Consider the following 113,096-nt stretch of genomic DNA (forward strand, 5'->3'; position numbering starts at 1 on the left):
GAGACGGTGATCGTCACCTCGATGCACGAGCGCAAGATGATGATGTTCGAGCGGTCGGACGCCTTCGTCGTGCTGCCCGGCGGCATCGGCACCCTGGAGGAGATCATCGAGCTGCTGTCCTGGCGACGCCTGGACCTGCATCGCAAGCCGATCGTCTTCCACAATCCGGGCGGTTTCTGGGATCCGCTGTTCGCCCTGCTGCGGCACACCATCGACCAGGGCCTGACCCCGCCTTCCCTGGCCGACTGCTGGCGGGTGGCGGACAAGGCCGGCGACATAACGCCGGCCGTGCTGGCGTGGCTGGCGGAAACCGGGCAAGAAGAAGCGGCGTCAAACGTTCGTTTGTTGACTTAGTTGCGAAACGCAACCAATTGTATTCCCAGCCGACCTCCCAGTGTCGGCCTTAGGGGATAACAGGAAACAAGCATGCGTATCTTCATGACCGCGCTCGTCGCGGCCTCCGCCCTGTCCACGCTTGGTATGGCGACCAGCGCCTTCGCCGCCGAGGGCGCGGTCCTCAAGCTGAAGGCCCCCAGCAAGGCGCCTTCCCTGATCCAGGACGGCGCCATGTGGCGCTGCAACGGCGACGTCTGCGCCGCCCCCCAGGTCAAGTCGCTGCCGATCGGCCGCGCCTGCCGCAAGGTCGCCGCCGAACTCGGCGCGGTCGTCAGCTTCAACTATCGCGGCGCGGACCTGGACGCCGCGGGCCTGGCCGACTGCAATACGGCCGCCAAGCCTTAAGCCTGCTGGGCTTTTCCAGACCGCGAACAGAGGGCGGACCGCCAGGCGGTCCGCCTTTTTTCCGCCTACTTCCGGCCGGAGGGCTTGGGTTCGGTGACCGGCGGCTTCGGCGCTTGCCGTCCCCCCACCAGCATCCCGCCCATCAGGGCGAAGGACAGCATGGCGTGGTTCATCTTCGATACGTTCATTGGCGGCGCCTCCCAGACTTGCTTGAACAGACAGGCCGTTGGACCAGGAGACGCGCGCGGCTTACAGGGGTTCCCACCCTCCTAGTCGTCAGCGCGTCGAAGCAAAGCATGCGCCGACGCGGCCAGGACGCAAGACAGATCATCCGAACCCTGACGAAATCCGCACACGGATGATCTGATTTCTCCTTTTCGCGCAGGGCCTTGCGCTACAAGGAAAAAGCCGCCCGCGACAGCCTGTCGCGGGCGGCTTGACGATCAATCAAGGGTTGTCCGTAGACTGTATCAGGCCGCCTTGTCGCCGGCCGGCCCGAACGACAGCGATTCGTAGCGCTTCAGGTGGTGATCGACCGAGCCGAACAGGCCCTCGATGATCGAGGCGCGCTTGAAATAGTGGCCGATCGCCAGCTCGTCGGTCATGCCCATGCCGCCGTGGATCTGGATGGCGTTCTGGCCCACGAACTTGCAGGCGCGGCCGATGCGGACCTTGGCGGCCGAGACGGCCTTGGCGCGCTCGTCGTTGCCCTCGTCCAGCTTGATCGTGGCCATGTAGGTCATCGACACGGCCTGCTCGACCTCGATGAACATATCGACCATCCTGTGCTGCAGCACCTGGAAATTGCTGATGGCCGTGCCGAACTGCTTGCGCTGCTTGGCATAGTCCAGCGTGCCCTCGTGCAGCTTGCGCAGCACGCCCACGGCCTCGGCGCCGACGGCGGCGGTGGCCTCGTCGATCACCTTGTCGACCAGGGGCAGGCCGCCGCCCTCCTCGCCGACCAGGGCGTCGGCGGGGATCGAGACGTTCTCGAAATAGACCTCCGAGGCGCGGCCGCCGTCCACCGTGGGATAGTCGCGGGTGACGATCCCCGGCAGGCTCTTGTCGACCAAGAACACCGAGACGCCGCCGGCGTCGCGCTGGGCGCCGCCGGTGCGGGCGGTGACCACCAGGTGGGTGGCGAACGGCGCGCCGACCACCACGGCCTTGTGACCGTTGAGGACATAGCCGGAACCGTCCTTCCTGGCCGTGGTCTTCAGGTCCCGCCAGGTGTAGCGGCTTTGCGGTTCGGCATAGGCGAAGGCGATGGTGGTCGTGCCCGCGACGATGCCCTCGATCACCGACGCCGCGCCGGCGTAGCCCGAGTGCTTCATGAAGCCGCCGCCGATCACCACCGTGCCCAGATAGGGCTCGATCACCAGCGCCTTGCCGAACTCCTCCATGATGATCATGTTGTCGATCGCGCCGCCGCCCAGGCCGCCCAGGTCTTCGCTGAACGAAGCCCCCAGGATGCCCAGTTCCTCGGCGAAAGCCTTCCAGTAGTCGGCGCGCCAGCCGCTTTCGGACGCCACGATCTTGCGGCGGGTCTCGAAGTCGTACTTGTCCTGCAGGAAGCTCGCGACCGTGTCGCGGACCATCGACTGCTCTTCGGTGAAGTTGAAGTCCATTCCTGGGTCTCCGGATTTTGTTCTTCGGCGTCCTGGCCGCTTGCTTGTCTTGTGTCCTTCTCCCCTTGCGGGAGAAGGTGGCGTCCGAAGGACGTCGGATGAGGGGTCGCGCCGGCGTGTCGGCCCAGGCGCAGCGCGGCTGATCGCGCCTTCAACCCCTCATCCGTCGCTTCGCGACACCTTCTCCCGCAAGGGGAGAAGGAAGAGCCATCAAAGTCCCAGCACCATCTTGGCGATGATGTTGCGCTGGATCTCGTTGGAGCCGCCGTAGATCGAGGTCTTGCGGACGTTGAAATAGGTCGGCGCCGCGCGGTGGGCCCAGTCGGGGCCGATCGGGTGGGCGTTGTCGCCGTCGTCCGGGAAGCCGCGGAAGTATGGCGCCCCATAGTGGCCGGCGGCTTCCAGCACCAGTTCGGTGATCCGCTGCTGGATCTCGGTGCCCTTGATCTTCAGGAGCGAGGATTCCGGACCGGGGCCCTTTCCCGCGGCCTCGCCGGCCAGGGTGCGCAGCTCGGTATATTCCAGCGCCGTCAGGTCGATCTCCAGGTCGGCCACCTTGCGCTTGAAGGCCGGATCGGCCAGCAGCGGCTGGCCGTCGTCGCCCAGCTCGGTCGCGGCGATCTGGCGGATGCGCTCGATGCCGCGCTTGGAGCGCGCCACGCCCGCGATGCCCGAGCGTTCATGGGCCAGCAGGAACTTGGCGCAGGTCCAGCCCTTGTTTTCCTCGTAGATGCGGTTCTCGACCGGCACCTTGACGTTCTCGAGCCAGACCTCGTTGACCTCGTGCTCGCCGCCCAGGGTGATGATCGGACGCACGGTCACGCCCGGCGACTTCATGTCGATCAGCAGGAACGAGATACCTTCCTGGATCTTGGCGTTGGGGTCGGTGCGGACCAGGCAGAAGATCCAGTCGCCGTGCTGGGCCAGGGTGGTCCAGGTCTTCTGGCCGTTGACCAGGTAGTATTCCTTGCCGTCGTCGCCGGTGAAGCGCTCGGCCTTGGTCTTCAGGCTGGCGAGGTCCGACCCCGCGCCCGGCTCCGAATAGCCCTGGGCCCACCAGATATCGCCCGACAGGGTCGGCGGCAGGAAGCGCTCCTTCTGCTCGGGCGTGGCGAAGGTGTAGATCACCGGTCCGACCATGTTGATGCCGAACGGCAGGATCGGCACGCAATCGGCGCGGGCGGTCTCTTCCGACCAGATGTAGCGCTGGACGGAGGTCCAACCGGGACCGCCGTACTTCTCGGGCCAGGCCGGCGCCACCCAGCCCTTCTTGGCCAGGATGCGGTGCCAGGACAGGAAATCGTGCTTGGCCATCTCCTCGCCCTCCTCCTGCTTCTCGCGCAGGCCGGCGGGATAGTTCTCGGCGATGAAGGCGCGGACCTCGTCGCGGAACGCGACGTCTTCGGGCGAGAAATCGAGGTTCATGGCGGACTCCCGGAAACCGGCCCTCTGCGGGGCCGTCTTTGGCTTTCGGGAGTCACCTTAGAGTTCGAACGGGCGTTTGGAAAGATGACCTTAGCGTCAACGTAAACAATGTTCAGGCGACGCCGGGCCGGACCCTATCGCACCTCGCAGGCCAGCCGGACCAGGGCCAGGGCGGTGACCCCGCCGACGCCCTCCTCCTCGGCGAGGTCCAGGGCGACCAGCGGCCGCTTGCCCAGGGCCCGCAGCAGGCGGGCGTGGCCCTTGGCGGTCCCGACGTGGCCGGCCTGGCAATGGGCGATCAGCGCCGGATCGATCACCTGCAGCACGGCGGCGGCGGCGGCCGACGCATAGCCGTCCAGCAGGACGGGGATCTTCTGGACGCGGGCTGCGAGGATCGCCCCGACCAGGGCGGCGGTCTCACGGCCGCCCAACTGGCGCAGGGCCTGCAGCGGATCGGACAGGTCGTCCTCACCCGCGGCCCGGGCCACGGCGGCGGCGATCGGCTCGGGCGCGTCGCTCCAGTCCGAGGCCTCGCCGCCAAACAGCGCCAGGGCGATGGCCCCGGCGGCGCGGTCGGTCTCGGCGGCGATCACGCCGGGGATCAGCAGATCGGGCTGCTTGGCCAAGGCTTCCATGCCAAAGGCCATGGTCGCGGCGCATTCCTTCTCGCTCATCGACGCCTTGGCGACGGCGTCCGGCGTCGGACGGTCGATGGCCAGGTCGAAGGCCTCCAGCCCCGCGCCCTGCACACCGGCGATGCGGCAGACATTGGCCCCGCCGGCGGCCACCGCCTCCAGGCGCTCGCGGGCGTAGCCGCGCGGCCCCACGCCCTGGCGCGCGCCGGCATAGAGGGCCACGACCGGACGCAGCACCGCCGGCGGCGTCTTGCCGGTCCAGGCGGTCAGCCAGGCCGAGAGCTCCGCCAGACGATCCCCGCCCTCGAAGGCCGGGATCGGAGCAGCGGGCGCGTCGGCGGCCAGCTTGCGGATGTCGTCGAAGGGCGAGGCGGCGGGTGAGGAAGCGGTCATGAGGCGCGGGCTTAAGCCAGCCCGCGCCCGATGCAAAGTCCGGTTCGATCCGATCGGCGCCGTCAGGCCCCGGCCGGCGCTGCTACCGAAGCGGTCGACGAGGCCTGGACCAGCGCCTTGCAGGCGCCGTCGCGCTCGGCGATCAGCGACGCCTTGAGACCGTCCTTGGCCTTGCCAGCCTGGGACTTGGCGGCCCGTTCGGCGGCGTCAGCGCGGTCCTGGACCAGCGGATCGCGGCTTCGGCCCTGCGTCTTCACGAACGCCTGCAGCGCGCTCGCATCCGAGACGCCCAGGTTGGCGGCCTTGGCCAGGCCAAGGCAGCGCGCGGCCCGCACGAGTTCGCTATCGCTGATACGATCGGCGGCGAAGGCCGGGGCGGTGGTCGCCGAGGCGGCGAGCGCGGCGGCGATGGTGAGACCAAGAATACGCATGATGGCTCCTTTTGACGGGGAAGTACGGGAGAGAATGACGGACGCTATCGACACACGGCCGGCGCCGGCGCCGCCCTTGCGCGGCCCGCCGGGAACGGCGACATACGGGGCATGAGCTCGACGCCCCTCGACACGCTGAAGTCGGCGCCCCGTCCTCCGCGCCCGATCGCGACGCCGTGCGTGAAGGTCTGCGCCGTGGACGGGCGGAGCGGCTTTTGCCTGGGTTGCCGGCGAACCCTTCCGGAGATCGCCGGCTGGGCCCGCCTGAGCGACGAAGAGCGGGCGGCGATCATGAACGACCTGCCCCACCGCCCCGACCCGATGGCCAACCTTACGATCGGCCAGGACTAGACGGTCCCTAGTTCGCGGTGTTCATGGCCGCGCCGGTCGCCGCGCCGCCCAGCCAGGCCGAACAGACGCCGGAGCGTTCGGCGAGCAGCTTTTCCTTCTTGGCGCCGTCGGCCTTGTCGCCTTCCTTCTGCGCGCCCGAGATCTTGTTGTTCGCCGACACGCGGACCGGCAGTTCGCGGCTGCCGGTTTCCTGCTTGAGGAACGCGTCGATGCCGGCGGTGTCGAGCTTGCCCAGGCCCTCCGAAGCGGCCAGGCCACGGCAGCGGGCGGCTTGCAGGAACTGGGTGTTGCTGATTTCGGCGGCCTGAGCCGCTCCGGCCACGCCGGAAAGCGCGACGGCGGCGGCGATGATGGTCTTCTTCATGGCGTTGTTCCCTCAACAAGCACTGAGTTGGTGAACAACTATATGCCGCCGAGACATGCCGATCCGAAGTTAAATCGAAGTCATGTTGCACATTACTTGAATGTAATGTTAGATATCACAAGTATTACAGCTTTTTAATTTTCCAGTCAATCGACACTCTGTTAACTTTACTGAACCGTAAAGACCGCGATTCATCGGTTGAAAACCCATTCGCGGCTACTCTCCCCGCAACGGCCGTAGAAACGGCCAGCAAGCCTGTATGGCGGGGTGACTTCGATGTTCAAGTTCGCGGCCATCGCGATCGTAGGCGCGCTCTCGGCGGTCGGGGCGGCGAAGGCTGTCGTGTCGCTGGACGACCTGCGCCAGCCGGACCTGCGCGGCCCCGCCCCCGCCGTGGCCGCCGCCGATGACGGCGCCGCCCAGATCGTCAAGGCGGCCGACGGCCACTTCTGGGCCGAGGCCAAGGTCGACGGCCGCGCCGTGCGCTTCCTGATCGACACCGGGGCCACCGCCGTCGCCCTCAGCCAGACCGACGCCAAGCGGCTAGGCATCGACACCAAGGCGCTGGACTACAGCTACAAGGTCATGACCGCCTCGGGTGAAACCCGCGCCGCCTCGGTCAAGCTGGCCAGCGTTTCGGTGGCCGGCGCCCAGGTACGCGACGTCGAAGCGCTGGTCGTCGAAAAGGGCCTGGAGACCTCGCTGCTGGGCATGAGCTATCTGGGCCGGCTGTCCAGCTTCCAGGCCACGCCCCGCGCCCTGGTCCTGCGATCCTGAGCCAGGATCAGAACCGGTAGTTCAAGCCGACCTGGACGATCGGAAAGTACTTGAAGCCCTTGGCGTCGTCGCGGACGTCCTCCTCCTCTCGCTGAAGTTCGGCCTGGAAGGTGGGATCGCCGGCCAAGGCGCCGTCGGTCGCGGTCAGATCGACCTTGGGCTTGTCGCTGAACGACACGCCGCCCAGCACCCGAAAGCCCCAGCGGCTGTTGCGAGTGAAGGTGTTGTCCCAGCCCAGCCCCAGGAACGGCTGGGTTTTCGACATCTCGACATCGCCGCGGATCGTGCCGATCTGCTCGGGCGTGAACGTCAGGTCGCCGATCCGGGTCGGTCCCGTCGGCCGGCCGTCCAGCCTGGCCTTGCGCTCGCCGAAGTAGCTGCCGCCCGACAGGAAGAAGCCGCCGCCGCCGGGGTGCCAATCGACGAAGGCGCCCGCCGTGCCGGTCTTCAGTTTCGCCGAATAGTCGACGCCGCTGTAGGTGTGGTCGTAGTCGAAGTTCATCCAGTCGCCGCCACCCCGAACGACGAAATGGTCGCTGAGCTTGTACTGCAGTTCGACGCCCAGGCCGGGCGTACCGATATTGGCGCCGACGGCCAGGCGACCGTCCTGAGCTCGCGCCAGGGACGGGGCGGTCGCCGCGAGAAGTACAACGACAAGGATAGGGCGTAACATTTCGCGACCTCGCATCAGGGCTTCACCCCGACTTCAAGGTTCGTAACCCTGTGTTCGCTTCACTTGTTCCCAGGGCTCAGCTGGCGAGGGCGTCCAGCGTCCGGGCTTCGCGCGCGTCGACCGCCTGGCGTACTGCGCCCAGAGCGTGGTCGACCACGTCCAGCCCCGCCCCCGCCTTCACGCCGTCGACGGTCAGAATCCGACGCCAGGCGCGCGCGCCGGGCAGGCCGTGGAACAGGCCCAGCATATGACGGCTCATCGCCGCCAGGTGCACGCCCGCCGCCAGCTGGGCGGCCATGTAGGGTTTGTAGAGTTCGACCGCCTCGAACGCGTCGACGTCGGCGACGTCCTCGCCGAACACCCGACGATCGACCTGCCCCAGCAGACCCGGCTCATGGTAGGCGGCCCGCCCCAACATCGCCCCGTCCACGTGCTCCAGTTGGGCCAGGGCCACGTCGAGATCCGGGATCCCGCCATTGATCACGATGGCTAGGTCGGGGCGTTCGCGCTTCAACCGGTGGACCAGCGGGTAGTCCAGCGGCGGCACGTCGCGGTTTTCCTTCGGCGACAGCCCCTTCAGCCAGGCCTTGCGCGCATGGACCACGAAGGTGGTGACGCCGGCCTGGGCCGACAGGTCGACCAGCTCGAACAGGCTCTCTTCCGGGTCCTGGTCGTCGACGCCGATCCGGCACTTGACGGTGACGGGCACGGACACCGCCGCCGCCATCGCCGCCATGCAGTCGGCCACCAGCCGGGGCTCGCGCATCAGGCAGGCCCCAAACCGGCCGCTCTGCACCCGGTCGGACGGACAGCCGACGTTCAGATTGATCTCGTCATAGCCCCAGTCCTCGCCGATCCTGGCGGCGGCGGCCAGGTCGGCCGGCTCGGATCCGCCCAATTGCAGCGCCACGGGATGCTGGCCGGCGTCGAAGCCCAGCAGCTTCTCGCGGTCGCCGTTCAGCACCGCGCCGCTGGTCACCATCTCGGAATAGAGCAACGCCCGGCGCGACAGCACCCGATGCAGCGACCGGCAGTGACGGTCGCTCCAGTCCATCATCGGCGCAACGGAGAGCTTCGACATAAGGCTTTGACTTAATTCGTGATCTTCACTCGGTCGACCTGGGTCGGCCCGCGATGAATTTCAAGGCGTCAGGAGAATTTCGTGGGCCATAACATGCCCGAAATCCCTTGTGGCCAAAATCCGCCGCGCGCACGGCGCGGCGCGGGCAAGACCAGGGGGCGATCAGGCGCTCTTTCCGTCCGGCTCCGATGGACGGCGCTTGCGCCAGGACGTCTCGATGTGCTCGCGCATCGCGCGGGCGGCACCTTCGGAGTCGCCGGCCACGATGGCCTCGTAGACCCGCTTGTGCGCTTCATGGGTGGCTCGCACGTGGTCGACGTCCAGCCGGCCGCTGTAGCTGTAGGTCTTCACCGCCTTGCCCTGGATGCTGTCGATGATCGCCTTGCTCAGGCGATCGCCGGACATCCGCATGATGATGTCATGGAACAACACGTCCTCGTGGACATAGGCCGCGGGGGTGTCGATCAGCCCCTCGAGCTTCTCGATCTGCCGACCCAGCTGGGCGGCGGCTTCCGGGGTGATGTTGCGAGCCGCCTTGCCGGCCATGCTCGCCTCCAGCGACGCCCGGATTTCCGACAGATTGTCGAGATAGCTCAGCCCGTCCTCGCGCCGGAACAGCGCGCTGAGGATCATCGGGTCCAGCAGGTTCCAGGACGACGGATCCTGGATGATCGTGCCCCGCCCCTGCTGAGACACCACCAGCCCCTTTTCCGTCAGGGCCGTCGTCGCCTCGCGCACCACCGTGCGGCTGACCTCGTACATGTCGCACAGGACGTTTTCCGGCGGCAGGGCCGAGCCGGGCGGATAGACCTCGGTGACGATCGCGCTGACCAGGTCCTCGACCACCGCGACGGCCAGCCTGGGGCGACGCGCGGCCCTCGGGCCCGAGACGTTCGTCGAAGCTGTCATGACCACCGCTTATCTCGCCTCCGGGACGCCCTGTTCGGAAGCCGTATCGTATCACAATACGAGATTCGAGACGTCCTGTGTCCACTCGTGAGCCCGCCCAGCGGCATCCGTCAAGGGTTGCAAAGGTCAAATTCATCATACATATTATATTCTGAAAGCGCCGCGGGCCGCACCGGGCGCGAAGAGACTGGGCCATGAAGATTACCGGCTACCGCAGCCTGACGACGATCCATGATTGGGGGCGGCCCGTGGGGGACGTGAACGGCGTGGTCGAGACCGGCGTCACGGAGACGCCGATCCTGCTGCTCGAGACCGACGGCGGCCTGACCGGGGTCGGCCTGGGCCAGCACGCCGATATCGAACGCGTCTTTCCCGCCGTCGAGGGCGAGGATCCGCGCGCCGTCACCGCCCTGTACGACCGCATGCTGGCCCACGTGTTCAAGAGCGGCCACGCGGGGGCCACCTATGGCGCCATCGCCGCCGTGGACATGGCGCTGTGGGACCTGAAGGCCAAGATGGCGGACGAGCCGCTGTGGCGCACGCTGGGCGCGCGCAGCCGCTTCGTTCCGGGCTACGCCTCGGGCCTGTGCTACGGCCTGGAGGACGACGCGTTCCAGGCGCACTACGCCCTGTGGGCCGAGCGCGGCTTCACCGGCGCCAAGATCAAGGGCGGCCGCGACATCGAACGCGACGTCCGCCGCCTGGCGATGGCGCGCGACATCCTCCGCCGCAACACCGAGCGCCCGGCCCTGATGCTGGACGTCAATGAATGCTGGAGCCGCAAGCAGGCCATACGCCACATCAGCGAGATCGAGGCGCGCATCGACCTGACCTGGGTCGAGGAGCCCCTGCGCCGCTGGGACGCCGAGGGCCACGCCATCGTCAGCCGGGCGGTGAAGGCCGCCGTCGCGACCGGCGAGAACCTGACCGGGCTGGACCAGTTCACGCCGCTGTTCGAAGCCAAGGCCGTCGACATCGTCCAGACCGGCAGCGTCTGGGGCGTCACCCATTTCATCCGCGTCTCGCTGGCGGCCCACGCGCACAACCTGCCGGTCTCGCCGGTCGGCTACGACGCCAACCCCGTCGCCCACGCGGCGGCGGCGGCCCCGAACATGGTGGGCGTCGAGATCCAGGACCTGAACTTCCCGCTCGGCCTTGACGTGGACCAGCAGATCATGGACGGCGGTCTGGTCCTGGGCGACCGGCCCGGCCTGGGAATCGAGGTGGACGAGGCGGCCATCGCCGCCAACCGCCTGGACGGGACATGGTCCAGGCCGGGGGGGCCCCACGTCCGTCCAAGGCAGGCGGGGCTGGGGCTGGTGCCCAACGGCCGCGCCGCGGCCGAACGATAGGCCGTCGCGAGAGGGACCGACGGGATGATCAGCATCAGGCTCGGCGCGGAAGGACCGCGCGTTTCGGCCCTGGCCCTGGGCGGCGCCTCGCTGGGCGGCGTCTACGGCGCGGTCTCCCAGGCCCAGGCGGACTCGGTGGTGGCCACGGCCATGGAAGCGGGCGTCAACCTGATCGACGTGGCGCCCTACTATGGCGGGACGCGGGCCGAGACCGCGCTCGGCTCGGCCCTGCGCGGCGTCCCGCGCGACGACTTCGTGCTGATGACCAAGGTCGGCCGCCAGGGCGACAAGACCTGGGACTTCTCGCGCGAGGCCACCCTGCGCAGCCTGGACGAAAGCCGCGAACGGCTGGGCGTCGACCGGATCGACGTCCTGCAATGCCACGACATCGAATATGGCGACCGCCGGCAACTCCTCGACGAGGCCTTGCCGACGCTGCGCGAGCTCAAGGCCCAGGGCGCGATCGGGCGGATCGGCGTCACCGGCTACGATCTTGAGCTGCTGGAGCAGGTCGCCCTCGCCGAGGCCGTCGACACGGCGATGGCCTATTGCACCTACACCCTGCAGGACCAGCGCCTGGCGCCGGTCGCCCGGCGGCTGGCCGCGCGCGGCGTGGCGGTGTTCAACGCCTCGCCGCTGGGCATGGGCCTGCTCACGGCCAACGGACCGCCGGACTGGCATCCCGCCCATGACCGGGTGCGGGAGGCGGCGATGGCGGCGGCGCGGCGCTGCCGGGCGCTGGGCGCGGACCTGTCGTTCGTCGCCCTGCAGTTCGCCCTGCAGACGGCGAGCGAGGCCGGCGTCGCCTCGACCGTGGTCGGCATGTCGCAGCCCGAGACCCTGAGCCGGAACATCGCCGCCCTGACCACCCCGATCGACCCCGAGATCCTGGCCGCCGCCCAGTCCGCCCTCGCGCCGGTCAAGGATCTCGGCTGGGACCTGCTGCCAGGCCATGGCGGCAAGGCGGGCGCATGATCGACGCGCACCTGCATCTCTGGGATCCCCCGCGGCTCGCCTACGACTGGCTGGCCCACGTTCCCGCCATCGCGGGCCGGCACGGCCCGGAGGACTGGGCGGCGACGGGATCCGGCGTGCGCCAGGCCGTCTTCGTCCAGGCCGATTGCGCGCCCGCCCAGGCGCTGGACGAGGTCGACTGGGTGGCCAGCCTGGAACATCCGGACCTGGAGATCCTCGGCGTCGTCGCCTTCGCGCCGCTCGAGCTGGGCGAGGCGGTCGCGCCGCATCTCGACGCCCTGCGCCAGCGCCCGACTGTGCGCGGCGTGCGGCGCTCGGTTCAGAACGAGCCTGACGACTTCATCACCGACCGCAGGCATCTGGACGGCCTGGCCGCCGCCGCCCGCCGCGGCCTGACGATCGACCTCTGCGCCCGCGACCGCCAACTGCCGCGTCTCATCGACGTGCTGGCCAGGCTGTTCGAGCGCCAGCCCGACGCCCGGGTGGTGCTCGATCACCTGGGCAAGCCCGACATCGCCGCCCACGCCGGCGACATCGACGGCGCCGGCTGGGCCGACAGCCTGCGCGCCCTGGCCGGCTTTCCGAACCTGTCGGCCAAGATTTCCGGCCTGACCACGCAGGACCATTGGCCGGGCGGGCAGGACGACACGCTGCGTCCCTACGTCGACCACGCCCTGGACTGCTTCGGCCCCGGGCGCCTGATGTTCGGCGGCGACTGGCCGGTGGTCGATCTGGCCGGCGGCTACCCCCGTTGGCGCGCGGTCTTCGAAGCGGCGACGGCCGCCCTCCCCTCGCACGACCGGCGCCGGATCGAATCCGGAACCGCGACCGCCTTCTACGCCCTGGCGCCGGAGACGCTTCCATGACGATCGACACCGCCATCCCCGTCGTGACCACGGCCAGCGCCGGGCGCCTGCGCCTGCAGCTGTCGCTGATGGTCAATTTCTTCCTGCTGATGGCGCTCTACAGCGGCGTGCTGGGCGTGCTGCTGCCCAACCAGATCGCCACCCTGAATCCCGGCCAGAAAGCCAACAACCTGGCCCTGATGTTCGCCGTCACCTCGGTGTTCTCGACCCTGACCACGCCGATCGCCGGCGCCCTGTCGGACCGCACCCGGACGCGCTGGGGCCGGCGCTCGCCCTGGATCGCGATCGCCTCGCTGATCGGATCGCTGTGCCTGTTCGGCGTCTCGTGGCAGACCAGCTTCTGGTCGCTGATGGTGCTGTGGGTCATGGCGGCCGTCGCCTACAATTCGATGCAGCCGGCGATGACGACGGTGATCGCCGACCGCTTTCCGCCAGAGACCCGCGGCGGGGTGTCGGGCGTGGTCGGGGCGGGCATGACCGCCGGCCTGACCGCGGGGACCGTGGTCGCCGGCTATCTGGCTGACGCGCGGGTGCTGGCCTACGGCCTGTTCGCCGTGGCGATCGCCGTCTCGTGCCTGGCCTTCGTGCTGATCAATCGCGAGACGTCCAGCGCCGACGCCCCGGCCCGGCCCTTCTCCTGGAAGGCCTTCGCCGCCAGCTTCTGGATCAGCCCCAAGGACCATCCGGACTTCGCCTGGGCCTTCGCCGGACGCTTCACCGTCTATATGGGCTACCAGGCGGTGGCGGCCTATCTGCTCTACATCCTGCGTGACTATGTCGGCCTGTCGGACGCCGGCTCCAACATCACCATCGCCAACCTGGCGATCCTGACCCTGGTCTGCCTGATCGTCTCGTCCCTGGCCTCGGGCTTCCTTTCGGACCGCCTGCAGCGGCGCAAGCCGTTCGTCGTGGCCTCCAGCCTGATCATGGGCGGCGCCATGGTCGCGCCGCTGATCCTGCCGACCATGACCGGCATGTGGATCTACGCCGGCGCGATCGGCGTGGGCTACGGCATGTTCATGTCGATCGACATGGCCCTGATGACCCAGGTGCTGCCCAAGACCGTGGCCGGCGACGAGGGCAAGGACCTGGGCATCCTGACCACGGCGGTCAACATCCCGCAGATCATCAGCCCGGTCATGGCGGCCGTGCTCCTGCACCTGTTCGACAACAACTACGCCGCCATCTTCATCGCCGCGATCCTGTTCGTCTTCAGCTCCGCCTTCCTCGTGGCCCCGATCAAGACGGTGCGTTGAGCCAAAAATTCATAAGATGTATGATGATCATTTGACATACATCTTATCCAGAATTAACGTCGCGATAAGGCCGGTAAACCGGCCACTGGGGTAGAAACGACAGGATCCGAGGATGTCCACCAAGACGACTATGCTGGCCGCCACCGCGCTGGGGCTGATCGGGGCCTGGGCGCTTCCCGCCCGGGCGCAGGACGCGCCGCCCGCCTCCCCGCCGAGCGCCGACGCCGTGGAGGAGGTCGTCGTCACCGGCATCCGCGCCAGCCAGCAGCAATCGATCGACATCAAGCGCCAGGCCGTTGGGGTGGTCGACTCCATCGCCTCGGAAGACCTGGGCAAGCTGCCCGACCAGAACGTCGCCGAGTCGCTGCAGCGCATCGCCGGCGTGACGATCGAGCGCAACCGCGGTGAAGGCCGCTACGTGTCGGTGCGCGGCTTCGGTCCGAAGTTCAACGCCGTGACCGTCAACGGCCGCACCCTGGCCACCGACAACAACGGCCGCGAGTTCTCGTTCGACGTCCTGCCGTCCGAGATCATCGCCGGCGCGGACGTCTACAAGTCGCCGCAGGCCAACATCAACGGCGCCTCGATCGGCGCGACCATCGACGTGCGCACCCTGCGTCCGCTGGAGCAGCGCAAGCCCTTCAGCTTCGCCGGCTCGGTCGGCTCCACCTGGGCCGAGCTGCGCGACACCTACAATCCCGAGGCGTCGGGCGTGGTCAGCTGGCGCAACGAGGCGCGCACCCTGGGGGCGGCCCTGTCGATCTCCTATTCCAAGCAGAAGGTGCGCGACGACGAGTTCACCATCGGCGCGGGCCATGTGCGCCGCTCCAGCACGGACTCCTACTACAATCTGGCCGGCGTCCCCGGCGGCCGCATCGGCCCGGGCGTCGCGCCGTTCAGCAACGTCTCGATGCCCTCGAACCTGTCGCCGTTCTTCTTCGAGCGCGACAAGAAGATGACCGGCCTGAATGGCGTGGTGCAGTACAAGCCGACCGATCGCCTGACGGTCAGCCTGGACGCTCTCTACGCCAAGGCCGACATCATCGAACAGCAAACCGGCCTGGCCTACGACTTCGCCGGCGGCACGCTGGTCGAGCAGGTCGTCCAGGGCGGCGAGGCGGTCTACCAGCGCTACCAGGGCGGCTTCGTCGACCAGATCATCCAGTACGACCACCGCAAGGTCACCACCGACCAGCTGGGCCTGAACGTGAAGTGGCAGGCCACCGACGACCTGACCGTCTCGTTCGACGCTTCGACCTCCAAGGCCGAACGCCGCGGCAAGGAGGACAACGACTTCACCACCATCCGGCGCAAGAACGTCGACACCTGGTTCGACCGCCGCGGCGGCGGCCCGATGTATTCCTACGGCTTCACCAGCCCGACCTATGCCGACGCCGCGACCAACCCCCAGGGCGTGACGGCCCACTACTACATCTGGGGCGGCGGGTCGGACGTCGACGACGAGATCGAGGAATACAAGGTCGACGCCTCGTGGAAGCCGCCGGGCGCCGTCTCGGTCAGCGCGGGCTTCTCGGCCCAGAACCGCACCAAGACCATCACCTCCAACGAGATGCCGTTCGGCGAGCAGTGCGCCTATTGCGACTCCAACCAGGTCCTGCCGACCTCGCTGTTCCAGCCGACCAACCGCAATTTCTTCAATGGCCAGTACGGCGACAAGATCCTCCACGACTGGCTGATCTATGATCCCCGCGCGCTGATCCTGCAGGTCAAGGACTACGCCACGCGCGATGGCAAGGCGTTCAACCAGGCGGTCTACTCGCCGTCGGGCTCGTCCGTGGTCGATGAGAAGGTGCTGCTGGGCTACCTGATGGCCGACATCAGGACGGACCTGGGCTCGATGCCCCTGGCCATCAACCTGGGCGTCCGGATCGAGGACACCGACTACACCTCGTCGGGCGCCTCGCGCACGGTGACCAGCGCCAAGCCGAACGGCGCAGGCCAGAACATCATCACCGTGTCGCCCGTCGTCCCTGTCAGCTTCGACGGCCACTATACCGACATCCTGCCGTCGGTGAACGCCCGCCTGAACCTGACCGACGACCTGATCCTGCGCCTGGCCGCCTCGCGCGTGATGACCCGGCCGACCCTGTCGGACCTGTCGCCGCGCCAAAGCATCCAGACCAACCCGGGCAACGAGACGATCAAGCGCGGCAACCCGGACCTGCAGCCCTTCCGCGCCACCCAGGTCGAGGGCGGGCTGGAATGGTATTTCGACGACCTGTCGCTGCTGTCGTTCGCCGCCTTCTACAAGAACATCGACTCGTTCGTGACCCTGGTCACCACGCCCCAGAAGGTGGACCAGGTGACCTTCCAGGTCACCGTGCCCGACAACGGAGACGGGGCGGTCGTGAAGGGCTTCGAGCTGGGCTACCGCCAGGTGTTCGGCCGCCTGCCCGCGCCGTTTAACGGCCTGGGCGTGCAGACCAGTTTCACCTACGCCGAATCCAACGCCAACTACACCAACACCGTCGCCAACGTGTCGTACGGGCTGGAAGGTTTGTCGAAGTACTCCTACAGCCTGGTGGGCTTCTACGAGAAGGGTCCGATCCAGGCGCGCGTGGCCTACACCTGGCGCGACAAGTTCCTGCAGGTCGCCTCGGGCCGTAACGGCGAGCCGGAATATTTCGACAGCTACGGTCAGTTGGACGTCGGGGCGTCCTACAACCTGACCGACCACTTCACGGTGTTCATCGACGGCCTGAACCTGACCGACGAGGAAGAGTTCATCTACTCGGTCACCCCCGACCGCACCAAGGAGTTCCGCACCACCGGCCGGCGCGTCGCCGGCGGCGTTCGGGTGCGCTTCTAGGTCCTTGCCTCAACGCATTGTCCTCAGGCGAACCGGCGCCCTCTTCGCCTGAATGCTCTGGTCCCCCCTCCGCCGATCTTGGTGGGCCGCGCCATGTTGATCGTGGCGCGGCTTTTCTTTTTGGCCAGGCGCGGACCGCCTTGACGCATTCCTCTCGGGGCACTAGCAAACATCATACGTCTTATGTTTAAGGTCGGATCGAGATGAGGCTCGCGGGCAAGACAGCGCTGGTGACGGCGGCGGCGCAGGGGATCGGCCGGGCGACGGCCGAGGCGTTCAAGCGGGAGGGCGCGACGGTGATCGCCGCCGACATCCGCACCGAGCTCCTGGCCGACGCCGAGGGTCTGGTGGTGCGCCAGCTGGACGTGACCGACCGCGAGGCGGTCAAGGCGATCGCCGAGGAGTTCCCGCAGGTGGACGTGCTCTACAACTGCGCCGGCTTCGTCCACGCCGGTACGATCCTCGACTGCGACGAGGACGACTGGGCCTTCTCCAACGCCCTGAACGTCACGGCCCAGTACCGGATGATCCGCGCCTTCCTGCCGGCGATGATCCGGGGCGGCGGCGGGTCGATCATCAACATGTCCTCGATCGCTTCGTCGATCAAAGGCGTGCCCAACCGCTTCGCCTACGGCGCGACCAAGGCGGCGGTGATCGGCCTGACCAAGGCCGTGGCCGCCGACTTCGTGGCCCAGGGTGTCCGCTGCAACGCCATTTGCCCCGGCACGGTCGAGACCCCGTCCCTGCTGCAGCGCCTGCGCGACACCGGCGACTTCGACAAGGCCTATGCCGAGTTCACCGCCCGCCAGGCCATGGGGCGCTTCGGCCGCGTCGAGGAGCTGGCCGCCCTGGCGGTCTACCTGGCCTCGGACGAGTCCGCCTTTACAACGGGTACCGCTAACGTCATCGACGGCGGCTGGGTCAATTAGGACCAAGGCAAGAGGGATACCCCATGAAACTGCTCCGCTTCGGCGCCGCCGGCCAGGAAAAACCCGGCGCTCTCGACACCCAGGGCCGGGTGCGCGACCTCAGCGGCGTGGTGGCCGATATCGACGGCGCGGCCCTGTCCGACGAGACCCTGGCCCGGCTGCGCGCCGTGGACCTCGACACCCTGCCCCTCGCGCCCGCGGACGTCCGCTACGGCCCCTGCGTGGGCAAGGTCGGCAAGTTCCTGTGCATCGGCCTGAACTACGCCGATCACGCCGCCGAATCCGGCCTGCCCATCCCCGAGGAGCCGGTTCTGTTCACCAAGGCCACCTCGGCGATCGTCGGCCCCAACGACACGGTGCTGAAGCCGCGCGGCTCGACCAAGCTCGACTGGGAGGTCGAGCTGGGCGTCGTGATCGGCAAGACCGCCTCCTATGTCGAGGAAGCGGACGCCGAGGCGCACATCGCCGGCTATTGCGTGATCAACGACGTTTCCGAGCGGGCCTTCCAGCTGGAGCGAGGCGGCACCTGGGACAAGGGCAAGGGTTGCGACACCTTCGGCCCCCTCGGCCCCTGGCTGGTGACGCGCGACGAGGTCGCCGATCCGGCGAACCTGAAGATGTGGCTGACGGTCAACGGCAAGACGTTCCAGGACGGCTCCACCGCCACCATGATCTTCAAGCCCGCCTTCATCGTCGCCTACCTCTCGCAGTTCATGACCCTGCACCCCGGCGACGTCATCACGACCGGCACGCCGCCCGGCGTGGGCCTGGGACAACGGCCGGAACTGTATCTGGAGGTCGGCGACGTGATGGAGCTGGGCATCGAGGGCCTGGGCCAGCAACGGCAGGTCGTCGGCTAGGCCTGATGTTCGCGGGCCAAGGCCGCCTGCACCGAAGGGGCCGGCCAAAGAGCCGGCTCGTCACAGAAGATGTCTTGGGGAGTCGGCGATGGTCAAAAGTTTCATCGGTCGTGGCGTCGCGGCGACCCTGATCTCGACTGTCGCCACCGCCTGGGCCGTCGCCGCGGCGGCCCAGGCGCCGGTGGTCGTCCACGTCTCTCCCCAGGGCGACGACCGCAATTCGGGCGGCGCCGGCAAGCCGGTGCGCAGCCTCACCCGCGCCCAGGCGCTGGTGCGGGCCAGCAACCTCAAGGCGGACGTGACGGTCGAGATCGCCGCCGGCGAATATCGGCTGGACCGCCCCCTGGTGTTCACCGCCGCCGACGGCGGCCAGGGCGACCATCGGGTGGTCTGGCGCGGCGCGGCCGGATCCCGCCCGCTGATCTCCGGCGGCTTCGACGTGACCGGCTTCAGGCCGTTCGACGAGAAGCGGCGCCTCTATGTCGCCGACATTCCCAAGGGTCTGGACACGCGCCAGATCTGGGTCGACGACACCCTGGCCGAACGCCCCTGGCTCGAGATCAAGCCCTCGGACCTCAAGTTCAACGCCACGGGCTTCGAGATCGTCAATCCGGACCTGGCCTTCCTGTCGACCCTCGCCCATCCGGAGCGGCTGGAACTGGAGGCGACCGGTTTCTTCACCGACCGCGTCTCGCCGGTGGCGGCGATCGACGGCGCCAAGGTGACGATGCGCCAGCCCGCCTGGGACAACAACACCTGGGGCTACGACACCCTGAGCAAGCCGATCTTCCCGGAGGATTCGCGCCTGTTCCTGGTCAACGCCCCGGAACTGATCGGCAAGACCAACGACTGGCACGCCAAGCCCTACCAGTGGTTCGTCGATCCGAAGGCGGGCAAGCTCTACCTGCGCATCGCCGAGGACGACGACATCCGCAAGCTGCGCGTCACGGTCCCCGCACTGCCGGCCCTGGCCTCGATCAGCGGCACGCCGCGCGCGCCGGTGCGGAACATCACCTTCCAAGGCCTGCGCTTCTCGTACACCTCGTGGATGGGGCCGTCGGAGCCGTACGGCTACGCCAACCAGCAGAGCGGGACCTTCCTGAAGGATCCCTCGCCGATCCGCCCCGCCGACGCCTGGGCCACGTGCGGCTGGGGCTGCCCCGAATTCGAATCCATGCGCCAGAAATGGAGCCAGATCCCCGCCGCCGTCCAGGTCTCGGCGGCGCGCGGCATCGTCTTCCAGGACAACCAGTTCTCGCAGCTGGGCCAGGTCGCCCTGGGCGTCGGCAACGACGCCAACGCCAATCTCGGCGGCGTCGGCCTGGCCACGCGCGGCGTCCGCGTCCACCGCAACCTGTTCGCCGTCCTGTCGGGCGGGGCGATCATGGCCGGCGGCGTGCGCGAGGACGCCCACCATCCCTCGACGCCGGAGCTGGTGAACGCCGATCTCGAGATCGCCGACAACACCGTCGCCACCGTCAGCCAGGACTACAAGGACAACGCCGCCATCCTGACCACCTATGTCGACGGCGCGCGCATCCTCCACAACGAGATCTCGGACGCGCCCTATGACGGCGTCGCGATCGGCTGGGGCTGGGGTTACAACGACGCCGGCGGCAACCCGAACTATGACGAGAACCAGAAGGGCTACCTGCACAACACCCGCTATGCGACGCCGACGACGCTGCGGAACACCGTGGTCGAGGGCAACCGGATCCATGGGGTGAAGACCTGGTACATGGACGGGGGCGGCATCTACAACCTGTCGGCCAATCCGGGGGCGGTGATCCGGGGCAACCACGTCTTCGACATCGGCGACCGGATCGGGATCTATCTGGACGAGGGCTCCAAGCACCTCCGAGTGAGCGGCAACGTCATCGACACCCGCGGCAAGTGGCTGAACATCAACACCGCCGGCAAGATGTATCGGCGCAGGATCTCGACCGACAACGTCGCGACAGGCAACTGGCGCAGCTCGCCGCGCACCGGCGGCCGCTGGCTGGCCGAGATCGGCAATGTCGCCGAGGGCAACGTCCTGGTTCCGACCCGTGACTGGCCCGCCGAAGCGCGCGCCGTGATCGACAAGGCTGGACCGCGTCCCGTGACGGAGGCCGCCCGATGACCGTTTCCCGGCGTGGGTTGATGATGGGCGCGGGCCTGGCCGGGGTCGCGGCCTCGGCCCCGGCGCTCGCGGCCCAGACGCTGCGGCCCCCGGGCCTGGAGGTCGTCGACCTGAAGGCCGGCTCGATGACCGCGCCGCTGGGCGTCGACGACCAGGCCGTGCGCCTGTCGTGGCGCCTGGTCAGCCCCGATCCCGACGTGCGCCAGACCCGCTACGAGATCCAGGCCGCCAGCACGCGCGCCCTGATCGAGGCCGGAACGCCCGACCTGTGGCACGCCGGCGAGGTGCTGACCGACCAGAGCATGGACGTCTCGTGGCTGGGCAACCCGCTGAGGTCGCGCCAGATCGTCTGGTGGCGCGTCCTGGTGCGCGACAACAAGGGCCGCCGCGCCGCCAGCGCCGTCGCCAGCTTCGAGACCGGCCTGCTAGAGCCGGCCGACTGGAGCGCCAGGTGGATCGCGGCCGAGACCGAGCTGGCCCGCGCCGACCGGCGGGCGGGCCTGCTATGGATGCGCGGCGACCGCCCGGCCGACCGCTCGGCCCGCTATTTCCGCTTGGCCTTCGACCTGCCGACGGCCGCGACCGTCACCTTGTTCTCGATCGCCAACGCCGGGTCCGACGTGTGGCTGGACGGCCGTTCGGTCGAACGGCCGCCGCACTCGCCCATCGCCTTCGGCGTCGCGCCGATCGCCGAGACCCGTCACGCCCTGGCCGCCGGGCGTCACGTGATCGCCGTCCAGGTCGAGGACCCTTCCGGGTTCAACGCGCCCAAGCTGCACGAGATCGCCACCGCCGTGATGGTCCGCGCCGACCTCGGCCACGGCAAGGTGCTGCGGATCACCTCGCGCGGCATGAAGACGGCCCTGCACGCCCCGGACGGCTGGACGGCCCCCAATTTCAGCGACGCCCGCTGGGCGACGGCCGAGGTCTCGAAGACCCAAACCCAGGCCTGGCCGGGCTATGGCGCCTTCCTGCTGCGCAAGGCCTTCGCGGTCGCCCGGCCCGTGGTCCGCGCTCGTCTCTACGCCACCGCCCTGGGCGCCTACGAGGCCCAGATCAACGGCCGTCGGGTCGGCGACGCCCTGCTGACGCCGGAGAACACCGACTTCCGCAAGACGGCGCTCTATCGCGTCTATGACGTGACCGACCTGCTGGTCCCCGGCGACAACGCCATCGGGGCCATGGTCGGCGACGGTTGGTACGGCAGCTACGCCGCCCCGGCCGGACGCTATGCCTTCGGCGACGCGCCCCTGCGCTTCCTCGGCCAGCTAGAGATCACCTATGCCGATGGGACGCGCGACACGATCGTCAGCGACGAGTCCTGGCGCCTGGCCCCGGCCCCCGTCACCCGGGGCGAGATCTATTATGGCGAGGACTACGACGCCCGGCTTGAGCAGGCCGGCTGGTCTACCACTGGCTTCGACGCCGCCGCCTGGCGCGCGGTCGACATCGCCCCGACCCCGCCCTGCGCCCTCAAGGCCCAGATCAGCCCGCCGATCCGCCGGATCCAGACGCTGCGCGCCGTGTCCGTCACCACGATCGGTTCGCGCCACGTCTTCGACTTCGGCCAGAATTTCGCCGGCTGGGCGCGGCTGAAGGTGCGCGGGCGCGCGGGCCAGGTGGTGACGCTGCGCTTCGCCGAGGTACTGGCCGCCGACGGCCGGGCCGACCAGTCCAACCTGCGCGCGGCCCGCGCGGCCCTGGTCTACACCCTGAAGGGCGACCCGGCCGGCGAGACCTACGAGCCGCGCTTCACCTATTTCGGGTTCCGCTATGTCGAGGTCGAGGGCCTGGCCGAGGCCCTGGGTCGCGCCCCGACGGCCGACGACCTCGAGGGGGTGGTGGTGTCCTCGAACCTGGCCGAGACCGGCCACCTGCGCATCGCCAATCCGGTGATCCAGCAGCTGTGGCGCAACAGCCTGTGGAGCCAGAGGTCCAACTTCTTCGGCCTGCCCACCGATTGCCCGCAGCGCGACGAGCGGCTGGGCTGGACCGGCGACGCCAACGTCTTCTGGGACGCGGCGGCCTTCAACATGGACGTGGCCGCCTTCACCGAGCGGTTCGGCCGGGACATCCGCGACGCCCAGGGGCCGCGCGGCGAGTTCCCTGACTATGCGCCGGCCGGCTGGGCGGACCTGGGCCTGGGCGCCTCGCCCGGCTGGGCCGACGCCGGCGTCATGCTGCCTTGGACGGTCTGGAAGCGCTACAACGACACCGCGATCGTCGACCAGAACTGGGCGGCGATGACCCGCTACCTGGACTTCATCCGCAAGCACAATCCGGACCTGATCTGGCGCAAGGAGCGCGGCTACGACTTCGGCGACTGGGTGGCCCTGGACGCCAAGAGCCCCGGCGACGAGACCACGCCGAAGGCGCTGATCGGCACGGCCATGTGGAAGCGGTCGGTCGAGGCCATGGCCGACATGGCGATGGGCTCGGGACGTCGCCCCGACGCGGTCCGCTACCGCGACCTGGCCATCCGGATCACCGAGGCCTTCCAGCGGGAATTCGTCCGGCCCGACGGTTCGCTGGGCAACGGCTCGCAAGCCGGCTACATCCTGGCCCTGCGCTTCGGCCTGGTCCCCGAACCCCTGCGCGCCGCCGCCACCAGCCATCTTGTGGCCGACATCCGTCGGCGCGGGACCCTGCTGTCGACCGGCTTCCTGGGCACGCCGTCCAGCCTGGACGCCCTGGCCGACAACGACCAGCAGAGCCTAGTCTACAACCTGCTGCTGCGGACCGACTTCCCCTCCTGGGGCTACATGATCCACAAGAACGCCACCACCATCTGGGAACGCTGGAACGGCGACGTCGGCGACGTGTCCATGAACTCCTACAACCACTACGCCCTGGGGGCGGTGACCGGGTTCGTGTTCCGGCGCATCGCGGGGATCGAACCGATCCGGCCGGGCTTCCTGTCGTTCCGCTTCGATCCGGTGCTGGATCCGCGCGTGCCCCAGGGCGGCGGCGACTATGACAGCGTACTGGGCCGGATCAGCACCGACTGGGCGTTGAAGCCCGACGGCGGTTTCGAGCTGCATCTGGTGGCGCCCACCAACAGCCGGGCCGAGGTCCACATCCCCGCCCGCGCGCCCGACGCGGTGCGCGTCGACGGCGTCGCCGCGGCCCAGGCGCCCGGCGTCACGGTCAAGGGCATGGAGCGCGGCCGGCTGGTGCTGGAGATCGGCTCGGGCGACCACCGCTTCGAGTCTCGCGCCTGAAACTGCCATCCCGGACAAGCACGTGGCGCGCCGATCCGGAACCGCCGGAAACTCTGAGTTTGTGGCGGTCCCGGCTCTACGCTTCGCTACGGCCGGGATGACAGGATCAGCTCAGCCTCCTACGGATTGGTCCGATAGATCCACCGCACGCTGTCCGCCAGCGTCTTGCCGCCCGCCTCGGCGGTCGCCTCCACGAGGTTCTCGCCCGTCGCCAGGTCGATCTCCCAGAGGGCGACATGGTCCTCGACCGCCACGGTGGTCCAGTCGCCGCCGTTGAGGCGCAGGCGCACGGACGGCTGGTTGGAATAGACCTTCACCTTCACGTGCCTGGTGCGCTTGTTGACGTCGCGGCGGCTGGTGACATGCAGCATCGGGATCTCGGACCAGTTGGCCTGGTACCAGTAGTAGGCGTCCTTGCGCGTCAGCCGGTCCTCGGTGACCAGGCCCTTGTCGTTGATGGCCGGCCGGTCGCCCTCGTTGCGCTTGAAGGACGGGAAATCGAACCCGACCCAGATGAAGTTGGACCACAGGAACGGCCGCTTGCGCAGCTCGCGCCAGTGGGTCTCGTGGAAGGCCGTCTGCCACTGCTCCGGATGCCAGTAGCCGTCGGCCACCGGGCGGCGCAGTACGGGATCCTCCTGGTGAAGGATGCTGGCGCCGGCCCCGTACTCGCTGACCCCGATCGGCCGCCTGGGCAGGCGGGCGTGCAGTTCGTCGGCCCAGGGGCCGATGTCCTTGGCCTCGGTCCAGTACCAGCCGAAATAGCGGTTGTAGGAGACGGTGTCGCTGTGCTGGGCGACCGGATCGTCGTCCTTCAGGCAGCAGTGGGCGTAGGTCGTGGGCCGCGTCGGGTCCATCTCCCGCGCGGTCGACTGCAGCGCCGCCAGCAGGCGGTTGGCCGGCTCGCCCGAGGTCCGCAGCTCGTTGCCGATGCCCCACAGGGCCACGGACGGGTGGTTGGCGTTCTGGGCGATCAGCTCGCGCATTTGCTGGACCAGGTTGTCGCGGAATTGGTCGGAGGGGTCGAGATCGTCGATCAGCGGGACCTCGGTGGTCAGCAGGATGCCCAACCGGTCGGCCTCGTCATAGACCCGCTGCGGATGCTGCATGTGGGCCAGGCGCAGGGCGGTGACGCCCATCTCGGCCATGATCCTCATGTCCTCGTCGATCTCGGCGTCGCTGACGACCGGACCCTTGCCGAAGCGGGTCGGCAACTGGATGTTCGCGCCATGGAGGGCGTAGGGCTTGCCGTTCAGCAGGAACCGCCCCTCCCCGTCCAGGCCCACCGTGCGCACGCCGAGCGGTACCTCGGCGGTGTCGACCAGCTTGCCCCCGACCCGCACCTCGGTCCGCAGGCGGTAGAGATAGGGCGAGCGCCGGCCTTCCCACAGCCGAGGCTTTTTCAGGGTCAAGGTTTGCCCGACCGGCCGGGTCTGGCCGGGGGCGAGGCTGGCCGCGCCCTTGGCCTCAGCCGCGACCGCGCCCTCGGCGTCGAGAATTCGGGTCACCACCTGGACGCGCGCCGCCGTGGCGCGGTCGTTGCGGACCAGCACCCTGGCCTCGATCGTCGCCCGGCCGGCCGCCAGGGCCTGGGCGCGGGCGTAGACGCCCGGCCCGCCCCAGTCGCCCAGATCCACGTGGACATCCGAGGTCTCCACCAGCTTGACCGCGCGATAGAGGCCGCCGAACACGTTGAAGTCGCCGTTCAGCGGCGCGAACCGGGTGTTCCGGGCGTTGTCGACCCGCACCGCCAGCAGGTTCCGCCCCGGCTTGAGGGTTTCGGTGACGTCGTAGCGGAACGCGGCGTAGCCTCCCTCGTGCGCGCCCAGCGGCTTGCCGTTCAGGAACACGTCGGCCTTCAGGGCCGCGCCGTCGAACTGGAGGAAATAGCGCTGCCCGGCGCGCGGCTGGTGGTCCAGCGACAGCCGATACCAGGCCGGGCCGCGGTAGTAAGCCCCCTCCGGCTCGCCGCGCGCCTTGGCCCCGCCGACCCCGGAGTCGGCGGTGTTGTAGGTGTGGGGCGTCGACACGCTCGTCCAGCCGGAGTCGTCGAAGGTCGCCGCTTCCGCCCCGGGAACGTCGGCGCGGACGAAACGCCAGCCGTCGCTCAGCGGCCTCACCTCGGCGGCCCGGGCCGCGCCGAACGCCCAGAGGGCGAGGCCGAGGACCAGCCAGGGTCGCGCCAGCCGAAACGATGGGAATGTCATGAGATCTCTCCGTCGTTTAGCCCGGGTCGTTGATCAGGCCAGGCGTTCGACGTCGCGGGTGTGGACCTCGCGGCTGCGCACCGTGCGGACCGCCGCGCGGGGAGCCAGGCTGGACCGAACCCCGTCGATCGCCGCGCCCTGCACGTCGTCGAGCACGATCGCGGGCCGGGCGTCCGGCTTGTCCACCGAAAAGCTCACATCGCGGATGCTGACATTGCGCGCGTGACGGACCCACAGGCCATGGGCCGGGAACGCGCCCATGAAGCTGGGCTCCAGCGACGACCTGGGCCGCTCCTCGATGTTCCGGGCGGCGTCCTCCCGCGATCCGCCGCCGGCCGAGCGTACATGAATGTCCGAGAAGCTGACGTCCTCGATGATCCCGCCGGGAAGGCCGACGACGCCACTGGCATAGGGTCCGGGCGCGCCCGAGACGTTGATGTCGGAAAAGCTGACCCGGCGCACCCGCGAGGGACCGTTCCCGTCCGGGGCCCGGTTGCGCGCCGACAGGCGCACGAAGATCGGATGATTGACGGGATTGCGCAGCAGGATGTTGGCGAAGGTCACGTCCTCCAGCACCCCGCCGTCGAGCGCGCCCATCTGCAGGCCGCGGGTGTTCTCGCAGATGCAGTCCGACACCAGGATATTGCGAAAGCCGGCCACGGAATCGGTGCCCAGCTTGATCCGCCCCAGCACCCCGATGTCGTCGACCGACATGTAAGGCGACGGCTGGTAGGTCCCGTCGACCACCGTGCCCAGCAGGTAGCCGCTGGTCTTGCAGCCTACGACGCTGACGTCCTCGCAGAAGCGCGGCTCCCCCAGGGCCATGCTGCTCTTCAGCACGATGGCGTCGTCCTTGGGCGCGTTGACCAGGCAGTGGGTGACCTTCACGTCGCGGCAGGCGTCGATGTCGATGCCGTCGCGGTCGGTGTCGACGGTCAGGCCGTCGATCCGCACGTTGGTCGAGCCCAGCACGTAGCAGGCGAAGTGGCCGCCCTGCAGGATCGTGAAGTCGCGCAGCAGGACGTTGCGGCAGCGGGTCAGGCCGATCGCCTTGTTGCCGCGGCCCTCATAGGCCATCTCGCGCGGGATCGCCCAGCGGGCGGCGTCGGGGGTCAGGCCCTGCTCGGCGGGAGACTTCCAGCCCGGAATACCATGCCAGCGCGGCGCGGGTCCCTCGCGGTCCAGGCCCAGGCCGTGGATCAGCCCCTTGCCGATGATGGCGACGTCGTTGACCCCGTCGCCGTAGATCAGGCTGTTGTGGAAGTGGCTGACGCCATAGTCCTGATACTGCTCCGCGTAGACGTTCTCGGGCAGGTCGTAGCGGCCGGCGTGCTTGCGCGGATCGGCGGCCTCGATCACCGAGCCGTTCATCAGCACCAGGGTGATGAAGCTCTTCAGGCGGATCGAGAAGCACAGGTAGTGGCCGGTGGGGATCACCACCGTGCCGCCTCCCGCCGCCGAGGCCGCCTCGATGGCGCTGTTGATCGCGCCAGAATCGATGGCGATCCCATCGCCGACCGCGCCGTAGTCGCGCACGTCATGAAAGCCGGACAACGAACCGGACGCCCGCACCAGGGAAGGACTGGCCGCCATGGCCGCGCCCAGTCCCAGAGTCACGAAGCGACGGCTGAACTCCGCCCTCTCGCCGATCGCGCCCTGCGCCATGCGTTCCCGTCCCTTGTTCTCGGATCGGCGCTCATGTTGTATGACGTATTATCTTATATCAAGCCCTTTGGCCTGCGCCGAGTCGGCGATCACATCGGCAGCGAGCGGCTTCAAGCAATCCGGTCGAGCGGCGGCTCCCCGTCGAAGAAGCGGTCCAGGTTGTCGGCCACCCGCATGCCCATGGCGGTGCGGGTCTCGAGCGTGGCGCTGCCAAGGTGCGGCAGCAGCACCGTGTTGGGCGCGGCCAGCAGGAGCGGATCGACCCTGGGCTCGCCCTGGTAGACGTCCAGGCCAGCGCCGGCGATAGTCCCCTCGGCCAGGGCCCGGGCCAGGTCGGCCTCGGCCACCACCGAGCCCCGCGCGGTGTTGACCAGGATCGCCGTCGGCTTCATCCGCGCCAGCAGGGCGGCGTCGACCAGGTGGTGGGTCTCGGGACCGCCCGGGGTGTGCAGCGACAGCACGTCCGCCGTCGCCGCCAGGCTTTCCAGCGTGTCGTGATAGGTCGCGCCGTCCTCGTCGACCGCGCGCCGGCGGCTGTAATAGGCGATCTCCATGCCCAGGGCGGCGCGGGCCCGCCGGGCGGTCGCGCGGGCGATGCGGCCATAGCCGACCAGGCCCAGGGTCTTGCCCTCCAGCGACTGCCCCAGCAGGTGGGTGGGCCGCCAGCCGGTCCATTGGCCGGCCCGCAGCTCGCGCTCGCCCTCGCCGGCCCGTCGGCTGGTCATCAGCATCAGCAGCACCGCCAGCTCAGCGGTGGCGTCGGTCAGCACGTCCGGCGTGTTGGTCACCACGATCCCGGCCGCCTTGGCCGCCGCCAAGTCGATGTGCTCGTAGCCTGCGCCGTAGTTGGCGATGATCCTGCCCCGCGCGCCGGGCGCGGCCAGGACCTCGGCCGTGACCCTGTCCGAGACCGTCGGGCACAGGGCGTCGTACTCGCCCATCGCCGCGCGCAGGCGCTCGACGCCCATCGGCGCGTCGCCTTCGTTCAGCGTCACGTCGTAGCGCTGGCGCAGCCGGGCCTCGACGGCTTGCGGCCAGCGGCGGCTTATCAGGATCCTGGGTTTCATGTCCTCGCTCGGGTCGGGCCGCGACGGGCGGGCGTCAGAGCCCCTTCGTAGCGATCCTCGACCGGCGCGAACAGGCGGCGCCGATCAGCGGCGGCGGAAGACCGGCGCGCGCTTCTGCGCGAACGCCGCCCGCCCCTCGGCCGCGTCCTCGGTGGCGAAGCAGATGGTCTGCAGGTCGCGCTCGTATTCGACGGCCTTTTCGTAGGGCATGGCGTGGGCCGCCTTGAGGTTCAGCTTGGCGGTCTCGGCGGCGATCGGGGCGCGCGAGGCGATCACCTCGGCGATCGCCCTGGCCCGCGCCAGCAGCGCGTCGGGCGCGACGACCTCGCTGACCAGGCCCCATTGCCTGGCGGTCTCGGCCTCGACCGCGTCGCCGGTCAGGATCATCAGGGCGGCGTTCGAGGCGCCGATCGAATGGACCAGGCCGGCCGCCATGCCGCCCCCGCCGATCCAGCCCAGCTTGATCTCCGGCGCGGCGAACCGGGCGTTGGTCGAGGCGATGCGGATGTCGCAGCTCATCGCCGTCTCCAGTCCGCCGCCCAGGGCGTAGCCGTTGACCGCCGCGATCGTCGGCTTGCGGCACAGGCGCACGGCGTCGCAATAGTCGCCGCGGTTCCGGAAATCCCACGGCGTCTGGTATTGGTCCAGCGTCGAGATGTCCGACCCGGCGCAGAAGGCCTTTTCCCCTGCCCCGGTGATCACCACGCAGCGGATGGTGTCGGAAGTGTCGACCTCGGCGATGGCGGCCTCGACGGCCTTGGCCATGGCCGGCGTCACCGCGTTCAGCTTGTGCGGCCGGTTCAGGGTGATGACGGCGACATGGCCCGTCACCTCGAACAACAGCGCGTCGTCCTGGTTCATTCGTCTGCTCCTCAGGTCTCCGCGCCCGGCGGGCGGTGGCGCTCGAACAACGCCTGCAGGTCGTCCAGCACCCGGTCGGCGCCGTCGTCCGCCTCGAGGCCGGCGCGGATGCGGTGCGAGGCCGCCGTCTGGAAGGCGATGGCGCCGTCGTGGCGCGGCCTCAGGCTGGCGCCGTCCAGGGTGGCGTAGGTGTTGGCGTAGAAGTCGCCCCAGCGCGCGTTGACGACGGGATCGCGCCAGGCGCTCTTCAGGGCGGGCTGCCCCGCGTGCTCCGGGATGAAGCCGCGCTGCGTCGCCTCGCCCATCAGCCAGCGCAGATGGTCCAGCAGTTGCGGCGTCACCGCGCAGCGCCGCGACACGCCGATCCCCGTTCCCCCGAGGATCGAGCCCACCGGGCCGTCCGCCGTCACCCCAGGCGCGTCGGCGAAGCCCAGCGCCCCCCCGGGCGCGTAGTTCACATAGCCGTAGACCAGGGGGCAGACGACCACCTCGTCGCGGGTGCTCATATGCGCCAGCAGGCCGATCGGGTTCAGCGGCCGCAAGGCCCGCGGGCTGCGCGCCGCCAGCCGGGACAGCAGGTCCCAGGCGGCGCGGCCGGCCGAGCGCTCGACAAAGGCTTCGCCGTCCGCCGCCGGCCGCGCGCCGTGGGCCGCGCAGATCGACTGGAAGGTCAGAGCCGCGTGCGGTCCCGACAGCGAGAGCGCCACGCCGCCGGTTTCGGACAGCCGCGCGACCTCGTCCCACAGCGTCGGCGGCGCGTCGAGGCGATCCTTGCGCCAGGCCATGACCTGGGTGGCGGCGTCCAGCGGCAGCGCCCAGTGGCGGCCGGCATAGCGATAGCTGACGAGGCTGCGGCCCATGGCGGCGGCCCGCCAGGCGGCGATCTCCTCGCTCCCGAACAGGTCCTCCAGCGGAACCAGGCAGTCGGCTGTCACGGCCTCGCCGACATGCGGATGGTCCAGCACGACCAGGTCGTAGAGGGCGCACTGCTCGCCGATCGGCCGTTCCTCGAAGCCTTCCAGGGAATGGCGGTCCCAGGTCAGGGCCAGGCCGTCCCGTACCGGGTCGAGCCGCGCGGCGGCGGCCTCCAGCGCCCGGTATCCCCTCGGATGGTCCCAGGTCAGGCCGCGATAGCGGGGCGCGGTCATGCCGCCCGCACCACGCCGGCCCGGACCAGGGCGTCGATCTCCCCGGGCGCGCGGCCGGCCTCGGCCAGGATCTCGCGGGTGTGCTCGCCGACCAGCGGCGCGCCCCGCGCGATGGTCGACGGCGTCTTGGAAAAGCGGATCGGAAAGCCTGGCGCCTTCACGCGACCCTCGGTCGGGTGGTCGTACTCGACGAAGGTCCCGTTGTGCTGGATCTGCGGATCCTCGACGAGCTCGGCATAGCCGTAGACCGGGCCGCACCAGATGTCGTTGTCGCGAAACAGGGCCAGCCAGTCGGCGCTGTCGCGATGGACCAGCCGCCGGCGCACGCAGGCATGGATCTCGTCGCGGTGGGTCCAGCTGTCGGTCTCGTCGTCCAGGTCGGCAAAGAACGGCTCGTCGATCAGCCGGCCCAGGGTCTTCAGCGACGCCATGGCGATCGAGATGTAGCCGTCGCGGGTCTGGAACACGCCGTACGGCGCGCGGATATAGCTGTGGGCGTGGGGCTCGGCCGAGCGCGTCTGCGGCTTGCCGCCGATGGAGAACACCGACAGCTCCTGCATCTGGATGGTGGTGATGGCGTCCAGCATGTTGATCTGCACCAGTTGGCCCTCGCCCGTGCGCTCGCGGTGGAACAGCGCCGCCAGAGCGCCCTCGAAGGCGGTATAGGCGGTGATCGCATCGACCAGGTACTGGCCGGCCGGCTGGGGCGGCTGGTCGGCCGCGCCCGACGACATCATCGCCCCCGACATGGCCTGCAGCAGCAGGTCCTGGCCGGGATAGTTCCTGTACGGACCATCCTCGCCATAGCCCGACATCGACACGTAGATCAGGCGCGGATTGATCTTCGCCAGGGTCTCGTAGTCGACGCCCAGCCGCTGGGCGACGCCGGGCCGGTAGTTCTGCAGGAAGACGTCGGCGGTCTTGACCATGTCCAGCAGCAGGGCCTTGCCCTCCTCCGTCTTCAGGTCGACGGCCAGCGAGCGCTTGTTGCGGTTCAGCGACAGGAACGAGACGTTGATCTGGTTGCCGCGCGCCCCGCCGGCCGCGACGTGGCGCTGCCATTCGCCGGTGGTCGGCTCGACCTTGATCACGTCTGCGCCCAGGTCGCCCAGGCGCTGGGCGGCGAACGGGCCGGCCATGGCGATGGAGCAGTCGAGAACGCGGATTCCGCTGAGAATACCCATGGAGAGAAGGACCTTCCGGCTGGTTCAGCTCATCACCCAGCCGCCGTTGACGTGCAGCGTCTGGCCGGTGATGAAGCCCGCCTCGTCGGCGGCGAAGAATGCGATGGCGTGGGCGATGTCGCCGGCGTGTCCCCGGCGCTTGACGGCCTGGCTGTCGAGCACGTGGCGGGCGTAGCCTTCAGGATCCGGATGGATCTTCTCGGCATCGGTCGGGAAAGCCCCCGGCGCGATGGCGTTGACGGTGATCCCGTAGGGCCCGAACTCGCGCGCCCAGGCCCGGGTCAGGCCGACCAGCGCGCCCTTGGAGGCGACATACGGCGACAGGTTGGCCCATTCGCCCGACAGGGTGATGCTGGAGATGTTGATGATCCGCCCAAAGCCTCGGGCGCGCATGGCCGGCAGGGCCGCCTGCACCGCCACGATCGCCGCATCGACATTGACCCGCTGGACCGCCTGGTGGTCCTCGATCGTGTAGTCCTCGAACGGACGCGAGGGATAGATGGCGGCGTTGTTGATCACCACGTCGAAGGCGCCGACCTGGGCCAGCAGGTCCTTCAGCACCGTCCGGAAACCGTCGAGATCGGACAGGTCGGCGGTCGAGACGACCAGGCGCCCGGCTCCGGCCCGGGCCGCCTCGGCCTCCAGCGCCGCCACCTTGATCGGATCGTTGTCGATCGCCACGACGGTCGCGCCGCGCGCCATCAACTTCAGGGACGTCTGCAGGCCCAGGCCGCCCGCCGCGCCGGTATAGAGGACGACCCGGCCATCCAGGTCCCGGAGCGCCGTCATCTCAGCGCTCCCCGAGGACGGGATAGACGCCGGACGGGACAGGATAGTCCTCGGCCGGCTGCCGGGCCGTGGCCTCGATCCGGCGAACCGCCTCAACCACCGCGCCGGCGTCGGGCAGGATGCGGAAGACGCTGTCGTAGCGGCGCTCCTCGCCGTGCTCCAGCTGGATCAGCTCGCCCCGCTCGCGCGCGAAGTCCTTGCCCAGCACGTGGTTGGTCGAGGGTTCGATCCCCAGCGCGTAGTGGCCCGCGTGCAGGTTCTGCCACTCGTACATGGCGGGGAACTGCGACTTCAGGGTCTGGACCTCGAAGCCGAAGCCGATGGCGTCGTTGACCAGGGCCACATTGACCCGCCCGTCGGCGTCGGCGGCCATCTCGTGCTGCCACACCTGTTCGTGGAAGTTGCGGATCGGGGTCGGCAGGGTCCGGTAGCCGACGCCCTGCCTGCGATAATCGTCGCCGGCATGGGCGGCCCAGACCACGTCGCGGATCGGCGCCACGTAGCGCGCGCCCTCGGCCAGGACCGGATAGCCGACATTGATGTGGTAGCAGTACATGTGCGGCGTCTTGTAGAAGCCGTGATTGACCACGCGGTCGTGCAGGCGGATCTCGTCGGTTCCGACGTTGGCCTCGATCCGCCGGATCAGGTGCAGGTCCTCGCCGAACACCGTCGACTGCCGCACCACGCCCTCGGCCCACAGGACGCAGTCGTCGCCGTCCCAGCGTTCGCCATAGCCGGTCAGCCGGGCCGGGATCGTGCCGATCCGCCCGTGCAGCGACGAACGGACGACCTTGCGGGGACCGTAGACATAGTGGTCGGCGGGGTCGTCGTGCATGAACAGCACATGGTCCAGGCCGCAGGTGACCAGCAGGCCCGAGAACGACCGGAACCAGGAAAGCCCGCCCTCCCCCTCGTACTCGTGCAGCGCGGGATTGCGGAAGCCCGACGGCGAATGCCAGCCGACCGCGCGGCCGTTGTGCTCGCACTCGGCGATGTCCATCGCCCGGTCGACCAGGACCGTGAAGCGCAGGCCCGAGCCGGTGCGGAATTCCAGCTGCCGCACGCCGCGCTCGACGCCGTCCCCCAGGGTCGACAGGCGCACGCCGGCGAACTGCGACAGGGCGCCGGTGCGCTCGGCCAGGGCGCGACGGCTCAGCGTTCGTCCATACAGCTGGGTCACGCTTGCCTCCCCGCGATCAGCCCAATAAGATAATACGTATTATGTTTACAAGCCCCCTTGTGCTCGCGTCAACGGCCTTGTCGATGAACCGGACGACGCGCCGCTGCTTCGCCGTCGACCTGCACGACGATCCCGACCGGATCGCCCGCTATCGCGCCTGGCACGGGGCGGGAGGGCCGCCCGCCGCGGTGACGGCCGCCATCCGCGCCGACGATGTGCGCGCGCTGGAGATCTGGCTGGTCGGCGACCGGCTGTTCATGATCCTGGAACAGGGCGACGGCTACGACGCCGCGGCCAAGGCGGCGCGCGACGCCGCCAATCCCGACGTGCGGGCGTGGGACGCGCTGATGCGCACCTTCCAACGGCCCCTGCCGTTCGCCCCCGACCGGACCTGGGTGGAAATGGAGAGGATCTACGCCCTGTCCGAACAGCCGCCCTCGGACGACGGGGCGTCCGTCGTCCCGAAAATCTCGTAGAGGCTGTTCGAGCCCCTAACGGGTCGCCCAGCCCCGGCCGAGCTCCGCCAGCGGCACGCAGCCGTGATAGGCGCCGGGGACGGGATCGTACCGCAACGCCACCGTCGCGCCGGGCTCGGAGGTGAAATAGCCGACCGTCACCAGGTCTTCCAGCAGCGGGAAGAAGTGGCCCCCGCCCGCCGTCTGGCCCGACGAGGCTTCCCGGTCATAGCCGGCCAGAAGCTCGACCTGCTGCTCCGGCGTCAGCGCCACGAAGACGTCGCCATGGGCGGCGCGGGCGTCGGCGTCCATCCGCACCAGCCCCGCCCGCAGGCGCTCGGCCTGGGCCTTGTCGAAATAGTCGGCCAGCGCGCGGTCGATGAACTGCGGCACTCCCGCCTCCCGCGCCCCCGGCGTGTCGGTCTTGGGAATGATCAGCTCGGCCACCACGTCGACCAGGCGAGCCTGGTCGGGGGTCAGCGCCGTCGGCGTCCAGGCCAGGGCGGGCGCGGCCGCCATGGCGCGGCCGGCGAAGCCCGTCGCCGCGGCCCCAAAAGTGAAGGTCAGGCCGCGTATCGCGTCGCGTCGGCTCAGCAGCATCACAGCTCTCCCCGCTTGCGCGCCTGGACCGCGTGGTCGGCGGCCCGGGCGGTCAGCGCCATATAGGTCAGGGACGGGTTCACGCAGGACGCCGAGGTCATGGCCGCCCCGTCGGTGACATAGACGTTCTTGCACTCGTGGACCTGGTTGTGGGCGTTGAGCACCGAGGTCTTCGGATCCCGGCCCATGCGCGCGGTGCCCATCTCGTGGATGCCCAGGCCGGGCGCGTAGCCGCCGTCGCGTCCCTCGACGTTCTTGAAGCCCGCCGCCTCCAGCATCTCCGCCGCCGCCGTCTGCATGTCGCGGCGCATGGCCAGCTCGTTCTCGCGGATCGTGACGTTCATCGACAGGGTCGGCAGGCCGAACTCGTCGGTCTTGTCGCGGTTCAAGGTGATCCGATTGTCCTCGTAGGGCAGGATCTCGCCAAACCCGCCCAGCCCGATGATCCACGGACCCGGCTGGCTCAGCGCGGCCTTGCGCGCCGCCCCGAAGCCCCGCGGACCGGAGGGGTCCCGTCCCTGCCTGGTCAGGTCGCGATCCCATCCGGGCCGTGAGGCGCCGCCCTGGTAGCCGAAGCCCCGCAGGTAGTCGTTTCGCTTGGTGGCCGCGTCGCCCAGGTTGCGGAAGCGCGGCACGTAGATCCCGTTGGGCCTGCGGCCCGAATAGTACATGTCGGCGAATTCGGGGGCCTCGCCGCTGGCTCCGACGCCCAGGTGATGGTCCATGACGTTGCGGCCCAGCTGGTCGCTGCCGTTGCCGAAGCCGTTGGGGAACCGCGAACTGGTCGAGTTCATCATGATCCAGGCCGAGTTGAAGGCCGAGGCGCACAGGAACACGACGTCGGCGTAGAACTCCTCCTCCTGGCGCGTCGTCGCGTCGAGGATGCGCACGCCGGTCGCCTTGCCCTTCTTCTCGTCATAGATCAGCGAGGTGACGATCGACCCCGGGCGGATCACCAGGTTGCCGGTGCGCTCGGCCGCCACCAGCCCGCCGGAATTGGAGCTGTAGTAGCCGCCGAACGGGCAGCCGCGGATGCACATGTTGCGGAACTGGCACTTGGTCCGGCCCAGCGCGAGCTGCTCCTCGGTCGGATCGGTCAGGTGGGCGGTCCGGCCCATGGTGATCCGCCGTTCGGGGAACCGCGCCTCGGACTTGGCCTTGAAGGCCTTCTCGACGCAGTTCATCTCCATCGGCGGCTGGTACTGGCCGTCCGGCAGGTGAGGCAAACCTTCGGCCTGGCCCGAGACGCCGATGAAGCGCTCGACATGGTCGTACCAGGGCGCGAGCTCCTCGTAGCGAATCGGCCAGTCGACGCCGATCCCCTCGCGGGCGTTGGCCTCGAAGTCGATCGGGCTGTGGCGATAGCTCTGGCGTCCCCAGGTCAGCGACCGCCCGCCGACGTGATAGCCGCGGATCCAGTCGTAGCGGCTTTCCTCGGTATAGGGGTTCTGGTCGTCGCGGACGAAGAAATGCTTGGTGTATTCGGTCAGCGTGTAGCCGGTGCGCTTCTGCACGGCGTAGTGCGCGTTCAGCTCGTCCGGCGGCAACTGGCCCTGCGGGTACTTCGCCTGCCAGGGATCCAGGGTGGCGGTGGGATAGTCCTCGAGGTGGCGGACCATCGGACCGCGCTCCAGGACCAGGGTCTTGAGACCTTTCTGGGTCAGCTCCTTGGCCGCCCAGCCGCCGGTTATGCCGCTGCCGACGACGATCGCGTCGTAGGTGTTCTCCCGGCGTGCGCGACCGTTGAGATTAGCCATGTTTGCTCCCCGCTTGGCGCGACCGGCGGAACCGCGCCCGCTGCCCGCAGCACGACGCGCCGACTTCGGCGAACCCGTTCATTGTTGCCTGGAGGCTTCCATGAAATGGGTTACATTGCAAGAAAGCTTGCGGTTTCATGTGAAAACCGCTGGACCCCCGGGAGGAAGAAAAAGGCCATGATGAAACAGAGCCAGTCCGTTCGAAAGCGCCGCGCCGTGACGCGGAGCCAGGCCGCCGGCGCATTGTTCGCCGGCCTGGCCCTCTGGGCCGGCGCCCAGGCCAGCGCCGAGACGGTGAAGGCCGGGCCGTGGCGCCCGCTGTTCGACGGACGCACCCTGGACGGTTGGACGCCGAAGGTCGCCAAGCATCCGGCGGGCGAGAACTATCGGCAGACCTTCGTGGCCGACCACGGCGCGATCCGCGTCTCCTACGCCGACTACGACAAGCTGGACGGCCAGTTCGGGCATCTGTTCTACAAGACGCCTTTCAAGGCCTATCGCCTGCGCCTGACCTATCGCTTCCTGACCGAGGGCGGCCTGCCCGACACGCCCGCCTGGGCGCGCAGCAACAGCGGGATCATGTTCGACAGCCAGAGCCCGGAGAGCATGGGGGTGGAGCAACCCTTCCCCGTCTCCATCGAGTTCCAGCTGCTGGGCAAGGAAGGCGACGCCCCCCGCCCGACCGGCGCGGTCTGCACGCCCGGAACCAACATCACCTTCGACGGCGTGACGGCCAAGGACCACTGCACGCCGTCGGCCAACGCGCCGACCGTCCCCAACGGAACCTGGGTCAAGGTCGAGCTGGAAGTCCTGCCCAGCGGCGAGATCTCCCAGAAGATCAACGGCGTGGTCGTCCACCACTATGCCAACGTGACCCTGGATCCCGACGACACCGTCGCCGGCGGGGCCAAGCCCTACATCCTCGCCCGCGGCGCACAGCCTGTGACGGAGGGCTACATCGCCCTGCAGAGCGAGGGCCATCCGATCGAGTTCAAGGACATCGAGATCCAGGAACTGACAGCGCGTTGAGCCGCCCCGGGGCTCCCTCAAGGCTATTTCTTGAGGGAGCTCAGATACTGGATCACGGCGGCGCGCTGTTCGGCGTCCGGCGCGCCCAGCAGCATCTTGGTCCCGGGGACCGTCTTGCCCGGCGCCTTGACGAAAGCGTCCAGCTTGTCCGGCGTCCAGGTGATGTTCGAGGTCTTCAGCGCGTTGCTGTAGGCGTAGCCCGCGACGGAGCCGGCCTTGCGGCCCGCCACACCGGCCAGGGGCGGCCCCATCTTGCCCGGGGCTGGCTGCAGCGAATGGCAGACCGAGCAGCGCTGCTCGAACACGGCCTGCCCCGAAGGCGCGGCGACGGCGCTGGCGGCCGAGGCGCTCAGGAGCGCGGCAAGCATAAGCGGGAACTTCATTCCGTGAACTCCGTCAGAGATTCTGCGTCGCCTCTACAGGCCCAATAGGCGCCGATTGCGGCCGGCGTCGGGCGCGCTGCCGGCGAAGTCGTCGAACGCCTTGTCGGTCACCTGGATGATATGGTCGCGGATGAACGGCGCGCCTTCGCGGGCGCCCTGCTCGGGATGCTTGAGGGCGCATTCCCATTCCAGCACCGCCCAGCCGGCGTAGTCGTACTGGGCCAGCTTCGAGAAGATCGCCTTGAAATCCACCTGCCCGTCGCCCAGCGAGCGAAAACGCCCCGGGCGATCCACCCAGCCCTGATAGCCGCCATAGACCCCGGACCGGGCCGAGGGCCGGAACTCGGCGTCCTTGACGTGGAAGGCCTTGATCCGCTCGTGGTAGCGGTCGATGTAGCCCAGATAGTCCAGCTGCTGCAGCACGAAGTGGCTGGGGTCGTAGAGGATGTTGGCGCGCGCATGGCCGCCCACCTCGTCCAGGAACCGCTCGAACGTGGCCCCGTCGTGCAGATCCTCGCCCGGATGGATCTCGTAGCAGACGTCGACGCCCTCGGTCTCGAAGGCGTCCAGGATCGGCTTCCAGCGACGACCGAGCTCGGCGAAGGCCTCCTCGACCAGGCCCGCGGGCCGCTGCGGCCAGGGATAGAAGTAGGGCCAGGCCAGGGCGCCGGAGAAGGTGGCGTGGGCGTTCAAGCCCAGGCGCCGGCTGGCCACGGCGGCGGCCTTCAGCTGCCCCACCGCCCAGGCCTGGCGTTCCTTCGGCTTGCCCCGCAACTCGGGCGGCGCGAAGCCGTCGAACAGCTCGTCATAGGCCGGATGCACGGCCACCAACTGGCCTTGGAGATGGGTCGAAAGCTCGGTGATCTGCAGGCCGTGGCCCGCCAGCATCCCCGCGATGTCGTCGCAATAGGCCTGGCTTTCCGCCGCCCGCGCCAGGTCGAAGAACGAGTCCGCCCCGCCCGTCGGCATCTGCACCCCGACATAGCCGAGATCGGCGACCCATTTCGCCATGGTCTCCAACTTGTCGAACGGCGGCTCGCCGCCGATGAACTGGGCCAGGAAGATGGCCGGTCCCTTGAGCGTCTTCATCACCCCTCTCCTTCTTGCGAGAGCCCCACCCAGCCGGCGTCCGCCCGGCTGGCCGCCACGGCGCGCTCGACGAACGCCATGCCGCGCACGCCTTCGGCGATATCCGGAACGAGCTGGCCGTCGCCCTTTCCGACGATGGCATCGGCGAAGTCGCGATAGATGTTGGCGAAGGCCTCGATGAAGCCTTCCGGGTGGCCCGTCGGCAGCCGCGTGACCGCGCGAGCGCCCGGGCCCAGATAGGCCGAGCCGGCGTGCAGCACCTGGCTGGGCCCGTCCAGCCAGTCCAGGGTCAGGACATTGGGGTCCTCGTGGCCCCAGGTCAGGCCGCCGGTCTCGCCATAGACGCTGATCTTCAGGCCGTTGCGGGCGCCCGCGGAGACCTGCGAGGCGATCAGCACGCCGCGCGCCCCGCCCTCGAACCGCAGCAGCACGTTGCAGTCGTCGTCCAGATCGCGCCCCGGCACCACCGTGGCGACGTCCGCGCACAGGCGCTCGACGCGCCTGCCCGTGATGAACTCGGCGATGTTGAAGGCGTGGACGCCGATGTCGCCGATGCAGCCGCCGACGCCCGACAGGCTGGGATCCGAGCGCCAGCTGGCCTGCTTGTTGTCCTCGCGCTCGAGGGGCCGCGACAGCCAGCCTTGCGAATATTCCACCACGACCTTGCGCACCGCGCCCAGGTCGCCGCGCGCCACGATCTCGCGCGCCTCGCGGACCATCGGATAGCCCGTATAGGTGTAGGTCAGGCCGTAGAGCTTGCCGGACGCCGCGACGATGTCGGCCAACTCTTGCGCCTGCGCCAGGTTCAGGGTGGCGGGCTTGTCGCTGACCACGTGCAAGCCGCCCCGCAGGGCGGCGGCGGAGACGTCGAAGTGCAGATGGTTGGGCGTCACGACGGAGACCAGGTCGACACCGTCGGGACGCGCCCGCTCGGCGGCGATCATCGCGTGGTGGTCCGGATAGACCCGATCCGGCGCGACGCCCCAGTCGGCGGCCGCCCTGGCGTTCTTCTCGGGATCCCGGCTGAACACGCCGGCCGCCAGCCGGATGCGGCCGTCCAGCTCGGCGGCCATGCGGTGCACCGGCCCGATGAACGAGCCGGGGCCGCCGCCGACCATGGCCAACCGCAGGGGCGCCTGTCCGCTCATCAGGCGACCACGCGCGCCAGGTAGTCGAAGCTGATCTTGGCCGACTCCAGCCGCGGATGGGCGAACGGCGCCTCCTGCTCGTAGAAGAAGCCCCGGACCCCGGCGGCATGGGCGGCGGGCAGCAGCTTGGGCCAGTCGATCTTGCCGCCGCCGATTTCGGTCGGGTCCATCTGCAGGACGAAATTGGCCTTGGTGCTCGGCTTGACGTCCTTGATGTGCATCAGGGTGAAGCGGCCCGGATGCGCCTTCAGGAGGGCGAACGGATCGCGCCCGGCCGCCGTGACCCAGCCCGCGTCCATCTCGAAGGTGACCAGGCTGGGATCGGTCTGGGCCAGCAGGATCTCCATCCCGCTGGTGTCGCCCAGCGGCGCGAACTCGAAATTGTGGTTGTGATAGCCCGTCGCCAGGCCCGCCTTCTTGAGGACGGCGGCCTTCTCGTTCAGGAAATCGGCGTTCCACTTCCAGTCGTCGGCCGTCATCTGCGCGCTGGCCTGGCGCAGATCAGCGCCGCCCAGACGATCCGGGATGTACTGGATCGGCATGATGGCCGACTTCACGCCGATCACCTGCAGCTCGTCGGCCAGCTTGGCCAGGTCGCCGCTGAAGCTGGGGCCGCTGGCGCCCTTGGGCGAGACGTGGGCGCTGGGGCAGACCAGGCCCGCCTTGTCGAAGGCGGCGCGCAGTTGCGCGGGGGTGCGGCCCAGATAGCCGGCCAGCTCCACCGACTTGAAGCCGATCTTCGCCAGGGTGGCGAGCTGGGCGTCCAGGTCCTTCTGCAGGTCCGGACCCAGGGTGTAGAGCTGGATGCCGACCGGCAGGTCGCGGCGCTGGAAGAACGGCTTCTCCGCCGCGCCGGCCACGCCGGCATAGGCGGCGCCCAGGGCGGCCGCGCCCGCGGCCAGGAGGCCGCGCCGCGACAGATCGGCGGACGAAGCTCGAGTTTCGCAAGCTGTTGAGCGCACGAGGCTTTCCTTTTTCTGAAGGGGCATGGCTAGGGCTGGGCCGGGCTGGCCGCGGCGACGGGGCCGTCGTCGTCGACCTCCGCCACCGGAGCCCGCGTCGGCGGCTTGAAGAACAGGGCCAGCAGCAGCACCGCCACCAGGGCCATGCCGGTCGGGACCAGGAACAGGCTCGTATAGTCGACCGTCGCCACGCCATCCGCGCCGGCCTGGCTCAGCCGGCTGACCAGGGTCGGGAACAGGAAGCTGGCCACCACGTTGCCGACGCCCAGGATCAGCAGGTTGAACAGGCCCTGGGCGCTGGAGCGGACGTCCTTGGGGAACACCGCGTCCACGAAGATGTACACGGTGGCGAAGAAGAAGGCGTAGCAGATCCCGTGCAGCAGCTGCACGGCCACGATCACCGGGATGCTGTCGGCGAAGAAGGCGAAGACCGCGAAGCGCGCGGCGTGGCCCAGGACGCCGATGATCATGGTGACCTTCCACCCCAGTCGCGCCAGGACCCGGCCCAGCAGGAACATGGTCAGGATCTCGGCCACCTGGCCCAGGCTCAGCACCACCATGCTGAGGTTGCCGGCGATCCCGACCCGGTTGGTCAGGAAGGCGTCGGCCATCACGAAGTAGCCGTTGTGGATCACCGAATCGATGAAGGTGACGACGAACAGCACCAGCACGAACGGCGCGCCCAGCAGCTTCAGGGCCCGTCGCCAGGCCAGGTTGTCGATTCCCGGCGCGTCCTTGCGGGCCGGCGTGTGCGGCAGGGTCAGGGCGTAGCCCGCGAAGGCGAACGAGAGGATCGCCGCGACCAGGAAGATCCACCGCACCTGCTCGACGCCGGCATGGGCGCCCAGCAGGAAGACGAAGGGCCAGCTGACCAGCACCCAGCCCACCGTCCCGCCCATCCGCACCGCGCCGAACTCGCCCGCCGGGTCGCGCAGGTTGGCGAAGGCGATCGAGTTGGTCACCGACAGGGTCGGCACATAGACCAGGCTGAAGATCAGATAGCAGGCGAAGAACGGCCAGAAACTGGTCGACAGCGCCGTCCCGACCAGGGCCAGGCCGCCGATCAGGTGGCTGATCGCCAGGAACCGCTCGGCGGCGAAATTGCGATCGGCGAACTGGTTCGAGAAGAAGATCCCGACCACGGCGGCCACGCCCCAGGAACTGCCGACCAGCGATTGCTGCCAAGGCTGGAAGCCCAGCATGCCCATGTAGGGGAAGATCTTCGGCGCCCAGGCGCCCCAGATCGCCAGCTGGAGCACCATCATCAGGAAGAGCCGCAGGCGCGTCGTCATGGTTCTGGCCTCCCCGACCAGCATTGCGACCAGGTTTCCGGCCCGTTTGGACCGTTCCCGCGCTTATGTAATCGAAATCATCGATAACAGGGGTCCGTCAAGGCGGCAACCGTCCAGCTGCGGACCAAAGCGGGGGAGCTGCGCCTTGCCAAGGGTCCGGCTTGCGGCCAGTGTCGCGCCGATGGCCACCATTCAAGATGTCGCTCAGGACGCAGGGGTCTCGACCGCGACGGTTTCGAGAGTGTTCAGCGCGCCCGAACTGGTGCTGGAGGCGACCCGCAAGAAGGTGATGGAGGCGGTCACCCGCCTCGGCTACGAGCCCAATTTCGCGGCCAAGAGCCTGAGGACCCTCAGGACCGAGAAGATCCTGGTCACCGTGCCGGACATCTCCAACCCCTTCTTCTCGCAGGTCATCCGCGGCGTGGAGGAAGCGGCCCTGGCGGCCGGCTATTCCGTGCTGCTGGGCGACACGCGCCACGAAGAGGCGCGCGAAGAGCAGTACGCGGCGATGTTCCGGCGCAAGGAGGCCGACGGCCTGATCTTCCTGGGCCATCGCCTTCCGGACGTCCTGGCCGAGATGGTCGCCGCCAAGGGCCCGCGCACGCCGATCGTCAACGGCTGCGAGTTCCGCCCGGGCCTGGCGGTGTCCAGCGCCCATATCGACAACGAGGGCGCCGCCGCCGAGGTCATGGAGCACCTCTACGGCCTGGGCCATACGCGGATCGGGATCGTGACCGGCCCGCTGGTCAGCCCGATCAGCGGCGACCGCCTGGCCGGCGTCCTCGCGGCCGCCCAGCGCCGGGGCCAGGCCAGCGCGCTGCGCATGGCCATCGGCGACTTCTCCATCGAATCCGGGTTGCGCCAGGCGGGCGAGCTGCTGGACCAGCCCGGTCCGCCCACGGCGATCTTCTGCTTCAGCGACGAGATGGCGATGGGCGCGATCGAGGCCATTCGCCGGCGCGGCCTGGAATGCCCGCGCGACGTGTCGCTGGTCGGCTTCGACGACATCCGCTTCGCGCAGTATCTCAGCCCGCAACTGACCACGGTCAGCCAGCCGATGGAGCGGATCGGCCACGAGGTGGTCCGGCTGCTGCTCGACATCCTGGCCGACCGCGCCAGCGCCCTGCAGAACGTCACCCTGCCCCACCGCCTGGTCGTGCGGTCGAGCACGGCCCCGCCGCCCGAAGGGTCCTAGGGCCGCGGCGACAGTTCGCGGACCCAGATGTTGCGGAAGCTGATCGGCGCGCTGGGGTCGCCGTGGGCCTGCAGCTTGATCGGCGCCGAGGTGAAGGGCCGTGACGGCGGCTTGCCGATATAGACCGTCTCGCCCGCGAACGCGGCGTTGTCCTGCACCAGCACGCCGTTGTGCAGCACGGTCGCGGTGGCCGGCGAGACCAGCGCCCCGTCGGGTCCGAACACCGGCGCCCGCCAGACCACGTCATAGACCTGCCACTCGCCCGGCTTGCGACCCGCGTTCACCAGGGGCGGATGCTGCTTGTAGAGGCTGGCGGCCTGGCCGTTCACATAGGTGGGGTTCTGGTAGGGATCGAGGACCTGCAGCTCGTAGCCGCGATCGCCGGGGCCGGTGGACGCCAGGAAGACGCCGCTGTTGCCTCGCGCCTGGCCCGAGCCGGTGATGTCGGCCGGGATCCGCCATTCCAGATGCAGCTGGTAGTCCTTGAAGCTTCGCCGGGTCTCGATGTTGCCGCGCGTCTTGTCGACGGTCAGCACGCCGTCGGCCACGGCCCAGCCGGCCGGCGACTTGTCCTGGGTCGCGACCCATTCCTTCAGGTCGCCGCCGTCGAACAGCACGATGGCGTCCGAAGGCGGACCGCCCGCCTCCTTGGCCGGGGTGACCACGGCCGGCACGGGCTTCCAGATCTCGGTATCCTCCGGCTTGGCCTGGGCCATGGCCTGTGATCCGAAGCAGAGCCCGCCAAGGCCCAGCATCACGGCGGTGAGAATGAGAGGCTTCGGCTTCATTTCCGTTCGTCGCTCCACGGGAAAGGCGCCGACACCATAGACGCCCGAACCGAGTCCGCCAGGGCCCCGCCGCCCGCGCGGCTCCCCGGGAGGCGGCCGCCTCGGCGCAACCGATCCGACGCCTCCAGGGGCATCGATTCGCGGCGGACACCCCGAAAGCGTGACCGTTTCGGCGAAGCTTGGCTCACCCACAGATCATCTTCCGCATAATCGGGCGCCGGGCGTGAAAACGTGCCTTTCACGCAGCATCCTGGGCTCAGATTTTTGCCGACAACGTTGTCATTGAAAACATTGGGCTTTTCCTGAGAGGCCGCGACGTTATGGTGCGCGCCAAGGCGAGCGACAGTCTCGCCAGCTTGCAGCAGGACGGAACATGCAAAACCAAGGGCTGGGCGCCAACGCGCCCCCGACGAAACACGCGCGTCTATTGGCCTGGGTCGACGAGGTCGCCGCCCTGACCAAGCCGAAGGCCATCCACTGGTGCGACGGCTCCGACGAGGAATGGACCGCGTTGACCGACGAACTGGTCGCCGCCGGCACGCTCAAGCGCCTCAATCCCGACCTCCGCCCCAACTCGTTCCACGCCGCGTCCGACCCGCGCGACGTCGCCCGGGTCGAGAGCCGCACCTTCATCTGCTCACAGGACCAGGCCGACGCCGGCCCGACCAACAACTGGCGCGATCCCGCCGAAATGCGCCGGACCCTGAACGGCCTGTTCGACGGCTGCATGCGCGGCCGCACGATGTACGTCGTGCCGTTCTCGATGGGCCCGGTCGGTTCGCCGATCAGCGCCCTGGGCGTCGAGATCACCGACAGCGCCTATGTCGCCGTCTCGATGCGGGTGATGACCCGCATGGGGCGGGCCGCCCTGGACGCCCTGGGCGAGGACGGCGTCTTCGTGCCGGCCCTGCACACCCTGGGCGCGCCCCTGGCGGAGGGTCAGGCGGACGTGGCCTGGCCATGCAACGACGACAAGTACATCGTCCACTTCCCCGAAAGCCGCGAGATCTGGTCCTACGGTTCGGGCTATGGCGGCAACGCCCTGCTGGGCAAGAAGTGCTACGCCCTGCGCATCGCCTCGGTGATGGCCCGCGACGAGGGCTGGCTGGCCGAGCACATGCTGATTCTCAAGCTGACCTCGCCGGCCGGCAAGGTCCGCTACGTCGCCGCCGCCTTCCCCAGCGCCTGCGGCAAGACCAACATGGCCATGCTGCAGCCCACCCTGCCCGGCTGGAAGGCCGAGACGATCGGCGACGACATCTGCTGGATGCGGTTCGGCGACGACGGGCGGCTGTATGCGATCAATCCCGAGGCCGGCTTCTTCGGCGTCGCGCCGGGCACGGGGGTGAAGACCAACCGCAACGCCGTCGACACCCTGCATTCCAACGGCATCTACACCAACGTGGCCCTGACCGCCGACGGCGACGTCTGGTGGGAAGGCCTGACCGAGCATCCGCCCGAGGGCCTGGTCGACTGGAAGGGCCGGGCCTGGACGCCGGACCTGGGCGAGCCGGCCGCCCATCCCAACGCCCGCTTCGCCGTGCCGGCCGGACAGTGCCCGGTCATCGCCGACGAATGGGAAGACCCGGCCGGCGTGCCGATCTCGGCCATTCTGTTCGGCGGCCGCCGCGCCTCGGCCGTACCGCTGGTCACCGAGGCCTTCGACTGGGAACACGGCGTGTTCCTGGCCTCGAACGTCGCGTCGGAAGGCACGGCGGCGGCCGAGAACAGCATCGGCGAGCTGCGCCGCGATCCCTTCGCCATGCTGCCGTTCTGCGGCTACAACATGGGCGACTATTTCGGCCACTGGCTGAAGGTGGGCGCCTCGGCCGATCCGGCCAAGCTGCCGCGCATCTACTTCGTCAACTGGTTCCGCAAGGACGGGCGCGGCAAGTTCGTCTGGCCGGGCTATGGCGACAACAGCCGCGTGCTGAAATGGATCGTCGAGCGCCTCGAAGGCGAGGCCGACGCGATCGACAGCCCGATCGGCCGCCTGCCCGCCCGCGACGGCCTGGACCTGACGGGCCTGGACCTGACCGACGCCCAGCTTGACCTGCTGCTGACCGTCGACCCGGAGATTTGGCGCGCCGAAGCCGCCCTGATCCCCGAGGCCTACGCCAGGTTCGGCGATCGCCTGCCCCCGGCCCTCTGGCGCCAGCTGGACGCCCTGGGCGAACGGCTGGCCCGCCTGGAGCGTCCCGCCAGGGTGCTGGAGCAGGCCTGATCGCCCGCGCTCCCAGCCTCTTTCAAGAAACGAGCGCCAGCCGGCGCATGGAGACCGAATGCACGTCGCTATGGAAAAGCCCGCCCGGAAGTTCGTGGTCGGAAACTGGAAGATGCACGGCAACCTGGCCGCCCTGCCCGTCCTGGGGGCTATCGACGCCGCGGCGCGCGAGACGCCCGCCGTCGAGGTCGGGGTGGCGGTCCCCGCGACCCTGATCACCGCCGCCTGGCAGGCCGCCAACGCGATCCACGTGGGGGCGCAGGACATCCACGCGGCCGACAAGGGCGCGCATACCGGCTGCCTGTCGGCGCCGATGGTCAAGGACGCCGGGGCGGCCTTCACCATCGTCGGCCACAGCGAGTGCCGGGCGGGCCGGCGCGAGACCGACGCCGAGGTGCGCGGCAAGGCCGAAGCCGCACGGCGCCACGGCCTGTCGGTGATCCTCTGCGTCGGCGAGCCGCTGGAGGTTCGCGAGGCGGGCCAGGCCGAGGCGGTGGTCCGCGCCCAGCTGGAGAACTGCCTGCCGGCCGACGCCGACGGCGACTGGCTGTCGGTGGCCTATGAGCCGATCTGGGCGATCGGCACGGGCCGCTCGGCCACGGCGGACGACATCGCCGCCATGCACGCGGTGCTGCGCGAAACCTGCCGCGCGATCCTGGGTCCGGCCGGCGACCGCGTCCGGCTGCTGTACGGCGGCTCGGTGACTCCGGCCAACGCGGCCGAAATCCTGGCCACGCCGAACGTCGACGGCGTGCTGGTGGGCGGGGCCAGCCTGACGGCCGAGACCTTCCTGCCGATCATCGCCCACGCCTGAGCGGCGCCTCGCCTCGGGCAGGCGGGCGGCCGGATCGCCGTCGGCCTCGAACCAGTCGTGCTCGAAGATCAGGCGGTCCTTGCGCGGGGTGAAGCCCCGCAGCCACGAATGTTTGTCGACCATGCCCCCGGCCAGCACCTCCCGGGTCTGGCGATAGTCCAGCATCAGGTCGAGATAGGCCTTGGCGACCGAGGCCGTCGCCGCGTCACGGGCGGCGACGACAAGATCGCGGTGTTCCAGAGCTACGGCCGGGTGTTCCGCGAGAACGAGGAACTGTTCACCGACACCAGCTGGTTCGCGGTGATGACCGGCCAGGGCCTGGAGCCCCGCGTCCACGACCCGATGGCCGATGTCATGCCCGACGACTTGCGCGCCCGGATGGCCAACATCCACGCCGTCATCGCCAAGTCGGTGCAGGTGATGCCCGAGCACATGCGGTTAATCGCCGACAACTGCGCGGCGCCCTGAGGCCCGGCCTTGGTGGCCAGGCCCAGAACCCGGGGCGGAAGCCTTCTTCGCCCCCCAGGGGCGTGTCTTCGGGCACGCCGTTTTTCCTCCCACCCCGGGCGAGCAGCCATCTTGAATTGACCCCATGATAATCAACGCGTCATGGTTGCTTTCAAGTCGTGGAAACCAGGGAGGGGGCGCGATGAGGCTGGGCATACCGGTCTACGAAGGGGTCGACCTGCTGGACGTCACCGGTCCGGCCGAGATGTTCTACTGGGCGGGCAAGGACCAGCCGCTCGAGACCCTGATCCTCTCCGAGGACGGCGGTCCCGTGACCGCGATGAACGGCATCCGCTTCGAGGCCCAGGCCAGTTTCGAGGATGTTCCGACCCTCGACGTGCTGTGGGTCCCCGGCGGCGATCCGAACGTGCTGGGCCGGATCATGAGCGATCCGGGCTCGCCCTACCTGGCCTATCTGCGCCAGGTCGCCGACAACGCCGCCTGGGTCTGCTCGGTCTGCGAAGGCGCCCTGCTGCTGGCCCGGGCGGGGCTGCTGGACGGCCACCGGGCGACCACGCACTGGGCGTTCATCGCCTGCCTGCAGAGCTTTTGCGAGATCGAGGTCGACACCAGCAACCCGCGCTTCGTGGTGTCGGGCAACCGCCTGACCGGCGGCGGCATCTCGTCGGGGCTCGACGAGTCCCTGCAGCTGATCCTGATGCTGTTCGGCCAGGCGGCGGCCGAAAGCGTCCAGGTGACGACCCAGTACTTCCCCGACCCGCCGGTGATGGGGACCCTTCCCCCCACCCCGACGTGTCCGGTGACCTGGTCGTGACGCGCGCTAGATACCCGGCGCGTAGGGGAAGCTGAGCTTTTCGTAATAGTCCAGCGAATGGGCCGGAGGCGCTTCGCCGGCCGGCAGTGGCAGGCCCGAGAAGGTCTGGAAATAGGCGATCGAGGCGTCGCGCCACCACTGGGCTTCGTTGCGCTGGATGGCCAGGAAGTCGGCGACCTGGGCGTGGCGCTCGGGATCGACATAGGGCGCCAGGTCCGCCCAGGTCTTGCCCATGCCGTCGACATAGGAAACCCCGCGCGAATAGTGGGTCACCAGGCCGTCCCACAGGGTCTGGCCGGACTTCAGGCGATAGGTCCACGGCAGGTGGTGAAACCACAGCAGATCCTTCTCGTCGACCGTCTTCAGGTCGGAGAAGCGCCGGGCGACCACCGGGGCGTATTGGGCCACGGCGTTGCTGCCGGCGGCGGTGCGGTCGAAACCGATCCCGTCCTTGCCGGCCTTGGCGTAGTAGACGCTGGTCCAGTCGGCGCGTTCGCCGCCGCTGACCCAGGGGCCGGGACCGTAGTGATGGCTGCGCCCCATCTGGTGATGCAGGCCCAGCGGGGTCATGTAGTCGACCGCCGCCTCGCGCGAGCCCATCATCATCACCACCGCCGGTTCGACGAAGCGCGGGTCCGTGGAGAAGGTCATCCTGGCCCAGTCGGCGGCGATGTCCTTGGTGGAAGCCTCCGGATCCCAGGCCAGGCGGCCGAACATGTACCAGTTGGCCTGGTCGAACTGCGAGCCCGACCAGTTGCGGTCGCGGCCGATGTTGGAAACCCCGGCCATCAGGGTCTGGCGCCGGCCGTCCAGGGAGCCGTCCACCACCCTGGCCACGGTCGAGCCCGGCCCCTTGGCGTAGGTGTCGGACTTCAGGGTCTCCTCGTAGAGCGGGCCCAGATAGACCAGGTGGGTGGCGAAGCCGAGATATTCCTTGGTGATCTGGAACTCCATGCCGAGATTGGTCTTCGGCATGGCGCCGAACAGCGGGTGGAACGGCTCGCGCGGCTGGAAGTCGATGGCGCCGTTCTTGACCTGGACGATGACGTTGTCGCGGAACTGGCCGTCGAACGGCTTGAACTCGCTGTAGCCCTGCTTGGCGCGGTCGTCCGGCTGCTCGTGCGAATAGACGAAGGCCCGCCACATCACGATCCCGCCGTGCGGCCCCACGGCGTCGGCCAGCATGTTGGCCCCGTCGACATGGGTGCGGCCGTAGTCCTGCGGACCGGGCTGGCCTTCCGAATTGGCCTTGACCAGGAAGCCGCCGAAGTCGGGGATGGCCTGGTAGATCTCGTCGGCCTTGGCCTTCCAGAACGCGCGCACGGCCGGGTCCAGCGGATCGGCGGTCTTCAGTCCGCCGATCTCGATCGGGGCCGAGAACCGGGCCGACAGATAGACCTTGATTCCGTACGGACGGAACACGTCGGCCAGTGCCGCCGCCTTGGCGATATAGGGCGCGGTCAGGCTGTCGGCCTTGGCGTTGACGTTGTTCAGGACCGCGCCGTTGATCCCGATCGAGGCGTTGGCCCGGGCGTAGTCCACGTAGCGCGGATCCTTGTAGTCCGGCAGCTTCCACCAGTCCCACAGCGAAGCCCCGGCATAGCCGCGCTCGACACTGCCATCCAGGTTGTCCCAGTGGTTCAGCAGGCGATGGCGGACCTTGGGGGCCGAGAGGATGTCCAGCCTGTCGACGCCCTGCCCGGTCTGGACCAGGCGCAGGTAGTGAAAGACGCCGTACAGCACGCCGATGTCGCTGTTGGCGGCGATCACCGTGGTCTTGGCGTCCTGAAGCGTCCGAATGAGGTAGCCCTCCTCGCCCGCGCCCTTCAGCGGCAGGTTCAGGGCCGCGATGGCGGGCGAGCCGGCGGGCGTGCCGATCAGGATCGCGGGGCCGTCCGGCGACGGCGCGCCGCCGACCAGCCCGTCCAGCCCGCGCCGCAGCTCGGCGCGCGCGATCTTCAGCGTCGGCGTATCGGCGCCGGGCGCGATCGTTCGCGGCTCAGGGCGCTGGGCCGCCGGCATCGGCCGATAGCGCAGCCACAGGTCATAGCCGTCCTCGGCGCAGGCCGTGGAGCCCGCCAGGGTCGCCGAGATCAAGCCAGCCGCCAGGCAGAGCCCACGCACGAAGGACACGAGACGCATGTTTTCTCCCTGACGACCATTCCGCGCGACACAAGCGGACGCGACGGCCTTTGGCCTTGTGATACCGCTACCTTGAACAAAGGTCGAGACACCACCGCATTATTGGTCAGACCATTAGGTTGACAACTGGCGCGCCTGATTTACCGATACGCTACCATCCGATGTGGTCGTCGGGTCAACGAAAGCGTCCCATGCCGAAGATCACCGCCGCCAGAGTCATCGTCACTTGCCCGGGACGAAATTTCGTCACCCTGAAGATCGAGACCAGCGACGGAGTCCACGGCGTCGGCGACGCCACGCTGAACGGCCGCGAGCTGGCGGTGGCCAGCTACCTGACCGACCACGTCATCCCCTGCCTGATCGGGCGCGACGCCCACCAGATCGAAGACATCTGGCAGTACCTGTACAAGGGCGCCTACTGGCGGCGCGGGCCGGTGACCATGGCCGCCATCGCCGCGGTCGACATGGCTCTGTGGGACATCAAGGCCAAGATCGCCGGCCTGCCGCTGTACCAGCTGCTGGGCGGCGCCTGCCGCGCCGGCGTGATGGTCTACGGCCACGCCAACGGCGCCACGGTCGAGGAGACCCTGGAGAACGCCGCGATCTACGCCGCCCAGGGCTACAAGGCCATCCGCCTGCAGTCGGGCGTGCCCGGCCTCAAGGGGGTCTACGGCGTCTCCAAGGACAGGTTCTTCTACGAGCCGGCCGACGGCGACCTGCCGACCGAAAGCCTGTGGTCGACCGAGAAGTACCTGCGCAGCGCGCCCGGCCTGTTCGAGGCGGCCCGCGACGCCCTGGGCTGGGACGTGCACCTGCTGCACGACGTGCATCATCGGCTCACCCCGATCGAGGCCGGCCGCCTGGGCAAGGACCTGGAGCCCTACCGCCCCTTCTGGATGGAGGACGCCGTCCCGGCCGAGAACCAGGCCAGCTTCCGCATCATCCGCCAGCACACCACCACGCCCCTGGCCGTGGGCGAGGTCTTCAATTCGATCTGGGACTGCAAGCAGCTGATCGAGGAGCAGTTGATCGACTACATTCGCGCCACGGTGGTGCATGCCGGCGGCATCACCCACCTGCGCCGGATCGCCAGCTTCGCCGACCTGCACCACGTGCGCACCGGCTGCCACGGGGCGACCGACCTGTCGCCGGTCTGCATGGCCGCGGCCCTCCACTTCGACCTGTCGATCCCCAATTTCGGCGTCCAGGAATACATGCGCCACACCGAGGCGACCGACGCGGTGTTCCCCCACGCCTACAGCTTCGCGGACGGCATGCTGCATCCGGGCGAGGCGATCGGCCTGGGCGTCGACATCGACGAGATCGAAGCCGCCAAGCATCCCTACAAGCGCGCCTACCTGCCGATCGCCCGCCGCGAGGATGGCTCCATGCACGATTGGTGAGGCCGCCGGGACGCGTTTTGTGACAATCGTCAAGCTTTGGCGGCCGACGCCAAAAATAGCCCGCGCGGCCCAGGTCGGCTATGCTATCGCGAGTTCGAAGAGGCTCCCCGGGGCCGCCGCCGAGAAACTGACCAAGACCCATGGCCGAGAACGTCAAGCTCTACCGCCGTATCGCCGACTCGATCGCCGACGCCATCGAGGGCGGCCAATACAAGCTTGGCGACCGCCTGCCCACCGAACGCGAACTGGCCGAGCAGTTCGGGGTCAGCCGCCCCACCTTGCGTGAAGCGATGATCGCCCTGGAGATGCTGGGCATGATCGAGGCCCGCCATGGCCTGGGCATCTATGTCACCGGCGACGTCCGGCCCGTCGCCTCGGCCAGCGCCGAGCCCGCCTTCGAGATCGGCGCCTTCGAGCTGATCGAGGCCCGCCGCCTGTTCGAGGGCGAAGCCGCCGCGCTGGCCGCCACCGCCATCACCGACGAGCAGATCCGCGAGCTCGAGGCGCTGATGGAGCGCATGGCGCGCGAGGAGGAAATCCAGGGCGAAGGCGCCGATCGCGAGTTCCACATGGTCATCGCCCGCGCCTCGGGCAACGGCGCGATCATCGCCACGATCGAGAACCTGTGGGACTGGCGCAACCGCTCGCCCCTGGCCCGCAACATCCTGGCCCGCGCCCGCGGCATGGGGCTGCAGCCGCGCATCGTCGAACACCGCCGGGTGTTCGAGGCCCTGAAGGCCCGCGACCCCGCGGCCGCCCGCCAGGCGATGCGCGACCATCTGGAACGCGTCATCGACCACCTGCTGCATGCCACCGAGACCGAGGCCGTCGAGCGGGCCCGGCAGGAAACCGGCGCCCGCCGCAGCGCCATCGCCAAGCGCGTGGCGATTTAGAAAATCCCTCTCCCCTTGCGGGAGAGGGTGGCCCCACGGAGTGGGGTCGGGTGAGGGGTCTCTAAAACGAAAACCGCTGCGGCTGGCCTGCGGCCGATCGCGGCTTTTATGTCTTTCGACCCCTCATCCGTCAGCTTCGCTGACACCTTCTCCCGCAAGGGGAGAAGGATCGCCTTACCCCGTCACCGTCAGCGTCGCCGTCTTCAGGTTCACCGAATTTGGCCCGCTCAGCAGGGTGAACTTGCCCGGCTCGACCACGCGCTTCATCGCCAGGTTCCACAGCGACAGGTCCAGGGGCGAGACTTCGAAGACCAGAGTGGTCTTCGCGCCGGGCGCCAGGGTCACGCGCTTGAAGTGCTTCAGCTCCAGCACGGGCCGGGTCACCGAGGCGGCCTCGTCGTGGATGTAGAGCTGCACCACCTCGTCGCCGGCCACCTTGCCGGTGTTGGTCACGTCGACCTCGACCTTGACGCTTTCATTGGCGCCGATCTGGGCCTTCGCGGGGCGCGGGGCCGAGATGTCGAAGGTGGTGTAGGACAGACCGAAACCGAACGGATAGAGCGGCGAGGTGTCGCCCAGAAGATAGCCGCGGCGCGCCGTGGGCTTGCGGTTGTAGTAGATCGGCAGCTGGCCGACGTCGCGGGCGATGCTGACCGGCAGCTTGCCGCCGGGATTGGCGCGGCCGAACAGGATGTCGGCGGCGGCGTTGCCGGTCTCCTGGCCCAGGTACCAGCCCTCGACGATGGCGTCGGCGCGCTCGGCCAGCAGGTTCACCGACAGCGGCCGGCCGTTGAGCAGGAACACCACCGTGGGCTTGCCCAGGTCGAAGATCGCCTTGGCCAGGTCGTTCTGCTGGCCGATCAGGTCGAGGCTGTCGCGGTCGCCCAGGTGGTTGTCCGCCCAGGCCTCGCGGCTGGTCTGTTCGTTGTCGCCCAGCACCATGACCACGACGTCGGCCTTGCGGGCCACCTCGACGGCCTCGGCGATCAGCTTGGCGTTGACGGCCGGATCGACCAGCTTGACCTCGTCCTGGGCCCAGATCCGCGCCTCGGTGATCCGCACCGCCTCGGCGTAGTCCAGCGTGAACCCGCTCTTCTTGGCTTCGGCCTGCAGGCCCTCGTAGATCGACACCACGTGGCGCGGCACGTCGCTGTAGCCGCCGATCGGGGTGTCCTTGGCGTGGACGCCCAGCAGGGCCAGGCGCTTGAACTTGCCGGGGTCGAGCGGCAGCACCCCCTTGTTATTCTTCAGCAGCACCGCCGCCTTGCGGGCCGCCTCGCGGGCCAGGGCGACGGCCTCGGGCGTGGCGGTCTTGGCGTCGGCCGTCTTCTCGTCGGCATAGGGGTTCTCGAACAGGCCGCCCTCGAACTTGACGGCCAGCACCCGGGCCACGGCCTCGTCGATCTGGCTCTGCGAGATGCGGCCGGCCTTCACCAGGTCGGGCAGCAGGGCGTAGGCCTCGCCGTCGGGCAGTTCGACGTCGACCGTGGCGTTCATCGCCATCACGGCGGTGTCGGCAAGGCTGTCGGTCAGCTTGTGGCGGGCGATCAGCTCCTTGATGGCGAAGTAGTCGCTCATCGTCACGCCCTTGAAGCCCCATTCGCCGCGCAGCACGTCGTGCAGCAGCCAGCGGTTGGCGTGCGAGGGCACCCCGTCGATCTCGTTGTACGACGGCATCACCGAGCGCACCGGCAGCTCCTTCACCGCGCGCTCGAACGGCGGGAAGAAGTTCTCGCGCAGGGTCCGCTCGGCGATCTGGGCCGGACCGACATTGGTGCCGTTCTCGGGCTGGCCGTGGCCGGTCATGTGCTTGAGGGTGACGAACACCTTGTCCTTGGCCAGCGGCAGGGTCTTGCCCTGGAAGCCGCGGATCGCCGCCAGGCCGATCTCGGCGCACAGGTGCGGATCCTCGCCATAGGTCTCCTCGATGCGGCCCCAGCGCGGGTCGCGGGCCACGTCGACCACCGGGGCCAGGGCGATGTTGGACCCGCGGGCCCGCATCTCGCGGGCGGCGACGGCGAAGCACTTCTCCACCGTATCGGGATCGAAGGTCGAGGCCAGGGCGATGGCCTGGGGGAAGCTGGTGGCGTCGCGCGCGACATAGCCGTGCAGCGCCTCGTCGTGCATCAGCATCGGGATGCCCAGGCGCGTCTGTTCCATGGCCCATTTCTGGGCGGCGTTGACGTAGCGGGCGGTCTCCTTGGCGTTGCGGTTGACCGAGCCGTCGTCGGCGCCGGCGGCGGCGTCGACCACCGCGGCGGCCTTGAGGCCCTTGCGGTCGCTCGGGCGCGAGATCTGACCCAGGCCGTTGGGGAAGTTCTTGCTGGCCTCGGCGGGCGAGAACTCGCCCTCGGGGGTCTGGATCTTGGACTTGGTCAGCCAGATGCCGATCAGCTGGGCCGCCTTCTCCTCCAGCGTCATGCGCGAGAGCAGGTCGCGGACCCGCAGCTCGACCGGCTGGGACGGATCCTTGTACAGGGGCTTGCCGGCGGCTTGACCCGCAACGGGCGCGGCGGCCCGGGCGATGGTCGAGGACGCGGCGGCCAGGGCGGCCAGGCTGACTCCGAGCGTGCGGCGGGTGACGGTCTGGCGCATGATCTCTTCGTTTCCCCACAATGGAACAAACCGTCCCTAGGGACGGTGGCGGCGTTGCTCGCCGACGTTGAGACGCACTATGGAAGCAGAGATCAGACCACTCAAGTTTTTTATGGTACCGGTCTCATTTCCTCGCCTAGGATCGGGGACAGACAAGCAAGACCCATCGTCGGACGGGCTGGAGCTGGAGGAAATCTTGGATATCGGAAAACGGACCCTGGCCGGTCTGGCGATCGCGCTGTCGATCACCGTCGCCCCTCTCGCGACCGCCTCCGCTGCGCCGGCCAAGGCGCCCGCGACCCAGCGCTGGGTGGCCTCCTGGGCCTCGGCCCAGATGGTCCCGGCGGCCAAGGACGCCCTGCCCGCCGCCGAGGTCGCCGACGGCACGCTGCGCCAGACCCTGCGGCTCAGCACCGGCGGCGGCAAGATCCGGGTGAGGCTGTCCAACGCCTTCGGGACCGAACCGCTGAAACTGTCGGGCGTCCACGTCGCCCTGGCCGCCGCGCCCGGCTCGGCCCGCATCGACCCGGCCAGCGACCGCCCCCTGGTCTTCTCCGGCCGCCCGGAGGTCACGATTCCGGCCGGCGCCGAATACCTGTCCGACCCGATCGACTTCCCGGCCGCCGCCCTGGCCAACCTGGCGATCACGATCCGCTTCGACGGCGCGCCGCCCGCCCAGCAGACCAGCCATCCCGGCTCGCGCACCACCTCGTGGTTCGGGGCCGGCGACCAGCTGGCGGCCGCGGAGCTGACGGGCGGCAAGTCACTGGACCGCTGGTTCCAGATCTCGGGCGTCGACGTGCTGCGTCCGGCCGGCGCCAGCCTGGTGACGTTCGGCGACTCGATCACCGACGGCTACGGCGTCACCACCAACGGCAACAATCGCTGGCCCGACATCCTGGCCGCCCGCCTGCAGGCCGATCCGCGCACCCGGGGCGTGGGGGTGCTGAACGCCGGCATCGGCGGCAACCGCCTGCTGCTGGACGGCCTGGGCCCCAACGCCATGGCCCGCTTCGACCGCGACGTGCTCAACCAGGCCGGCGTGAAGTACGTCATTTTGTTGGAGGGTGTGAACGACCTGGGCGTCCTGACCCGGGACCAGCCGGCCAGCCCCGAGGCCCACGCCGCCCTGGTGACCCGGATGACCGTCGCCTACGACCAGATGATCCGCCGGGCCCATGACCGCGGGATCAAGGTCTATGGCGCCACGGTGATGCCCTACGCCGGCTCGGCCTATTACCATCCCGACGCCGTCAACGAGCAGGACCGGCAGGCGATCAACGCCTGGATCCGGACGCCGGGCCGCTTCGACGCGGTGATCGACTTCGACAAGCTGATGCGCGACCCGGCCAATCCCAGCAAGCTGGCGCCGGCCTACGACTCCGGGGACGGCCTGCACCCTTCCCTGGCCGGCTACAAGGCCATGGCCGAGGCCGTGCCGCTGGACCTGTTCACGCGCTGATCCGCCCCTCACGGGCCCGGAACCGCTCCAGGGTTGAGATCCATGCTGATCGCGCATGACGAGTAACAAAATCGGCATTGGCCATCGGCGCGGCCACGGACCTATTCTCTCAACCGGGCGTCGTATTCGACGTCCCCTGACCACCCTCTGATCTGGATGGGCGCCGACTCCCCCCTCGGCGTCCATCCCTTTTCAGCGGGCCTTTCCAGCCGCCAGCCCCGTTCCAGGGAACCTCCGCCGCCGGGCTCCCGCGAGCGGTCGGACGGGACGGCCCGCCGGACAGGGACAAGGCCCGCGAAACCCTCGTCGGTCGCAACAAACCTGCAATGTCCAGCTCTTAGCGTCGCGCTGAATGACACCGGTTTCCATAACAGACTCGAAACGAGCGCATTCCAGGGAGGGGCGATTGGCCCAGACGCGACGAACCCTCAAGGCCGCGCTGCTGCTGTCGGCCGCGCTGACCGCTGTTCCCGCCTTCGCCCGCGCCGCCCCGGACCAGCCGGGCGACAACGGCCTGCTGTTCCACCTGACCGGCGACAAGGGCCTGACCGCCGACGTCGCCGGGGGCGCGGCCGCGCCGAACTTCGCCGACAAGGTCACGATCAGGAGCGATCCGGTCCACGGCCCCTATATCGAGGCGGCCGGCGAGGAGACGCTCAGCTGGATGGCGTCGGGCAACATCTACGCCCAGCGCGGCACGCTCAGCTTCTACTGGCGAGCCCGCGATCCGATCGGGACCACGCCCTTCCCGCTGTTCCGCGTCGGCTACGCCGACCACACCAGCTGGGACATGGCCTGGCTGCGCATCGACTGGAACGGCAAGGGCTTCGACGCCTTCGTCACCGACGACAACCTCGCGCGGATGCGGGTCGGCACGACCGCGGCGCCGCCCCGACCCGACCAGTGGATCCTGGTCACCTTCACCTGGGACGAGGCCAAGGGGATCGCCCTCTATATCGACGGCAAGCCCGTCGCCTCGAAAGCCCAGGCGGCCGCCCTGGACGCGGGCCTCGACCAGTTCGGCCCGCACAGCCGGGTGATCTCGCCCCACCAGGTGCAGAGCGCCTACCAGTTCATCCGCGGCGGCGACGTCGACGACATCCGCGTCTACGACCGCGCCCTGGACGCCGCCGCCGTCACTGGCCTGGCCGCCGGCCGGGAACCGCCGCCAGGCGCCGCGACCACCGACGCCAGGACCTGGCTCTATCGCTACGGCTGGAACCGCCCGACCGACCCGCCGCCCTATCTGGCCGACGCCCGGACCACCATCCGCAAGGTCGAGTTCACCGACCAGTTCGACCTCAAGGAGCGCATGAGCCTGGGCTCGGACGGCATCGCCGAGACCACCTGGCCCGGCGTCTACAACCGCTCGAAACTGCCCGGCCGCCACGACTATTTCGAGCTGCCCGACTGGAACGTCTATGTCGAGGGCGGCAAGGCGATCACCTTCACCCTCCCCGACGAGCCTTGGAACCGCCTGGAGTTCCAGGGCGCGGCCCATGGGTCGCTGACCACCATCGACGGGGCCGGCAAGGAGACCCCGCTGGCCCGGCGCGCCAAGGGCGAACTGCGCACCGTCAACCAGTTCGCGGCCCTCAGGGGCGGCAAGCTGCGCTTCGACAACCTGGTGCAAGAAACCCCGATTCAGGAACTGGCGGCCTACAACGTCGCCGCCGCCGCCGAGCCGGACGAGTTCACCCTCAGCTACGTGGTGCGCCCAAGCGTCGATCCGACGGCCTATCCATCGCTGGACGCACTTGCGACCTTCGTGAAGGGCCGGCGCCCGGCCGGCGAGCGGACCATCGTGGCCGCCCTGCCCGCCTCCGCCCCCAGCAAGCCGCGCACCGACGTGGCGGCCACGCCCGGCCTGCCGATCGTCCACGTGCTGATCCCCGCCGACTTCCGCCAGGCCCGCCCCGGCGGGCCGGTCGGCAAGTTCCAGTACGGCTGGCAGGGCGCCGACCTCGGCCTCGACGGCGTGGCGATCGACATCCCCGCCCTGAAGGTCAAGGCCACCCACGGCGACCTGTTCCCGCTGAACATCAAGGTCAAGGATCCCCTGTGGCCGGGCCGCGACCTGATCGACGTCAATGTCTCGGTCAAGCCGGGCGAGGCCCGCACGGTCTATCTCGACACCCGCGACCGTCTGCTGCCGGAGGGCCGGAGCCTGTATCTGAGCCTCGCCGGGGCCGGCGCCGACTTCGACGCCCGGCAGCTGGACGGCATGGCCGTGCGCCTGAAGTTCAAGCCCTCGGCCGACGCCAGGGCCGAGCATGTCGCCGACCGCCTGGCCCAGGCCCGCGACAATCTGGCCTTCCTGGTCGAGGAGCGCGACGTCTCCAAGCGCCTGGCTCGCTACCAGCGACTGGACCTGGAGCTGTCGGACCTGCTGCGCGTCGATCCAGGCAACCGGCACGGTCGCGAGATGTGGGCCGAGCTGAACCCCGAGCAGCCCGGCCCGCCGATTACCCTGCCGACCGCCCCGGCCGGCGTCCCGAAATGGGCGTTCCTGCAGGTCGAGGACCTCAAGCGGGTGCGCAGGTTCATCGAATGGTGGATCGACAACCGCCAGTCGGCCTATGGCGACTTCGGCGGCGGCATCTCGGACGACGACGACCTGACCCAGCAATGGCCGCCCCTGGCCCTGATGGGCGACATTCCCGACAAGACCACCGCTTCGCTGAACGCCCTGCTCGACGCAGCCTACAGGAACGACATGATCCCGAACGGCCTGTCGCGGATCAAGACCGACGAGCTGCACTCGTACGAGGAGGCGATCAACCTCAAGGCCGAGGCCATGTACACCAGCTACGGCGACCCCAAGGTCGTCGAGCGGATGATGGAGACGGCCAGGGCCTATCCGATCGTCGCCAACAGGGGCGAGGACGGCCACGTCCACATCCTCAGCCGCTTCTTCTCGGCCACCGACGTGTCACGCGACGAGCCCTGGGGCTGGTCGCACCCCTATTCCTACCTGATCCTGCATCCGGGCCTGCTGATCGCCGACTTCAACGGCGATCCGACGATGCGCAAGCTGGTCACCGACCTGGCCGACGGTCACCTGGCCCACGGCCGGCAGGATTCGGACGGGACCTGGCGCTATCCGGAAGACATCAACGCCGCCACCGGCGAGTCGCGGGGCGAGCTGACCGGCAAGGGCCGCGGCAACGTCGCGGCCATGCAGCTGTTCTGGGCCGCCTGGCGGTGGACCGGCGACGAGAAGTACCTGCGTCCGCTGAAGGGCGAGATCGCCCGCCAGTCCGGCCGCGGACTGGACGAGCTGAACAGCGACGTCATCGACATGCTGGGCCTGCGCGCCCAGGCGGGGCCGATGATCAAGGCCATGGCCGACAAGGGCTCGGACGATCCCTTCGTGCTGTACCAGGCCTGGCGCTCGACCGGTGACACCGCCTATCTCGAGAAGGTCTATGGCGACGAGATCACCACCGCCGAGCAGCGGATGTGGATGGTGACCGAGGCCCACTGGTGGTCGGACCGGGTGGAGCTGTTCAGCGACATCCTGCAGCGCTCGCGCCTCGGCGGCATGGCCCTGCGCCGCAACCAGATGTTCCCCGGCCACCTGGTCAGCTGGCGGTTCGATACGCCGACCGCCGCCGAGGACGTCGGCATCCTGGTCACCGGCGGACAGAAAAGCTTCAAGGTCACCGGCTACAACCTGACCCGCCAGCCGTTGCACGCGGTGATGACGGGGTGGGACGTCGCGGCGGGCCAATGGTCGGTGACGCGGGCCGTGGAAGGCGCCGGCGATCCGACGGCCTCGGTCGCCTTCGAGCGCACGGCCGGCCTCGACATGATCTTCGCGCCCGGCAAGACCACGAACTGGGAGTTCACCCTGCAGACCCCCGCCGCCACGCCCGTGACCGAACGCCCCGACCTCGGCATCGGCCGAGACGACGTCGAGGTCGGCCGGTCGGGCCTGACCGTCACCGTCCACAGCCTGGGCGCCAGGCCGGCCCCGGCCTCGGCGGTGGTGGTCGAGGACGCCTCGGGCAAGGAACTGGCGCGGGCGACCACCCCCGTCCTGCCGGCCCCGCTCGACCTGAAACCCAAGACCGCCCGGGTCGCGCTGAAGACCGCCTGGAAGAGCGGCTTCCGCGTCCGCATCGTCACCCCGGCCGGCGCGCCGGAAATCACCCAGCTCAACAATATCGTCACCGCCCCCTGATTTAACCTGGAGACCCCGGAGCGGAGACGCTCCGGAGGCGTTGCTTAGCCCATGGCCGAAACCCTCACCGTACCCCGCGATCTCGTCCAGCGCCTGCGCGCCCGGCTGCCCGCCGTGACGCGCGAGCATCTGTTCGACTGCTACGCGATTAGCGAAACCACCTGGACCAAGCTGCGCGACGGCAAGCCGATCAAGCGTTCGACGCTCGAGCGCATCCTGCAGCGCTATGAACGGTTGCTGGCCCACGCGGCCTGACGCCGGACCGGCGTCGAAGGGGTCCGAAACGCGGTCGGCGGCGCGCCGTCGCGTTCTGCCCCGCCAAGCCCATCACCGGCGCTGATTCTCGAGATTCGCTGTGCGTCTTCGCAGGCGCAAAAACGTTTCGCACCTGCGCTCACGCTTCGTCGCCCCTGGGAGCACGGATCGAGGGAACCCTTTAATGGGTTGATATAGAAGCGATTCTCCGCAACCTGACCCTGGCCCTCTCCCACCGGGCGGGCGCGTTAACCCTCGTTCTCATGATGAGGTGACAAAGCGCGTTCGGCCCGGCAGGGTTGGCTCTCTTTTGATTCCCAGCAGATGAGCTGATTTATGAACGTTTCGGATCTGGTCGACGCCGCCGTGGCCGCCGACGACAAGCTGACCAAGACTCAGGCCAAGGCCATCATCGACGGCGTCTTCAAGTCGCTGACCGAGGCCGCCGTGAAGGGCGAAGAAGTCTCGATCCCGGGCTTCGGCAAGTTCAAGGTCCAGGCCAAGCCGGCCCGCACCGGCCGCAACCCGTCGACGGGCGCCGCCATCGAGATCGCGGCCAGCAAGAAGGTCGCCTTCACGCCGGCCAAGCAACTGAAGGACGCCGTCAACGGCTGATCCCTCGGCGAGCGGCCGGTCTCACCACCGGCCGCTCATCCGGCCTTCCGGCGCGAAAGCCTGAAGCGCCCCGCCCGTCCGGTCCGACCGACGCGGCTTTTCCGGACAGCCCCTGGCGTCCGACGCGGCGGCTCCGCCCCGCCTTCATCTTCACCTTCACCAAGCCAATATCCGGTCTAGGACGGCTCGGACGTCCGCGCCCGTCCAGGCGGCGAGCGGAACAATCGGCGCACCGCGGCGGCATGGCCGCGGCCCACCGGCGGCCGGGCGCCCGTCGACAGCACCACCGTCAGCCCTCCGCCCGGGCGCGGCGCCAGCTGGACCACCCGGTCGCGCCGCACCACCGCCGAACGATGGATGCGCACGAAGACCTCCGGATCCAGCCGCTCGACCAGACCGCGGATCGAACCCCGGATCAGGTGGCTGCGCGGGCCGACGTGCAGGCGGACATAGTCGCGCTCGGCCTCGATCCAGTCGAGGTCGCGCACCAGCACCCGCTGGCTCCCGCCCCGCGCCTCGATCCACAGCTCGGTCTCGAAACCGTTCGCCGCGCCGCGCCCTTCGATCCTCAGGTCGTGGACGATGGCCCTCAGCTCGCCGATCCGCTGTTCGGCGTCGCGGGCCCGGACCTGGGCGCGGGCCCGGGCCAGGGCCTGCGCCACCCGCGCCCCGTCGAACGGCTTGAGCAGATAGTCCACCGCCGCCAGGTCGAAGGCCTGGATGGCGTAGCGGTCGAAGGCGGTGGCGAAGATCACCACGGGACCGTCTCGCGACCCATCGGCCGGTCTGGCCAGGGCGCGGGCCACGCTGATCCCGTCCAGCCCGGGCATCTTGATGTCGATGATCACCACCTGGGCGGCGGTCTCGCGCGCCAGGGCCAGGGCCTGGTCTCCATCGACGGCCGTCGCGACGATCCGCACGCCCTCGACCTCGGCGGCCAGGCGGCGGAGGCGGCGCAGGGCCAGGGGCTCGTCGTCGGCCAGCAGGACGGTCAGGGCCTCCTCGCTCATCCCGCGCGCTCCAGCGGCAGGTCCAGGCGCACCTGGAAGCCCCTCGGCTCGCGCGAACCGCAGGTCAGGGACGCCTGGTCGCCATAGCGGATCTCCAGCCGGCGGCGGACGTTCTCCAGCCCCACGCCCAGGCCCGGCGGCCCGCCCACCGCCCCGGCCCCGTCATCGGTGACGGTGATCGACATCCGGCCTTCCCGATGGGCGGCGACCACCTCGACGACGACCGGCTGGCTGCTGCCCGCCAGGCCGTGCTTGACGGCGTTCTCGATGATCGGCTGCAGGATCAGGTTCGGAACCAGGGCGTCGCCCAGGACCTTGGGCGCGCGCTCGACATAGCGCAGGCGCTCGCCGAAGCGGATCTGCTCGATGGCCACGTATTGCCGCTCGCCGTCCAGTTCCTCGGCCAGGGTGACCATCTCGCGCACGTCGCGTTCCAGCGAACGGCGCAGGAAGCCCGACAGGCCCAGGATCATCTGCTCGGCGCGATCGTTCTGGCGCTCCATCACCAGGGTCGCCAGGGCGTTGAGGGTGTTGAACAGGAAGTGCGGGCTGATCTGGTAGCGCAGCATGCGGTTCTGGGTCTCGGTGGCCAGCACCCGCGCCGCCTCCAGCTTGAACCGGGCCTCGCGCGCGGCCAGGTCGGCGTGCACCGCCATGAAGATCGCCGCCCAGGCCGCGAAGAACCAGAACACCGTGCGGGCGATCAGCATCACGCCCCAGAAGGTCGACCCCGGCCAGCGCGGCAGGATGGCGACATAGACCACGTAGTCGACCACGCCGAACGCCAGCGAGCCCGCCAGCGACAGGGCCGCGACCAGGGCCAGGCGGCGCGCGAACGGCCAGGGGGCCGAACGCAGCAGCAGCGGCCCCATGGCCTGGCACATCAGCGCCCCGACCAGGCACACCACCGCCCGCCGGAACGCCCCGTCCCAGAAATGCGGCGCCTTGGCGCTGACCCATCCCAGGGTCAGGGCGGCGTAGGCCAGCAGCCAGACCCCCGCCGTGGCGATCAGGATCGTCCGGGTCTGCTGCTGGGCGGCCGAAGTCGACGTCATGCGCCATTGTCGCCGCTGGGACGCCGCGCGCAAAGCGCCGTTCGCAGGCGCGGCGGCGCGGTTGGCAGACGCCGGCGCCGTTCGCAGCAGGACGCCGGCCGCTGGTCTCCCGGCGCCTGACAGCCCGGTTCCGGCTGGCAGGATCGATCGGCGAGATCCGCAACCCACGAAGGGAGCCTGGATGACGTCCGAAGCCGTTCGCGTCCACCGCCATGACGCCGTGCTGGCCGCGCTGGAGGCGTTCCGGCGGATCTATCCACCGATCAGCCTGACCAGCGTACGGGTGTTCCTCTATGTGGCCGACAATCCCGGCATCAACGTCTCGACGCTGGCCCAGGCCTGCGGCCTGACCGAGGCCGGCGCCTCGCGCGTCGCCCGCGCCCTGGCCGGGCGCGGCATCGAACGGCCGCTGCCGCCCTCGCTGGGCCTGCTGGACAGCGTGACCAGCCCCATCGACCCGCGCGAGCGCCTGCTGGGACTGACCGAACGAGGCCGGGCCCTGATCGCGCGCATCGAGCTGCTGATCGCCGCCCACACGCCGATCGTGCTGTCCGTCGATCCCGTCGCCCGCCCCGAACGCGTCGACGCCCATGCCGCCCAGACCCATGGAGAGGCCCCGTGACGTCCTCGCCGAAGACCGCGATCGGTCCCGTCGCCGCGGTGCTGGGCGGCGGGCTCACGGCCGCCCTGCTGGATATCGCCTACGCCTTCGTCTTCTTCGGCCTGCGCGGCGTGAGCGCGACCAGGATCCTGCAGTCGATCGCCAGCGGGGTGCTGGGCAAGGCGGCCTACACGGCCGGCGCCGGCGCGGCCGCCCTCGGCGCGCTCCTCCATGTCGCCATCGCCCTGGTCATGGCCGCGGTCTATGTCGCCGCGAGCCGGGGGCCGCCCGCCCTGAACCGGCGGCCCTGGCTCTGGGGACCGCTGTACGGGATCGGCTGCTACCTGGTCATGAACCTTGTCGTGCTGCCGCTGCGGTTCGGCCCGCGACCAGTTCCGCCGTTCGAGGTGCTGGCGGGCGGGTTGGCGATCCACATGTTCGGCGTTGGCCTGCCGATCGCCCTGTTCGCGGCGCTTGCGGCGCGGTCGCCTCGCCCACCCCCTTGATCTCGCCCGATGCGCCGCGGCGAGGCCGGCGTCACCCTGGCTTACACCGCCGCCGACGGCGAAGGCGGCTATCCCGGAACCCTGAAGGTCGCCGTGACCTACACGGTCACCCGCCGGAACACCCTGCGCATCGACTATCGCGCCGTCACCGACAGGCCGACGGTGATCAATCTCAGCCATCATGCCTATTTCAACCTGGCGGGCGGCGGGACCGTCCATGACCAGACCGTCCAGGTGCTGGCCAGGCGCTTCACCCCGATCAACGCCCGCAAGCTGGCGACGGGCCAGATCGCCCCGGTGGCCGGCACGGCCCTGGACCTGCGCCGGCCGGTCCGCCTGGGCGACCGGATCACGGCCGACGACTCGCAGATCCGGTTCGCCAACGGCCTCGACCACAACTTCGTCGTCGACGGCGGCGGGCGCGGCCGGCTGGTCCCGGCGGTGCGCATGGCCGACCCCGCCAACGGCCGCACCCTGGAGGTCGCCACCACCCAGCCGGGCGTCCAGCTGTTCACCGCCAACAGCTTCAACGGAACCCTGAAGACCCCCGACGGCCGCCCGTTGGAAAAGGGCGCCGGCCTGGCCATCGAGACCCAGCACTTCGCCGACAGCCCCAACCACCCCAACTTCCCCTCCACCGTGCTGCGGCCGGGCGAGACGTTCAGGCAGACGACGGAGTTCCGGTTCGGCGTGCGGAAATAGGTCGCCGGCGCGCGACGCCTTGCGAAGACCACGGCCAGGCTCTAGGGAGCGCCATGAGCGACCTCCCGACGCCCACCAAGGTCGGTCCGCCGGCGGCGGAACAGGCCGCCGCCCTGGATCGCGACGGCTATCTCCTGCTGCGGGGCGCCGTGCCGGAGGCCTGGCGCGACGCCTTGCGCGCCGCCTTCGACGCCGGTGTGGGAGGCGATGACCAGCGACCCGCGCCCCGAGCCCCGGACTGGCGCCACGCCCTGGTCGACCTCGATCCCGTCGTGCAGCGGACCTGCCGCCTGCCCGCGCTGCTGGCGGCGGCGGGCCGATTGCTGGGCGGCCCCTTCTTCCTCTGCCAGGTCGAGGGCCGCGAACCGCTCCCGAACGGCGGCCATCAGCGCCTGCATCGCGACGGCGTCGGCCAGCACGCCGTCGCCGCCCTGGTCTTCCTGGACCCCTATGGGCCGGACAACGGCGCCACCCGCGTGGTGCCGCGCCATCTCGACCCGGGCGGTCCGGGCGGGGCGCCGGACGAGGCCCTGTCCCTGGTCCTGAAGGGCGAGGCCGGGGACATCCTGGTGTTCGACGCCGACCTCCTGCATGGGGCGACCCGCAACCGTTCCGGCGCGCGGCGGCGTTCGTTCCTGTTGAGCTTCATGCCGGAGCGCGATCGCGCGGTCCAGGACGCCTGTCGCGCCGTCCGCGGGGTGCGCATGGACACGCGCGAGACGTTCGTCCCGTGGACGGTCGAGACCTAAGCGGCCGCCGCTTGCCTGAACTCCCTGGGCGACACGCCGTACTGGTCCCGAAACGCCCGGCTGAAATGAGCCGAGCCGTTGAAGCCCCAGCGGAAGCAGATCTCCGAGATCGACAGCCGCGCGTGCTGCGGGCTGGCCAGGTCGGTCCGGCACCGCTCCAGCCGGCGCGTGCGCAGGTAGTGGCTGAAGGTCTCGTCGGCGCTGGCGAACAGCTTCTGGACGTAGCGGGGCGAGACCCCCTCCTCGTCGGCCACGCGGCGCAGCGACAGGTCCGGGTCCGGCAGCAGGGTCTCGATGGTCTGGCACAGGCGCTGGAGATGGGCCGTCGGGGCGCCGGCGTTCGCGCCCAGCACGTCGGTCGTCGCCCCGCCCTCGACCAGGCAGATGGCCAGGAACTCGGTCAGGGCCAATTCCACGGGCCGCAGTTGGTCGACGGTCAGGTCCTCCAGCCCCTCGGCCGTGGCCCGCAGCAGGCCGGACAGGATGTGGCTCACCCCGGTCGCCGCCTGCAGCCGCCCCACCCGCAGGCTGACGGGCGTGATCAGGCGATGGTCGAGGGCCACGCGCGGGGCGCGGACGAACATCAGCCGGCAGCGGGTTTCCAGCCGCAGGGCCGCGGCCTGGCCCGTCGGGCCGTAGGCGATGTCGCCGGGGACCAGCTCCTCGGCCAGGTCGTCGGTGACCAGGGTGGCCGCGCCGCTCAGCAGCACCGCCAGCCAGACCGCGGCCGGCTGGCCGGTCAGGCGTCCGGAGATCGCCTGGGCCCCGGCCTCGACCAGGGCGAACTCGATGCCCAGGGGCGAGGTCAGGCAGACCACCGAGGCGCTGGCCGGCTCGGCGTCGGACAGGCCCTCGATCGGCAGGCCGAGCCGGTTCATCGCCGCGCGCCAGGCCTCGGCCCGTTCGGCGCGGGGATGGCTGTCGGTGCTGAACGACCAGGCCTTCATGGCGGGATCCTCTAGCCTTTCATCCTGGGGAAGATATCGCGGGGGATGCGCACGTGGCAGCCCTGCTTGCCGTCGACCACCTGGGTGACGCCGAAGTCCGAGGCCACGCTCATCAGCGAATAGGCGTCGTTCCGCGACAGGCCGACATGATCGGACAGAAGGGTCAGCATGTTCAGCGAGGCGTCCTTCATGGCCACGTTCAGATCCTCGTGGAAGCCATGGACGATCCACCACTTCGGGGTCTCCAGCAGGGGTCCGGGCGCGACGAAGTCCTTGCGCAGGACGATCTGCATCAGGACGTTCAGCGAGCTCTCGATGGCCGTGCCGGAGATCTCGCCGTCGCCCTGGCTGACATGGGGATCACCGATCGAAAACAGCCCGCCCTCGACCTGCACGGGGTAGTACATCGTCGCCCCCGCCCCGATCCGCCAGTTGTCGATATTGCCGCCATGGGCGCCGGGCGGGATGGTGCTGACCCGCCCGTCGACGGCGGGCGCCACCCCGGCCGTGCCCAGGTGCGGGCGGGCGGCCACCCGCACGCCGCCCAGGGCCGGCTGGCGATCGCACTCGGGACAGTGGGTGATCGTGCCCGGGATCAGGTACTTGCCTTCGAAGTCGTAGGCGTAGAGGGCGCTGGCGGTGTTGGTGTTCTGATCCAGCTCGTAGATCGTCACCCGCTCCTTCTCGCCGAACTCCTTGTAGAGGTAGCCCCAGTTGGCCGCGAGGTTGGAGCCGTAGTTGTTGCGCGGGACCATGCGCAGATAGCGCACCTCCAGCACGTCGCCAGGCTTGGCGTCTTCCACGAAGATCGGGCCGGTCATGATGTGGACGCCGGGATTGCGGTCGTCCTCGGGGATCTCGGTGAAGATCCGGGTGACCGCCTCGTCCATCATCAGGTCGGGCGCGTCGCCGGCGTGGTGGGTGATCGCCTCGGCGCTGACCAGGTCGCCGCTCTTGATCCGCAGGGCCGGCTTGATCGACGGGTCGAAATAGCCCCAGTGCACCGTCGCGGGGGTGGCGTTCAGCGTATGCAGGGCGGTGGGCAGGACGTCCGGGCGGGTCTGGCCGGGTTCGCAGATGAAGGGCATCGGGATCTCCGGTCAGGCGGCGGGGGCCGAGAGCGTGACCGAGGTCATGCTCAGCGAGCCGTGCTCGATGTGGTCGGGGGCGAAGCTGGCCACGTCGCCGGGCAGGCGCGCGCCCAGCACGTAGAGCAGCGGCCAGTAGTGGTCGGGGGTCGGGACCGACCTGGCGGCGTCCTGGCCCTGGGCGGCGAAGTTCACCGCCCGCTCGGGCGCGTCGTCGACGATGGCCTGCTTGATATAGTCATTGAACCTCTGGGACCAGTCGTAGGGCGCGCAGTGGCGCTCGCCCCAGTTCATGGCCGGCAGGTTGTGGACGATGTTGCCGGTGCCGACGATCAGCACGCCTTCGTCGCGCAGCGGGGCCAGGCGCCTGGCCAGCTCGAAGTGCCATTCCGGCGGCTTGGTCGCGTCCATCGAAAGCTGGACCACCGGCACGTCGGCGTCCGGATAGACCTTGCTCAGCACCGACCAGGTTCCATGGTCCAGGCCCCAGGCCTGCAGGTCCAGCACCACCGGCTGGGGCGCCAGCAGGTCCCTCACCCGCGCCGCCAGCTCGGGTGAGCCCGGGGCCGGATATTGCACGTCGAACAAGGCCTTGGGGAAGGAAGCTCCGAAGTCGTGGATGGTGCGCGGAGCGGTCATGGCGGTGACGGCGACGCCCTGGGTCAGCCAGTGGGCCGAGACGCAGAGGATCGCCCTGGGCTTGCCGAACGCCGCGCCCATGGCCCTCCAGGTCTTGGTGGTGTCGTTGGTCTCCAGGGCGATCATCGGGCTGCCGTGACCGAAGAAGACGACGGGCGCCCGGCTCATGCGGCGACCTCCGGCCCGATGGCGGACTGGGCGGCCTTCATCGCGGCCCAGGCCTTCTGGTAGCGCGGCGCGAGCCAGCGGTTGAACTGCACCTGCGCCCCCTCCTGCCACGAATAGCGGCCGCGCACCGCGAAGCGCGAGCGCAGGCCCACCTGGACCAGTTCGTCGACATGCATGTCCTGGGCGATGATCTTGCCCGCCGAGGTCATGATCATCTCCAGCCGCTCCTCGAAGCCGGGGGTCTCGGTGGCGCCGGGCGCGACCAGCAGGCCGGTGTCCTGCTCCATGGTCTCCGGGCCGGTCGGCCGCAGGATCAGGTAGATCACCATGTCGCTGGTCATCACCAGCGACAGGGTCGGCGGGATGTTGGCGAAGGTGGCGCGGTTGCGGTCCTCGTCGGTCAGCTTGGGGAAGATCGGCAGGACCGCCTTCTGGGTCGGGTTGAAGCTGACGTCCGGATGGGTCGTGCCGTTGTAGCGCAGGAAGCCGGCGTCGCCCTCGGCCGCCTCGGGGAAGCTGCACAGCTCGCTGGGAATGAAGTCGTGCAGCGGGCCGCGATGCAGCTTGTTGGCGTGGTAGCCGTCGTTGTTGTTCTCGAACATCACCTTCCAGTTCCAGGCGAACTGGCCGGTCATCGGCGGGCTCAGCCCCTCGGCGTTGGCGAGGTCGTAGTTGGCGACGGCGGCCTCGACCGCCTTCAGGCGCGGGGCCAGGGCCGGCGCCTCGGCGTCGAAATTGATGAAGATGAAGCCCAGCCAGACCTCGACCTTGAAGGCCGGCAGCCTGACGGCCTTCTTGTCGAAGCCGCAGGCGCGCTCCATGGCCGGGGCGTTCACCAGGTCGCCGTTCAGCGAATAGACCCAATGGTGATAGGGGCAGACGAAGCCGCGGGCGTTGCCCCGGCCCTCGGCCACCAGCATGGCGCGGTGCTGGCAGACGGCCGACATCGCCTTGATCTCGTTGGAGCGGTTGCGGGTGATGACGATCGGCTCGCCGACGATCGTGGTGGTGAAGTAGTCGCCCGGTTCCTTGACCCAGTCGACACGGCCGACGCACAGCCATTCGCGGCTGAACAGCGCCTCCTTCTCGAAGGCGTAGAAGGCCGCGTCGGTGTAGCAGGCCGGCGGCAGGGTCTCGGCCGCGTCGACGTCGAGCGTCGAGCGCGACAGGCCGTCGAAGAAGGCGTCGTTCAGGGAAAAGGCGGGCGTTGGGCCCATGGCGCTGGCGCTCCTTCGAGGGATCGATACGAAGGCTAGGCCCGGCGCGCCCACCGGTCTTGCACCAGCGCGCACGATAACTTGGCCATCGCCCACCCCCGGTGGCGTCGCCGCCGGGTTCTCGGGCGGAAATGAGCAAAAGTCGCGCAAGGTTCGCGCATCGCCGACTGGCCGGGACGCGCGCGGAAAGCGATCGGGCGCGTAGGGGAAAGACGCGTCTTCGGAGGGCGCCTAGCTTCAGGTCCAGACAGTTTCCAAAGGACCACGCCCGTGGACATGACGCTCGCCGACGACCTGACGATCTCGGAACTGAAGCCCGGCTTCGGCGCCCGCATCCACGACATCGACCTGCCGTCCGCGTCGGACGCCGAGATCGACAAGGTGGTCGCCGCCTTCCACCGCCACGGCGCCGTCGTGCTGCGCGACCAGGTGATGGCTCCGGACGACCTGATGCGCTTCATCGGCCGGTTCGGCGAACCGGAAGACCACACCCAGACCCGCTTCACCCTGCCCGGCTATCCGAAGATCTTCATCCTCAGCAACCGCGTGGTGGACGGCAAGCCGATCGGCGCCCACAACGACGGGGTCGGCTGGCACACCGACTACAGCTACAAGCCCGAGCCGGTGATGCTGACCATGCTTTATGCGGTGGAGGTGCCCGACGAGGGCTCCGACACCCTGCTGGCCGACGGCTGCGCCGCCTGGAACGCCCTGCCGCCGGAGAAGCAGGCCGAGCTTTCGCCGCTGCGCCTGCACCACAGCTACAAGCACTTCATGGCCACGCGCGAGTTCGGGGCGCAGATCCTGTCGCCCGAGATGGCGGCGGCCAATCCCGACGTCGACCACCCGCTGATCCGCACCCATCCCGCCGACGGCCGCAAGGCGCTGTGGCCCTCGACGGGCACGGTGACCGAGGTGATCGGCAAACCCGGCCCCGAAGGCCTGGCCCTGATCAACGAGCTGGTCGAGTTCATGACCGGCGACGACTTCGTCTATCGCCACAAGTGGGCCAAGGGCGACCTGCTGATGTGGGACAACCGCTGCACCCTGCACACCGGCACGCTGTACGACGACACCAAGTACTTCCGGACCATGCATCGACTGTGGGTGAAGGGCGACAAGCCGTATTGAGCCCTTCTCCTTTCCCGCACCTACTGTTGTCATCCCGGAAGCCTCGTAGAGGCTGTCCGGGACCCAGGGCCGGCGCGCTGCGGTGGCCCTGGGTCCCGGCTCTTCGCTTCGCTACGGCCGGGATGACAACGAAATTGAGAGCGTAAGATGACCCAAACCTGGCTGATCACCGGCGTGTCCGGCGGGCTCGGGCGCGAGATCGCCCTGGCGGCCATCGCGCGCGGCGACGTCGTGTTCGGCACGGTCCGCAAGGCCCAGGCCGCCGAGGCGTTCGAGCGGCTGGGCGGCCGCGCCCTGGTGCTGGACGTCACCGACGAGGCGGCCGTCCGCGCGGGCGTCGCCCGGGCCGAGGCGGCGGGCCCGATCGACATCCTGGTCAACAACGCCGGCTACGGCCTGGTCGGAGCGGTCGAGGAAGCCTCGCTCGACGAGGTCCGCGCCCAGTTCGAGACCAATGTGATCGGCCCCCTGGCGATGCTGAAGGCGGTGCTGCCGGCGATGCGCGCGCGCCGCGCCGGGCGGGTCATCAACATCACCTCGGTCTCGGGCCTGGCGGTCTGGGCCGGCACTGGGGTCTATTGCGCCAGCAAGTGGGCGCTGGAGGGCCTGACCCAGACCCTGGCCGCCGAGGTGGCGGAGCTGGGGATCAAGGTCACCAATGTCGCGCCGGGAGGATTGCGCACCGACTTCGCCGGCGGCTCCAAGGCCGTCGTCGCCACCAAGATCGCCGACTATGACGGCCTGGCCCGCGACGCCGAGCGGATCATGGCCGACCACGCCGGCCACGAGCCGGGCGATCCGGCCAAGGCGGCCCAGGCCGTCCTGCGCATCGCCGACGAGCCCGCCCCGCCCCTGCATCTGCTGCTGGGCGAGGACGCGCTGAAGTACGCCGGCTACGCCGCCGCCGGCCTCCAGGCCGATATCGACGCCTGGAAAGACCTGACCCTGTCCATCGGCTACGCCAAATAAGGGACCGCCCGTGACCAACACCCTGATCTTCGTCGACCTGGCCTCCGACGACCCGGACGCCGCCGGCAAGTTCTACGCCGAGGTGTTCGGCTGGGAGAACGACGCCCGCCCCAAGGGCGAGTACCACCGCATGGTGCCCGGCGGCTTCTTCAAGAAGAGCGACGGGACCGACAGCGAGATCGGCAACCTGCACCTGGGGATCTTCAAGGCCGCCAACGCCCGCCCCCATCCCGACCCCGCCGGCGTCGAGCCCCGCCACCTATCGGCCGACGGCCGCAAGCCGCGGATCTGGGTGCTGATCGGCGACGACGACAGCGCCGACCGCATCCTGGCTGCCGCCGCGGCGCTGGGCGCCGCCCTGCTGTGGCGCGACCACTACTGGGCCGAGTTCAACGGCTACAACCATGCCTTCCGCGACCCGTGGGGCAACGAGATCGTGCTGTGGGGCAAGGCGGGCGCGAACCCCGAGATCCCGGCGGCGTTCACGCGGGAATAGACCACCGCGTCACGGTCACCGGAACTCCAGCACGTCTCCGTCCAGCGGCGTCTGGTCCCGCCGCGCCGACGCCGGGCCGAGCAGGACCTTCGTCGTCCGGTCCAGCGCGCCGCTGATGCCGACCGCGCCCAGGCGGTCGAAACGGTCGATGACGAAGGGCAGGCCCTCGGACTCCTCGAAGGTCGGCGCGTCGGTGACCTGGAAATGCAGGTGGGGCGCGTTGGCGGCGCCCGACTGGCCCAGGCGCCCGATCACCGCGCCGCGCTTCACCCGGTCGCCGGCCTTGACGGTCAGGCTGCCGGGCTGGAGGTGGGCGTAGGACACGAAGACCCTGGGCGCGATCTCCAGCACCACGAAATTGCCCATCAGCGACCGGGTGGTCAGCTCGGCGGGCGTGGGCGGGCTGGTCATCGGCCTGTTGTCGGGCTTGCCGTCGCGGGCGTCGCGCACCACGCCGTCGGCCACGGCCAGCACCGGCGCACCGAACCCCGCCCAGTCGGCGCTCGCCGACTCGGTCAGCTTGTCGAGGTCGGCGCGCACGGCGTGCCCCGTCCCGTCCAGCCCGAAGAAGTCGATGGCGTAGCGCTGCGGGATGGTGACCCGGCCGTTGGCGGCCACCAGGCTGCCCCAGTGGTGGGACAGGTGATTGCCCGGCCCCTCGTGGGCCAGCCAGCGCCCCGCGCCCAGCGGCGGGCCGATGACGATCGGCGGCGTGGCGTCGACGGGCGTGCGAACCCCGTCGACCTGTTGCTCCGGCCCGGCCTGGGGACGGAACTCGAGTTGATGGCGCAGGATCCTCGGCGGCTTGGCGCCGGCCGGCAGGCCAAGCCACAGGAACAGCACCACCCGCTCGCCGCCCTGGACCGGAACACCGTCGCGCGCCACGTCGGCCGGATGGGCCAGCAGGTCGTTGACCTGGGCGTCGACGAAACTGGCCAGCGGCGTGGCGTCGTCGTCGGCATAGACGCTCACCCGCCGCAGGGTCAGCGGGCCGGTGTCCTTGTAGACGTTGCTGACATGCAGCTCGTAGGCCAGGTGGGTCACCCCATCGCTGGCGACCGTCGGCCGGGGCGGCGCGGGAGCCCGGACCTCGACGGGAGCCTGGGCGAAGACCTGGACGGGAGGAGCGACCGCGGCCCCGGCCCGCGACACCGCGAGCAGGCCCAGGAGAACCACGCCCAGGCAGGCGAGAAACCGACACGACTTCACCGGCGCTGCTCCCGACCGCTCCCCCTGTTTTGAAAGGCGACCAGGCGGCTTGTCAAACCGGGGCGCCGGGGGTCGGGGCCCGGAGGCGTCCGTCCTCGACACGATCCGGCGCGCCCACGAAGTCCCTGGCGCAGTACCAGCCGCCCTGGAACGGCGCGGCGACCGGGTCTTCCGGACCGGCGGCCAGGATCGCCGCGCTCCAGGCCTCGGCGTCGTCCTGCGGCGCGTAGCCCAGGAACGCGGCTTCCCGATTGTCCCAGAAATTCCGGGTGTTGGCCGAAACCCCGTAGACGACGGCGTAGCCGAAGTCGCCCGCCTCGACGCCGCAGCGGACCAGCTCGACCATGTCACGCGGACTGATCCAGACCGACAGGTGGCGCGGCTCGGTCGGCGCCGCGCGATAGGCGCCGATCCGCAGGGACAGCACCTGCAGGCCGAACTTGTCGGCGTACATCCTGCCCATGGCCTCGCCGAACACCTTGCTGACGCCGTAGTAGCTGTCGGGGCGCGGGACCAGGGTCTGCGCCGTCGGCGTGTCGCGGCGATGGAAGCCCGCCGCATGGTGCGAGGACGCGAACAGCACCCGCTTCACGCCCGCCAGCCGCGCCGCCTCGAACAGATTACGGACGCCGATGATGTTGGCCGGCAGCACCTGGGCCCAGGCGTCGGCCTCCGGCTCGACCGGCACGCCGGCCATGTGGATCACCGTGTCGACGCCGGCCATGGCGGCGACCAGCGAGGGGATGTCGAGCAGGTCGGCGCGGACGGCTTCCTCGCCCTGCCCGGCCGGCGTCATCGGCGCGATGTCGGCCAGGCGCATCAAGCCGTAGCGACGGGCCAGGCCCTGGCGGATCGCCGAGCCTATGCCGCCGGCCGCGCCGACCAGGAGGATGCGATGGTTCCGCGGGTTCATGCGATGTCCCCAAGGGTTGTCATCCCGGCCGAAGCGCGGCGTAGAGCCGGGATCCAGGTGAACCGCGCCGCATCCGCCCAGTCCCCTGGGTCCCGGACAGCGCTGCGCGCTTCCGGGATGACAACCGATATGAAGCCTAGAACGGCCGGTCGCCCGCCACCGTCACCCGGTAGCCCGTCCGCGTATCCGGGAAATAGTCCCAGATCGCCTGGTGCCAGGTGCAGCGGTTGTCCCAGAAGGCCACCGAGTTCTTCCGCCAGCGGAAGCGCACCTGGAAGTCCGGGTTCGAGGCGTGCTGGTAGAGGAAGTTGAGGATCGCCGTGCTCTCGGCCTTGGACACGCCGGCGACGTGGGTCGTGTACGACGGGTTGACGAACAGGCTCTTGCGGCCGCTGACCGGATGGGTGCGGACGATCGGATGGGTCGAGCAATTGTACGTGCGGTCGATGTCCGGGAAGATCGCCTTGTAGACCGGATTGGCGTCATGCACCGCCGATAGCCCCTCCAGATAGGCCTTCATCCTGTCCGACAGGGTCTCGTAGGCCGCGTACATGCTGGCGAAGCAGGTGTCGCCGCCGTCCTCGGGCAGGACCTTCATGTAGAGGATGCTGCCCAGGGGCGGTTCGGGGTCGCAGGTCAGGTCCGAGTGCCAGTTCTCGCCGGCCACGAACTTGGAGTTGGCGTCGGCGTGGATGGCGACGATCTCGGGATGCTCGGGCAGGCCCGGCACGCCGGAATGGATGGCCAGGTTCCCGAACCTGCGGCCAAGCTCCTTGTGGGCCTCGTGGTCCATCTCCTGGTCGCGGAAGAAGATCACCTGATGCTGGGTCAGGGCCTGATGGATCTCCTCGAACTGCCGGTTGCTCAGTGGCCGCCCCAGGTCGACGCCGAAGATCTCCGCGCCGATCCGACGGGTCATCGGCTTCACGTCGAGTACGTCATAGGTCATGTGAACCGCTCCCTTAGGCGTTGAGAAAGCCGCCGCGCACATAGACGAGCGGGGTCTTGGCTTCGTCGATCGCGACACGCAGGACGCGGCCGACCAGGATCTCGTGATCGCCGCCATCGTGGGCGGCGTGCAGGTCGCATTCGACCGAGGCGACCGCGCCGGCCAGCAGCGGATGGCCGCAGACCCCGGACTCCACGGCGGTCAGGGCGAAGCGGTCGTCGGCCCCGCTCTTGGCGAAGCGCCAGGCCAGATCGCCCTGGTCGCTGGCCAGGATGTTGACGCAGAAGCTCCCGGCCTGGCCCAGCGCCGCCAGGGTGCGGCTGTCGCGCTTGAGGCAGACCATGACCAGCGGCGGGTCCATCGACACCGAGCTGAAGGCGCTGACGGTGGTTCCCACCAGCCGGCCGTCGTGGCGGACGGTGACCACGGTCACCCCCGCCGCGAAGCTGCCCATGGCCTTGCGGAAGTCGTGCGGCTCGGGCGCCAGGTCCCTGACGGCGAGGCTCATGGCTGGGCGTCCCCGAACGGATTGTCGGGATAGACCGCCGAGGCCGGGCGCCGGGCGCTCTCGTCGGGGCTGGCCCGGCCGCAGACGGCCAGGGCCGTCAGGGCGTAGACCAGGGCGCTGTCGACCAGGTCCTGGGGCGTGGGCCGCCAGCGGCGGAAGCCCGTGGTGATGGCCGGGATGCGGTGCATGTTGAACACGTTGTGGTCGCGCCACATGCTGGAATAGACCGGGTTGGCCAGGGCGACCGGATGGCCCAGGCTCAGCTTGGTGGCGTCGTCGACGGCGGCGACCAGCGGGGCCACCTCGCGGGCGTCGGCCTCGAAGCCGTGGCGCACGACCACCGGCTCGATGTCGATGCGGCCCAGGCCCGCCTCGCGGACCATGGCCTCCAGCGCATGCTGGATGTCGGCCACCTTCTGCTTCGGGGTCAGGCCGACCTCGAGATAGAGGTTCACCAACTCGGTGCCGGCCCCGAAGGCGAACGGGATGCCGCCGCGGATCGAGGCGATCTGCGACTTGGGCTGGGCCACCCCGCCGGGGCTGTCGTAGCGGCTGGCCTTCTCGTACGCGCCGCTCCAGGCGTGGATGGCGTCGGTCAGCCTGCCGATCTTGTAGATCGGGTTGGGGTGCTGGGCCGCCGTCTCGGGATGCTCCAGCAGGGGCGTGAACACGCCCTCCCCCCAGACCTGGAAGCGGAACACCGCATAGCCGCACCCGACCCAGGTCAGGCCGAAGTCGCAGCCCTCGGCGGCGATGGCGTAGTCCGGCGCCACCCCGCCGTGGTGGAACAGGTAGTGGGCCCCGATGTCCTTGCCCATATAGGCCACGCCCCGGTGCTCCTCGATCGGCTCGGGTCCGATCTCGCCGGGACAGGCGGTCAGGTACATCTTGCCCGCCAGCTCGTAGCCGGCCGTCTTCAGCGCCTTGGCGGCGATCAGGAAGCAGCTCATCGGGCCGCGATCGTTGGCGATCGGATAGCCGTAGAGCTTGCCGTCCTCCAGCCAGCACTTTTCCCATTCGGGATTGGCGATGGTCTCGGGGGCGTACTTGTAGGCGTCCAGGTCCGGGTTCCAGGTCGGCGCCTCGGTGTCGAGGTGGGCGGTGAACAGCAGGTTCTTGCCGACGCCCTTGCCGCCGTGCGTGCCGATGATGTTGGGCCGCTCAGGCGTGGCCCCGACCTTGCGCGGCGAGAAGCCCTCGCGCGCCATCCAGTCGTGAACGTAGTTGGCGACCTCCAGTTCCTTGCCCGACGGCGCGGGGATGTTGCCCAGGGTCAGGGCCAGTTCGACGAGCTCGTCCTGGCTGATCGCCGCGGCGATCGCGGCGCGGTCCTGGTCGGTGACCTGGTAGGGCGCGGCGGCCCCCAGCGGCGGAAATCCGTCGGCCATGCTCAGGCGTCCTCTACTGAATTGTCATCCCGGACGTAGCGCAGCGAAGATCCGGGACCGCCGGAAGCGCCGAGCTCACGCGTCGGTCCCCGATCCGCGCGCTTCGCGCTTGTCCGGGATGACAGGACTTTGTGGGGGTGAAGGATCATCTGGCCGCCCATGCCGCCGCCACGGCGGCCGTGTCGGTCAGGATCGCGCTGTTCAGCGCCATCACCTTCAGTGACGCCTCATGGATGTCCGCCTCGTAGGCGGCGCAGGCGTCGGCGGCGACGAACACGTGGTAATCCAGGTCGAAGGCGTCGCGGACGGTGCTGTCGACGCAGCACTCGGTGGTCAGGCCCGCCACCACCAGGGTGTCGACGCCCATCCGGGTCAGTTGCATGTCCAGGTCGGTGCCGACGAAGCCGCTGTAGCGGGTCTTGTGGACGACCAGTTCGCCCGGCGCCGGCCGCGGCCCGTAGAACTCGGATCCCACCTGCCCGGCCCGGCACAGGGCCGCGTCGACGTCCGGGTTTCCGCCGCGACGGCGCAGGCGCTCGTTCCACGCCGAGGAGTCGGTCTCGGGCGTGGTCCAGAGGCCGACGAACACCACCGGCACGCCGGCCGCGCGGGCGTCGGCGACCAGCGTGTCGGCCGCCGCCAGGGCCGGCTCGACCACGCCCAGGTCGATGAAGCCGCCCAGCGCCCCGTCCGGCGAGGCGAAGTCGACCTGCATGTCGACCACCAGCACGGCCGTGCGCCCCGGCGCGATCCAGGCGGCCAAGCCGTCGGCCGTTTCCGTCGTCGCGCTCACGAATAGACCGCCCGCAGGCCCGGCAGGATGTCGGCCCCGAACATGGTCAGGCCCTCCACATAGTCCGGGAAGATCAGCATCAGTCCGTCCAGCTCGCAGTAGGTGACGAACTCCTCGATCTGGGCCGCGCAGGTGGACGGCGCGCCGACCACGGTGTGGGTCATGAACGCGCCCTGCTGCCTGGCGACGGTGTCGAGCTTCTCGGCCGGCACGCCCCAGCTGGCCAGCATCGCCAGGATCGCGCCCATGTCGGCCCCGTCCTTGTAGTGCTCGACCATCGCGGCCGCCCTGGCGTCGGTGTCGCCGTGGACCACCGTGCACATGGCGTAGGTCTTGATCGTCTTGCCCATGGCCTCGGCGGCCGTCTTGGCGCGCAGGGAGGCGTCGCGGCGTTCATCGGGCGTGCGGCCGCCGATGAAGCAGGCGTCGGCCTCGCGCACCGAGAACTGGAAGCCGCGATCGGACATGCCCGCGCAGACGATCTCGGGACGCGGCTTGGCCAGCGGCTTGGGCTTGGACTGGCAGTCCTTCATCGTGAAGAACTTGCCCGCGAAGTCGACGCTGTCCTCGGCCCACAGTCGCTTGACGACCGTGGTCCACTCCTCGGTCAGGGCGTAGCGGTCGTCGTGGGACAGGCTGTCGTCCCAGGCGCCCATCTGGTCGAACTCGCCCTTGTAGGCGCCGGCCACGATGTTCAGCCCCGCCCGGCCGCCGCTGATGTGGTCCAGGGTGGCGATCATCTTGGCCGCCACGGCCGGGTTCTGCAGCAGCGGATGGATAGTGGCCCAGATGCGGACGTTCTTGGTGGCCTCGGCGATGCCGGCCATCATCGTCACGGACTCCAGGGCCGTGCCCCAGTGGTCGGTCTCGCCGCCGAAGCCGCGGAACTTGCCCATGGACATCACGAAGTCCATGCCGACCTGGTCGGCGGTGACCGCCGCGGCCCGGTTCTGCTGGTAGAGGCCGTCGAGGACCGGGGTGGTCTTGGAGATGATCCAGCCGCCGTTGGCGACCGGCAGGAAGACCCCGAAGTCCTTGTGCTTGGATGGACTGTGGAACATGGCGCTTCCTCCTTTACGCGGCGTCTTGGAGCATATCGGGGACCGGTTCGGCGACCGGCTCTTGTGCGGTGATTTTGCGCGGTGGCCGCATGAAACAGGCGGCCACGAAGATTACGCCGATTATGGCGGCGCACACCTGGAAGGTTGGCGTGAAGCTGCCCAGCCGGTCGCGCATCTGGCCGCCGACCACCGGGCCCAGGGCCGAGACCGCGCCCACCAGGCAGACCAGGGAGAAGATCTCCAGGTTGTTCTTGCGACCATAGTAGTTGAGCAGGAGGATGCTGACCGCCAGCACCGTCAGGCCGAACCCGATCCCCACCCCCACGGCGAACAGCATCAGCAGCGGCCAGCTGGTGGCGTGGCCCAGGGCCAGCAGGCCGACGGCCATCATCCCTTGGGCGCCGGCCAGCAGCCAGCGTGGATCGACGCGGTCGCCCAGCAGGCCGCCGCCCATCCGGGCCGCCACCTGCATCAGGGATTCCAGGCTGATGGCCGTGATCGCCACCGCCGAGGCCACGTGCAGCTCGCTCAGATGGGTGGGCGCCAGGCTGACGGCGGTCACCCCGCCCAGCAGGTGGGCGAAATAGGCGGCCATGATCACCCAGAACTGCGGGGTGCGGACCGCTTCCCTCACCGTCCAGTCGACGGCGGTGCGATAGACCTTGGTATTGGCGGGAGCCGCCTGGATATCCTCGGCCACGGCCTTGTCGGTCTCCACGGCGGCGGCTTCCAGCCAGGCGCGGCCGCCGACCAGGGCCGCGCACAGGGCGCCGACCACCACCGAAGCCGCGGCCTGGGCCCACCAGTAGGGCCGCCAGCCGCCATGGGCCGCGGCCATGCCCGTCACCACCATCCAGGGACCGGCGACTCCGCCCAGCGAACCGATGGTGAAATAGATCCCGAACGGCAGGGCGCGCTTCTTGAACAGCATCGACAGCACGTGGGTGCCGGGGATCAGGGCCATCATCTGATAACCCGCGCCCAGCAACGCCGTGCCCAGCCAATAGACCAGCAGCCCCGGCGACAGCGCCAGGCAGGCGAAGCCCGCGACCATCACCGCCGAGCCGGCCAGGATGGCGCCGCGCACGCCGATCTTGCGGATCAGGATGGCGGGGAATTTCGACGAGGCCCCGCAGAACGCGCCCAGCAGGGTGAAACCCAGGAAGCCGTGGAAGAAGCTCCAGCCGTTCTCCTGGATCATCGCCGGCAGCACCACGCCCAGCGACGAGAAGGTCGAGGCGGTGATCAGGAACAGCAGCAGGCTCAGCGCGCCGAGCAGCAGCCAGGACCTCCACGGGATCGTCGTCGACATGGGCCGTATGCCTCCGTCAAAGCGGATCCCGCGCCCCGTTCCCAATCCCTTGAGACTTGGGGGCGCGGGACGGGGAACTAGAACTTGCGCGACAGGGTCACGCGCCACTCCCGGCCCTTGCTGGGCAGCGCGCCGAGGTTGGCGTAGCTGTCGGCGTCGGGCGTGAAGTAGAGCTTGTCGAACAGGTTATCGATATTGGCCGTCACCGTGTACGGCCCGTACTCGTAATAGGCCGAGGCGTTGGCGACATAGTAGGCCGGGTAGGTCACCGCGTTCTGCACGGTGCCCGCGGTCTTGGTCACGTGGGTGACGCCCAGCGTGCCGCCGACCTTGCCCCAGGCGTGGTCGTCGCTGGTGTAGGCGCCGTACAGGCTGACCACCGACTTGGGGATCAGGGTGTAGTCATAGTCGCCCGCCCGGCCCGGCAGGCCGCTGAACGCCCAGACCACATAGGTTCCCCCGAACGCCTGCGAGCCCGGCACGCCGGCGGTGTAGGCCGGGATGTACTGGAACGAGTTGTCGGGTCCTTTGACGGTGGTGTGCTGGGTGTTGCCCGAGAAGGTGAAGCTGAAGTTCTCGCTGGCCAGCCAGCGGACCTCCAGCTCCACGCCCTTGGCCCGGGTGCCGGTCGGCGTGCCCGTGATGCCGGTCAGTTGGGTGCGGTTCTGGCGGTAGCCGGCCAGCGAGCCGACCAGCGTGCCCTTCAGCCACTGGAACTTGACCCCGGCCTCGGCCAGGTCGCTGTCCGACAGCCAGGCGTCGCTGGCGTCGGCCACCAGGCTGGCGGCCACGTCGCCGGCCTGGCTCATCTCCAGGGCCGAGGCCTTGGCGTAGGTGATGTAGGGCATCACCCCGCCCGGGGCCTTGTAGGTGGCGCTGGCGGTGTAGGTGAACTTGTCCTTGCCGGCCTTCTGCTCGCCGGCGACCTGGTAGCTGAGCACCCCGGTGTCGTGCGAGGTGACGTCGTAGTCGTCCCAGCGGCCGCCGACCATCAGGTTGAGCTTCTCCGCGACCGTCACGTCGGTCATGAAGAACACGCCCTTCTGGCTCCAGTCGGACTTGTTGTCGTTTTCCCAGGCCAGGCCCAGCACCCCAGCGCCGGTCTCGGTGGTGAACGGGCTGTCGATGATGTCGGTGGCCGTGGCGCCGAAGCTGATGTCGCGGCGGTCCAGGGCGATCACGCCGCTGTTGTAGCTTTCGCGCCGGCGGCCGGAGAAGTCGCGGTACGCGGCGCCGACGAACGACTTGGCCTTGACCGCCCCGTCCATGAACTCGTTGGCGAAGTCGTAGGTGACGCGGGCTTCCCACACCGAGCTCTTGAACCAGGCCGGATAGCCGTACGAGACGAAGCGCTTGTTCTCCTGGTCGTCGTAGAACAGCTGGGCCTTGATGTTGCTGTCGGGCGACAGGGCCTTGGCCAGGTCGAAATAGAGGGTGTTGGTGTCGGTCTTGGAGAAGTCGGCCGGGCTGATATAGACCGTGCGCGGCGACAGCTTCACCGTGCCTACCCCGGCGTCCAGGATATGGGCGGCGTCGGTGTTGTAGAAGCCGTAGTACGGGATGTAGAGCGGCTTGAACGTCGGGTCGTAATAGTACGGGTTGGCGCTGTTGCCACTGATCTCGTTCAGGGTCAGGCGGCCGTTGCCGTCGCTGTCGACCAGGCTGGTGTCGCGGCCCGTCGTGTAGTTCCGGTTATCGATGAGGTCCTGGGTCAGGCGGTTCCAGCCGGGCGTCTGCACGTCGCCGTCCGAGTGGTACTTCATGCCGCCGAAGGCGGTGCTCCAGCCATTGCCCAGGTCGAAGTCGGCCGAGATCTCGCCGGTCTGGCGGCGCGGATAGATCCCCTTGTAGTAGCTGTGGCTGTCCTCGACCTCGCCATAGGCGTAGACGCCGCCGGTCACGGGGCCGAGGTTCACCGGCAGGCCGAGCTGCGCGGTGGCGTTCTTGCGGTTGTAGGACCCGAAGGTCGCCGTGACCTCGCCGGTCGGCTCGCTGAGATAGCCGCCCTCGTTCTTCCCGGACTTGGGGATGAAGTTGAGCATGCCGCCCACCTTGCCCGAGCCGTAGATCGGGGTGGGCGGGCCGCGCACGATCTGGATCTGGTCGGCCGCGCCGATCGGGGTCGAATAGGTGCCGCGGTTCTCGATGCGCTTGAAACCGCGGAAATAGTTCTCGGCCAGGGTGCCGCGGATGTTCAGCGCGCCGGGCACGCCGTAGAAGCTGGCCGTGTAGGTCCCGGGCGAGACGGCGGTCAGGCCGTCGATGGTCTCGATGCCGTAGCGCTGCAGGGTGGTGTCGCTGACGAAGCTGGCCGAGCGCGGCGTCTCCAGCAGCGGCTTGTCCAGGCCGAACACGGTGTTGTTGGGCTTGGTCTCCAACAGGCCGGCCTTGTCGCGCGCCTTGACCACGATCTCGTCGACCGCGGTCGAGGCGTCGGCCGGGTCGGCCGCCGGATCGGCGGCGAAGGCGGGCGACGCGGCGACGGACAGGGCGAGCAGAACAGCGACGGAAGATCCCGCCATCAAAAGCCGTTGGTTCGACATGACGTCCTCGTTCGAGGTCGTCGCGCCCATCACCCGCGGTGACTATCCCCAGGACGACGCCTCTTGAGAACCACCATCGCCCAGTCGCCGCCGGCTGGCCGGATCGCCCTCTGACATTTTGAAGGAAATGTCTCCAGCGCCCGGTTCTTGCTCAGTCGCCGCCCCTTTTCGCACGACGAAGGTCAAGAAACTTGATCCACCGCGCACAAGGCGCCGCCAAAAGCGCAGGCGCGGGATGGTCAGCGCGCGCTGGTGTCGATCCAGACGACGTCGCCGCGATCCCGGTCGTAGACCCAGGGCGTGGCCCTCAGGCCGTCCCAGGCGGCCGTGACCAGGCCGCAGGTGATGACCGACAGGAAGGCAAGGCTGCGGAACGTGGCGAACGCGGACATGACGGACATGGAAGAGGCCTCCTCGCCCGGAAGGATGCGAGGATCATGGTTGCCGCTTGGTTGACTCGGCCGCGGCCGGCGGCGCGACCGTCTGACGCAGCCTCTCCCAGGCGGCTCCGGCGCCTCGCGCGATCGTCCGTGAACGGACGCTGTCGCAAATCTGTCGCCAAACTGTGACAAATGACGGCGGCAAAGGACGTACAGTTCGTTCGCCCCTCCTTCTCGCCCTCTCGAAAGTAGGAATGTCCCCCATGAAGACCCTGCTCGGAGCCGCCGCGGCGCTTGGCCTGCTGGCCGGCGCGTCCAGCGCCCACGCCGCCCGCGACTATGTCTGGGCCGCCGGCTCCTCGACCGTGTTCCCCTTCTCCACCCGCACCGCCGAGAACTTCGCCAAGAAGACGGGCAAGAAGTCGCCCAAGATCGAGAGCCTGGGCACCGGCGGCGGCATCAAGATGTTCTGCGGCGGCATGGGCGAGAAGTTCCCCGACATCGCCAACGCCTCGCGCCCGATGAAGAAGTCCGAGTTCGAGGCCTGCAAGGCCAAGGGCGTCAACAACATCGTCGAGCTGAAGATCGGCTTCGACGGCATCGTCGTGGCCATGGACAAGAAGTCGCCCGACTACAGCTTCAAGGTCGAGCACCTGTATCTGGGCCTGGGCCAGAACGTGCTGCGCGGCGGCCAGTTCGTGGCCAACCCCTACAAGACCTGGAAGGACGTCGGCGCCGGCCTGCCGGCCAACCGCATCCTGGTCTACGGCCCGCCGCCCACCTCGGGCACCCGCGACGCCTTCATCGAGCTGGCCATCGAGGGCGGCGCCAAGAAGTTCCCCACCGCCAAGGCCCTGGCCGAGAAGGACGAGAAGGCCTTCAAGGCCAAGGTCGATCCCCTGCGCACGGACGGCGGCTGGGTCGACGCCGGCGAGAACGACAACGCCATCGTCGGCACCATCGAGAAGACCCCGGGCGCCCTGGGCGTGTTCGGCTACAGCTTCCTCGAGGAGAACGCCAACCGCATCAAGGGCGCGGCCGTCAACGGCGTGAAGCCCTCGGCCCAGACGATCGCCAGCGGCCAGTACCCGCTGTCGCGCTCGCTCTATCTCTACGTCAAGAAGGACCAGGTCGGGGTGACCCCGGGCCTGAAGGAGTTCATCGCCGAGTTCGCGTCCGACTCCGCGACCGGCCGGGGCGGCTACCTGCAGGGCCGCGGCCTGATCCCCCTGCCCCCGGCCCAGCACGAGGCCATGAAGGCCGCCGCCGGCAAGCTGCCGCCGATGGTCGCGCCGAAGTCGTAGGGCCGCGAGCCTGGATCGAGAAAGGGCCCCGGATCGCTCCGGGGCCCTTTTGCATTTCAGGTGCAAGCGCACAGAGCTTGACCCGCGGGGGTCGCGAGCGCTCGATAGGCGGTCAGCGCGCGGAGGACGCCATGAAGGACATCATCGAAGAACGCCTGCAGGATCTGGAACGCCTCGTCCTCAAACAGGTCGAACGCATCGATGCGCTGGAGGAGGCCCTGGCGGTCATGCGCCACGTCGCGGGGCGGGACCTCCTGGCCAAGGCCAAGGACGCCTCGCAGGACAGGGCCGCCTGACGAGGTCCTAGTTCGTCGGCTGTTCCGAGTTCGCCCGCGAGGTCATGCCGGCGGCGGCGGCGTCGTCGGCCATCTGGGCGTCGACCGGCGGCGGCTCGACGGCGGCGGCGGGCGGTGGGACGGTGACGACGGGCGGCGGCGCTTCGGGCTTGGGAGCGGCGGCCACGCGGGCGGGCCGGGCGGCGGCGGCCACGGCGGCCGCGTCGTCGGCGGCCGTGCGGATTTCGCTGGGCCCCTGTTGGTAGCCGCGGTCGAAGTCCATCGACGAGGCCATCAGCAGGACGCCGGCGGTGGCGATGGCCCCGACCAGCGCGCCCAGAAGAATCCATCCGAACGGGTTGCTGTGACGTTCGGCCTTGGCCATCCGGGCTTTCCTCTGATCCGCGGCCCTCTTAGGAGCCGACCCAACGCCGGACAGGCCCGACGTCGAGATGGACGAAATTGCTGACGGGGTAATAACCCACGCCGCCGCGTCCGAGATCCAGGGCCGCGGCCCTCAGACGATCCAGAGCGACATCCTCCAGATAGACATCCATGGCCTTGCCGTCCATGTGCAGGCTGCGCTTGGCGACCTGGCCGCTGCGTTCGTGCAACATGGCGTTGGTCCGCGGCGAGCGGTAGCCGGAGATCACCTGGAAGTGCGACTTGGTCTCGGTCTTCTGGGCCAAGGCCGACAGGGTGTCGAACAGCTCTGGACGCATCGAATAGACGTCGCCGGTGCGATAGTCGCGCAGCACCCTGTCCAGGGCCTGGACGGCGTCGGGCACGTACTCGCCCTTGTCGAAATAGACGGCTTCCAGTTTTTCCTGGGTGTGGATGTTGTGCAGCTTCAGCCAGCGGGGCGCGTGCGAGGCCGCGGAGGCGCGGGCGACCGGAGGCGCGACCGGCGCGACGGTCGGGGCTGGAAGGCCTTCGGCGGGCAGGCCCTCCGCGAGGTCCGACTGGCTTTGCAGGAGATCGCCGATCGGATCGGCTCCCCCCAGCTTGGATTGGGCGAAGGCCGCCATCGGCCCGACCACGCTCGCGCCGAGCACGCCGAGGCCAAGCCCCAACAGCTTGCGTCGTTCGATCATGATTACGCTTCCCCGGACTGACCTCGCGAGACGCCGGAAGGCTGGATCGCCGCACTTGGCGCCCCCTCACCCGAGCACTAAAACGCCAGAGTCTTTACGAAACGGCCACAGCCCTCCGAACGGAAGACCGGCCGCAACGAAAGGCTGCTGCCCGGGAAGAGGCCTTACGCGACGCCGTGGGTCAAGCTGGGCCGGGGCGTCCTGCGGCGATACGCAGCACCAGCTCCTTATCCCAGCCATACGGGTCGTCGCGGAAGTTCATCTGCCCGTCCGGGGTCATATAGGCCGTCCAGTAGAGCAGAAATACGGCGATGGGCTGGGCCAGGGGCGCGCGCACCGTCTTGCCCGAGGCCAGGGTGGCGTCGACCACGTCCGGCTGCCAGTCGGGACTGGAGGCCAGCAGCTGCTTGGCCAGCGGGATCGGCTTCTCCAGACGCACGCAGCCATGGCTGGCCAGGCGGCTGAAGCTGGCGAACTTCGAGCGGCTGGGCGTGTCGTGCAGATAGACGCCATAGGGATTGTCGAAGTCGAACTTCACCAGGCCCAGGGCGGCCTTGGGCCCGGCCTTCTGCTGCAGGCGCGAGGTCCCCTCGCCGGTCGAGATGACGATGAAGTCGTTGCGCTTCAGATAGCCGGGACTGGCCCGCTCCTTAGGCCACAGCTCCTTGGCCGCGATCGACGACGGCACGTTCCATGGCGGATTGAGCACGATCGAGCGGATCGTCGACTGCAGCATCGGCGTCTCGTCGCCCGGACGGCCGGTCACCGCCCGCATGGTCAGGTTCGGGGCGTCGTCGTGGAAGACGCTCATCACCGCGGCGGCGATGTTGACCTGGATACGGTCGGCCGGCAGCTGCTGGGGCAGCCAGCGCCAGCGCTCCATGTTGGCCAGGATCTGGTCGATCCGCCGCTCGACCGGCACGTTCAGCGCCGCCAGGGTCATCGGCCCCAGGCCGCCGTCGGGGTTGAGGCCGAAGCGCTTCTGGGCCCGCATCAGCGCCTGCTGCAGGGCCGCGTCGAACACCGGGGCCCTGTCGACAGCCACCGTCGCGTCCTCGACCGCCAGCCGAGCCTCCAGGGCGGCGATGCGCGGATCGCCGGTCGCGCCCAACTTCAGCGGCTCGCCCGCCGCGAGCGTCTTCCAGCCGCCGGCCGCGGCGATGTCCCGATAGGTCGCCAGGCCCTTCCGCAGGGTCTGGTAGCCGGTATAGGGCGGCGGCAGGCTGTCCAGCCACGGACCAAGGCGGTCCTGGGCGGCGGCCTGGATGAAATCCGGCCCCGGATCATAGGGCGCGGGGCGCAGGCCCCATTCGCCGAGGAAGGCGTCCGGCGCCAGGCGGCCGGTGCGCACCGACTTGGCGTAGCGCAGGGTCAGGCCGATCAGCTGGGCCTGTCCGGCCTGGCGCGTAGCCGCGTCGCGGGCGTTCAGCAGCGGCAGGACGGGCTCCGGCGCGAAGGCGGCCGGCTCGAAGCCGTGGGTGTAGGCCTGGGTCAAGACGCGGAGCAGCAGCTCGATCTGGTCGGACCGCAGCGCCACGCTGGTCGGCGGCGGCGTCGCCGGCTGCTGGGGGGCCCGCTGCGGGGCCCGCACCAGGGGCGGATTCTGGATCTGGGCGACGGCCGACGACAACGAGAAAACGGAGACCGCGCCGCCGAGCAGTGCGTCACGTTTGGTCCAGGACTTGATCACCGTCGAAAGGTCTCGCCGTACGCTTGCGCGCGGCCAGTCCGCGCGCCCTCAAATGGCCGTCGCGATCCAGGCTCGTCAACGCCCGTATCATCGAAGGCGAACGGTTCAGACAGCTTATGGTTCTTTATTTTCGATGCGGAACCTTAAGGCCACACTGGCGGTTAGATCCGACGTCGTGGCGTACGGTCGCGCCTTTCTGCGTCAGGATTTCAGCCATGAGGATCGCCCAGGTTCCCCCCCTGTACGAAGCCGTCCCGCCACGCTTCTACGGCGGCACCGAGCGGGTCGTCGCGCATCTGACGGACGCCTTGGTCGACCTGGGCCACGAGGTCACCCTGTTCGCCTCCGGCGACGCCCGCACCAAGGCCGAGCTGGTGGTGGTGCGCGACCAGGCCATTCGCCTCGATCCGGCCCCGCTCAAGTCCGACCTGGCCGCCCACATGGCCATGCTGGCCGAGGTCCGCCGCCAGGCCCACCGCTTCGACGTGATCCACTTCCACACCGACATGCTCCAGTTCCCGATGTTCGAGGACATGGCCGGCAAGACCCTGACCACCCTGCACGGGCGGCTGGACCTGAAGGACCTGCCGGGCGTCTATCGCCGCTGGCCGCAGTTTCCGCTGGTCTCGATCTCGGACCACCAGCGCCGCCCCCTGCCCTTCGCCAACTGGGCCGGCACGGTGCTGCACGGCATGGCCGAGGAGATCTATGATTTCCGACCGAAATCAGAGGGATATCTCGCCTTCCTCGGCCGCATCTCGCCCGAGAAGGGCCCCGACCGCGCCATCGCCATCGCCAAGCGCCTGGGCAAACCCCTGAAGATCGCCGCCAAGATCGACGCCGCCGACCGCGCCTATTTCCACGACGAGGTCGAGCACCTGCTGGACCATCCGCTGATCGAGTTCATCGGCGAGATCAGCGATCACCAGAAGTCCGACTTCCTGGGCGGCGCCGACGCCCTGCTGTTCCCCATCGCCTGGCCCGAGCCGTTCGGCCTGGTGATGATCGAGGCCATGGCCTGCGGCACGCCGGTGATCGCCTATGACTGCGGCTCGGTGCCCGAGGTGATCGAGGACGGCCTGACCGGCTTCATCGTCCGGGGCGAGGACGAGGCGGTCGCCGCCGCGCAGCGCCTTGGGGACCTCGACCGCCGGGCGATCCGCAGCCGGTTCGAGACCCGATTCTCGGCGATCGCCATGGCCCGCCGCTACCTGGACCTCTATGATCGGCTGGAAGAAGCGTCCGCGCCGCCGCGCCTGACGCTGGCCCAGAGCGCCTGACCCGGCCTTCGCGCGGTCGCCGCGTCGGAGACATGATCAGGTTCTAGGAGTCTGGAACCCGCCCGCCGCGGACGACGCGGCGCGGCGGGTTTTCGAGGGACCTCAGCGCAAGGGGCCAAAAGACATGGACGATCTCACACCAGGCCCGACCCCGAGCGGCGCCGTCGAACAGGGCGAGACCGGCGAGCCGCGCGTTCCCTACCGGCTGTTCGCGCTGAAGGACAAGGACACCTTCCTGGTCGCCGACGCGTTCGGCGACGTGCTGGGCGCGGCCGACGGCCTGTTCCACGACGACACCCGCCTGCTGTCGCGGCTGCGCCTGCTGATCGGCAACCGCGCGCCCGCCCTGCTGAGCGCGGCGGTGTCGCAGGACAACGTGTTCTTCACCTCGCACTCGACCAACGAGCCCCTGCCCGCCCTGGGCGGGGCGGCGGCGCCGCACGGCGCGATCCATGTCGAGCGCAAGCGCTTCCTGTGGGACCAGCGGCTGTACGAGCGCCTGCGCTTCGTCAACTACAGCCGCGACATGGTCATCCTGCCGGTCAGCCTGGAATTCGACGCCGACTTCCACGACATGTTCGAGGTGCGCGGCTCCAAGCGCCCCGCCCGCGGCCGGGTCCTGCCGGCCCAGACGAACGGCCGCTCGGTGACCTACGCCTATGACGGCCTGGACGGCGTGCGCCGCACCAGCATCGTCTCGTTCTCCGAGCCCCCAGGCCGCCTGGGCCCGCAACGGGCCGACTTCATGTTCATGCTGACGCCCGAGACCCACTTCGACCTCTATGTCGAGGTCGGCGTCGAGCCCGCCCATCCGCCGACGCGCGAGCGGTGGCGGGCGGCGGCGGCGCGGGCCCGGATCGACATGCGCAACCGCCGGCGGCGCGGCGCGCGGCTGCACAGTTCGGGCCGGCTGTTCAACGACTGGCTGGAGAAGTCGCGGGCGGATCTGGCCCTCCTGACCACCCAGTTCGCCACCGGCCCCTATCCCTATGCGGGCATCCCGTGGTTCTCGACCCCGTTCGGGCGCGACGCGATCATCACCGCCTGGCAGGTGCTGTGGATCGAGCCCAGCCTCGCCAGGGGCGTGCTGGGCTATCTGGCCGAGCATCAGGCCGAGGAGGTCAGCGCCTTCCAGGACAGCGCGCCCGGCAAGATCATGCACGAGACCCGCAAGGGCGAGATGACCGCCCTGGGCGAGCTGCCGTTCGGCCGCTACTACGGCGGGGTCGACACCACGCCGCTGTTCGTGGCCCTGGCCTGCGCCTACGCCGAACGCACCGGCGACCTGGCCTTCATCGAGCGCCTATGGGAGCCGCTGCTGGCGGCCATCGCCTGGATCGAGCACTTCGGCGACAGCGACGGCGACGGCCTGATCGACTACGCCCGCGGCCTGGACTCCGGCCTGTCGAACCAGAACTGGAAGGACAGCGAGGACAGCGTCTTCCACGAGGACGGCAAGTTCCCCGACGGCCCGATCGCGGTCGTGGAGGTCCAGGGCTACGCCTTCGCCGCCTTCCGGGGCATGGCGGACCTGGCCGAGCGGCGCGGCGACCCCGCGAACGCCGAGCGCTGGCGCGCCAAGGCAGAGCACCTGCGCCAGCAGGTCGAGACCAAGTTCTGGATGGAGGACAGGGGCTTCTACGCCATGGCCGTCGACGGCCATGGCAAGCCCTGCCGGGTGCGCGGCTCCAACCCCGGACACCTGCTGTTCTGCGGCCTGCCCTCGCCGGAGCGCGCCGCCAAGGTGGCCGACGCCCTGCTGTCGGCGGCGTTCCACAATGGGTTCGGCGTGCGGACCCTGGCCCAGGGCGAGCCGCGCTTCAATCCGATGAGCTACCACAACGGCTCGGTCTGGCCGCACGACACGGCGATCTGCGCCATGGGCCTGGCCCGCTACGGCCATCGCGACGGGGTGGTGGACATGACCTCGGGCCTGTTCGAGACCGCCGCCCACTACGAGATGCGCCTGCCCGAGCTGTTCTGTGGCTTCCCACGCCAACCAGGCGAACCGCCGGTGGCCTATCCGGTGGCCTGCCTGCCGCAGGCCTGGGCGGCCGGCTCGGCCTTCATGATGCTGCAGGCGTGCCTGGGCATCACCATCGACGGCTGGCGGGGCGAGGTGCACCTGACCGACCCGCGCCTGCCGATCGGCATCGACAGCCTGCAGATCGACGGCCTGAAGATCGGCGAGGCGTGCACCGACATCACCTTCGAGCACATCGGCGCCCACATCGCGGCCCACACCAGCAAGCACTCGCCGGTGCCCATCCTGATCCGAAGGTGACCCCGCGGTTTGAAAACTAAAGCTGAAAGCGAGCGAAACCACAGCATGCCGCAGAACCTCGACCTCTTCCCGATCGGCAACTGCGCGGTCAGCGCCCTGATCGACCGCTGCGGCCGCTTCGTCTGGGCCTGCGCGCCGCGCATCGATTCCGACCCGGTGTTCAGCGCCCTCCTGGGCGGGCTGGAGCCCGGCGATCCCGCCGCCCTGGGGACCTGGGAGGTCGCGGTCGACGGCGCCACGGCCGTCCAGCAGGAATACCTGCGCAACACCCCGATCCTGCGCACGGTGATCACCGACGCCGACGGGGCCAGCGTCGAGGTCATCGACTTCGCCCCCCGCTACCAGCAGTTCGGGCGCAGCTTCCGGCCCACCGCCTTCATCCGCCTGATCCGTCCCCTGACCAGCGTGGCGCGGATCACCATCCGCCTGCGCCCCACCGCCGACTGGGGCGCGCGGGCGGCCGAGACCACCCACGGCTCCAACCACATCCGCTACCTGTGCTCGGACATGACCCTGCGCCTGTCCACCGACGGGCCGGTGTCGCACGTGCTGGAGGAGCGCACCTTCCGGCTGGAGCGGCCGATCGCCATGTATCTGGGCGCCGACGAGGGCTTCAACGCCGACATCGGGGCCACCTGCAACCGCATGCTGCAGCAGACCCAGGAATACTGGATGGACTGGGTGCGCGGCCTGGCCGTGCCGCTGGACTACCAGAGCGCGGTGATCCGCTCGGCCATCACCCTGAAGCTCTGCATGCACGAGGAGACCGGGGCGATCGTCGCGGCCATGACCACCTCGATCCCCGAGCACGCCGACAGCGGCCGCAACTGGGACTACCGCTACTGCTGGCTGCGCGACGCCTATTACGTGGTTCAGGCCCTGAACCGCCTGGGCGCGGTCGACATCCTGGAGAACTATCTGGGCTATCTGCGCAACATCGTCGACCGCGCGGCGGGCGGGCACATCCAGCCGCTGTTCGGGGTGGGGTTCGAGCCGCAGCTGACAGAACGCTTCGCCCCCGCCCTGGCCGGCTATCGCGGCATGGGGCCCGTGCGGATCGGCAACCAGGCGTTCGAACACCAGCAGCACGACGTCTACGGCCAGATCATCCTGTCGACCGTCCAGGCCTTTTTCGACGAGCGCCTGCTGCGCCCCGGCACGATCGAGGACTTCCAGAACCTGGAGCCGGTGGGCGAGCGGGCCTTCCAGCTGCACGACCAGCCCGACGCCAGCCTGTGGGAGTTCCGCGGCCGGGCCAATGTCCACACCTATTCGGCGGTGATGTGCTGGGCGGCCTGCGACCGGCTGGGCAACGCCGCCGCGCGCCTGGGCCTGACCGACCGCGCCGACTTCTGGAACGACCGCGCCGCCAAGGTGCGCCAGACGATCGACGAACGCGCCTGGAACGCGGAGCTGGGCCGCTACGCCGCCACCTTCGAGGGCGACGAGCTGGACGCCAGCCTGCTGCAATTGGTCGACCTGCGCTTCATCGAGGCCAAGGATCCGCGCAACGTCGCCACCGTCGCCGCCATCGAGGCCGGCCTGCGCAAGGGCTCCTACCTGCTGCGCTACGCCATCCCCGACGACTTCGGCGCCCCGCAGACGGCGTTCAACATCTGCACCTTCTGGCTGGTCGAGGCCCTGTACCTGGCCGGCCGGATCGACGAGGCGCGCGATCTGTTCGAGGAGATGCTGGCCCGCCGCACCACCGCCGGCCTGTTGTCTGAGGACATCGGCTTCGCGGACGGCGAGCTGTGGGGCAACTATCCGCAGACCTATTCTCTGGTCGGCCTGATCAACTGCGCGGTGCTGCTGAGCCGCCCGTGGACCTCGGTGCGGTGACACAGCTTGCCTCTTGCGGATTTATAGCTATCCTCATGGCTATAAATCCGGAGGCGTGATGAGCACCTATAGCGTGGCGGACGCCAAGAACGGATTGCCTCGCTTGATCGATCGAGCGCTAGAAGGCGAAGAGGTGATCATCGCCCGGCACGGAAAGCCCGTCGCCGAACTTCGGCCAGTCACGACGCCGCCTCGCAAGACGCCGCCCGCGACCTATGCCTGGCTGCGGGCGCGTCGTCAGACTCGTAAGCCTGTCGGGCTTGGTTCCGTGGAACTGCTGGATCAGCTCTACGAGGATCGCGAGGCTTGAGCGTCTATCTCGACGCCAGCGTCATCCTGCCGACCCTGATCGAGGAAGCCGCCAGCGCCCTTGTCGATCGGTTTATCGAGCAACTGGACGACGATCTGATTATCAGTGAGTTCGCGGCCGCCGAGGTCGCTTCGGCCCTCTCACGACTGGTTCGGACCGAGCTCCTGGATCGCGAGGACGCGAGCCGACGCCTTTCGGATTTCGACGCCTGGCGCGCCGCCGCCGCGCGAGACCTCGATCTTCAGGCCTCCGACGTCCGGCTCGCCAACGTCTTCGTTCGCCGCTTCGACCTTATGCTGCGCGTGCCCGACGCGCTCCACGCGGCCGCCTGCCGCCGGGAAGATCACCTGCTGGTGACCTTGGACAAACGCCTGGCCTCCGCGGCTCTGGAGTTGGGCGTGCGCACCCTGCTCCTGGCCTAAACTGAGCAAGGCCAGGTCATCACGTGACGACGCACAGGACACAACGCCTCGCCGCCCTGGACGGCCTGCGGGCGGTGGCGGCGCTGGGGGTGCTGCTGTACCACGCGGCCGACTGGTCGGGACGGCCGGGCCGCTTCGCGCACGGCTACCTGGCGGTGGACTTCTTCTTCTGCCTCAGCGGCTTCGTCCTGGCCCACGCGTTCGAGCGGCGCGACATCGGCTGGCCGGCCTATCTGTGGATCCGTATCGTCAGGATCTGGCCGCTGCTGGTGCTGTCGACGCTGATCGGCGCGGTCCTGACCTGGCGCCACAGCCCGCCCGTCTGGCCCAACCTGGCGCGCGGCCTGCTGCTGGTCCCCCGCCTGGGCCATCCGGCCGAATGGACCTTTCCCAGCCTCTTCCCGTTCAACCCGCCCGCCTGGTCGCTGTGCCTGGAGGTGATCGTCAGCGCCCTGTGGTTCCCGCTGCGCCGGGCGCCCGACATCGTGGTGGCGGCGATCGTATTCTGCAGCGGGGCGGTGATGGCCTGGGTCGCCCTGGGCCTGAACGGGGTGGAGACCGGCTGGGACCAGGCGACCTTCTGGCTGGGCGTGGTGCGGGCCGCCTTCAGCTTCGGCCTGGGCTGGCTGGGCTGGCGCTACCGGGCCCTGGCGCCCCGCCCGCGCCTCTGGCTGCCGGCCGCGGCCCTGCTGGCGGCGCTGGTCATGCCGCTGGCGCCCCGCCCCTGGAACGGGATCTACGACTTCGCCTGCGTGGCGGCGCTGTTCCCGCTGCTGGTCGTGGCCAGCGCCTGCGATCCCAAGGGGGCCGCCGGCGCCTTGTGCCGGACGACGGGCGACCTCTCCTACCCGCTCTATGCGACGCACTGGGCGACCTGGGCGGTGATGCTGCGGCTCTATCCGGACGGCTGGAAGCCGCTGCTGCCGGTGTGGTTCGGCGTCCTGGCCGTGGTCATCGCGCCGGCCGTGGCCTGGGTCGCGTTCCGGGTCTACGACGCGCCGGCGCGGCGCTGGCTGCGGCGGGTCACGGCCGACCGGCGCTCATAGGCAAGCCAGGCCCCGGAGGCCATCAGCACCGCTGGACGCCCGCGCCCGGCTGCTCGCCGGCCGCCCAGCCCACCGCCTCGGCCACGTGGTCGCGCTGGGCGTCGAGGATCGAGGTGTGACTGGCGAAGACGTCGAGGACCAGCGCGCGGCAGGCGCGCCCGGCCGGGGCGACCTCGGCGGCGCGCCAGGCGCGGTCCAGGGGCTTGCCGGGGTTGCGGCTGGCGACGATCACCGCCACCGGGATGGCCGGTCGCAGCGGCGGCAGGGCGTCGATGTCGCCCAGGCCGGGCAGGAAGGCCCGCTCCTCCTGCAGCGCCGCCCTGATGCTGGCCCGGCCCGTCCAGGCCCTGCGCCGCCGGGCGGCCGCCTCGGCCGTCGGCGAGATGTCGTCCAGCAGCGGAACCAGGCGGGTCAGGCCGACCGCGCGGGCGAACGGCGTGAAGCCGGCCAGCCGGGCCTCCCGCTTCAGGTCGGCCAGGGCCAGCGGCTGATCCTTGGCGTCGGTCCCCACCGCGTCGACCAGCACCAGTCCCGCCGTCCGCGCGGGCCACAGGCGGGCGAACGCCTCGACATAGAGCCCCCCGTTCGAGTGCCCCGCCAGGATCACCGGCGCATCGCCTTCCTCCTGCGCCACCAGGGCGCCGAGCCGCCGGGCGATGGCGACCGGCGAACGGTCGAGGTCGTGGATGCCCGCCAGGCCTATGCCGTCGCGGTCGTAGGCGCAGACCTTGCCCTTCGCGGCCAGGTCCCGCGCCACCAGCGACCAGTCGGCCGCCCCGCCGAACGCCCCGGCCTCGAGGATCACGGTGGGACGCGCGGACTTGCGCCCCTGGCACTCCAGCCCGCCGCCGACCGTCGAGATCGGGGGCACGGTGACGCAACTGCTGGCGGCCAGGGCGACCAGGACCAGCACGACCGGCCTGAAGCTGAATTTCGGAACACGGAACGCCACCCGCCGGCAAAAGCGGCGCGGCGCGGCGGATGGCAAGGGGGATTTCACGGCCGGAGAGGCTAGGAGGCCTTCTTCCGGGGCGCGGCGCGCTTGGTGGGCGCTTTTGCCGCGGCCTTCTTCGGCTTGGCCGTGGACTGGGCCATGGATCGGGCCGTGGCGGGCGCCGCGCCCGGCTTCTGGCCCAGGCTCTTGCGCAGGGCCTCCATCAGGTCGACGACATTGGTGGTCTCGGGCTCCTCCACCGTCACCTTGGCCTTGCCGCCCTTTTCCTTCTGCTTGATCAGCGCCCGCAGGGCGTCCTCGTAGCGGTCCTTGAACTGGCTGGGATCGAACGGGCCTTCCTGCTGCTCGATGATCTTCTCGGCGATGGCCACCATCTGCGGGTCGGCCTTCCTGTCGGGGATGTCGTCGAACAGCTCGGCCGGGTCGCGCACCTCGTCGTGGCTGCGCAGGGTGTAGCAGACCAGGCCGTTGTCCCGCGGCTCGATGGCGAGCAGCCGTTCGCGCGCGTGCATCACCACCCGGCCCAGGGCGATCTTGCCGGCCCCGGCCATGGCGTCGCGGATCACGGTGTAGGCGTCCAGCGCCAGCTTGCCGTCCGGGACCAGGAAATAGGGGTTGTCCCAATACAGTCGGTCGATGTCGCCGGCGTCGACGAAGCGCTCGATGTCGATGGTGCGGGTGCTTTCCAGCCGCACGCTCTCGATCTCCTCCGGGGTCAGGATCACATAATGGTCCTTCTCGTACTCGTAGCCCTTGACCAGGTCGGCGCGGTCGACCGGCCCCAGGTCCGGATCGGTGGCGACCATCTTGATGCGGTTGTGGGTCTTGGGGTGCAGCAGGTTGAACCGGACCTCGCCGCCGGGGCTGACGGCCGTGTACATCGCCACCGGACAGGTGACGAGCGACAGCCGCAGGTGGCCTTGCCAGGTGGGACGCGCCGCCATGTGGATGTCCTTTCCCTAGAACCGCCCGCCCGGCGTTCGCCGGGACGAGCGGAAAAACCATGCCTCAGGCTCTCCCGCCGGCGCGCAGGGTCAAGGCGGGCGGCGCGGTCAGGGCGAACTTGGCTCCGTTCGGCCTGGCCAGGGCCGGCGGCGGCGTCGGCTCGCGCAGCTGGGCCACGAAGTCGTCGCGCCAGGCCGTGACGTCGTGGCGAGTGACATTGTCGATCAGGCTCTCGAAGCGCCGCTTGCGTTCGTCGACATCCATGTTCAGGGCCCGGGTCAGGGCGTCGGAGATCTCTTCGGGGCTGTTGGGGTTGATGATCAGCGCCTCCTTCATCTGGCGCGCGGCGCCGGCGAAGCGCGACAGGATCAGCACGCCCGGGTCCCAGGGCGTCTGCGAGGCCACGTATTCCTTGGCCACCAGGTTCATGCCATCGCGCAGCGGGGTGACCAGGGCGGCCTTGGAGGCGCGATAGACCCCGGCCAGCTCGTCGCGGCGGTAGCTGCGGTTGAGGTAGCGGATCGGGTTGTAGTCCATGTCGGCATAGGCGCCGTTGATCCGCCCGATCAGGCCGTCCAGCCGCCCGCGCAGGTCCTGATAGGCCTCGACCTCGTCACGCGAGATCGGGGCGATCTGCAGCAGCATGACCTCGCGGCGCGCCTCGGGATTGTCGTGCAGGAACCGCTCGAAGCCGATCAGCCGCTCCTCCAGCCCCTTGGAATAGTCCAGGCGATCGACGCCGACGACCATCTTGCGGAACACGCTGTGGGCCATCAGCCGGTCGTAAACGCGGATGGCGCGCGGGCTTTCCTTGATGCGGGCGAATTCCTCGGCGTCGATGCCGATCGGGAAGGCCCCGGCCTGGGTGACCTGGCCGAAGGCGGTCAGCCGCCCGTCCTCGGTCCGCTCGCCGCCCACCTCGTTGAACACGTAGCCCTCGAAGGCCTGGACGCTCTCCTCGGTCTGGAAGCCGACCAGATCGTAGTGGAACAGCGCCTCGACCAGGGGGCGGTGGCGCGGCAGGGTCACGACCAGCTGGTGGGCCGGCCAGGGAATGTGCAGGAAGAAGCCGATGCGGTTGGTCACGCCCAGCCGCCGCAGCTCCCGCGCCATCGGGATCAGGTGGTAGTCGTGCACCCAGATGATGTCGTCCGGCTCGATCAGCGGCAGCAGGGTCTGGGCGAACCGTTTGTTGACCCGGTCATAGCCCTCGCCGAACGAGCGGTCGTAGGCGGTCAGGTCGACGCGGTAGTGAAACAGCGGCCACAGGGTCTTGTTGGCGTAGCCGTTGTAATATTCCTGGTAGTCGCCCTCCTCGAGATCGACCGTGGCCACGGTGACGCCGTCGGTCTTCTGCATGTTCAGCTGGCCGGTGAACTCGGTGGTGGTCTTGCCGCTCCAGCCGAACCAGATCCCGGAATATTCCCGCAGAGCGGCGGCCAGGGCCATGGCCAGGCCGCCGACGCTCTCGTCGCCCTTGCCGGTGGGCGGATTGACGCGATTGGAAACGACGATCAGACGGCTCATGCGGCGGCCCTTCCGATTGAGGCGCTCAACCAGTCGAGCACGGCGTTGAAGTCGTTCAGGCGATAGGTCGCCCGGGTGGGGCGCTCCGGAGGGCCGACCAGCACGCCATAGCCGCCCAGGCGGGCGGCGGCGGCGAAGCCGTCCTCGTCGGTCAGGTCGTCGCCGACGAACACCGGGGCGGCGCCGTCGAACGGGGACTCGCGCAGGAAGGCGGAAATCGCCTTGCCCTTGTCCTGGCCGGGCGTGCGCAACTCGGCGACCATGTCGCCCAGCTGGAGCACCAGCTCCGAACCCCGGGCCAGGCGCTCGGCGGCCTCGATCACCGCGTCGGCGGCCGAAGGCGCGTTGCGATAATGCAGGGCGACGCTGAGGGTCTTGTCCTCGAACAGCAGGCCCCGGTCGCCGCGCGCCAGGTCGCGCAGCACGTCGCGGGCGAGGTCCAGGTCGGGATGCGCCCGGGCGCGGTCGACCCCGTTCACGCCGCGGCGCACCAGGCCATGGACGGCGGCGACGAACTTCACCCGGTCTTCCAGGATGCGGTCGACGTCTTCCAGCGCGCGGCCGCTGACGACGGCCAGCCGGCCGTCCAGCGCGCGCGACAGGTCGTCGAGCAGCGCCGCGCGGCGCGCGTCTGGCCCCACCTGTTCGGGGCGGGGCATGATGGGGGCCAGGGTTCCGTCAAGATCGAGAAACAGCGCCGCGCGGGGCGGCAAGGCGACTGGTGGTGGCGGCAGATCGCTCGGCGCACGCCGAACGACTGACCCGAACGCGGTCATGGCGAGAAGGCCCTCTCCGATGATTACAGGCCCTTGAAACGCGCGTTGGCCGGGTTTCGATCCCCCGAAATCCAGATGGGCCGGGTCACGATGTGCTCACGTGGATGTGCGCAACGTCAGCTTGCGCTCGAAATCTCAGAGCGCGGCGGCGTTCAGCACGGCCCGACCCAGCCCCGCATAGTCGCCGTCGAAATGGTGGCCGCCGTGCAACCTGACCTGACGGATCGTGGCGGCCGGCAGGGTCGGACAGATGTCCAGCCGCTCCTTGTCGCCGTAGATGCAGGTCATCGGCAGACCCTTCAGCGCCTCGATCGCGGGAGCGACGGCGAAGGAATCGGCCGTCGCACGGTTCAGCCAGCTGGCCGGGTGGAAGGTCAGGTCGCCGTGCGGGCCGGTTCCGATCAGGACCAGCCCCTTGATCTGACCACGCAGGTCGGCCGGCAACAACGGCACGATGGCCGGCAGGGCGTCGGCCCCGAAGGAGTAGCCGACCAGCACGATCTTCCGGCGGCCCCATTGCGCCTCGCGCCGGCGCAGCTGGTCGGCCAGGTCGTCGGCCACCGCCTGGGGCGGGCGGCGGGTCAGGAAGTAGCGCAGCGAATTGACGCCCAGCACCGGCACGCCGTCGGCGGCCAGCACCTTGGCGACGCCCTGGTCCAGGGAGCCCCAGCCGCCGTCGCCCGAATAGAACACGGCCAGGGTGTCGCCCGGCGCCGTGGCCGGCGTCTCGACTAGGCGCGGCGCGACCGACGCCTCGGCGACCCCGGCGAAGGCCAGGCCGAGAATGGCGGCGAGGGTCAGCAGGCGGGCGCGCGGGCTCATGCGGGTTCTATCGCCCGCAATCTTGGCCTTGGCGGGGCGAAGGTGGGGCGGCCGGGGGGCTTTCGGGACGAGGACGCCAGGTTACGGCGAATTCACTTCGCCCATCCCGCTACACATGTAACGCTACAAATGTAACGCCACTCCCAGCCGCGAGGTCGCCGTGATCGAATCCCTGCCCAGACGCGAGCGCGAGGTCTTCGAGACCCTGTGCCGCCTGGAGGCCGGCACGGCCGCCGGCGTCCGCGCCGCCCTGTCCGACCCGCTCAGCGACTCCGCCGTCCGCACCCTGCTCTCGCGCCTGGAGGCCAAGGGGCTGGTCGAGCGGACGCCCGGTCCCGACGGCTTCCGGTACAGCCCCGCCCAGCGGACCGAGGCCGTCGCCGCCGGCGCCCTGCGGCGGATGATCGACACCTTCTTCGCCGGCTCGGCCGCCAGCGCCGCCACCGCCCTGCTGGGCCTGGGCCAGCGCCTGACCCCGGAAGAGGCCGCCGCGCTCGAACGGGTCATCGACCAGGCGGTGGAGCGCAAGCCATGACCTGGACCCTGCTCGTCTCCCTGCTGGTCAAGTCCGGCCTGGTGGCCGGCGCCGGCCTGGCCTGCGCCCGGTTCCTGACCCGGCGTCCCGTCGAGCGGGTGGACATCCTGCGCGCCACGGTCTGCCTGTTGCTGGCCCTGCCGGTGATCATGAACCTCCTGCCGGCCCTGGACCTGGCCCTGCTGCCGGCGTCCCCGCCGCCCGCCCCGCTTCCCGCCGCGCTCGCGGGCCAGGGCGCCGCGGACCCGGCGCCGGCCACGGCGCCGACCGCCCCGCCCTGGTCTTCGCTCGGCCTGGTCGGCGGCCTGTGGCTGGCGGGCTTCGCGGCGATCGCCGGCCGGCTGCTGCTGGGGCTGCGCACCCTGGACCGCTGGACCCGCCAAGGTCGCCCGGTGACCGAGGGCCAATGGCTGGCGCCGCTCGAGCACCTGCCGTCCGAGGACCGCCCGGTTCTGGTGTCCAGCGACCGCATCGCCAGTCCGCTCAGCTGGGGCGTCGCGCCCGGATCGATCCTCGTCGACCCGGCCAGCCTGGCCCAGCCCCGCGCCGCCCCGGCGATCCTGGCCCACGAGCTGGCCCACCTGCGGCGACACGACTGGATCTTCCTGGTCCTGTCGCGGCTGGCCCTGGCGATCTTCTGGTTCAACCCGCTGGTCTGGCGCCTGCACGCCGCGCTCGCCGAACGCTCGGAGGAGGCCGCCGACGCCGCGGCGATCCAGACCGTTGATCGCGCCGTCTACGCCCGGGCCCTGGTCGGCCTGGCCGCCCATCCCTCCACCCGTCCCGTCCTGGGCGCCGCGACCGCCATGGCCGCCGACGCCCGCACGCTGAAGACAAGGATCGCCTGCCTCATGACCGACACCCCCGCCCGTCGCCGGCCCCTGACGGTGATCCTGGCCGTCGCCGCCCTGGCCGCCGTCGCCACGCCCCTGGCCGCCCTGGCCGTGACCCGCCAGGACTGGGTCGCCCCGCCCCCGCCGCCCGCGCCGCCCGCTCCGCCCGCTGCTCCGCCCGTGGAAGCGATCGCCATGGCCGCCCTGGTCCCGCCACCGCCGCCTCCCCCTGCCCCTCCGGCGCCGCCCGAACCGCCGCCTCCGCCGCCGCCCCCGCCCGAGCCCCCGGCGGGCCCCGGCTACACCTATTTCCGGTCCGCGACGCCCGAGGAGGCGAAGGCCGCCATCGAGGCCCGCGCCCAGGCCGCCGAAGCGCGCGCCCAAGCCGCCGAGGCCCGACGCCAGGCCCATGAGGCCCGCGCCCAGGCCCGCCGCGCCGCCGACCAGGCGCGCGTCGAGGCCGACCGGGCCATGGCCGACGGCGAATGGGCCCGCAAGATCGGCGAGCAGGCCCGCCAGGAGGCCGCGCGCCAGATGGTCAAGGCCCGCGCCCAGATGGCCCGGGGGGCCGTGCAGATGCGCCAAGGCGCCCAGCAGATGCGCGAGGAAGCCGCCCGCCTGCGCGATCCCGCCTATCGCGCCAGGCAGATCGAGGACAACCGCGCGCGCGGCCAGGTCGTCACCGACGCCGACCTGCGCGACCTGGCCGACCGCCTGCCGTCCCAGGCCGATGAGCTGGAGCGCCAAGCCGACCAACTGGCCCGGGAGGCGCGCACGGCCAGCTAAGGGTGGTAGGGCCACGTCTCCGGAACAGCGTCCATCGCCTCTATCCGTTGTCATCCCGGAAGCCTCGCAGAGGCTGTCCGGGACCCAGGGGACTGGGCGGATGCCTTGCGGTTCACCTGGGTCCCGGACAAGCGCTCCGCGCTTTCCGGGATGACAACTCGGACGGATTCGAGCCCCGCCCCGCCCTGGACGCCAGCCCCCTCACCCCAGCCGCTTGATCGCCGCCTTCAGGGGCTTGGCGGAGTCGAAATAGTCCTCCCAGGCCGTGCTCCTGGCGATCAGGGCCGGGGCGGTGCGGATCGTGTACGTCGTCGGATCCAGCCCGGCCTTCACCTGGGTCCAGTTCAGCGGCATCGACACGGTCCCCCCGGGCCTGGCCCGGGCCGAAAGCGGCGCGACGGCGGTCGAGGTGCGGTCGTTTCGCAGGTAGTCCAGGAAGATCCGCCCCTCCCGCGCCTTCTTGCTCATGGTGATCAGGTACCGGTCGGGCGCGTCGGCGGCCATGCGGGCGCAGACCTCGCGGGCGAAGGCCTTGGCCACATCCCACGGAACTTTATCGGACAATGGCGTGACCACGTGCAGGCCCTTGCCGCCGGTGGTCTTGCAGAAGCTGGCCAGGCCCAGTTCCTCCAGGCGGTCGCGGATCTCCCGCGCGCCCGCGATCACGTCCTCGAAGGTGACGCCCGGCGCGGGGTCCAGGTCGAAGACCAGGCGGCCGGCGACCTCGGGGTCGTTCGGCTGGCAGTTCCACGGATGGATCTCGACGGCGGCGATCTGGGCGGCGGCGACCAGGGCCTCGACCCGGTCGAACTGGATATAGGGCTGCTTGTCGCCCCTCACGCTGACCAACCCGATCAGCGACGACATCCCGCGCATGGCGTGGCGCTGGAAGAAGGCTTCCCCGCCGACCCCGTCCGGCACCCGGATGATCGAGGCCGGCCGGCCCTTGATATGCGGCAGCATCCATTCGCCCACCGCGACCATGTAGCGGGCCAGGTCGATCTTGCTGGCCGGCGCGCCGTCGATGTCGGGCCACAGCGGCTTGTCGGGATTGGAGATCGTCACGCCCAGGACGATGCTGTCCTCCTTGGCGGTGACGATCGTCTGCGTCTTCGGCGCCGCCTTGGCCTTCGGGGCGGCCTTCGGCGTCGGCTCGGCCAGTTCGGCGCTTTCGGCCGGGGCCGGGACCTCGGCCTCGACCTCCGCCGCCGGCTTGTCCTCGCGCAGGCCCTTGAACGACGCCTGGCGGATCGAGCCGTCGCCGGTGAAGCCGGCATATTCGATCTCGGCCACCAGTTGCGGCTTCACCCAATGGACGTTGTCGGCCTTGCGCGGCGCGCCCTTGCCCTCGAACGGGGACCTGTCGGTCTCCAGCGCCTTCAGGCGCGGCAGCAGCTTGCCGACCTTGTCGCGTCCGAACCCCGTCCCGATCCGGCCCACATGGGCCAGCTTGCCGTCGCGATAGACCCCGGCGATCAGCGAACGGAACGCCGAGCCCGTCGTCGTATAGCCGCCGATCACCACCTCGTGCCCGGCCCGGCACTTGGCCTTGGTCCAGGTCTCGCTGCGGCCCGAGCGGTACGGCGCGTCCAGCCGCTTGGAGATGACGCCCTCCAGCTCCAGCTTGCAGGCCGACAGCAGCACCGCGTCGCCGGCGGTCTCGAAATGGTCGACAAAGCGCAGGCGGGCCTCGTCCCCGCCCATCATCGCTTTCAGCCGCGCCTTGCGCTCGCGCAGCGGCAGGTCGCGCAGGTCCTCGCCGTCCTGGGCCAGCAGGTCGAAGGCGAAGAAGATCAGGTCGCCGCTGTCGCCGTCCGACAGGGCCACCTGCAGGCCGGCGAAGTCGGGCTGGCCGGCCGCGTCCAGGGCCACGACCTCGCCGTCCAGGATGCTGTCGGGCAGGTCGGCGGCGGCCTCGGCGATGGCGGCGAACTTCTCGGTCCAGTCCAGGCCCTTGCGGGTCCGCAGGATCGCCCGGCCGTCCTCGACGCGGAGTTGGAGGCGATAGCCGTCGAACTTGATCTCGTGCGCCCAGCCCGGCCCCGCCGGCGGGCGGTCCACCGACTTGCACAGCTGGGGCTCGATGAAGTCGGGCAGGACGGCGGGTTTCTTCTTTCCTTTTCCGCTGTCATCCCGGACGAGCGCGGAGCGCGAAGATCCGGGACCGCCGGAAGCGCCGCGCCCAGGCGTTGGTCCCGGGTCTACGCTTGGCTTCGCCCGCGATGACGGCGCGGGAGAAGCGAACGTCCGCGTCTCCAGCGCCTCCTTCCGCAGGGCCTCGCGCTCGGCTCTGGTCCGCGAGGTCCAGACCGCATCGCCCTTGCCCTTCTTGCGCAGGATGAACGGCGACGGCCCCCGGCCCTTGCCCGCCGCGATGTCGGCCATGGTCCGGCCCGAGGCGATCGAGGCGTCTTCCTCCAGGATCGCGGTTCCCTCGCCCGGCCGCGCGGCCTCGTCATTGTGCTTGATCAGCAGCCAGTTCGACCGTTTCCCCTTCCCGTCCTTGGCGTTGCGGTCCCAGTTCATCCGCACCAGCACCCACGAGCCGTGCAGCCGCTCGCCCTCCAGCACGAATTTCAGCTCGCCCTTCCTCAGGGCCTTGGCCACGTCCTCGAAGCCGGGCTCGGGCGCCCAGTAGCCGCGGTCCCACAGCTGCACCGTGCCGCCGCCGTACTGGCCCTTGGGGATCGTGCCCTCGAAGTCGCCATAGTCCAGCGGGTGGTCCTCGACCTCGACCGACAGCCGCTTGTCGGCCGGGTCCAGCGACGGCCCCTTGGTCACCGCCCACGACTTCAGCACCCCGTCGACCTCGAGCCGGAAGTCGTAGTGCAGGCGGGTGGCGTCGTGCTTCTGGATCACGAACCGCGCATGCGGCGCGGGCGCGACGGCGGCGTCGCCGCTGGGCTCGGCGGTCTTGTGGAAATCGCGCTTGCGGCGGTATTCGGCGAGCTGTCCCTGGGCCATGGCGGGGCTCCGTGTCGTGCCTGGATGAAGGCGCGTGGCGGCCGCCCGGTTCCCTAGCCTCCAGCGTCCACGCGCTTGACCAGGCTCTTGGGCGCCACCACGCGCCAGGCGTTCTGCAGCAGGGCGCTCAATTCCGCCGTCTCGATCGCCGCCAGTCGCACCAGCACCGCCGGAAAGCCGCGGTAATGGTCGTCGTCGAAATAGGTCCCGGGCTCGGCCTCCAGCAGCAATTCCTTCGTCTCTGGCCGGCAGCGCACGGCCAGGACGCCTGGCACGAGCTCGCGCCGTCCCTTGGGCGTGGCGCGCGCCAGATAAGGCCAGGACAGGCCCTTGCCGCGCACCGAGAAGCTCAGCGAATCCTCGGATTCGCCCGCCTCGACCTCGGGCAGGGCCAGGATCGCGCGTCGGACCTCGGCATGATCGACCATGAACGGTAGTGAAACCCCCGCGACACGGGCATGACAATCCCCCTGCCACCGGTGTCGCGTGGCCGATTGTCAATGACACCGGTTTCCATTATGCACGACCAAAGCCCGTCGAACGGGACCGTATGTGTGTTTCGCGAGGGAGGATTCGCGGCGTGACCGTTTCCGAGGCCGAGAGCGAGGTGTTCGCACCGGCGTCCATCGCATCCCAGTTCGTCGAAGCGCGCCTGAAGGGCGTGTCGGTCCCCGGCTATCCGGGCGGCGTCCTGCCCCAGTCCATGGCCGACGGCTACGCGGTCCAGGACATCGCCATCGACCTGTGGCCCGACGAGCTGGTGGGCTGGAAAGTCGGTCTGGTTCCCCCGCAGCATCGCGAACGCCTGGGCGCCGAGCGCCTGGCCGGCTGCATCTTCAAGACCAAGGTCTGGGACGCGGGCGAGCAGCCCACGCCGTTCCGCGCCATCGCCGGCGGCTTCACCGCCGTCGAGGCCGAATTCGTCATCCGCCTGGGCAAGGACGCCCCGGCCGACAAGACCGAATGGACCGCCGAGGAAGCCGCCGACTATGTGGGCGAGCTGATCGTCGGCGTCGAGATCGCCGGCAGCCCGCTGGCGACCATCAACCAGCTGGGCCCGCCCATCGTCGCCTCGGACTTCGGCAACAATGACGGACAGATCCTGGGCGCCGTGGTCGAGAACTGGCGCGACATCGCCTGGGAAGACATGCCGGCCGAAACCTTCATCAACGGCGTTTCCGTCGGCAAGGGCGGCGCGGCCTCGATCCCCGGTTCGCCCCTGGCGGCCCTGGCCTTCCTGCTGGGCCACGTCGCCTCGCGCGGCCGTCCGCTGAAGAAGGGCATGCTGGTCACCACCGGGGCCAGCACCGGAATTCACGACATTGCCGCCGGCGATACGTCCCGCGTAGACTTCGGCCCGTTCGGAAGCGTCGCCTGCGTCGCCGTTCCGGCCTAGAAGAGATTCGCGAACCGGCGGGGGCGTCGGAATAACTACAAGCCTAAGGGTGAGGATGTGACGTCCATGGACGCTCCAACAATGCCGGCTCCATCTGCGAAGATCGGGCGGTACAGGTGGGTCATTGTCGGCCTGCTGTTCCTGGCGATGGTGATCAACTATGTCGACCGCCAGACCATCGGCCTGCTGAAGGCCGACCTGAGCAAGGAATTCGGCTGGAACGAAAAGCACTACGCCGACCTGGTGTTCTACTTCCAGCTGGCCTACGCCGTGGCCTATCTGGCCTGGGGCAAGATCATGGACAGGATCGGGGCCCGCTGGGGCTTCGGCATCGCGTTCCTGATCTGGCAGATCGCCCATATCGGCCACGCCCTGGCGCGCGGCTTCGGCGGTTTCGCCATCGCCCGCATGGGCCTGGGCGTCGGTGAGGCCGGCGGCTTCCCGGGCGGCATCAAGGCCGTGGCCGAGTGGTTCCCCAAGAACGAGCGCGCCCTGGCCACGGGCATCTTCAACGCCGGCACCAATATCGGCGCCATCGTCACCCCGCTGGTGGTGCCGGGCATCGTGCTGGCCTTCGGCTGGCAGATGGCCTTCATCGTCACCGGCGTCGTCGGCCTGGTCTGGCTGCCGCTGTGGCTGATCGTCTATCGTCGCCCGCGCGAGCAGAAGCGCCTGTCGGCCGCCGAACTGGCCCATATCGAGCAGGACCCGGCCGACCCGGTCGAGAAGATCGGCTGGGTCAAGCTGCTGGGCAAGAAGGAAACCTGGGCCTTCGCCCTGGGCAAGTTCCTGATCGACCCGATCTGGTGGATGTTCCTGTTCTGGCTGCCCGACTTCCTAGGCAAGCGCTACGGGCTGGACCTGAAGTCCTTCGGTCCGCCGCTGATCGCCATCTACCTGTTGTCGGACGTCGGCAGCGTCGGCGGCGGCTGGCTGTCTTCCAACTTCATGAAGATGGGCTGGAGCATCAACAAGGCCCGCAAGATCACCATGCTGATCTGCGCCCTGCTGGCCGTGCCGGTGGTCTTCGCGGCCAATGTCGACAACCTGTGGGTCGCCGTCCTGATCATCGGCGTGGCCACCGCCGCCCACCAGGGCTTCTCGGCCAACCTCTACACCCTGCCCTCGGACGTGTTCCCCCGCGGCGCGGTGGGCTCGGTCGTCGGCATCGGCGGCATGCTGGGCGCCTTCGGCGGCATGGTGTTCTCCAAGTACATCGGCCAGGTCCTGGACAAGATCGGCACCTACACCCCGATCTTCATCGTCGCCGGCAGCGCCTATCTGGTCGCCCTGCTGGTCGTCCACCTGCTGACCCCCAAGATGGAGCCCGTGAAGGTCTAGCCGGCCGCCGCGAGCCTCCGAAGAACCCGCCCCCGGTCGATAGATCGGGGGCTTTTTCTTTTTCTCGCCGGGGGAGAGGATATAAGACCCGGATGTCCTCCCCCCTTCCCTTCAAGGTCGCCCTGGTCGGCTACGGCTTCGTCGGCAAGACCTTCCATGCCCCGCTGGTCGTCGCCACGCCCGGCCTGCTGCTGCACACGGTGGTCTCCAGCGACCCCGCCAAGGTCCTGGCCGACCATCCGGGCGTGAAGGTCGCCCCCGACCTCGACGCCGCCCTGGCCGACGCCGAGATCGACCTGGTGGTGATCGCCACCCCCGACCCGCTGCACGCGGCCCAGGCCCACGCGGCCCTGGACGCCGGCAAGGCCGTGGTCATCGACAAGCCCTTCGCCGCCAGCCTGGACGAGGCCCGCGCCGTCGCCGACCACGCCCGGCGGGCGGGCAGGCTGCTCAGCGTCTTCCACAACCGCCGCTGGGACAGCGATTTCCTGACCCTCAAGGCCCTGATCGCCGACGGGTCCCTGGGCGAGATCGTGCAGTACGAGAGCCATTTCGACCGCTTCCGCCCGATCGTCCGCGACCGCTGGCGCGAGAAGCCCGGGGCCGGGGCCCTGCCGGACCTGGGACCGCACCTGATCGACCAGGTCCTGCAACTGTTCGGCCCGCCCCAGGCGGTCTGGGCCGACCTGGCGGTCCAGAAGGACGGCGGCCTGGCCCCGGACTATTTCCACCTGGCGCTGCGCTATCCGCGCCTTCGGGTGCTGCTGCACGCCAGCCAGATGACCATCGACTCGCGCCTGCGGATGGCCGTGCACGGGACCCGGGGCGGCTTCGTCAAGCAGGGCCTGGACGCGCAGGAGACCGCCCTGAAGGCCGGGGTCGTCCCCGGCTCCGAGGGCTGGGGCGCCGACCCGTCTCCGGGGACCCTGACCGTCCCCGACGGCGACGCGACGACCAGCCGCGTGGTCGAGGGCGTCCCGGGCGACTACCTGGCCTACTATGCCGCCATCCGCGACGCCCTGTCGGGCCATGGCCCCAATCCCGTCCCGCCCGAGGAGGCCCTGGCGGTGATGGCGCTGATCGACCTGGCCCAGCGCAGCGCCGCCGAGGGCCGGGAGCTGTCGCTGTGACCGACACCGAACTGCTGGCCGCCATCGCCGTCCAGGAGAAGGCGCTGGTCTTCCCACGCTTCACCCTGGAGGACGCCTGGACCCTGGGGACCGCCCTGCGCGACGCGGCGATCGCCCGCAAGGCGCCGGTGGCCATCGACATCAGCCTGCCGGACCGGCCCCTGTTCCACGCCGCCCTGCCGGGCGCGGGCCCGGATAACGCGGACTGGGTGCGCCGCAAGCGCAACACGGTCCTGGCCCTGGCGACCAGCACCCTGGCCGTCGGCCTGAAGCTGAAGGCCTCGGGCGAAACCCTGGAGCAGCGCTACGGCCTGTCGCCCCGCGACCACGCCGCCCACGGCGGCGGGTTTCCGCTGACCCTGGACGGCCTGGGCTGCATCGGCGCGATCACCGTCTCGGGCCTGCCGCAGGTGGAGGACCACGGGCTGGTGGTCGAGGTGTTGGAGCGGATGCTGGCTCAGCCCGGCGCTTAGGCCGCCGCGCACAGCCAGTCGAGAATGGCGTCGGCCAGCCGCCCTTCGGCGACCTTGTCGAAAGCGGCGAACATCGGCTGCGAATTGACTTCGAGGAAGATCCATTCACCGTCCGGGCCGCGCATGAAGTCCGCGGCCGCGAAGTCCAGCCCCAGCGCTTCGCACAGCGCGACCAGCCTGTCCGCGAGCTCGGCCGGCACGACGCCTTCGCGTAGAGACACAGCCTGGTGCTCGCGGTAGTCCAGGTCCGGCGACTCCAGCTCGAAGCCCAGCACGCGGTCGCCGACCCGATAGGCCCTCAGTTCGGGGCGATCGAGCCGCGCCTGGATAAAATAGGGATAGGTCGGCGGCGTTGCGTCGGAAACCGCCTCGGTGAGCTCGCCGCCCGCCACCGGCTTGCGCACCTTCGGGCCATTCCACGCCAGGGCTTCTGCATCGGTCGCGACCACGGTGGCCGGGACCGCCAGGCCCGCCTCTATCGCCCGCGCCAGGTTTTCCAGCTTGTTGTGATCGGCGCCGCGCGCCCGTCTGTTCAGCAGCCGAACGTCGGCGCGAGACCCGGCCCAGCCGCGTACAGCGTGGTACCAGTTGAGAGCGGCCCGCTGATCGGCCACTTCACCGGTCTTCTGGGACAGGAAGACGTCATGGCGCACGAAGCAGGCGGTAGGCTCGACCACCTGTCCGTCGAGCGCGAGCTCGCCGCCGAGCGTGATCCTGATGGCCGGCGCCAGGGACGGCCCGACCAACAGGTCGCGAAACGGCAAGCCTCGCGCCAGCACGCGTTTGAGCAAGGCGCCGATGTTCGGATCCAATTGCCCGCCGGCGACAAGGATCATCCGCGCGCGAGGGGACCAGCGGCCTGGCTCAAGCCGGATCCTCTTCACCCAGCATCTTGGTGGTCACGGGCGGGTCCTCCTCGCCCAGCGCCAGCGTCGTGAGGATATTGTCCTCTTCCTTCAGCGGAAGCGTGGTCACGGGTGGATCTTCCTCACCAACGGCCTTGGTCGTGACGTCGTTGCTATGGATCGGGCCAGGTTCTTCCTCCCCGACAGCCAGGGTCGTGATCGGCGGGGTTTCCTCGCCCAGCGCCAGGGTCGTGATTGGCGGCGTTTCCTCGCCGATCACCAAGGTCGTGAAATCGGCCATGGCCCAAGTCCTCCGACAGCGGCGCCTCGCGCCGGTGAGGTTGAAAGTTGAAACGCGATGGCGCGGACGCCACGCGGCGACGCACTGAACCTGCCGGCAGTTAAGCTTTACCGAGACGAAAATGCAAGTGATGATTGTTCAAGTGCTCAATATACATCTTTGATTGAATTTCAGATAGCGCGCCCTTAACCGATCGAGGTCGGTTCCGCCGGTGCGGCCTCTTCCCCCTCGTCCGGCGCGTCCGGCAGCGGCATGGGCCGCTCGATCCGGGCCCGGATCTCGGGATCCTTCAGCAGGGCCACCCGCATCACCTCGCGGGCCCGGGGCGCGGCGGCGCTGGAGCCGAACTGGCCGCCGTGCTCGATGATCACCGACAGGGCGTAGCGGGGATCGTCGTAGGGCGCGAAGGCGATGAACAGGTTGTGGTCCTTCAGCTTCCAGGCGACGCCCTGGTTGCTGCGCGAGGCCCCGGCCGCGTACTGGCGCACCTGGGCCGTGCCGGTCTTGCCGGCCATCTTGACCTCGCCCAGGCCCAGCTGGCTCTGCTTGAAGGCCCCGCCGGTCGGGTCGTTGGCCACCGCCGCCATGCCGGCCCGCACGATGTCCAGATGCGCCTGGCTGAACGGCAGGTCGGGCACGGCGTCGCCATGCGGCTGCTCGACCCCGTCCACCGATTTCACCAGGCGCGGATTGAGCGCCTTGCGGCCGTTGGCCAGCCGCGCGGTCATCACCGCCAGCTGCAGGGCGTTGACGTTGATATAGCCCTGGCCGATCCCGTACGGCACGCTGTCGCCCGGATGCCAGACCGGGTCGCGCCTGAAGGCCGTCTTCTTCCAGTCGCGCGAGCCGACCAGGCCCTTCTTCTGGCCGGGAATGCCGATGTCGAAGGTCCTTCCGTAGCCGAAGGCCTTGGCCGCCGCCGCGATCGGGTCGGGACCGATGCGCAGGGCCATCTGGTAGAAATAGACGTCGCAGCTGTTCTTGATGGCCGCGTGCAGGTCCTGGGCGCCGTGGCCGCCCTTCTTGTGGCAGTGCCAGATCCGGCCGCCGAACGCCCAGCCCCCGGTGCAGACCACCCGCTCGGTCGGATCCACCCC

Annotated in this window: 103 protein-coding genes (2 of these 103 cut by a window edge); 47 read left to right on the forward strand and 56 right to left on the reverse strand. The window is 69.5% G+C overall.

What is annotated here, in order from left to right; translation table 11 throughout:
* On the forward strand, positions 1–354 hold the 3' portion of the coding sequence (locus AC07NX_RS10755) for an LOG family protein (RefSeq protein WP_494641686.1). It extends 276 nt beyond the left edge of the window; 354 of the gene's 630 nt are visible here — the last part of the coding sequence; its start codon lies beyond the left edge, outside the window; the stop codon is at positions 352–354.
* A 72-nt stretch (positions 355–426) separates the two neighbouring features.
* A complete protein-coding gene (locus AC07NX_RS10760) occupies positions 427–741 on the forward strand; it encodes a DUF8200 family protein (RefSeq protein ID WP_494641688.1) in 315 nt (104 codons plus the stop codon).
* A 65-nt stretch (positions 742–806) separates the two neighbouring features.
* Here AC07NX_RS10760 and AC07NX_RS10765 read toward each other — a convergent pair whose 3' ends face one another.
* The 5 genes from AC07NX_RS10765 to AC07NX_RS10785 all read right to left on the reverse strand — a co-directional run bounded on the left by AC07NX_RS10765 (position 807) and on the right by AC07NX_RS10785 (position 5,253).
* Complete coding sequence (locus AC07NX_RS10765) at positions 807–929, reverse strand: hypothetical protein (protein WP_494641690.1); 123 nt, start codon at positions 927–929, stop codon at positions 807–809.
* A gap of 282 nt (positions 930–1,211) precedes the next feature.
* Positions 1,212–2,369, reverse strand: a complete 1,158-nt coding sequence (locus AC07NX_RS10770) for an acyl-CoA dehydrogenase family protein (protein ID WP_494641692.1) — start codon at positions 2,367–2,369, stop codon at positions 1,212–1,214.
* 210 nt (positions 2,370–2,579) lie between these two features.
* Entirely contained in the window at positions 2,580–3,794 is a 1,215-nt protein-coding gene (locus AC07NX_RS10775; protein ID WP_494641694.1) for an acyl-CoA dehydrogenase family protein, read from the reverse strand.
* Positions 3,795–3,928: 134 nt separating this feature from the next.
* Positions 3,929–4,822, reverse strand: coding sequence for a nicotinate-nucleotide--dimethylbenzimidazole phosphoribosyltransferase (locus tag AC07NX_RS10780; RefSeq protein ID WP_494641696.1), 894 nt, complete (start codon positions 4,820–4,822; stop codon positions 3,929–3,931).
* 62 nt (positions 4,823–4,884) lie between these two features.
* Positions 4,885–5,253 (reverse strand): hypothetical protein, encoded by a 369-nt coding sequence (locus AC07NX_RS10785; protein WP_494641698.1) that lies wholly within the window; start codon positions 5,251–5,253, stop codon positions 4,885–4,887.
* 111 nt (positions 5,254–5,364) lie between these two features.
* On the opposite strand from AC07NX_RS10785, the gene AC07NX_RS10790 reads away from it, so the two are divergent.
* The gene (locus tag AC07NX_RS10790) at positions 5,365–5,604 is read left to right on the forward strand and encodes a DUF1289 domain-containing protein (protein ID WP_494641700.1); all 240 of its coding nucleotides are present in this window, start codon (positions 5,365–5,367) and stop codon (positions 5,602–5,604) included.
* A gap of 7 nt (positions 5,605–5,611) precedes the next feature.
* Here AC07NX_RS10790 and AC07NX_RS10795 read toward each other — a convergent pair whose 3' ends face one another.
* The gene (locus AC07NX_RS10795; protein ID WP_494641701.1) at positions 5,612–5,968 is read right to left on the reverse strand and encodes a hypothetical protein; all 357 of its coding nucleotides are present in this window, start codon (positions 5,966–5,968) and stop codon (positions 5,612–5,614) included.
* Between the two features lie 276 nt (positions 5,969–6,244).
* On the opposite strand from AC07NX_RS10795, the gene AC07NX_RS10800 reads away from it, so the two are divergent.
* Complete coding sequence (locus AC07NX_RS10800; RefSeq protein ID WP_494641703.1) at positions 6,245–6,745, forward strand: TIGR02281 family clan AA aspartic protease; 501 nt, start codon at positions 6,245–6,247, stop codon at positions 6,743–6,745.
* A 7-nt stretch (positions 6,746–6,752) separates the two neighbouring features.
* On the opposite strand, the gene AC07NX_RS10805 is transcribed toward AC07NX_RS10800, so the two are convergent.
* The 3 genes from AC07NX_RS10805 to AC07NX_RS10815 all read right to left on the reverse strand — a co-directional run bounded on the left by AC07NX_RS10805 (position 6,753) and on the right by AC07NX_RS10815 (position 9,408).
* Positions 6,753–7,418 (reverse strand): hypothetical protein, encoded by a 666-nt coding sequence (locus tag AC07NX_RS10805; protein WP_494641704.1) that lies wholly within the window; start codon positions 7,416–7,418, stop codon positions 6,753–6,755.
* Between the two features lie 76 nt (positions 7,419–7,494).
* Positions 7,495–8,499, reverse strand: coding sequence for a tRNA dihydrouridine(20/20a) synthase DusA (gene dusA / locus AC07NX_RS10810; protein ID WP_494641706.1), 1,005 nt, complete (start codon positions 8,497–8,499; stop codon positions 7,495–7,497).
* Between the two features lie 162 nt (positions 8,500–8,661).
* Entirely contained in the window at positions 8,662–9,408 is a 747-nt protein-coding gene (locus tag AC07NX_RS10815) for a FadR/GntR family transcriptional regulator (RefSeq protein WP_494641707.1), read from the reverse strand.
* 194 nt (positions 9,409–9,602) lie between these two features.
* Here AC07NX_RS10815 and AC07NX_RS10820 point away from each other — a divergent pair, with 194 nt between their 5' ends.
* From AC07NX_RS10820 to AC07NX_RS10860, 9 genes are all read left to right on the forward strand, one after another.
* Positions 9,603–10,760, forward strand: a complete 1,158-nt coding sequence (locus tag AC07NX_RS10820) for a mandelate racemase/muconate lactonizing enzyme family protein (RefSeq protein WP_494641709.1) — start codon at positions 9,603–9,605, stop codon at positions 10,758–10,760.
* A 24-nt stretch (positions 10,761–10,784) separates the two neighbouring features.
* Positions 10,785–11,735 (forward strand): aldo/keto reductase, encoded by a 951-nt coding sequence (locus AC07NX_RS10825; protein ID WP_494641711.1) that lies wholly within the window; start codon positions 10,785–10,787, stop codon positions 11,733–11,735.
* Complete coding sequence (locus AC07NX_RS10830; protein ID WP_494641713.1) at positions 11,732–12,601, forward strand: amidohydrolase family protein; 870 nt, start codon at positions 11,732–11,734, stop codon at positions 12,599–12,601. The genes AC07NX_RS10825 and AC07NX_RS10830 overlap by 4 nt, the downstream gene beginning before the upstream one ends.
* The gene (locus AC07NX_RS10835) at positions 12,598–13,857 is read left to right on the forward strand and encodes an MFS transporter (RefSeq protein ID WP_494641715.1); all 1,260 of its coding nucleotides are present in this window, start codon (positions 12,598–12,600) and stop codon (positions 13,855–13,857) included. Before AC07NX_RS10830 ends, AC07NX_RS10835 begins: the two co-directional genes overlap by 4 nt.
* Positions 13,858–13,969: 112 nt before the next feature.
* Positions 13,970–16,687: a TonB-dependent receptor gene (locus tag AC07NX_RS10840; RefSeq protein ID WP_494641717.1), complete on the forward strand. Its 2,718-nt coding sequence runs from the start codon at positions 13,970–13,972 to the stop codon at positions 16,685–16,687.
* A gap of 203 nt (positions 16,688–16,890) precedes the next feature.
* On the forward strand, positions 16,891–17,616 hold the full coding sequence (locus tag AC07NX_RS10845; protein ID WP_494641719.1) for an SDR family oxidoreductase: 726 nt from the start codon (positions 16,891–16,893) through the stop codon (positions 17,614–17,616).
* A 23-nt stretch (positions 17,617–17,639) separates the two neighbouring features.
* Entirely contained in the window at positions 17,640–18,476 is an 837-nt protein-coding gene (locus AC07NX_RS10850; RefSeq protein WP_494641720.1) for a fumarylacetoacetate hydrolase family protein, read from the forward strand.
* 88 nt (positions 18,477–18,564) lie between these two features.
* Entirely contained in the window at positions 18,565–20,598 is a 2,034-nt protein-coding gene (locus AC07NX_RS10855) for a right-handed parallel beta-helix repeat-containing protein (protein WP_494641722.1), read from the forward strand.
* A complete protein-coding gene (locus AC07NX_RS10860; RefSeq protein WP_494641724.1) occupies positions 20,595–23,819 on the forward strand; it encodes an alpha-L-rhamnosidase in 3,225 nt (1,074 codons plus the stop codon). Before AC07NX_RS10855 ends, AC07NX_RS10860 begins: the two co-directional genes overlap by 4 nt.
* Positions 23,820–23,938: 119 nt before the next feature.
* On the opposite strand, the gene AC07NX_RS10865 is transcribed toward AC07NX_RS10860, so the two are convergent.
* From AC07NX_RS10865 to AC07NX_RS10900, 8 genes are all read right to left on the reverse strand, one after another.
* Positions 23,939–26,026: a glycoside hydrolase family 2 protein gene (locus AC07NX_RS10865; protein ID WP_494641726.1), complete on the reverse strand. Its 2,088-nt coding sequence runs from the start codon at positions 26,024–26,026 to the stop codon at positions 23,939–23,941.
* A gap of 33 nt (positions 26,027–26,059) precedes the next feature.
* Positions 26,060–27,691 (reverse strand): rhamnogalacturonidase, encoded by a 1,632-nt coding sequence (locus tag AC07NX_RS10870; RefSeq protein WP_494641728.1) that lies wholly within the window; start codon positions 27,689–27,691, stop codon positions 26,060–26,062.
* A gap of 110 nt (positions 27,692–27,801) precedes the next feature.
* A complete protein-coding gene (locus AC07NX_RS10875) occupies positions 27,802–28,758 on the reverse strand; it encodes a 2-hydroxyacid dehydrogenase (protein WP_494641730.1) in 957 nt (318 codons plus the stop codon).
* Between the two features lie 84 nt (positions 28,759–28,842).
* Positions 28,843–29,619: an enoyl-CoA hydratase/isomerase family protein gene (locus tag AC07NX_RS10880; RefSeq protein ID WP_494641732.1), complete on the reverse strand. Its 777-nt coding sequence runs from the start codon at positions 29,617–29,619 to the stop codon at positions 28,843–28,845.
* 11 nt (positions 29,620–29,630) lie between these two features.
* Positions 29,631–30,767, reverse strand: coding sequence for an extracellular solute-binding protein (locus tag AC07NX_RS10885; RefSeq protein ID WP_494641734.1), 1,137 nt, complete (start codon positions 30,765–30,767; stop codon positions 29,631–29,633).
* Entirely contained in the window at positions 30,764–31,951 is a 1,188-nt protein-coding gene (locus AC07NX_RS10890) for a CaiB/BaiF CoA transferase family protein (RefSeq protein WP_494641736.1), read from the reverse strand. Before AC07NX_RS10890 ends, AC07NX_RS10885 begins: the two co-directional genes overlap by 4 nt.
* 24 nt (positions 31,952–31,975) lie before the next feature.
* On the reverse strand, positions 31,976–32,740 hold the full coding sequence (locus tag AC07NX_RS10895; protein ID WP_494641738.1) for an SDR family NAD(P)-dependent oxidoreductase: 765 nt from the start codon (positions 32,738–32,740) through the stop codon (positions 31,976–31,978).
* Between the two features lies 1 nt (position 32,741).
* Positions 32,742–33,920 carry an aldose 1-epimerase family protein gene (locus tag AC07NX_RS10900; RefSeq protein WP_494641740.1) on the reverse strand — a complete coding sequence of 393 codons (1,179 nt, stop codon included), beginning with the start codon at positions 33,918–33,920 and terminating at the stop codon, positions 32,742–32,744.
* Positions 33,921–34,003: 83 nt separating this feature from the next.
* Between AC07NX_RS10900 and AC07NX_RS10905 the strand changes: the two genes are divergently transcribed.
* A complete protein-coding gene (locus tag AC07NX_RS10905) occupies positions 34,004–34,396 on the forward strand; it encodes an L-rhamnose mutarotase (protein WP_494641742.1) in 393 nt (130 codons plus the stop codon).
* 15 nt (positions 34,397–34,411) lie between these two features.
* Here the strand turns inward: AC07NX_RS10905 and AC07NX_RS10910 are convergent, their stop codons facing one another.
* A complete protein-coding gene (locus tag AC07NX_RS10910) occupies positions 34,412–34,972 on the reverse strand; it encodes a gluconate 2-dehydrogenase subunit 3 family protein (RefSeq protein WP_494641859.1) in 561 nt (186 codons plus the stop codon).
* A gap of 2 nt (positions 34,973–34,974) precedes the next feature.
* Positions 34,975–36,732, reverse strand: coding sequence for a GMC oxidoreductase (locus AC07NX_RS10915; protein WP_494641744.1), 1,758 nt, complete (start codon positions 36,730–36,732; stop codon positions 34,975–34,977).
* Between the two features lie 180 nt (positions 36,733–36,912).
* On the opposite strand from AC07NX_RS10915, the gene AC07NX_RS10920 reads away from it, so the two are divergent.
* Positions 36,913–37,761 (forward strand): 3-keto-disaccharide hydrolase, encoded by an 849-nt coding sequence (locus AC07NX_RS10920; RefSeq protein WP_494641861.1) that lies wholly within the window; start codon positions 36,913–36,915, stop codon positions 37,759–37,761.
* 23 nt (positions 37,762–37,784) lie between these two features.
* Here AC07NX_RS10920 and AC07NX_RS10925 read toward each other — a convergent pair whose 3' ends face one another.
* Genes AC07NX_RS10925 through AC07NX_RS10945 form a run of 5 tightly spaced genes read right to left on the reverse strand, consistent with a single transcriptional unit; the run spans position 37,785 to position 42,635 of the window.
* Positions 37,785–38,129, reverse strand: coding sequence for a c-type cytochrome (locus AC07NX_RS10925; protein WP_494641746.1), 345 nt, complete (start codon positions 38,127–38,129; stop codon positions 37,785–37,787).
* Between the two features lie 48 nt (positions 38,130–38,177).
* The gene (locus tag AC07NX_RS10930; RefSeq protein WP_494641747.1) at positions 38,178–39,233 is read right to left on the reverse strand and encodes a sugar phosphate isomerase/epimerase family protein; all 1,056 of its coding nucleotides are present in this window, start codon (positions 39,231–39,233) and stop codon (positions 38,178–38,180) included.
* Positions 39,233–40,381 carry a Gfo/Idh/MocA family protein gene (locus AC07NX_RS10935; protein WP_494641750.1) on the reverse strand — a complete coding sequence of 383 codons (1,149 nt, stop codon included), beginning with the start codon at positions 40,379–40,381 and terminating at the stop codon, positions 39,233–39,235. Before AC07NX_RS10935 ends, AC07NX_RS10930 begins: the two co-directional genes overlap by 1 nt.
* The gene (locus AC07NX_RS10940; protein WP_494641751.1) at positions 40,381–41,370 is read right to left on the reverse strand and encodes a sugar phosphate isomerase/epimerase family protein; all 990 of its coding nucleotides are present in this window, start codon (positions 41,368–41,370) and stop codon (positions 40,381–40,383) included. The genes AC07NX_RS10935 and AC07NX_RS10940 overlap by 1 nt, the downstream gene beginning before the upstream one ends.
* 2 nt (positions 41,371–41,372) lie before the next feature.
* Positions 41,373–42,635 (reverse strand): MFS transporter, encoded by a 1,263-nt coding sequence (locus AC07NX_RS10945; RefSeq protein ID WP_494641753.1) that lies wholly within the window; start codon positions 42,633–42,635, stop codon positions 41,373–41,375.
* Positions 42,636–42,816: 181 nt separating this feature from the next.
* Between AC07NX_RS10945 and AC07NX_RS10950 the strand changes: the two genes are divergently transcribed.
* On the forward strand, positions 42,817–43,830 hold the full coding sequence (locus AC07NX_RS10950) for a LacI family DNA-binding transcriptional regulator (protein ID WP_494641755.1): 1,014 nt from the start codon (positions 42,817–42,819) through the stop codon (positions 43,828–43,830).
* On the opposite strand, the gene AC07NX_RS10955 is transcribed toward AC07NX_RS10950, so the two are convergent.
* Positions 43,827–44,585, reverse strand: a complete 759-nt coding sequence (locus tag AC07NX_RS10955) for a 3-keto-disaccharide hydrolase (RefSeq protein ID WP_494641862.1) — start codon at positions 44,583–44,585, stop codon at positions 43,827–43,829. The genes AC07NX_RS10950 and AC07NX_RS10955 overlap by 4 nt on opposite strands.
* A 406-nt stretch (positions 44,586–44,991) precedes the next feature.
* Between AC07NX_RS10955 and AC07NX_RS10960 the strand changes: the two genes are divergently transcribed.
* From AC07NX_RS10960 to AC07NX_RS10975, 4 genes are all read left to right on the forward strand, one after another.
* A complete protein-coding gene (locus tag AC07NX_RS10960; protein WP_494641757.1) occupies positions 44,992–46,842 on the forward strand; it encodes a phosphoenolpyruvate carboxykinase (GTP) in 1,851 nt (616 codons plus the stop codon).
* A 58-nt stretch (positions 46,843–46,900) separates the two neighbouring features.
* Positions 46,901–47,656: a triose-phosphate isomerase gene (tpiA, locus tag AC07NX_RS10965; protein WP_494641759.1), complete on the forward strand. Its 756-nt coding sequence runs from the start codon at positions 46,901–46,903 to the stop codon at positions 47,654–47,656.
* 108 nt (positions 47,657–47,764) lie between these two features.
* Positions 47,765–48,124 (forward strand): tryptophan 7-halogenase, encoded by a 360-nt coding sequence (locus AC07NX_RS10970; protein WP_494641761.1) that lies wholly within the window; start codon positions 47,765–47,767, stop codon positions 48,122–48,124.
* 181 nt (positions 48,125–48,305) lie between these two features.
* Positions 48,306–48,938, forward strand: coding sequence for a DJ-1/PfpI family protein (locus AC07NX_RS10975; protein WP_494641763.1), 633 nt, complete (start codon positions 48,306–48,308; stop codon positions 48,936–48,938).
* A 6-nt stretch (positions 48,939–48,944) separates the two neighbouring features.
* Here AC07NX_RS10975 and AC07NX_RS10980 read toward each other — a convergent pair whose 3' ends face one another.
* Complete coding sequence (locus AC07NX_RS10980; protein WP_494641863.1) at positions 48,945–51,062, reverse strand: alpha-glucuronidase family glycosyl hydrolase; 2,118 nt, start codon at positions 51,060–51,062, stop codon at positions 48,945–48,947.
* A gap of 209 nt (positions 51,063–51,271) precedes the next feature.
* Between AC07NX_RS10980 and manD the strand changes: the two genes are divergently transcribed.
* Entirely contained in the window at positions 51,272–52,483 is a 1,212-nt protein-coding gene (manD, locus tag AC07NX_RS10985) for a D-mannonate dehydratase ManD (protein WP_494641764.1), read from the forward strand.
* Positions 52,484–52,623: 140 nt separating this feature from the next.
* On the forward strand, positions 52,624–53,376 hold the full coding sequence (locus tag AC07NX_RS10990) for a FadR/GntR family transcriptional regulator (RefSeq protein WP_494641765.1): 753 nt from the start codon (positions 52,624–52,626) through the stop codon (positions 53,374–53,376).
* 174 nt (positions 53,377–53,550) lie between these two features.
* On the opposite strand, the gene AC07NX_RS10995 is transcribed toward AC07NX_RS10990, so the two are convergent.
* On the reverse strand, positions 53,551–55,971 hold the full coding sequence (locus tag AC07NX_RS10995) for a glycoside hydrolase family 3 N-terminal domain-containing protein (RefSeq protein ID WP_494641767.1): 2,421 nt from the start codon (positions 55,969–55,971) through the stop codon (positions 53,551–53,553).
* A gap of 196 nt (positions 55,972–56,167) precedes the next feature.
* On the opposite strand from AC07NX_RS10995, the gene AC07NX_RS11000 reads away from it, so the two are divergent.
* From AC07NX_RS11000 to AC07NX_RS11015, 4 genes are all read left to right on the forward strand, one after another.
* Positions 56,168–57,433, forward strand: coding sequence for an SGNH/GDSL hydrolase family protein (locus tag AC07NX_RS11000; RefSeq protein WP_494641769.1), 1,266 nt, complete (start codon positions 56,168–56,170; stop codon positions 57,431–57,433).
* A 406-nt stretch (positions 57,434–57,839) separates the two neighbouring features.
* Entirely contained in the window at positions 57,840–61,619 is a 3,780-nt protein-coding gene (locus AC07NX_RS11005; RefSeq protein ID WP_494641770.1) for a LamG-like jellyroll fold domain-containing protein, read from the forward strand.
* A gap of 51 nt (positions 61,620–61,670) precedes the next feature.
* Entirely contained in the window at positions 61,671–61,874 is a 204-nt protein-coding gene (locus AC07NX_RS11010) for a hypothetical protein (RefSeq protein ID WP_028037776.1), read from the forward strand.
* Positions 61,875–62,210: 336 nt separating this feature from the next.
* Positions 62,211–62,489 (forward strand): HU family DNA-binding protein, encoded by a 279-nt coding sequence (locus AC07NX_RS11015; RefSeq protein ID WP_028037777.1) that lies wholly within the window; start codon positions 62,211–62,213, stop codon positions 62,487–62,489.
* Between the two features lie 176 nt (positions 62,490–62,665).
* Here the strand turns inward: AC07NX_RS11015 and AC07NX_RS11020 are convergent, their stop codons facing one another.
* Both AC07NX_RS11020 and AC07NX_RS11025 read right to left on the reverse strand, forming a co-directional pair.
* Positions 62,666–63,499, reverse strand: coding sequence for a LytR/AlgR family response regulator transcription factor (locus tag AC07NX_RS11020; RefSeq protein ID WP_494641773.1), 834 nt, complete (start codon positions 63,497–63,499; stop codon positions 62,666–62,668).
* Entirely contained in the window at positions 63,496–64,554 is a 1,059-nt protein-coding gene (locus AC07NX_RS11025) for a sensor histidine kinase (RefSeq protein WP_494641775.1), read from the reverse strand. Before AC07NX_RS11025 ends, AC07NX_RS11020 begins: the two co-directional genes overlap by 4 nt.
* A 181-nt stretch (positions 64,555–64,735) precedes the next feature.
* Here AC07NX_RS11025 and AC07NX_RS11030 point away from each other — a divergent pair, with 181 nt between their 5' ends.
* From AC07NX_RS11030 to AC07NX_RS11045, 4 genes are read left to right on the forward strand one after another with little or no spacing between them, the layout of a single operon-like run.
* Positions 64,736–65,176 (forward strand): MarR family transcriptional regulator, encoded by a 441-nt coding sequence (locus AC07NX_RS11030; protein ID WP_494641777.1) that lies wholly within the window; start codon positions 64,736–64,738, stop codon positions 65,174–65,176.
* Entirely contained in the window at positions 65,173–65,661 is a 489-nt protein-coding gene (locus AC07NX_RS11035) for a hypothetical protein (RefSeq protein WP_494641779.1), read from the forward strand. The genes AC07NX_RS11030 and AC07NX_RS11035 overlap by 4 nt, the downstream gene beginning before the upstream one ends.
* A 9-nt stretch (positions 65,662–65,670) precedes the next feature.
* Positions 65,671–66,363 (forward strand): aldose epimerase family protein, encoded by a 693-nt coding sequence (locus tag AC07NX_RS11040; protein ID WP_494641781.1) that lies wholly within the window; start codon positions 65,671–65,673, stop codon positions 66,361–66,363.
* Positions 66,364–66,416: 53 nt separating this feature from the next.
* On the forward strand, positions 66,417–67,112 hold the full coding sequence (locus tag AC07NX_RS11045; RefSeq protein WP_494641782.1) for a phytanoyl-CoA dioxygenase family protein: 696 nt from the start codon (positions 66,417–66,419) through the stop codon (positions 67,110–67,112).
* Here AC07NX_RS11045 and AC07NX_RS11050 read toward each other — a convergent pair.
* Genes AC07NX_RS11050 through AC07NX_RS11065 form a run of 4 tightly spaced genes read right to left on the reverse strand, consistent with a single transcriptional unit; the run spans position 67,109 to position 71,171 of the window.
* Complete coding sequence (locus tag AC07NX_RS11050) at positions 67,109–68,059, reverse strand: helix-turn-helix domain-containing protein (RefSeq protein WP_494641784.1); 951 nt, start codon at positions 68,057–68,059, stop codon at positions 67,109–67,111. The two genes, AC07NX_RS11045 and AC07NX_RS11050, sit on opposite strands and share 4 nt — an antisense overlap.
* A gap of 11 nt (positions 68,060–68,070) precedes the next feature.
* On the reverse strand, positions 68,071–69,147 hold the full coding sequence (locus tag AC07NX_RS11055; RefSeq protein WP_494641785.1) for an acetamidase/formamidase family protein: 1,077 nt from the start codon (positions 69,145–69,147) through the stop codon (positions 68,071–68,073).
* Between the two features lie 12 nt (positions 69,148–69,159).
* On the reverse strand, positions 69,160–69,954 hold the full coding sequence (ygiD, locus tag AC07NX_RS11060; protein WP_494641787.1) for a 4,5-DOPA-extradiol-dioxygenase: 795 nt from the start codon (positions 69,952–69,954) through the stop codon (positions 69,160–69,162).
* The gene (locus AC07NX_RS11065; RefSeq protein WP_494641789.1) at positions 69,951–71,171 is read right to left on the reverse strand and encodes an aromatic ring-hydroxylating oxygenase subunit alpha; all 1,221 of its coding nucleotides are present in this window, start codon (positions 71,169–71,171) and stop codon (positions 69,951–69,953) included. Before AC07NX_RS11065 ends, ygiD begins: the two co-directional genes overlap by 4 nt.
* A gap of 276 nt (positions 71,172–71,447) precedes the next feature.
* Between AC07NX_RS11065 and AC07NX_RS11070 the strand changes: the two genes are divergently transcribed.
* The 3 genes from AC07NX_RS11070 (at position 71,448) to AC07NX_RS11080 (ending at position 73,767) form a co-directional block, all read left to right on the forward strand.
* Positions 71,448–72,302, forward strand: coding sequence for a TauD/TfdA dioxygenase family protein (locus AC07NX_RS11070; RefSeq protein WP_494641864.1), 855 nt, complete (start codon positions 71,448–71,450; stop codon positions 72,300–72,302).
* A 147-nt stretch (positions 72,303–72,449) separates the two neighbouring features.
* Positions 72,450–73,271 carry an oxidoreductase gene (locus tag AC07NX_RS11075; protein ID WP_494641791.1) on the forward strand — a complete coding sequence of 274 codons (822 nt, stop codon included), beginning with the start codon at positions 72,450–72,452 and terminating at the stop codon, positions 73,269–73,271.
* A 10-nt stretch (positions 73,272–73,281) separates the two neighbouring features.
* On the forward strand, positions 73,282–73,767 hold the full coding sequence (locus tag AC07NX_RS11080) for a VOC family protein (RefSeq protein WP_494641793.1): 486 nt from the start codon (positions 73,282–73,284) through the stop codon (positions 73,765–73,767).
* A gap of 15 nt (positions 73,768–73,782) precedes the next feature.
* Here the strand turns inward: AC07NX_RS11080 and AC07NX_RS11085 are convergent, their stop codons facing one another.
* From AC07NX_RS11085 to AC07NX_RS11130, 10 genes are all read right to left on the reverse strand, one after another.
* On the reverse strand, positions 73,783–74,976 hold the full coding sequence (locus tag AC07NX_RS11085; RefSeq protein WP_494641795.1) for a M23 family metallopeptidase: 1,194 nt from the start codon (positions 74,974–74,976) through the stop codon (positions 73,783–73,785).
* Between the two features lie 52 nt (positions 74,977–75,028).
* Positions 75,029–75,889 (reverse strand): NAD-dependent epimerase/dehydratase family protein, encoded by an 861-nt coding sequence (locus AC07NX_RS11090; RefSeq protein ID WP_494641797.1) that lies wholly within the window; start codon positions 75,887–75,889, stop codon positions 75,029–75,031.
* 136 nt (positions 75,890–76,025) lie between these two features.
* Positions 76,026–76,838: a TauD/TfdA dioxygenase family protein gene (locus tag AC07NX_RS11095; protein ID WP_494641799.1), complete on the reverse strand. Its 813-nt coding sequence runs from the start codon at positions 76,836–76,838 to the stop codon at positions 76,026–76,028.
* 13 nt (positions 76,839–76,851) lie between these two features.
* Positions 76,852–77,346 carry a flavin reductase family protein gene (locus tag AC07NX_RS11100; protein WP_494641801.1) on the reverse strand — a complete coding sequence of 165 codons (495 nt, stop codon included), beginning with the start codon at positions 77,344–77,346 and terminating at the stop codon, positions 76,852–76,854.
* On the reverse strand, positions 77,343–78,734 hold the full coding sequence (locus AC07NX_RS11105; protein ID WP_494641803.1) for a zinc-binding metallopeptidase family protein: 1,392 nt from the start codon (positions 78,732–78,734) through the stop codon (positions 77,343–77,345). The genes AC07NX_RS11100 and AC07NX_RS11105 overlap by 4 nt, the downstream gene beginning before the upstream one ends.
* Positions 78,735–78,879: 145 nt before the next feature.
* Entirely contained in the window at positions 78,880–79,527 is a 648-nt protein-coding gene (locus AC07NX_RS11110; protein WP_494641805.1) for a cysteine hydrolase family protein, read from the reverse strand.
* On the reverse strand, positions 79,524–80,588 hold the full coding sequence (locus AC07NX_RS11115; RefSeq protein ID WP_494641806.1) for an LLM class flavin-dependent oxidoreductase: 1,065 nt from the start codon (positions 80,586–80,588) through the stop codon (positions 79,524–79,526). The genes AC07NX_RS11110 and AC07NX_RS11115 overlap by 4 nt, the downstream gene beginning before the upstream one ends.
* Positions 80,589–80,601: 13 nt before the next feature.
* Positions 80,602–81,900 carry an MFS transporter gene (locus tag AC07NX_RS11120; protein WP_494641807.1) on the reverse strand — a complete coding sequence of 433 codons (1,299 nt, stop codon included), beginning with the start codon at positions 81,898–81,900 and terminating at the stop codon, positions 80,602–80,604.
* Positions 81,901–81,977: 77 nt separating this feature from the next.
* Positions 81,978–84,443 (reverse strand): TonB-dependent siderophore receptor, encoded by a 2,466-nt coding sequence (locus AC07NX_RS11125; protein WP_494641809.1) that lies wholly within the window; start codon positions 84,441–84,443, stop codon positions 81,978–81,980.
* A gap of 239 nt (positions 84,444–84,682) precedes the next feature.
* Entirely contained in the window at positions 84,683–84,844 is a 162-nt protein-coding gene (locus tag AC07NX_RS11130; protein WP_494641810.1) for a hypothetical protein, read from the reverse strand.
* 242 nt (positions 84,845–85,086) lie between these two features.
* On the opposite strand from AC07NX_RS11130, the gene AC07NX_RS11135 reads away from it, so the two are divergent.
* A complete protein-coding gene (locus AC07NX_RS11135; RefSeq protein ID WP_494641811.1) occupies positions 85,087–86,127 on the forward strand; it encodes a substrate-binding domain-containing protein in 1,041 nt (346 codons plus the stop codon).
* Between the two features lie 131 nt (positions 86,128–86,258).
* Positions 86,259–86,423, forward strand: a complete 165-nt coding sequence (locus AC07NX_RS11140) for a hypothetical protein (protein ID WP_494641812.1) — start codon at positions 86,259–86,261, stop codon at positions 86,421–86,423.
* 7 nt (positions 86,424–86,430) lie between these two features.
* Here the strand turns inward: AC07NX_RS11140 and AC07NX_RS11145 are convergent, their stop codons facing one another.
* The 3 genes from AC07NX_RS11145 to AC07NX_RS11155 form a co-directional block, all read right to left on the reverse strand.
* On the reverse strand, positions 86,431–86,787 hold the full coding sequence (locus AC07NX_RS11145; RefSeq protein WP_494641814.1) for a hypothetical protein: 357 nt from the start codon (positions 86,785–86,787) through the stop codon (positions 86,431–86,433).
* Positions 86,788–86,815: 28 nt separating this feature from the next.
* On the reverse strand, positions 86,816–87,496 hold the full coding sequence (gene mepK / locus AC07NX_RS11150) for a peptidoglycan L,D-endopeptidase MepK (protein WP_494641815.1): 681 nt from the start codon (positions 87,494–87,496) through the stop codon (positions 86,816–86,818).
* Positions 87,497–87,677: 181 nt separating this feature from the next.
* Positions 87,678–89,186: a L,D-transpeptidase family protein gene (locus AC07NX_RS11155; protein ID WP_494641816.1), complete on the reverse strand. Its 1,509-nt coding sequence runs from the start codon at positions 89,184–89,186 to the stop codon at positions 87,678–87,680.
* A 215-nt stretch (positions 89,187–89,401) separates the two neighbouring features.
* On the opposite strand from AC07NX_RS11155, the gene AC07NX_RS11160 reads away from it, so the two are divergent.
* From AC07NX_RS11160 to AC07NX_RS11185, 6 genes are all read left to right on the forward strand, one after another.
* Positions 89,402–90,466 (forward strand): glycosyltransferase family 4 protein, encoded by a 1,065-nt coding sequence (locus tag AC07NX_RS11160; RefSeq protein ID WP_494641817.1) that lies wholly within the window; start codon positions 89,402–89,404, stop codon positions 90,464–90,466.
* Positions 90,467–90,590: 124 nt separating this feature from the next.
* A complete protein-coding gene (locus AC07NX_RS11165; protein WP_494641819.1) occupies positions 90,591–92,750 on the forward strand; it encodes an amylo-alpha-1,6-glucosidase in 2,160 nt (719 codons plus the stop codon).
* 45 nt (positions 92,751–92,795) lie between these two features.
* Positions 92,796–94,592, forward strand: coding sequence for a glycoside hydrolase family 15 protein (locus AC07NX_RS11170; protein WP_494641820.1), 1,797 nt, complete (start codon positions 92,796–92,798; stop codon positions 94,590–94,592).
* A 58-nt stretch (positions 94,593–94,650) separates the two neighbouring features.
* Entirely contained in the window at positions 94,651–94,902 is a 252-nt protein-coding gene (locus AC07NX_RS11175) for a type II toxin-antitoxin system Phd/YefM family antitoxin (protein ID WP_494641821.1), read from the forward strand.
* Positions 94,899–95,324 (forward strand): type II toxin-antitoxin system VapC family toxin, encoded by a 426-nt coding sequence (locus tag AC07NX_RS11180; protein WP_494641822.1) that lies wholly within the window; start codon positions 94,899–94,901, stop codon positions 95,322–95,324. Before AC07NX_RS11175 ends, AC07NX_RS11180 begins: the two co-directional genes overlap by 4 nt.
* Positions 95,325–95,347: 23 nt before the next feature.
* Positions 95,348–96,370: an acyltransferase family protein gene (locus AC07NX_RS11185; protein WP_494641824.1), complete on the forward strand. Its 1,023-nt coding sequence runs from the start codon at positions 95,348–95,350 to the stop codon at positions 96,368–96,370.
* Between the two features lie 22 nt (positions 96,371–96,392).
* Here the strand turns inward: AC07NX_RS11185 and AC07NX_RS11190 are convergent, their stop codons facing one another.
* The 5 genes from AC07NX_RS11190 to AC07NX_RS11210 all read right to left on the reverse strand — a co-directional run bounded on the left by AC07NX_RS11190 (position 96,393) and on the right by AC07NX_RS11210 (position 101,395).
* Positions 96,393–97,358 carry an alpha/beta fold hydrolase gene (locus AC07NX_RS11190; protein WP_494641825.1) on the reverse strand — a complete coding sequence of 322 codons (966 nt, stop codon included), beginning with the start codon at positions 97,356–97,358 and terminating at the stop codon, positions 96,393–96,395.
* A gap of 23 nt (positions 97,359–97,381) precedes the next feature.
* Positions 97,382–98,269: a non-homologous end joining protein Ku gene (gene ku, locus AC07NX_RS11195; RefSeq protein ID WP_494641826.1), complete on the reverse strand. Its 888-nt coding sequence runs from the start codon at positions 98,267–98,269 to the stop codon at positions 97,382–97,384.
* Between the two features lie 64 nt (positions 98,270–98,333).
* Positions 98,334–99,797, reverse strand: coding sequence for an alpha,alpha-trehalose-phosphate synthase (UDP-forming) (locus AC07NX_RS11200; protein WP_494641827.1), 1,464 nt, complete (start codon positions 99,795–99,797; stop codon positions 98,334–98,336).
* Positions 99,794–100,573: a trehalose-phosphatase gene (gene otsB, locus AC07NX_RS11205; protein WP_494641829.1), complete on the reverse strand. Its 780-nt coding sequence runs from the start codon at positions 100,571–100,573 to the stop codon at positions 99,794–99,796. The genes AC07NX_RS11200 and otsB overlap by 4 nt, the downstream gene beginning before the upstream one ends.
* 135 nt (positions 100,574–100,708) lie before the next feature.
* A complete protein-coding gene (locus AC07NX_RS11210; protein WP_494641830.1) occupies positions 100,709–101,395 on the reverse strand; it encodes an AcvB/VirJ family lysyl-phosphatidylglycerol hydrolase in 687 nt (228 codons plus the stop codon).
* 160 nt (positions 101,396–101,555) lie between these two features.
* Here AC07NX_RS11210 and AC07NX_RS11215 point away from each other — a divergent pair, with 160 nt between their 5' ends.
* Together AC07NX_RS11215 and AC07NX_RS11220 are read left to right on the forward strand one after the other, a co-directional pair.
* Positions 101,556–101,930 carry a BlaI/MecI/CopY family transcriptional regulator gene (locus AC07NX_RS11215; RefSeq protein WP_494641831.1) on the forward strand — a complete coding sequence of 125 codons (375 nt, stop codon included), beginning with the start codon at positions 101,556–101,558 and terminating at the stop codon, positions 101,928–101,930.
* A complete protein-coding gene (locus tag AC07NX_RS11220) occupies positions 101,927–103,549 on the forward strand; it encodes a M56 family metallopeptidase (RefSeq protein ID WP_494641833.1) in 1,623 nt (540 codons plus the stop codon). Before AC07NX_RS11215 ends, AC07NX_RS11220 begins: the two co-directional genes overlap by 4 nt.
* Positions 103,550–103,750: 201 nt before the next feature.
* On the opposite strand, the gene ligD is transcribed toward AC07NX_RS11220, so the two are convergent.
* Both ligD and AC07NX_RS11230 read right to left on the reverse strand, forming a co-directional pair.
* Entirely contained in the window at positions 103,751–106,513 is a 2,763-nt protein-coding gene (gene ligD, locus AC07NX_RS11225; RefSeq protein ID WP_494641834.1) for a DNA ligase D, read from the reverse strand.
* A 53-nt stretch (positions 106,514–106,566) separates the two neighbouring features.
* Complete coding sequence (locus tag AC07NX_RS11230) at positions 106,567–106,941, reverse strand: MmcQ/YjbR family DNA-binding protein (RefSeq protein ID WP_494641835.1); 375 nt, start codon at positions 106,939–106,941, stop codon at positions 106,567–106,569.
* Between the two features lie 152 nt (positions 106,942–107,093).
* On the opposite strand from AC07NX_RS11230, the gene AC07NX_RS11235 reads away from it, so the two are divergent.
* The 4 genes from AC07NX_RS11235 (at position 107,094) to AC07NX_RS11250 (ending at position 110,853) form a co-directional block, all read left to right on the forward strand.
* Positions 107,094–107,909, forward strand: a complete 816-nt coding sequence (locus AC07NX_RS11235) for a 2-keto-4-pentenoate hydratase (protein WP_494641836.1) — start codon at positions 107,094–107,096, stop codon at positions 107,907–107,909.
* A 66-nt stretch (positions 107,910–107,975) separates the two neighbouring features.
* The gene (locus tag AC07NX_RS11240; RefSeq protein WP_494641837.1) at positions 107,976–109,250 is read left to right on the forward strand and encodes an MFS transporter; all 1,275 of its coding nucleotides are present in this window, start codon (positions 107,976–107,978) and stop codon (positions 109,248–109,250) included.
* A gap of 92 nt (positions 109,251–109,342) precedes the next feature.
* On the forward strand, positions 109,343–110,380 hold the full coding sequence (locus AC07NX_RS11245; protein ID WP_494641839.1) for an oxidoreductase: 1,038 nt from the start codon (positions 109,343–109,345) through the stop codon (positions 110,378–110,380).
* Complete coding sequence (locus AC07NX_RS11250) at positions 110,377–110,853, forward strand: heme-degrading domain-containing protein (protein WP_494641840.1); 477 nt, start codon at positions 110,377–110,379, stop codon at positions 110,851–110,853. Before AC07NX_RS11245 ends, AC07NX_RS11250 begins: the two co-directional genes overlap by 4 nt.
* On the opposite strand, the gene AC07NX_RS11255 is transcribed toward AC07NX_RS11250, so the two are convergent.
* From AC07NX_RS11255 to mrdA, 3 genes are all read right to left on the reverse strand, one after another.
* Positions 110,850–111,689, reverse strand: coding sequence for a hypothetical protein (locus AC07NX_RS11255; protein ID WP_051964554.1), 840 nt, complete (start codon positions 111,687–111,689; stop codon positions 110,850–110,852). The genes AC07NX_RS11250 and AC07NX_RS11255 overlap by 4 nt on opposite strands.
* A 28-nt stretch (positions 111,690–111,717) precedes the next feature.
* Positions 111,718–111,999: a hypothetical protein gene (locus tag AC07NX_RS11260; protein ID WP_494641841.1), complete on the reverse strand. Its 282-nt coding sequence runs from the start codon at positions 111,997–111,999 to the stop codon at positions 111,718–111,720.
* 185 nt (positions 112,000–112,184) lie between these two features.
* Positions 112,185–113,096: the final stretch of a penicillin-binding protein 2 gene (gene mrdA / locus AC07NX_RS11265; RefSeq protein ID WP_494641842.1), read on the reverse strand. 1,047 nt of this gene lie beyond the right edge of the window; 912 of the gene's 1,959 nt are visible here — the last part of the coding sequence; its start codon lies off the right edge, out of view; the stop codon is at positions 112,185–112,187.

Source organism: Caulobacter sp. GW821-FHT09A05 (assembly GCF_059418465.1).

Bases quoted from the DNA above. Each gene is read 5' to 3' on its own strand.
- AC07NX_RS10855 (WP_494641722.1), top strand. From the start codon at position 18,565: ATGGTCAAAAGTTTCATCGGTCGTGGCGTCGCGGCGACCCTGATCTCG.
- AC07NX_RS10945 (WP_494641753.1), bottom strand. From the start codon at position 42,635: ATGACGACGCGCCTGCGGCTCTTCCTGATGATGGTGCTCCAGCTGGCG.
- AC07NX_RS10845 (WP_494641719.1), top strand. From the start codon at position 16,891: ATGAGGCTCGCGGGCAAGACAGCGCTGGTGACGGCGGCGGCGCAGGGG.
- AC07NX_RS11140 (WP_494641812.1), top strand. From the start codon at position 86,259: ATGAAGGACATCATCGAAGAACGCCTGCAGGATCTGGAACGCCTCGTC.
- tpiA (WP_494641759.1), top strand. From the start codon at position 46,901: ATGCACGTCGCTATGGAAAAGCCCGCCCGGAAGTTCGTGGTCGGAAAC.
- AC07NX_RS10800 (WP_494641703.1), top strand. From the start codon at position 6,245: ATGTTCAAGTTCGCGGCCATCGCGATCGTAGGCGCGCTCTCGGCGGTC.
- AC07NX_RS10775 (WP_494641694.1), bottom strand. From the start codon at position 3,794: ATGAACCTCGATTTCTCGCCCGAAGACGTCGCGTTCCGCGACGAGGTC.
- ygiD (WP_494641787.1), bottom strand. From the start codon at position 69,954: ATGAGCCGGGCGCCCGTCGTCTTCTTCGGTCACGGCAGCCCGATGATC.
- AC07NX_RS10990 (WP_494641765.1), top strand. From the start codon at position 52,624: ATGGCCGAGAACGTCAAGCTCTACCGCCGTATCGCCGACTCGATCGCC.
- ku (WP_494641826.1), bottom strand. From the start codon at position 98,269: ATGGCGGCGCGTCCCACCTGGCAAGGCCACCTGCGGCTGTCGCTCGTC.
- AC07NX_RS11240 (WP_494641837.1), top strand. From the start codon at position 107,976: ATGGACGCTCCAACAATGCCGGCTCCATCTGCGAAGATCGGGCGGTAC.
- AC07NX_RS11125 (WP_494641809.1), bottom strand. From the start codon at position 84,443: ATGTCGAACCAACGGCTTTTGATGGCGGGATCTTCCGTCGCTGTTCTG.
- AC07NX_RS11135 (WP_494641811.1), top strand. From the start codon at position 85,087: ATGAAGACCCTGCTCGGAGCCGCCGCGGCGCTTGGCCTGCTGGCCGGC.
- AC07NX_RS10790 (WP_494641700.1), top strand. From the start codon at position 5,365: ATGAGCTCGACGCCCCTCGACACGCTGAAGTCGGCGCCCCGTCCTCCG.
- AC07NX_RS10780 (WP_494641696.1), bottom strand. From the start codon at position 4,822: ATGACCGCTTCCTCACCCGCCGCCTCGCCCTTCGACGACATCCGCAAG.
- AC07NX_RS11210 (WP_494641830.1), bottom strand. From the start codon at position 101,395: ATGAGCCCGCGCGCCCGCCTGCTGACCCTCGCCGCCATTCTCGGCCTG.
- AC07NX_RS10995 (WP_494641767.1), bottom strand. From the start codon at position 55,971: ATGCGCCAGACCGTCACCCGCCGCACGCTCGGAGTCAGCCTGGCCGCC.
- mepK (WP_494641815.1), bottom strand. From the start codon at position 87,496: ATGATCGAACGACGCAAGCTGTTGGGGCTTGGCCTCGGCGTGCTCGGC.
- AC07NX_RS10940 (WP_494641751.1), bottom strand. From the start codon at position 41,370: ATGCCCCTTCAGAAAAAGGAAAGCCTCGTGCGCTCAACAGCTTGCGAA.
- AC07NX_RS11245 (WP_494641839.1), top strand. From the start codon at position 109,343: ATGTCCTCCCCCCTTCCCTTCAAGGTCGCCCTGGTCGGCTACGGCTTC.
- AC07NX_RS10970 (WP_494641761.1), top strand. From the start codon at position 47,765: ATGTTTGTCGACCATGCCCCCGGCCAGCACCTCCCGGGTCTGGCGATA.
- manD (WP_494641764.1), top strand. From the start codon at position 51,272: ATGCCGAAGATCACCGCCGCCAGAGTCATCGTCACTTGCCCGGGACGA.
- AC07NX_RS10820 (WP_494641709.1), top strand. From the start codon at position 9,603: ATGAAGATTACCGGCTACCGCAGCCTGACGACGATCCATGATTGGGGG.
- AC07NX_RS10875 (WP_494641730.1), bottom strand. From the start codon at position 28,758: ATGAAACCCAGGATCCTGATAAGCCGCCGCTGGCCGCAAGCCGTCGAG.
- AC07NX_RS11045 (WP_494641782.1), top strand. From the start codon at position 66,417: ATGAGCGACCTCCCGACGCCCACCAAGGTCGGTCCGCCGGCGGCGGAA.
- AC07NX_RS10795 (WP_494641701.1), bottom strand. From the start codon at position 5,968: ATGAAGAAGACCATCATCGCCGCCGCCGTCGCGCTTTCCGGCGTGGCC.
- AC07NX_RS10840 (WP_494641717.1), top strand. From the start codon at position 13,970: ATGTCCACCAAGACGACTATGCTGGCCGCCACCGCGCTGGGGCTGATC.
- AC07NX_RS11130 (WP_494641810.1), bottom strand. From the start codon at position 84,844: ATGTCCGTCATGTCCGCGTTCGCCACGTTCCGCAGCCTTGCCTTCCTG.
- AC07NX_RS11115 (WP_494641806.1), bottom strand. From the start codon at position 80,588: ATGTTCCACAGTCCATCCAAGCACAAGGACTTCGGGGTCTTCCTGCCG.
- AC07NX_RS10935 (WP_494641750.1), bottom strand. From the start codon at position 40,381: ATGAGCGGACAGGCGCCCCTGCGGTTGGCCATGGTCGGCGGCGGCCCC.
- AC07NX_RS11170 (WP_494641820.1), top strand. From the start codon at position 92,796: ATGCCGCAGAACCTCGACCTCTTCCCGATCGGCAACTGCGCGGTCAGC.
- AC07NX_RS11015 (WP_028037777.1), top strand. From the start codon at position 62,211: ATGAACGTTTCGGATCTGGTCGACGCCGCCGTGGCCGCCGACGACAAG.
- AC07NX_RS10765 (WP_494641690.1), bottom strand. From the start codon at position 929: ATGAACGTATCGAAGATGAACCACGCCATGCTGTCCTTCGCCCTGATG.
- AC07NX_RS11105 (WP_494641803.1), bottom strand. From the start codon at position 78,734: ATGGCCGACGGATTTCCGCCGCTGGGGGCCGCCGCGCCCTACCAGGTC.
- AC07NX_RS10930 (WP_494641747.1), bottom strand. From the start codon at position 39,233: ATGAAGACGCTCAAGGGACCGGCCATCTTCCTGGCCCAGTTCATCGGC.
- AC07NX_RS10850 (WP_494641720.1), top strand. From the start codon at position 17,640: ATGAAACTGCTCCGCTTCGGCGCCGCCGGCCAGGAAAAACCCGGCGCT.
- AC07NX_RS10760 (WP_494641688.1), top strand. From the start codon at position 427: ATGCGTATCTTCATGACCGCGCTCGTCGCGGCCTCCGCCCTGTCCACG.
- AC07NX_RS11075 (WP_494641791.1), top strand. From the start codon at position 72,450: ATGACCCAAACCTGGCTGATCACCGGCGTGTCCGGCGGGCTCGGGCGC.
- AC07NX_RS11160 (WP_494641817.1), top strand. From the start codon at position 89,402: ATGAGGATCGCCCAGGTTCCCCCCCTGTACGAAGCCGTCCCGCCACGC.
- AC07NX_RS10835 (WP_494641715.1), top strand. From the start codon at position 12,598: ATGACGATCGACACCGCCATCCCCGTCGTGACCACGGCCAGCGCCGGG.
- AC07NX_RS11175 (WP_494641821.1), top strand. From the start codon at position 94,651: ATGAGCACCTATAGCGTGGCGGACGCCAAGAACGGATTGCCTCGCTTG.
- AC07NX_RS10975 (WP_494641763.1), top strand. From the start codon at position 48,306: ATGAGGCTGGGCATACCGGTCTACGAAGGGGTCGACCTGCTGGACGTC.
- AC07NX_RS10870 (WP_494641728.1), bottom strand. From the start codon at position 27,691: ATGGCGCAGGGCGCGATCGGCGAGAGGGCGGAGTTCAGCCGTCGCTTC.
- AC07NX_RS11165 (WP_494641819.1), top strand. From the start codon at position 90,591: ATGGACGATCTCACACCAGGCCCGACCCCGAGCGGCGCCGTCGAACAG.
- AC07NX_RS10885 (WP_494641734.1), bottom strand. From the start codon at position 30,767: ATGACCGCGCCCCGCTATCGCGGCCTGACCTGGGACCATCCGAGGGGA.
- AC07NX_RS10960 (WP_494641757.1), top strand. From the start codon at position 44,992: ATGCAAAACCAAGGGCTGGGCGCCAACGCGCCCCCGACGAAACACGCG.
- AC07NX_RS11100 (WP_494641801.1), bottom strand. From the start codon at position 77,346: ATGAGCCTCGCCGTCAGGGACCTGGCGCCCGAGCCGCACGACTTCCGC.
- AC07NX_RS10920 (WP_494641861.1), top strand. From the start codon at position 36,913: ATGAAACAGAGCCAGTCCGTTCGAAAGCGCCGCGCCGTGACGCGGAGC.
- AC07NX_RS11120 (WP_494641807.1), bottom strand. From the start codon at position 81,900: ATGTCGACGACGATCCCGTGGAGGTCCTGGCTGCTGCTCGGCGCGCTG.
- AC07NX_RS10805 (WP_494641704.1), bottom strand. From the start codon at position 7,418: ATGTTACGCCCTATCCTTGTCGTTGTACTTCTCGCGGCGACCGCCCCG.
- AC07NX_RS11255 (WP_051964554.1), bottom strand. From the start codon at position 111,689: ATGATCCTTGTCGCCGGCGGGCAATTGGATCCGAACATCGGCGCCTTG.
- AC07NX_RS10915 (WP_494641744.1), bottom strand. From the start codon at position 36,732: ATGGCTAATCTCAACGGTCGCGCACGCCGGGAGAACACCTACGACGCG.
- AC07NX_RS11220 (WP_494641833.1), top strand. From the start codon at position 101,927: ATGACCTGGACCCTGCTCGTCTCCCTGCTGGTCAAGTCCGGCCTGGTG.
- AC07NX_RS10785 (WP_494641698.1), bottom strand. From the start codon at position 5,253: ATGCGTATTCTTGGTCTCACCATCGCCGCCGCGCTCGCCGCCTCGGCG.
- AC07NX_RS11010 (WP_028037776.1), top strand. From the start codon at position 61,671: ATGGCCGAAACCCTCACCGTACCCCGCGATCTCGTCCAGCGCCTGCGC.
- AC07NX_RS10815 (WP_494641707.1), bottom strand. From the start codon at position 9,408: ATGACAGCTTCGACGAACGTCTCGGGCCCGAGGGCCGCGCGTCGCCCC.
- AC07NX_RS10950 (WP_494641755.1), top strand. From the start codon at position 42,817: ATGGCCACCATTCAAGATGTCGCTCAGGACGCAGGGGTCTCGACCGCG.
- ligD (WP_494641834.1), bottom strand. From the start codon at position 106,513: ATGGCCCAGGGACAGCTCGCCGAATACCGCCGCAAGCGCGATTTCCAC.
- dusA (WP_494641706.1), bottom strand. From the start codon at position 8,499: ATGTCGAAGCTCTCCGTTGCGCCGATGATGGACTGGAGCGACCGTCAC.
- AC07NX_RS10890 (WP_494641736.1), bottom strand. From the start codon at position 31,951: ATGGGTATTCTCAGCGGAATCCGCGTTCTCGACTGCTCCATCGCCATG.
- AC07NX_RS11145 (WP_494641814.1), bottom strand. From the start codon at position 86,787: ATGGCCAAGGCCGAACGTCACAGCAACCCGTTCGGATGGATTCTTCTG.
- AC07NX_RS11260 (WP_494641841.1), bottom strand. From the start codon at position 111,999: ATGGCCGATTTCACGACCTTGGTGATCGGCGAGGAAACGCCGCCAATC.
- AC07NX_RS10905 (WP_494641742.1), top strand. From the start codon at position 34,004: ATGAACCGGACGACGCGCCGCTGCTTCGCCGTCGACCTGCACGACGAT.
- AC07NX_RS10880 (WP_494641732.1), bottom strand. From the start codon at position 29,619: ATGAACCAGGACGACGCGCTGTTGTTCGAGGTGACGGGCCATGTCGCC.
- AC07NX_RS11065 (WP_494641789.1), bottom strand. From the start codon at position 71,171: ATGGGCCCAACGCCCGCCTTTTCCCTGAACGACGCCTTCTTCGACGGC.
- AC07NX_RS10770 (WP_494641692.1), bottom strand. From the start codon at position 2,369: ATGGACTTCAACTTCACCGAAGAGCAGTCGATGGTCCGCGACACGGTC.
- AC07NX_RS11050 (WP_494641784.1), bottom strand. From the start codon at position 68,059: ATGAAGGCCTGGTCGTTCAGCACCGACAGCCATCCCCGCGCCGAACGG.
- AC07NX_RS11040 (WP_494641781.1), top strand. From the start codon at position 65,671: ATGCGCCGCGGCGAGGCCGGCGTCACCCTGGCTTACACCGCCGCCGAC.
- AC07NX_RS11070 (WP_494641864.1), top strand. From the start codon at position 71,448: ATGACGCTCGCCGACGACCTGACGATCTCGGAACTGAAGCCCGGCTTC.
- AC07NX_RS10830 (WP_494641713.1), top strand. From the start codon at position 11,732: ATGATCGACGCGCACCTGCATCTCTGGGATCCCCCGCGGCTCGCCTAC.
- AC07NX_RS11095 (WP_494641799.1), bottom strand. From the start codon at position 76,838: ATGACCTATGACGTACTCGACGTGAAGCCGATGACCCGTCGGATCGGC.
- AC07NX_RS11055 (WP_494641785.1), bottom strand. From the start codon at position 69,147: ATGCCCTTCATCTGCGAACCCGGCCAGACCCGCCCGGACGTCCTGCCC.
- AC07NX_RS10955 (WP_494641862.1), bottom strand. From the start codon at position 44,585: ATGCTGGGCCTTGGCGGGCTCTGCTTCGGATCACAGGCCATGGCCCAG.
- AC07NX_RS11200 (WP_494641827.1), bottom strand. From the start codon at position 99,797: ATGAGCCGTCTGATCGTCGTTTCCAATCGCGTCAATCCGCCCACCGGC.
- otsB (WP_494641829.1), bottom strand. From the start codon at position 100,573: ATGACCGCGTTCGGGTCAGTCGTTCGGCGTGCGCCGAGCGATCTGCCG.
- AC07NX_RS10925 (WP_494641746.1), bottom strand. From the start codon at position 38,129: ATGCTTGCCGCGCTCCTGAGCGCCTCGGCCGCCAGCGCCGTCGCCGCG.
- AC07NX_RS10860 (WP_494641724.1), top strand. From the start codon at position 20,595: ATGACCGTTTCCCGGCGTGGGTTGATGATGGGCGCGGGCCTGGCCGGG.
- AC07NX_RS10895 (WP_494641738.1), bottom strand. From the start codon at position 32,740: ATGACGGCGCTCCGGGACCTGGATGGCCGGGTCGTCCTCTATACCGGC.
- AC07NX_RS10825 (WP_494641711.1), top strand. From the start codon at position 10,785: ATGATCAGCATCAGGCTCGGCGCGGAAGGACCGCGCGTTTCGGCCCTG.
- AC07NX_RS10865 (WP_494641726.1), bottom strand. From the start codon at position 26,026: ATGACATTCCCATCGTTTCGGCTGGCGCGACCCTGGCTGGTCCTCGGC.
- AC07NX_RS11090 (WP_494641797.1), bottom strand. From the start codon at position 75,889: ATGAACCCGCGGAACCATCGCATCCTCCTGGTCGGCGCGGCCGGCGGC.
- AC07NX_RS11230 (WP_494641835.1), bottom strand. From the start codon at position 106,941: ATGGTCGATCATGCCGAGGTCCGACGCGCGATCCTGGCCCTGCCCGAG.
- AC07NX_RS11020 (WP_494641773.1), bottom strand. From the start codon at position 63,499: ATGAGCGAGGAGGCCCTGACCGTCCTGCTGGCCGACGACGAGCCCCTG.
- AC07NX_RS11030 (WP_494641777.1), top strand. From the start codon at position 64,736: ATGACGTCCGAAGCCGTTCGCGTCCACCGCCATGACGCCGTGCTGGCC.
- AC07NX_RS11025 (WP_494641775.1), bottom strand. From the start codon at position 64,554: ATGACGTCGACTTCGGCCGCCCAGCAGCAGACCCGGACGATCCTGATC.